Origin of the sequence: Streptococcus infantis, from assembly GCF_964243025.1 — a bacterium.
GTDB classification, from domain to species: Bacteria; Bacillota; Bacilli; order Lactobacillales; family Streptococcaceae; genus Streptococcus; species Streptococcus infantis_N.
The window spans coordinates 277,476-392,818 of sequence record NZ_CAXTDJ010000001.1 but is presented as its reverse complement, the minus strand read 5'-3'; the positions used below and the strand labels follow the sequence as shown (position 1 = coordinate 392,818).

General features: G+C 38.0%; 107 protein-coding genes, 1 pseudogene and 1 riboswitch (1 of these 109 only partly in view). Of the genes and pseudogenes, 87 read left to right on the top strand and 21 right to left on the bottom strand.

What is annotated here, in order from left to right; all coding sequences use genetic code 11:
• The 5 genes from ACESNQ_RS01895 to ACESNQ_RS01875 all read left to right on the top strand — a co-directional run.
• Positions 1–856 carry the 3' portion of an ABC transporter ATP-binding protein gene (locus ACESNQ_RS01895; protein ID WP_003010129.1) on the top strand. Its footprint begins 131 nt before the window's first position, so only the last 856 of its 987 coding nucleotides appear in the window; its start codon lies beyond the left edge, outside the window; it ends in the stop codon at positions 854–856.
• Positions 853–1,647: an ABC transporter permease gene (locus tag ACESNQ_RS01890; RefSeq protein WP_373074577.1), complete on the top strand. Its 795-nt coding sequence runs from the start codon at positions 853–855 to the stop codon at positions 1,645–1,647. The genes ACESNQ_RS01895 and ACESNQ_RS01890 overlap by 4 nt, the downstream gene beginning before the upstream one ends.
• Position 1,648: 1 nt before the next feature.
• Complete coding sequence (locus ACESNQ_RS01885; RefSeq protein WP_003013947.1) at positions 1,649–2,434, top strand: ABC transporter permease; 786 nt, start codon at positions 1,649–1,651, stop codon at positions 2,432–2,434.
• A gap of 309 nt (positions 2,435–2,743) precedes the next feature.
• Entirely contained in the window at positions 2,744–3,616 is an 873-nt protein-coding gene (locus ACESNQ_RS01880) for a hypothetical protein (RefSeq protein ID WP_254724106.1), read from the top strand.
• A gap of 49 nt (positions 3,617–3,665) precedes the next feature.
• Positions 3,666–4,145 carry a hypothetical protein gene (locus ACESNQ_RS01875; RefSeq protein WP_373074574.1) on the top strand — a complete coding sequence of 160 codons (480 nt, stop codon included), beginning with the start codon at positions 3,666–3,668 and terminating at the stop codon, positions 4,143–4,145.
• 68 nt (positions 4,146–4,213) lie between these two features.
• Here ACESNQ_RS01875 and yidA read toward each other — a convergent pair whose 3' ends face one another.
• Positions 4,214–5,020 (bottom strand): sugar-phosphatase, encoded by an 807-nt coding sequence (yidA, locus tag ACESNQ_RS01870; protein WP_373074572.1) that lies wholly within the window; start codon positions 5,018–5,020, stop codon positions 4,214–4,216.
• A gap of 12 nt (positions 5,021–5,032) precedes the next feature.
• Positions 5,033–6,337, bottom strand: coding sequence for an HD domain-containing protein (locus ACESNQ_RS01865; RefSeq protein ID WP_371499572.1), 1,305 nt, complete (start codon positions 6,335–6,337; stop codon positions 5,033–5,035).
• 72 nt (positions 6,338–6,409) lie between these two features.
• On the opposite strand from ACESNQ_RS01865, the gene ACESNQ_RS01860 reads away from it, so the two are divergent.
• Complete coding sequence (locus tag ACESNQ_RS01860) at positions 6,410–6,787, top strand: YwiB family protein (RefSeq protein ID WP_371499570.1); 378 nt, start codon at positions 6,410–6,412, stop codon at positions 6,785–6,787.
• Between the two features lie 179 nt (positions 6,788–6,966).
• Here the strand turns inward: ACESNQ_RS01860 and ACESNQ_RS01855 are convergent, their stop codons facing one another.
• A complete protein-coding gene (locus ACESNQ_RS01855) occupies positions 6,967–8,049 on the bottom strand; it encodes a DEAD/DEAH box helicase (RefSeq protein ID WP_373074569.1) in 1,083 nt (360 codons plus the stop codon).
• Positions 8,046–9,023: a Gfo/Idh/MocA family protein gene (locus ACESNQ_RS01850; protein WP_373074567.1), complete on the bottom strand. Its 978-nt coding sequence runs from the start codon at positions 9,021–9,023 to the stop codon at positions 8,046–8,048. Before ACESNQ_RS01850 ends, ACESNQ_RS01855 begins: the two co-directional genes overlap by 4 nt.
• A gap of 146 nt (positions 9,024–9,169) precedes the next feature.
• Here ACESNQ_RS01850 and ACESNQ_RS01845 point away from each other — a divergent pair, with 146 nt between their 5' ends.
• The 10 genes from ACESNQ_RS01845 (at position 9,170) to sdbB (ending at position 16,710) form a co-directional block, all read left to right on the top strand.
• A complete protein-coding gene (locus ACESNQ_RS01845) occupies positions 9,170–9,865 on the top strand; it encodes a YoaK family protein (protein WP_254724112.1) in 696 nt (231 codons plus the stop codon).
• Between the two features lie 269 nt (positions 9,866–10,134).
• Complete coding sequence (gene rplU, locus ACESNQ_RS01840) at positions 10,135–10,449, top strand: 50S ribosomal protein L21 (RefSeq protein WP_000109141.1); 315 nt, start codon at positions 10,135–10,137, stop codon at positions 10,447–10,449.
• Between the two features lie 15 nt (positions 10,450–10,464).
• The gene (locus ACESNQ_RS01835; protein WP_000613699.1) at positions 10,465–10,809 is read left to right on the top strand and encodes a ribosomal-processing cysteine protease Prp; all 345 of its coding nucleotides are present in this window, start codon (positions 10,465–10,467) and stop codon (positions 10,807–10,809) included.
• Between the two features lie 16 nt (positions 10,810–10,825).
• Positions 10,826–11,119, top strand: a complete 294-nt coding sequence (gene rpmA, locus ACESNQ_RS01830; protein ID WP_000916509.1) for a 50S ribosomal protein L27 — start codon at positions 10,826–10,828, stop codon at positions 11,117–11,119.
• A 212-nt stretch (positions 11,120–11,331) separates the two neighbouring features.
• A complete protein-coding gene (gene murA, locus ACESNQ_RS01825) occupies positions 11,332–12,591 on the top strand; it encodes a UDP-N-acetylglucosamine 1-carboxyvinyltransferase (protein ID WP_373074546.1) in 1,260 nt (419 codons plus the stop codon).
• Between the two features lie 17 nt (positions 12,592–12,608).
• Positions 12,609–13,160, top strand: a complete 552-nt coding sequence (locus ACESNQ_RS01820; RefSeq protein WP_036757620.1) for a GNAT family N-acetyltransferase — start codon at positions 12,609–12,611, stop codon at positions 13,158–13,160.
• The gene (gene spxR, locus ACESNQ_RS01815; RefSeq protein WP_036757618.1) at positions 13,153–14,430 is read left to right on the top strand and encodes a CBS-HotDog domain-containing transcription factor SpxR; all 1,278 of its coding nucleotides are present in this window, start codon (positions 13,153–13,155) and stop codon (positions 14,428–14,430) included. The genes ACESNQ_RS01820 and spxR overlap by 8 nt, the downstream gene beginning before the upstream one ends.
• 15 nt (positions 14,431–14,445) lie before the next feature.
• Positions 14,446–15,306, top strand: coding sequence for a methionyl aminopeptidase (locus tag ACESNQ_RS01810; RefSeq protein WP_036757616.1), 861 nt, complete (start codon positions 14,446–14,448; stop codon positions 15,304–15,306).
• Between the two features lie 120 nt (positions 15,307–15,426).
• Positions 15,427–16,134, top strand: a complete 708-nt coding sequence (gene ccdA2, locus ACESNQ_RS01805) for a thiol-disulfide oxidoreductase-associated membrane protein CcdA2 (RefSeq protein ID WP_036757615.1) — start codon at positions 15,427–15,429, stop codon at positions 16,132–16,134.
• Positions 16,135–16,146: 12 nt separating this feature from the next.
• Positions 16,147–16,710 (top strand): thiol-disulfide oxidoreductase-associated lipoprotein SdbB, encoded by a 564-nt coding sequence (sdbB, locus tag ACESNQ_RS01800; RefSeq protein WP_036757613.1) that lies wholly within the window; start codon positions 16,147–16,149, stop codon positions 16,708–16,710.
• A gap of 61 nt (positions 16,711–16,771) precedes the next feature.
• On the opposite strand, the gene ACESNQ_RS01795 is transcribed toward sdbB, so the two are convergent.
• A complete protein-coding gene (locus ACESNQ_RS01795) occupies positions 16,772–17,758 on the bottom strand; it encodes an L-lactate dehydrogenase (protein ID WP_006155600.1) in 987 nt (328 codons plus the stop codon).
• Between the two features lie 195 nt (positions 17,759–17,953).
• Between ACESNQ_RS01795 and gyrA the strand changes: the two genes are divergently transcribed.
• From gyrA to ACESNQ_RS01655, 28 genes are all read left to right on the top strand, one after another.
• Entirely contained in the window at positions 17,954–20,422 is a 2,469-nt protein-coding gene (gene gyrA, locus ACESNQ_RS01790) for a DNA gyrase subunit A (protein ID WP_373074542.1), read from the top strand.
• Entirely contained in the window at positions 20,422–21,168 is a 747-nt protein-coding gene (locus ACESNQ_RS01785) for a class A sortase (protein ID WP_373074541.1), read from the top strand. Before gyrA ends, ACESNQ_RS01785 begins: the two co-directional genes overlap by 1 nt.
• A gap of 155 nt (positions 21,169–21,323) precedes the next feature.
• On the top strand, positions 21,324–22,400 hold the full coding sequence (locus ACESNQ_RS01780) for an aspartate-semialdehyde dehydrogenase (RefSeq protein ID WP_223332945.1): 1,077 nt from the start codon (positions 21,324–21,326) through the stop codon (positions 22,398–22,400).
• Between the two features lie 121 nt (positions 22,401–22,521).
• Positions 22,522–23,457 carry a 4-hydroxy-tetrahydrodipicolinate synthase gene (gene dapA / locus ACESNQ_RS01775; protein WP_373074538.1) on the top strand — a complete coding sequence of 312 codons (936 nt, stop codon included), beginning with the start codon at positions 22,522–22,524 and terminating at the stop codon, positions 23,455–23,457.
• A 103-nt stretch (positions 23,458–23,560) separates the two neighbouring features.
• Positions 23,561–24,424 (top strand): DNA-processing protein DprA, encoded by an 864-nt coding sequence (gene dprA, locus ACESNQ_RS01770; RefSeq protein ID WP_373074536.1) that lies wholly within the window; start codon positions 23,561–23,563, stop codon positions 24,422–24,424.
• Positions 24,425–24,544: 120 nt separating this feature from the next.
• Positions 24,545–26,632 carry a type I DNA topoisomerase gene (topA, locus tag ACESNQ_RS01765; protein ID WP_373074534.1) on the top strand — a complete coding sequence of 696 codons (2,088 nt, stop codon included), beginning with the start codon at positions 24,545–24,547 and terminating at the stop codon, positions 26,630–26,632.
• A gap of 108 nt (positions 26,633–26,740) precedes the next feature.
• Positions 26,741–27,100: a YbaN family protein gene (locus ACESNQ_RS01760; protein WP_006148621.1), complete on the top strand. Its 360-nt coding sequence runs from the start codon at positions 26,741–26,743 to the stop codon at positions 27,098–27,100.
• A 92-nt stretch (positions 27,101–27,192) separates the two neighbouring features.
• Complete coding sequence (locus ACESNQ_RS01755) at positions 27,193–27,825, top strand: copper homeostasis protein CutC (RefSeq protein ID WP_373074532.1); 633 nt, start codon at positions 27,193–27,195, stop codon at positions 27,823–27,825.
• A 43-nt stretch (positions 27,826–27,868) separates the two neighbouring features.
• Positions 27,869–28,525 (top strand): MmcQ/YjbR family DNA-binding protein, encoded by a 657-nt coding sequence (locus ACESNQ_RS01750; RefSeq protein ID WP_373074530.1) that lies wholly within the window; start codon positions 27,869–27,871, stop codon positions 28,523–28,525.
• 314 nt (positions 28,526–28,839) lie between these two features.
• Positions 28,840–30,402 carry a 2-isopropylmalate synthase gene (locus ACESNQ_RS01745; RefSeq protein WP_373074528.1) on the top strand — a complete coding sequence of 521 codons (1,563 nt, stop codon included), beginning with the start codon at positions 28,840–28,842 and terminating at the stop codon, positions 30,400–30,402.
• An 11-nt stretch (positions 30,403–30,413) separates the two neighbouring features.
• Positions 30,414–31,451, top strand: a complete 1,038-nt coding sequence (gene leuB, locus ACESNQ_RS01740; RefSeq protein ID WP_373074526.1) for a 3-isopropylmalate dehydrogenase — start codon at positions 30,414–30,416, stop codon at positions 31,449–31,451.
• Positions 31,448–31,717, top strand: coding sequence for a DUF1294 domain-containing protein (locus tag ACESNQ_RS01735; protein WP_373074524.1), 270 nt, complete (start codon positions 31,448–31,450; stop codon positions 31,715–31,717). The genes leuB and ACESNQ_RS01735 overlap by 4 nt, the downstream gene beginning before the upstream one ends.
• A gap of 3 nt (positions 31,718–31,720) precedes the next feature.
• Positions 31,721–33,103, top strand: a complete 1,383-nt coding sequence (gene leuC, locus ACESNQ_RS01730) for a 3-isopropylmalate dehydratase large subunit (protein WP_373074522.1) — start codon at positions 31,721–31,723, stop codon at positions 33,101–33,103.
• A gap of 9 nt (positions 33,104–33,112) precedes the next feature.
• Positions 33,113–33,706, top strand: coding sequence for a 3-isopropylmalate dehydratase small subunit (gene leuD / locus ACESNQ_RS01725; RefSeq protein ID WP_373074520.1), 594 nt, complete (start codon positions 33,113–33,115; stop codon positions 33,704–33,706).
• A gap of 27 nt (positions 33,707–33,733) precedes the next feature.
• Positions 33,734–34,513: an L-threonylcarbamoyladenylate synthase gene (locus ACESNQ_RS01720; protein ID WP_373074518.1), complete on the top strand. Its 780-nt coding sequence runs from the start codon at positions 33,734–33,736 to the stop codon at positions 34,511–34,513.
• 151 nt (positions 34,514–34,664) lie between these two features.
• Entirely contained in the window at positions 34,665–36,569 is a 1,905-nt protein-coding gene (locus ACESNQ_RS01715) for an McrB family protein (RefSeq protein WP_373074516.1), read from the top strand.
• Positions 36,556–37,851: an McrC family protein gene (locus ACESNQ_RS01710; protein ID WP_373074712.1), complete on the top strand. Its 1,296-nt coding sequence runs from the start codon at positions 36,556–36,558 to the stop codon at positions 37,849–37,851. The genes ACESNQ_RS01715 and ACESNQ_RS01710 overlap by 14 nt, the downstream gene beginning before the upstream one ends.
• 182 nt (positions 37,852–38,033) lie before the next feature.
• Entirely contained in the window at positions 38,034–39,017 is a 984-nt protein-coding gene (gene guaC / locus ACESNQ_RS01705; protein WP_314943650.1) for a GMP reductase, read from the top strand.
• Positions 39,010–39,106: riboswitch (purine riboswitch) on the top strand. Its footprint overlaps the gene before it by 8 nt.
• Before the next feature lie 76 nt (positions 39,107–39,182).
• Positions 39,183–39,764 carry a xanthine phosphoribosyltransferase gene (locus ACESNQ_RS01700; protein ID WP_373074514.1) on the top strand — a complete coding sequence of 194 codons (582 nt, stop codon included), beginning with the start codon at positions 39,183–39,185 and terminating at the stop codon, positions 39,762–39,764.
• On the top strand, positions 39,764–41,023 hold the full coding sequence (locus ACESNQ_RS01695; RefSeq protein ID WP_373074512.1) for a nucleobase:cation symporter-2 family protein: 1,260 nt from the start codon (positions 39,764–39,766) through the stop codon (positions 41,021–41,023). Before ACESNQ_RS01700 ends, ACESNQ_RS01695 begins: the two co-directional genes overlap by 1 nt.
• 93 nt (positions 41,024–41,116) lie before the next feature.
• Positions 41,117–43,075, top strand: coding sequence for an NAD-dependent DNA ligase LigA (ligA, locus tag ACESNQ_RS01690; protein WP_373074510.1), 1,959 nt, complete (start codon positions 41,117–41,119; stop codon positions 43,073–43,075).
• Between the two features lie 106 nt (positions 43,076–43,181).
• Entirely contained in the window at positions 43,182–45,464 is a 2,283-nt protein-coding gene (gene pulA / locus ACESNQ_RS01685) for a type I pullulanase (protein ID WP_373074508.1), read from the top strand.
• 407 nt (positions 45,465–45,871) lie between these two features.
• On the top strand, positions 45,872–47,800 hold the full coding sequence (gene glgB / locus ACESNQ_RS01680) for a 1,4-alpha-glucan branching protein GlgB (RefSeq protein WP_074324143.1): 1,929 nt from the start codon (positions 45,872–45,874) through the stop codon (positions 47,798–47,800).
• Entirely contained in the window at positions 47,790–48,932 is a 1,143-nt protein-coding gene (locus tag ACESNQ_RS01675) for a glucose-1-phosphate adenylyltransferase (protein WP_004253502.1), read from the top strand. The genes glgB and ACESNQ_RS01675 overlap by 11 nt, the downstream gene beginning before the upstream one ends.
• A complete protein-coding gene (gene glgD, locus ACESNQ_RS01670) occupies positions 48,922–50,061 on the top strand; it encodes a glucose-1-phosphate adenylyltransferase subunit GlgD (RefSeq protein WP_373074505.1) in 1,140 nt (379 codons plus the stop codon). Before ACESNQ_RS01675 ends, glgD begins: the two co-directional genes overlap by 11 nt.
• A complete protein-coding gene (glgA, locus tag ACESNQ_RS01665) occupies positions 50,058–51,491 on the top strand; it encodes a glycogen synthase GlgA (protein WP_373074503.1) in 1,434 nt (477 codons plus the stop codon). Before glgD ends, glgA begins: the two co-directional genes overlap by 4 nt.
• Positions 51,492–51,553: 62 nt before the next feature.
• The gene (gene serB / locus ACESNQ_RS01660) at positions 51,554–52,195 is read left to right on the top strand and encodes a phosphoserine phosphatase SerB (RefSeq protein ID WP_373074501.1); all 642 of its coding nucleotides are present in this window, start codon (positions 51,554–51,556) and stop codon (positions 52,193–52,195) included.
• Positions 52,196–52,213: 18 nt separating this feature from the next.
• Complete coding sequence (locus tag ACESNQ_RS01655) at positions 52,214–53,323, top strand: glycerate kinase (RefSeq protein WP_373074499.1); 1,110 nt, start codon at positions 52,214–52,216, stop codon at positions 53,321–53,323.
• A 2-nt stretch (positions 53,324–53,325) separates the two neighbouring features.
• Here ACESNQ_RS01655 and ACESNQ_RS01650 read toward each other — a convergent pair whose 3' ends face one another.
• The gene (locus ACESNQ_RS01650) at positions 53,326–53,769 is read right to left on the bottom strand and encodes a DUF1694 domain-containing protein (RefSeq protein WP_036757561.1); all 444 of its coding nucleotides are present in this window, start codon (positions 53,767–53,769) and stop codon (positions 53,326–53,328) included.
• Positions 53,770–53,932: 163 nt separating this feature from the next.
• Between ACESNQ_RS01650 and eno the strand changes: the two genes are divergently transcribed.
• The 22 genes from eno (at position 53,933) to lacG (ending at position 75,320) form a co-directional block, all read left to right on the top strand.
• On the top strand, positions 53,933–55,237 hold the full coding sequence (eno, locus tag ACESNQ_RS01645; protein ID WP_225750274.1) for a surface-displayed alpha-enolase: 1,305 nt from the start codon (positions 53,933–53,935) through the stop codon (positions 55,235–55,237).
• 177 nt (positions 55,238–55,414) lie between these two features.
• Complete coding sequence (gene xseA / locus ACESNQ_RS01640; RefSeq protein WP_373074496.1) at positions 55,415–56,755, top strand: exodeoxyribonuclease VII large subunit; 1,341 nt, start codon at positions 55,415–55,417, stop codon at positions 56,753–56,755.
• On the top strand, positions 56,733–56,945 hold the full coding sequence (locus tag ACESNQ_RS01635) for an exodeoxyribonuclease VII small subunit (protein ID WP_004253516.1): 213 nt from the start codon (positions 56,733–56,735) through the stop codon (positions 56,943–56,945). Before xseA ends, ACESNQ_RS01635 begins: the two co-directional genes overlap by 23 nt.
• The gene (locus tag ACESNQ_RS01630) at positions 56,942–57,817 is read left to right on the top strand and encodes a polyprenyl synthetase family protein (RefSeq protein ID WP_373074494.1); all 876 of its coding nucleotides are present in this window, start codon (positions 56,942–56,944) and stop codon (positions 57,815–57,817) included. Before ACESNQ_RS01635 ends, ACESNQ_RS01630 begins: the two co-directional genes overlap by 4 nt.
• Positions 57,810–58,625: a TlyA family RNA methyltransferase gene (locus ACESNQ_RS01625; protein ID WP_373074492.1), complete on the top strand. Its 816-nt coding sequence runs from the start codon at positions 57,810–57,812 to the stop codon at positions 58,623–58,625. Before ACESNQ_RS01630 ends, ACESNQ_RS01625 begins: the two co-directional genes overlap by 8 nt.
• Positions 58,618–59,049, top strand: coding sequence for an arginine repressor (locus tag ACESNQ_RS01620; RefSeq protein WP_373074490.1), 432 nt, complete (start codon positions 58,618–58,620; stop codon positions 59,047–59,049). The genes ACESNQ_RS01625 and ACESNQ_RS01620 overlap by 8 nt, the downstream gene beginning before the upstream one ends.
• Positions 59,050–59,055: 6 nt before the next feature.
• Entirely contained in the window at positions 59,056–60,723 is a 1,668-nt protein-coding gene (gene recN / locus ACESNQ_RS01615; protein WP_373074488.1) for a DNA repair protein RecN, read from the top strand.
• The gene (locus ACESNQ_RS01610) at positions 60,724–61,452 is read left to right on the top strand and encodes a metallophosphoesterase family protein (RefSeq protein ID WP_373074486.1); all 729 of its coding nucleotides are present in this window, start codon (positions 60,724–60,726) and stop codon (positions 61,450–61,452) included.
• Between the two features lie 81 nt (positions 61,453–61,533).
• Positions 61,534–63,357, top strand: a complete 1,824-nt coding sequence (gene lepA / locus ACESNQ_RS01605; protein WP_373074484.1) for a translation elongation factor 4 — start codon at positions 61,534–61,536, stop codon at positions 63,355–63,357.
• 73 nt (positions 63,358–63,430) lie between these two features.
• Positions 63,431–64,042, top strand: a complete 612-nt coding sequence (locus tag ACESNQ_RS01600; protein WP_373074482.1) for a hypothetical protein — start codon at positions 63,431–63,433, stop codon at positions 64,040–64,042.
• Positions 64,043–64,227: 185 nt separating this feature from the next.
• Entirely contained in the window at positions 64,228–64,704 is a 477-nt protein-coding gene (locus tag ACESNQ_RS01595) for a PTS sugar transporter subunit IIA (protein ID WP_006148588.1), read from the top strand.
• Between the two features lie 40 nt (positions 64,705–64,744).
• Positions 64,745–65,050 carry a PTS sugar transporter subunit IIB gene (locus ACESNQ_RS01590; RefSeq protein WP_006148587.1) on the top strand — a complete coding sequence of 102 codons (306 nt, stop codon included), beginning with the start codon at positions 64,745–64,747 and terminating at the stop codon, positions 65,048–65,050.
• A 44-nt stretch (positions 65,051–65,094) separates the two neighbouring features.
• Positions 65,095–66,570 carry a PTS galactitol transporter subunit IIC gene (locus ACESNQ_RS01585; RefSeq protein ID WP_070677385.1) on the top strand — a complete coding sequence of 492 codons (1,476 nt, stop codon included), beginning with the start codon at positions 65,095–65,097 and terminating at the stop codon, positions 66,568–66,570.
• 95 nt (positions 66,571–66,665) lie between these two features.
• Positions 66,666–67,559, top strand: a complete 894-nt coding sequence (locus ACESNQ_RS01580) for an aldose 1-epimerase family protein (RefSeq protein WP_373074479.1) — start codon at positions 66,666–66,668, stop codon at positions 67,557–67,559.
• Between the two features lie 262 nt (positions 67,560–67,821).
• Positions 67,822–68,247 carry a galactose-6-phosphate isomerase subunit LacA gene (gene lacA / locus ACESNQ_RS01575; RefSeq protein ID WP_006151484.1) on the top strand — a complete coding sequence of 142 codons (426 nt, stop codon included), beginning with the start codon at positions 67,822–67,824 and terminating at the stop codon, positions 68,245–68,247.
• A gap of 29 nt (positions 68,248–68,276) precedes the next feature.
• Positions 68,277–68,792, top strand: a complete 516-nt coding sequence (gene lacB, locus ACESNQ_RS01570; RefSeq protein ID WP_001216925.1) for a galactose-6-phosphate isomerase subunit LacB — start codon at positions 68,277–68,279, stop codon at positions 68,790–68,792.
• 10 nt (positions 68,793–68,802) lie between these two features.
• Entirely contained in the window at positions 68,803–69,732 is a 930-nt protein-coding gene (locus ACESNQ_RS01565; RefSeq protein ID WP_373074476.1) for a tagatose-6-phosphate kinase, read from the top strand.
• 1 nt (position 69,733) lies between these two features.
• Positions 69,734–70,714: a tagatose-bisphosphate aldolase gene (gene lacD, locus ACESNQ_RS01560; RefSeq protein WP_247921478.1), complete on the top strand. Its 981-nt coding sequence runs from the start codon at positions 69,734–69,736 to the stop codon at positions 70,712–70,714.
• A 229-nt stretch (positions 70,715–70,943) separates the two neighbouring features.
• Positions 70,944–71,780: a PRD domain-containing protein gene (locus ACESNQ_RS01555; protein WP_373074474.1), complete on the top strand. Its 837-nt coding sequence runs from the start codon at positions 70,944–70,946 to the stop codon at positions 71,778–71,780.
• 34 nt (positions 71,781–71,814) lie between these two features.
• Entirely contained in the window at positions 71,815–72,132 is a 318-nt protein-coding gene (locus ACESNQ_RS01550) for a PTS lactose/cellobiose transporter subunit IIA (protein ID WP_254804061.1), read from the top strand.
• The gene (locus ACESNQ_RS01545) at positions 72,132–73,826 is read left to right on the top strand and encodes a lactose-specific PTS transporter subunit EIIC (protein ID WP_373074472.1); all 1,695 of its coding nucleotides are present in this window, start codon (positions 72,132–72,134) and stop codon (positions 73,824–73,826) included. Before ACESNQ_RS01550 ends, ACESNQ_RS01545 begins: the two co-directional genes overlap by 1 nt.
• Positions 73,827–73,913: 87 nt before the next feature.
• On the top strand, positions 73,914–75,320 hold the full coding sequence (gene lacG, locus ACESNQ_RS01540) for a 6-phospho-beta-galactosidase (protein WP_373074470.1): 1,407 nt from the start codon (positions 73,914–73,916) through the stop codon (positions 75,318–75,320).
• A gap of 39 nt (positions 75,321–75,359) precedes the next feature.
• Here the strand turns inward: lacG and ACESNQ_RS01535 are convergent, their stop codons facing one another.
• From ACESNQ_RS01535 to nrdH, 4 genes are all read right to left on the bottom strand, one after another.
• Positions 75,360–76,127: a DeoR/GlpR family DNA-binding transcription regulator gene (locus ACESNQ_RS01535; RefSeq protein WP_373074468.1), complete on the bottom strand. Its 768-nt coding sequence runs from the start codon at positions 76,125–76,127 to the stop codon at positions 75,360–75,362.
• Between the two features lie 130 nt (positions 76,128–76,257).
• On the bottom strand, positions 76,258–77,220 hold the full coding sequence (gene nrdF / locus ACESNQ_RS01530; protein ID WP_373074466.1) for a class 1b ribonucleoside-diphosphate reductase subunit beta: 963 nt from the start codon (positions 77,218–77,220) through the stop codon (positions 76,258–76,260).
• Positions 77,221–77,357: 137 nt separating this feature from the next.
• Positions 77,358–79,517 carry a class 1b ribonucleoside-diphosphate reductase subunit alpha gene (gene nrdE, locus ACESNQ_RS01525; protein ID WP_373074464.1) on the bottom strand — a complete coding sequence of 720 codons (2,160 nt, stop codon included), beginning with the start codon at positions 79,515–79,517 and terminating at the stop codon, positions 77,358–77,360.
• 69 nt (positions 79,518–79,586) lie between these two features.
• Entirely contained in the window at positions 79,587–79,805 is a 219-nt protein-coding gene (gene nrdH, locus ACESNQ_RS01520; RefSeq protein ID WP_036757515.1) for a glutaredoxin-like protein NrdH, read from the bottom strand.
• A 360-nt stretch (positions 79,806–80,165) separates the two neighbouring features.
• Here nrdH and ACESNQ_RS01515 point away from each other — a divergent pair, with 360 nt between their 5' ends.
• The 3 genes from ACESNQ_RS01515 to udk all read left to right on the top strand — a co-directional run bounded on the left by ACESNQ_RS01515 (position 80,166) and on the right by udk (position 82,926).
• Positions 80,166–80,429, top strand: coding sequence for a phosphocarrier protein HPr (locus ACESNQ_RS01515; RefSeq protein WP_000146952.1), 264 nt, complete (start codon positions 80,166–80,168; stop codon positions 80,427–80,429).
• A 4-nt stretch (positions 80,430–80,433) separates the two neighbouring features.
• The gene (gene ptsP, locus ACESNQ_RS01510) at positions 80,434–82,167 is read left to right on the top strand and encodes a phosphoenolpyruvate--protein phosphotransferase (protein WP_223338510.1); all 1,734 of its coding nucleotides are present in this window, start codon (positions 80,434–80,436) and stop codon (positions 82,165–82,167) included.
• Positions 82,168–82,287: 120 nt separating this feature from the next.
• Positions 82,288–82,926 (top strand): uridine kinase, encoded by a 639-nt coding sequence (udk, locus tag ACESNQ_RS01505; RefSeq protein WP_373074461.1) that lies wholly within the window; start codon positions 82,288–82,290, stop codon positions 82,924–82,926.
• A 41-nt stretch (positions 82,927–82,967) separates the two neighbouring features.
• On the opposite strand, the gene ACESNQ_RS01500 is transcribed toward udk, so the two are convergent.
• From ACESNQ_RS01500 to coaB, 3 genes are read right to left on the bottom strand one after another with little or no spacing between them, the layout of a single operon-like run.
• Complete coding sequence (locus ACESNQ_RS01500; RefSeq protein WP_373074459.1) at positions 82,968–83,531, bottom strand: ECF transporter S component; 564 nt, start codon at positions 83,529–83,531, stop codon at positions 82,968–82,970.
• Positions 83,515–84,066 carry a phosphopantothenoylcysteine decarboxylase gene (gene coaC / locus ACESNQ_RS01495; protein WP_223338509.1) on the bottom strand — a complete coding sequence of 184 codons (552 nt, stop codon included), beginning with the start codon at positions 84,064–84,066 and terminating at the stop codon, positions 83,515–83,517. Before coaC ends, ACESNQ_RS01500 begins: the two co-directional genes overlap by 17 nt.
• Before the next feature lie 14 nt (positions 84,067–84,080).
• Positions 84,081–84,767, bottom strand: coding sequence for a phosphopantothenate--cysteine ligase (gene coaB / locus ACESNQ_RS01490; RefSeq protein WP_373074457.1), 687 nt, complete (start codon positions 84,765–84,767; stop codon positions 84,081–84,083).
• A 233-nt stretch (positions 84,768–85,000) separates the two neighbouring features.
• Between coaB and ACESNQ_RS01485 the strand changes: the two genes are divergently transcribed.
• Positions 85,001–86,671: a formate--tetrahydrofolate ligase gene (locus ACESNQ_RS01485; protein ID WP_373074455.1), complete on the top strand. Its 1,671-nt coding sequence runs from the start codon at positions 85,001–85,003 to the stop codon at positions 86,669–86,671.
• A gap of 84 nt (positions 86,672–86,755) precedes the next feature.
• On the opposite strand, the gene lysS is transcribed toward ACESNQ_RS01485, so the two are convergent.
• The 5 genes from lysS to ACESNQ_RS01460 form a co-directional block, all read right to left on the bottom strand.
• A complete protein-coding gene (gene lysS, locus ACESNQ_RS01480) occupies positions 86,756–88,246 on the bottom strand; it encodes a lysine--tRNA ligase (RefSeq protein WP_373074453.1) in 1,491 nt (496 codons plus the stop codon).
• A gap of 135 nt (positions 88,247–88,381) precedes the next feature.
• Entirely contained in the window at positions 88,382–89,005 is a 624-nt protein-coding gene (locus ACESNQ_RS01475) for a histidine phosphatase family protein (protein WP_373074451.1), read from the bottom strand.
• Entirely contained in the window at positions 89,002–89,487 is a 486-nt protein-coding gene (locus ACESNQ_RS01470; RefSeq protein WP_373074449.1) for an aminoacyl-tRNA deacylase, read from the bottom strand. Before ACESNQ_RS01470 ends, ACESNQ_RS01475 begins: the two co-directional genes overlap by 4 nt.
• Positions 89,487–90,329 (bottom strand): DUF368 domain-containing protein, encoded by an 843-nt coding sequence (locus tag ACESNQ_RS01465; protein ID WP_074324115.1) that lies wholly within the window; start codon positions 90,327–90,329, stop codon positions 89,487–89,489. The genes ACESNQ_RS01470 and ACESNQ_RS01465 overlap by 1 nt, the downstream gene beginning before the upstream one ends.
• Positions 90,330–90,435: 106 nt before the next feature.
• Positions 90,436–91,224 (bottom strand): glycoside hydrolase family 25 protein, encoded by a 789-nt coding sequence (locus ACESNQ_RS01460; protein WP_373074710.1) that lies wholly within the window; start codon positions 91,222–91,224, stop codon positions 90,436–90,438.
• Positions 91,225–91,392: 168 nt separating this feature from the next.
• Here ACESNQ_RS01460 and glmU point away from each other — a divergent pair, with 168 nt between their 5' ends.
• From glmU to ACESNQ_RS01420, 8 genes are all read left to right on the top strand, one after another.
• Positions 91,393–92,772, top strand: coding sequence for a bifunctional UDP-N-acetylglucosamine diphosphorylase/glucosamine-1-phosphate N-acetyltransferase GlmU (glmU, locus tag ACESNQ_RS01455; protein WP_373074447.1), 1,380 nt, complete (start codon positions 91,393–91,395; stop codon positions 92,770–92,772).
• A 9-nt stretch (positions 92,773–92,781) separates the two neighbouring features.
• Positions 92,782–93,327, top strand: coding sequence for an NUDIX hydrolase (locus tag ACESNQ_RS01450; protein ID WP_254724168.1), 546 nt, complete (start codon positions 92,782–92,784; stop codon positions 93,325–93,327).
• A gap of 11 nt (positions 93,328–93,338) precedes the next feature.
• Entirely contained in the window at positions 93,339–93,650 is a 312-nt protein-coding gene (gene macP, locus ACESNQ_RS01445; RefSeq protein WP_006151759.1) for a cell wall synthase accessory phosphoprotein MacP, read from the top strand.
• A gap of 10 nt (positions 93,651–93,660) precedes the next feature.
• Positions 93,661–94,356 (top strand): 5'-methylthioadenosine/adenosylhomocysteine nucleosidase, encoded by a 696-nt coding sequence (locus ACESNQ_RS01440; RefSeq protein ID WP_373074444.1) that lies wholly within the window; start codon positions 93,661–93,663, stop codon positions 94,354–94,356.
• Between the two features lie 121 nt (positions 94,357–94,477).
• The gene (gene pcrA, locus ACESNQ_RS01435; protein ID WP_373074442.1) at positions 94,478–96,766 is read left to right on the top strand and encodes a DNA helicase PcrA; all 2,289 of its coding nucleotides are present in this window, start codon (positions 94,478–94,480) and stop codon (positions 96,764–96,766) included.
• Positions 96,767–96,896: 130 nt separating this feature from the next.
• Positions 96,897–97,157, top strand: coding sequence for a SemiSWEET family transporter (locus ACESNQ_RS01430; RefSeq protein WP_045763891.1), 261 nt, complete (start codon positions 96,897–96,899; stop codon positions 97,155–97,157).
• Positions 97,158–97,262: 105 nt separating this feature from the next.
• A complete protein-coding gene (locus ACESNQ_RS01425; protein ID WP_373074439.1) occupies positions 97,263–97,964 on the top strand; it encodes a response regulator transcription factor in 702 nt (233 codons plus the stop codon).
• Entirely contained in the window at positions 97,961–98,839 is an 879-nt protein-coding gene (locus ACESNQ_RS01420) for a sensor histidine kinase (RefSeq protein WP_373074437.1), read from the top strand. Before ACESNQ_RS01425 ends, ACESNQ_RS01420 begins: the two co-directional genes overlap by 4 nt.
• A 39-nt stretch (positions 98,840–98,878) precedes the next feature.
• On the opposite strand, the gene ACESNQ_RS01415 is transcribed toward ACESNQ_RS01420, so the two are convergent.
• The 3 genes from ACESNQ_RS01415 to ACESNQ_RS01405 all read right to left on the bottom strand — a co-directional run bounded on the left by ACESNQ_RS01415 (position 98,879) and on the right by ACESNQ_RS01405 (position 101,638).
• The gene (locus ACESNQ_RS01415; protein ID WP_004253669.1) at positions 98,879–99,640 is read right to left on the bottom strand and encodes an ABC transporter permease; all 762 of its coding nucleotides are present in this window, start codon (positions 99,638–99,640) and stop codon (positions 98,879–98,881) included.
• 10 nt (positions 99,641–99,650) lie between these two features.
• Entirely contained in the window at positions 99,651–100,559 is a 909-nt protein-coding gene (locus ACESNQ_RS01410) for an ABC transporter ATP-binding protein (protein WP_373074435.1), read from the bottom strand.
• A 269-nt stretch (positions 100,560–100,828) separates the two neighbouring features.
• Positions 100,829–101,638, bottom strand: coding sequence for a Cof-type HAD-IIB family hydrolase (locus ACESNQ_RS01405; RefSeq protein WP_373074433.1), 810 nt, complete (start codon positions 101,636–101,638; stop codon positions 100,829–100,831).
• A gap of 183 nt (positions 101,639–101,821) precedes the next feature.
• Here ACESNQ_RS01405 and ACESNQ_RS01400 point away from each other — a divergent pair, with 183 nt between their 5' ends.
• From ACESNQ_RS01400 to ACESNQ_RS01360, 9 genes and pseudogenes are all read left to right on the top strand, one after another.
• Positions 101,822–102,493: a CPBP family intramembrane glutamic endopeptidase gene (locus tag ACESNQ_RS01400; RefSeq protein WP_373074431.1), complete on the top strand. Its 672-nt coding sequence runs from the start codon at positions 101,822–101,824 to the stop codon at positions 102,491–102,493.
• Positions 102,494–102,623: 130 nt separating this feature from the next.
• The gene (gene rexB, locus ACESNQ_RS01395) at positions 102,624–105,875 is read left to right on the top strand and encodes an ATP-dependent nuclease subunit B (RefSeq protein WP_373074708.1); all 3,252 of its coding nucleotides are present in this window, start codon (positions 102,624–102,626) and stop codon (positions 105,873–105,875) included.
• Positions 105,872–109,522, top strand: coding sequence for a helicase-exonuclease AddAB subunit AddA (gene addA, locus ACESNQ_RS01390; RefSeq protein WP_373074429.1), 3,651 nt, complete (start codon positions 105,872–105,874; stop codon positions 109,520–109,522). The genes rexB and addA overlap by 4 nt, the downstream gene beginning before the upstream one ends.
• An 89-nt stretch (positions 109,523–109,611) precedes the next feature.
• Positions 109,612–110,109, top strand: coding sequence for a YkgJ family cysteine cluster protein (locus tag ACESNQ_RS01385; RefSeq protein ID WP_373074427.1), 498 nt, complete (start codon positions 109,612–109,614; stop codon positions 110,107–110,109).
• Positions 110,110–110,331: 222 nt separating this feature from the next.
• Entirely contained in the window at positions 110,332–111,990 is a 1,659-nt protein-coding gene (locus ACESNQ_RS01380) for an LPXTG cell wall anchor domain-containing protein (RefSeq protein ID WP_373074425.1), read from the top strand.
• A 238-nt stretch (positions 111,991–112,228) separates the two neighbouring features.
• Entirely contained in the window at positions 112,229–113,272 is a 1,044-nt protein-coding gene (locus ACESNQ_RS01375; RefSeq protein ID WP_373074423.1) for a glycosyltransferase, read from the top strand.
• The gene (locus ACESNQ_RS01370) at positions 113,269–114,180 is read left to right on the top strand and encodes a phosphodiester glycosidase family protein (RefSeq protein ID WP_373074421.1); all 912 of its coding nucleotides are present in this window, start codon (positions 113,269–113,271) and stop codon (positions 114,178–114,180) included. The genes ACESNQ_RS01375 and ACESNQ_RS01370 overlap by 4 nt, the downstream gene beginning before the upstream one ends.
• Positions 114,155–114,580 carry a hypothetical protein gene (locus tag ACESNQ_RS01365; RefSeq protein WP_373074419.1) on the top strand — a complete coding sequence of 142 codons (426 nt, stop codon included), beginning with the start codon at positions 114,155–114,157 and terminating at the stop codon, positions 114,578–114,580. The genes ACESNQ_RS01370 and ACESNQ_RS01365 overlap by 26 nt, the downstream gene beginning before the upstream one ends.
• Before the next feature lie 217 nt (positions 114,581–114,797).
• Positions 114,798–115,343: pseudogene (locus ACESNQ_RS01360) on the top strand (glucosaminidase domain-containing protein); the annotation flags it as partial.

The following is a 115,343-nucleotide window of genomic DNA, read 5'->3' as shown; positions in this document are numbered from 1 at the left end:
TACGATTAAGAGAGGGAGTATAGTTGGCTTTATTGGGAGTAATGGAGCTGGTAAATCCACAACGATTAAAATGTTGACTGGGACTCTTTATCCTAGTTCCGGAAAATTAGAAGTGAATGGAGAAATTCCATTTAAAAGAAGTATAAATTTTAGAAAAAAAATTTCAATAGTAGTAGGAAATAAATTACAGTTATTTCAAGATGTTTCGGCTATGGATTATTTTCAATTGATTGGTACTTTATATGAGGTAGAACCGGCGATTTTACAAGAACGAATTCAGGAATTAAGCAATTTGTTGAATGTAAAAGATCAGCTTTACCAGCAGGTCCGGACCCTCTCTCTTGGACAAAAAATGAAAATGGAGTTTATCGCGGCATCTTTAACAAGTCCGGAAATATTATTTTTAGACGAGCCTACTATAGGGTTAGATATACAGTCTAAAAAAGATATCAGAACATTTTTAAAGAAAATGAATGAAGAATGTCATACTACTATTATTTTAACGAGTCATGATATGGATGATATTTCGTCTGTTTGTGACGAATTAATCGTCATTGACAAAGGAAAAATTATTTTGCAGGAGTCAATGGATGTTATTTTATCTAAATTTTCTGATTTTAAATATTTAAAGATAAAAATGACATTAGATTTGGTACCAGAGTTATGCTCTGTTAAAGGAGTAGTAGTCATTTCTCAAACAAAATCGGAATGTATACTAAAAATACCTAGAGATTTTGTCTTTGAGACATTAGAATCAATCAATAAGCTTGTAGATATAGAAGATTTTGAAATATCAAATCTTTCTTTAGAAGAAATTATTTTACAAAACTATTTTACAAAAAAGGAGCACAATTGAAAAAAGAAATGTCTATTATTCTGATATCATTTCGATCTATTTTGAACTATAAATCAAGTGTACTATTGTTAATGTTACAGGCAAGTATACAAATTATGATATCAGTATTTTTATGGACGTATATATATCAGAGTAACCAGATAAATATAGCAGGATATGATTTTACCTCAATGGTTCAATACTATTTGGGGACTATAATTTTTTCATATTTTGTTTTTTATCCAGTTGATTGGGAAATCAATGACGATGTTCATTCAGGAAATTTTTTTAGCACATTAATAAAACCTGTTACTTTTTATAAGTATTATTTTTGTAAAATGCTTGGAGATAGGCTTGCTCATTTATTATTTATCATCATTCCTGTCATTTTATTCTCCAGTGTTTATTACAAGAATGAGTTATTAACCATTGAAATTCTTATTTTAGGAAGTATTGCAATTATTCTATCTATGGTTCTATGGTTTTTAATATCATGTTGTGTAGGTATGCTTTCTTTTTGGTTAGAAAATATATTTTTTGTCCTTACTGTTAAAGAAATAGTAATTCAGTTTTTATCAGGAATATTATTGCCTTTAAGTTTTTTTTCAAATAATTTTCGTCTGTTTTTAGATGTATTACCTTTTAAATACTTAGTATATGAACCGCTTCAGATGTTTAGTAATGATACATATAAATTAATAGACTATTTGAGAATTATTTGTATTCAATTGATTTGGTGCATCATTTTTTATATTATATCAAGATTCATATTGAGAAAAGGAGTGGAGCACTTCTCAAATGTGGGAGGATAAAATGTTTAGAATAAAAGTAATTTTTAGGCTACTTCATTTTGGTTTTAAATCTGATATGAATTTTCATTTTGACTTCTTTTGTGGTCTATTTTCGTCGATACTGTGGATTGGTTTACCTATTGTATTTTTTAGATTGATTTTCTTAAACATAGACTCTTTTAATGGTTGGGACTATTATCAAATTTTATTTTTGGTAGGTTCCTACACTATTGTAGATGGAGTTATGATGGGATTGTTAATTAGAAGTATGGGAATTTTAGAATCAGATATTTTGAGTGGTAACTTGGATCAAATTTTATTGAGGCCGTTTGATACTCAGTTGTTCTATATTTTTAGATCATTTAATTTAGTTCAATTCGTGAATACTTTTTTTGGTCTTGCGATCATTTTTATAAGTTATGGAAATTTAAATGTACATTTAAATTCATTAAAAATATTATTTTATATCCTTTCTTTAATGTGTGGTTGTATTATATATTATTCAATTTGGTTTCTAATAACGATTAGTTCATTTTGGTTCCCAACTAAATTTTCAAAAGTAGATGTATTTTTGAATTATATTGGAATTTCTAAGTATCCATATAATATTTTTACAGGTATTAACAGATTGATCACTATGTTATTTGTTCCCAATTTATTAATTGCCAATCCTGCAGTATTAATATTTTTAGGGAAAGATACATTGAACCTATTTTTCTATCAAATAGTTTTTACAGTTTTTTTGATTATTATCAGTCGTACAATTTTTAGAAAAGGATTGAAAAAATATGAAAGTGCAGGAAGATAAACAATGTTGTTCAGTTATATGTTTGACTAAAGGAAGTGATTCGCTGTACTTTCGGATATGAGCTTGAAGGTGGAATTGCCGGAGTGAGTTGGATAAAAAGTTAGCGAAATTTTTGACCAAAAATTGACCAAGTGAGATAGAAAAGCCCTTAGAATAGGACTTTAGGACTGATATTTATATTCCTGCAGGGGAGCGAAACTAGCCACAAAAACACTGGATAACCAGTGTTTTTTCTTTGACCAAATTTTGAACCATTCATAAGATATCCATGGTGTGGTATAATGGACATAGAATGTTTAGGAGAAAGAGATGAAAAAAGGCTTATTAATTGGCTGCTTATCCATGGTTATACTATTTGCAATATTCATAATCCTTAGTCCTATTCTTGCAATGATGGATATGTGGGGTCTATTTGCCCATGCAAGTCGGAATGAACTTGAGCAAGCTGTACATCGTTCTTATGAGAACTACGGTCTTACAGGTCAGTTTGAGTTAGAAAAATACGAAAAAAACTATACAAGTGTAGGAGGATTTGTAATCCATGGTACTTACACTGAAAATATAGATGGTAAAACCTATCAGGCTAATTCTCGATTTGAATACTATACTCGTCCTTCGGAAAACAAAAAGTATAAAAAGACGGATGCAGAAGTAGATTATGAACAAAACAAAAAAATTTATCAGGTTTTTCCAGAATTAGCCTATCTAGGAATTGAGATTAGTCCAGGTACCAGTGAGTTTTTAAAAACATTGGACACTTCAATAACAGATCCTAAAATGACTGCTTTGAAGTACGAAGGGATTGATTTTCAATTTAATAGTAAATCTGGCAACATGTATCTTTATGATAAAATATTAGAGGAAAATCAAAGAAATGGACAAGCATTACAAGGGATGTATCCCATGGATGCTCAAAAGCTTTTCCAAAAAGATATTTTTATACCAGAATTTCAATTTCGATACTACATTCCAGAAGACAAGAAGGATCAGTTATATGATGCTTATCTTAAAGACCTTGAATCGCGAATGAAGGAATTCTTTAACAATCAACCCTTACCAAGCGGTCTTTATGCTGTAAAGATTGATAAATATGAAGGGGATAAACTTGTCAATAATAGCGGTGGATATTATGTAAAGATTGAGAATCGTCAAGTTGTGGAGTTTATCAAAGATTTATACTAAAAGTTGCGTTCAACTGTTCAAAATATAAGAGAAAGATGAAATTTTTTAAATGACCCAAGAAGAATATTTGCAACTAAAAAAAGAATATAAAATTCGCTTAGTCTTAGTATTAGTTCTATTCGTATTATTTTCTATCCTAAGTATTTTGCTTATCATAAATCTCAATAGATTTATCCCGCTAGGCGCGACAGCCATGGCTACAGTTGTGCCATTTAACCATTTTTTACTCGTTCCACTTTGGGAAGAGAAAAAAGCGATTGAAGCAGAGCTTCCTGAATGGAAGGACCTTAGTACAAGCGGAGTTAGGGTCCCTTCGACAGAAGCGAGTAAACGAAACATAGCAACTGTTGGGAGCATTATTGCCTTGTTCTTATCGTTTGCTTTACTCTATAGGCCTGCTAAGGTATACCAGAAGGTGCCTACTGTCGATGAACTAAAGAACCTTCCCAAGATTGAGAACAAGGGCATTCCTAAACTGGATAATAAAAAAATCCCAAAAATAAAAAAAACTCTGAAGAGTAATCTGTAATAAAAACACCCCAGGAATTAGTTTTTTATATCTAACTTCTGGGGTGCTTTTATTATATTCTATTCAGTTTACAAGACCCAAGTACGGATAGCATGGGCTACACCAGATTTGTCATTTGTTTTGGTGATGTATTTGGCGATTTTTTTGAGTTCTGGGTTTCCGTTTTCCATAACAACGGGATTACCAACGACTGCTAGCATGGCACGGTCATTTTCTTCATCCCCAATCGCCATAGTTTCATCCTTACTTAGTCCAAGTTTCTCAGCTAAGTGAGTGATAGCAGATCCCTTGTCTACATCCTTTTTAAGGAGTTCTAGGTAAAATGGAGCAGATTTGTTGATAGAGTATCGCTCGTAAAATTCTGCTGGAATCTTTTCAATAGCAGCATCGAGAATCTCTGGTTCGTCGATAAACATACATTTGACGATTTCTTTATCAGCCATCTCTTCAGGTGTACGATAAAAAATTGGCATGCTGACGAGGGTTGATTCGTGTACGGTGTATTTTCCGATATTGCGATTGGCAGTGTAGATGCCGTCTTTGGTAATAGCATGCATATGGACTCCAAGTTTACGGCTGAGAAATTCCATATCCAGATAGTCCTCGTAAGTCAAGGATTCGCTGATAATCTCATGGCCATTAGCGGTTTCTTGAACTAGGGCACCGTTGAAGGTCACAACATAGTCACCTTCATCTCTCAACTGCAAGTCATCAAGGAGTTTGGCAACACCAGCGATGGGGCGTCCTGTTGCAATGACAACCTTGACTCCAGCTGCTTTGGCATCTTGAATAGCTGCAAAAACTTCTGGAGTAATTTCTTTTTTGCTATTAACCAGGGTACCATCAATATCGACGGCGATTAGTTTTATACTCATAAATTTCCTCTGTTAATTCTTGTCTGGATTAAAATGATCATTCTCAATCAAATGAGAAAATTGTTGAATGATATTTGTGAAAATACTGTTTTGCTTAAGCATTTCTTTAGGGAAGTAGAAGCGGTTGTCACCGTGACGGCTCCCTGCAAGAGACTGAACTATAGGAGATAAGCTAGAAAGTTCTGCCAGTTCACCATTTTTTTGAACAATCTCAATCTGTGTTCTAGGATTTTCAGACTCTGGTCGATAAATATCGTAAGGAAGGTCAAAATTCTTATGAATAGCTGTGTAGTAGTTGGGGTCAAAACCAATTTCTTCTACGAAATTTCGCATGATTTCAAGCTGGTCTTGGTCTTCCTGAGAAAAAGTAATAGATTTAAAGACCTTACGATTGATAAAACGTTGGGAAAGGTCGGCTAGAATTTTATCTGTACTAGTCATCCAGAGTTGGAAATAGGTATTCATTACCCCGTCGTCAAGTGCAAGATAGTCAGATAAGGTTACCTTCTTCTCAAAAAATGGTAGTAGATGTGGGGATGTAAGGGCAAAGAAGTCCTTATTTTCAGGATAGAGCTCCTTAGCACGTTTGAGAAGATTTTGCAGAAGGACTTCCATGGCACGTGTGGCTGGGTGGAAATAAACCTGCATGTACATCTGGTAACGACTGAGGACATAATCCTCGATGGCATGCATCCCATTACGCTGAAAGGCGATGCCATTTTCAACAGGACGAATGACACGAAGAATACGTGTCAGATCAAACTGGCCATAAAAAGCACCGGTGAAGTAGGAGTCGCGTAGGAGATAGTCCATACGGTCTGCATCAATCTGACTCGAAATGAGCTGAACCACTTGTTTGTTGGGATAAGTGTGATCGATAACGCTGGCTACTTTTTTTGGAAAGTCCGGTGCAACCTGCAAAAGAACCTGATGAATCTCTGTATCAGGGCTTTGGATAATTTCCTGGGTAATTGCCTCGTGGTCGGTGTCAAAGAGATTTTCAAAAGTATGAGAGTAGGCACCGTGTCCGAGATCATGTAGAAGAGCAGCAGTCATGGTTAGTAGTGACTCGTTAGAATCCCATTCCTCAGGATATTTCTCCTCAAAAATCTCCGTAATTTGCCTAGCAATTTCATAGACTCCTAGGCAGTGAGAAAAGCGACTATGCTCTCCACCGTGGAAAGTATAGCTAGATGTCCCAAGCTGTTTGATGCGACGGAGCCGTTGAAATTCTTTGGTATTAATCAGGTCATAAATAACCTGATTATTAACGTGGATATAGTTGTGAACTGGGTCACGAAATACTTTTTCATTCATAAGACCATTATAGCAAATTCCTTGCCTTTTTGGTAAAATAGTAGGGATAAGTGAGAAGAAAGAGGAATAGTTGTGAAGATAAGAATGAGAAATACCATCAAGTTCGATGAACAATTGGAAGTAATCGACCAACTTTATGATGTTGAATTACGGGAAAAGGGCGATTTTTCCTATCTCCTTTTTTTCAATGAAGACCAAGAAAAAGTAGTTTTGAAATTTAATGGGGAGGAACTGGTCATGTCACGTTTCTCAAATCCCAAGACCATCATGCGTTTTCTCAAGGATTCTGATAGTTTAGCCTATATTCCAACACCTATGGGTATGCAGGAGTTTGTCATCCAAACAAGCCACTATGAAGTTAGTGAAGGGAAGATTGAACTAGCCTACCAACTACAAAACAAAGAAGGAGTTCCATTTGCCGACTATCGTTTAGAAATTACTTGGGGATAAGAAAAAGAGGCTGGGACAAAAGTCCTAGCCTCTCAATTGGCTTTGGATTGTCGAGCAAGACGCAGTGGTTGAGTGGGCTCTACTACGCTGATTTCATCAGCTTTTACAGCCCTACTCAACTGTGCGGAGGTGGGACGACGAAATCGAATTCTAACGAATTACCGATTTCTGCCCCACTCTCATTTGATATACAGTTCCTGATTTTTTAAGACAATTTCACGTACACTTGCAAATTTCTTCAGTTTTTTTAGCTCTTCTGGATGTGTCACAAGAGTGATGACATAGCCTTCTTTACCCATGCGTCCTGTACGACCCGCACGGTGAGTGTAAGTTTCCTTGTCTCTAGGGACGTCAAAGTTAATCACGCATTCCAGGCTATCAATGTCGATACCACGAGCGAGAAGGTCTGTGGCAAGAAGTAGTGTCAGTTGATTATCTTTGAATTTTTCTAGAATAACTTTTCTAAATTTAATGTTGACATCGCTAGCTAGCGAAACTGCTAAAACATCACGATATTGTAATTTTTCCTCGGCGCTTCCAAGGTCAGACAAGCTATTAAAGAAGACAAGACCACGGAAATCTTCAACCTGTGCCAGTTTACGAAGCATATCTACTCTGTGACGTTGGTCTACTTGCATGTAGAAATGTTGAATATTGTCTAACTTTTGGTCTGATAGATCAATGATGCGCGTGTTAGGTGCAATCTTATCTTGGTCAAATTTGGTAGTGGCACTCATGTAAATAAGTTGATGGTCACGAGGTGCATAGTTGGTAATTTTTTCAACAAAATGAATTTGAGAATCATCAAGGAGTTGGTCGAATTCATCAAGAATGATTGTTTCCACATTCATCATCTTGATTTTTTTCAATTTGACCAGTTCAAAGATACGACCAGGTGTTCCAATCAGAATTTCTGGTCCTTTTTTTAGTCTTTCAATTTGGCGTTTCTGGCTCGAACCGGATAGAAATAGCTGAGCTGTCAATCCGATAGCCTCACCCCAGGTTTTAGTGACTTCAAAAATTTGTCCAGCAAGCTCAGTATTAGGTGCTAAAATCAATAATTGTTGGGCTTTTTTCTTTTGCAGTTTGAGAAGACTAGGTAGGAGATAGGCTAAAGTCTTCCCTGTACCAGTTGGACTGACTCCAAGTAGGTTTTCACCTTCTGTTATAGGTTCAAAAAGTTGAATTTGAATGGGAGTAAATTCTTGGAATCCCAGTTGATCAATCAATTCTTGCCATTCGGTAGGTAATTTGGTTTTCATTTTTCTGCCTCAAATCTAATGCCAGCATTCTGGCGCATGGTGTAAAGTAGGTTGTGGACGTGTGTCGCATCATCAATCCAAGATTGGTAGAGAGTCGGTTCTGCTTGTTTAATCATGTTTGCGAAAGCAGCAACTTCCTCAGTCATGGTGTGAGGAGCCTGCTGGATAGGAAGTTGAACTTCATTTCCTTGATGGTCTGTAAAAGTAGCTGATTGGACATGCTCGATTGTATTAAGTGTCAAGGTTCCATCAGTAGTATAAATCTCACAAGGAAGATTAGAAGTGATATTCTTTCCTGCTTTAATGTGTACTTGATAGTTAGGATAGTAGAGCATGCCGTCACCGTTCAAATCGATACTATTATCTAGTTTCTGAGCTTGATAGGTCGCATGAGTCGGTTTTCCAAATAAGCGAACAGCTGCATAAATAGGATAAATACCCAGATCCATAAGTGCACCACCTGCAAAAAGGTCTGAGAAAACATTAGGAGTATCGCCAGCAAGTAGGTTAGGCATCTTAGAAGAATATTTAGCGTAGTTAAAGTCTGCACCCAGAATTTGTTTGTTCGCAAGAAAGTCTTTGATTGTGGTAAAAGCATCTTCGTGGTAGTTTCTTGCTGCTTCAAAGATAAAACATTTATTATCTTTAGCTGTTTGAACTAAATCCTGCCATTCTTGTGGTTGAGTGACAGCTGGTTTTTCAAGGATAACATGTTTTCCAGAAGATAAAGCCATCTTTGCTTGGCTAAAATGCAGGGAATTCGGACTAGCAATGTATACCACATCGAATGAATCATTAAAGAAATCATTTAACTGATCAAATAGCTTAACGCCTTGATACTGTTCAACAAACTTTTCTGCTGTTTCAATTTTTCTAGAATAGACTGCACCCAGTTGAAATTTCCCGCTAGTATGAGCAACTTCTATAAAGTGGTGACTGATTGCACCAGTACCGATAATACCAATTTTTAGCATAGTTACTCCTTTTCCACAAGTAATGATTGATTTCATTATATCATAGAAAGAGCCAACTCGTTAGCTTGAGATAATTCTTTTGCTTTGATACTTCGAAATTTCTAGAAAAAATGGTACAATAGTTACAGTAAATTTAGGAGTTTAGTATGAGATTATTACCTATGAGAAAAATTTCTCGTCATTCAAAAAGATTGGCGCTTTTTTTGACTTTTTGTGCAGGCTATGTCGATGCCTATACATTTATTGTAAGAGGGAATACCTTAGTCGCTGGGCAAACTGGGAATGTGGTATTTCTATCAGTCGGAATCGTTCAGAGAAATTTGGCTGATGCTGAAATAAAGATATTGACACTTTTATCTTTCATGTTAGGCGTTTTTTTGCTTACGATTTACAAGGAAAAACTTCGCATTGTTAAAAAACCCATTCTATCACTTGTTCCATTAGCTATTTTATCATTGATAATCGGATTTGTTCCATTGAGTGTTGATAACATGTTTATTATTCCTCCTCTGGCTTTTTGTATGGGTCTGGTTACAACAGCTTTTGGAGAGGTTTCTGGAATTGCCTATAACAATGCCTTTATGACGGGAAATATCAAACGCACCATGTTAGCTTTTGGTGAATATGTCCGGACCAAGCATACAGCCTTTTTGATGGAAGGATTGATTTTTGTGAGCCTACTTGTTAGTTTCATTCTAGGAGTAGTATTTTCAGCTTACTTAACGATTATCTTCAACGAAAAAACAATTTTAGGTGTCCCTATCATGATGAGTATTTTTTATCTAAGTATGGTTTTATCTTCTTTGCGAAAAAAGTCTAATAAAAGGCTGAATTTTGAGTGAAAATACTTGTCAAAAATTTGGAATCATGCTATACTTGTAGAGTTGACTATGCACAGTCCTGTGCAACCGCACGAACATCGTTGCTCGTCGTATAACAAATTTAAACTTCGTCATTATCGCCTTGCCTAACATAAGTTATGTCTTCGGCTTAATACCTAGTTTATTCTTTGTTATACTAAGAGCTCTTCTTTTAAGTGGTTCGTCCCACGATGTTAGGCGAGTCTTCACAAAAATTCGGGGAAACCCCAAAAAATCATAGGAGGTGCATAATGAGCACATACGCAATTATCAAAACTGGCGGAAAACAAGTTAAAGTTGAAGTTGGTCAAGCAGTTTACGTTGAAAAATTGAACGTTGAAGCTGGTCAAGAAGTTACTTTTAACGAAGTTGTTCTTGTTGGTGGTGAAAACACTGTTGTCGGAACTCCACTTGTTGCTGGAGCTACTGTAGTTGGAACTGTTGAAAAACAAGGAAAACAAAAGAAAGTTGTTACTTACAAGTACAAACCTAAAAAAGGTAGCCACCGTAAACAAGGCCACCGTCAACCATACACTAAAGTTGTCATCAACGCAATCAACGCTTAATTTTAAGGAGAACACATGATACAAGCAGTCTTTGAGAGAGCCGAAGATGGCGAGCTGAGGAGTGCGGAGATTACTGGACACGCCGAGAGCGGCGAATACGGCCTAGATGTCGTGTGTGCATCGGTTTCTACGCTTGCCATTAACTTTATCAATTCCATTGAGAAATTTGCAGGCTATGAACCAATCTTAGAATTAAACGAAGATGAAGGTGGCTATCTGATGGTTGAAATTCCAAAAGATCTTCCTTCTCACCAGAGAGAAATGACACAATTATTCTTTGAATCATTTTTCTTAGGTATGGCAAACTTATCGGAGAACTCTTCTGAGTTCGTCCAAACCAGAGTTATCACAGAAAACTAACACGGAGGAAAACATTATGTTAAAAATGACTCTTAACAACTTGCAACTTTTCGCCCACAAAAAAGGTGGAGGTTCTACATCAAACGGACGCGATTCACAAGCTAAACGTCTTGGAGCTAAAGCAGCTGACGGACAAACTGTAACTGGTGGATCAATCCTTTACCGTCAACGTGGTACACACATCTATCCAGGTGTAAACGTTGGACGTGGTGGAGACGATACTTTGTTCGCTAAAGTTGAAGGCGTAGTACGTTTCGAACGTAAAGGCCGCGATAAGAAACAAGTTTCTGTTTACCCAATCGCTAAATAAGCATTAAAAAAGGCTTTCCAAGATTTTTGGAAAGCCTTTTTTTTGAATAATTTTAGTATCAGTTATTTTTTAAGTTTACTTCAAAAACTATTCTCAATCAATAAAATCTTAAGGAACTTATTTGATTTATTATGATAGATAATAAGAAAGAAATATGGTATAATAAAGGGTAGGACCTTATGAATAAATAGTGAAAGAGTACTTAAAAGATAATGAAAAAAATTGTCATTAACGGTGGACGCCCATTAAAGGGTGAGATAACCATTAGCGGAGCGAAAAATAGTGTAGTAGCTCTGATTCCAGCTATTATTTTGTCAGATGATGTAGTTATTTTGGACTGTGTTCCAGACATCTCTGACGTTTCTAGTTTGGTTGATATTATGGAAATTATGGGTGCGAGTGTTAAGCGCTATGATGACGTTTTGGAGATTGATCCTCGTGGTGTTCAAAATAAACCAATGCCGTATGGTAAAATAAACAGTCTTCGCGCATCCTATTATTTCTACGGTAGTCTTCTTGGACGTTTCGGTGAAGCAACAGTAGGTTTACCTGGTGGATGTGACTTGGGACCTCGTCCGATTGACTTGCATTTAAAAGCCTTCGAAGCCATGGGAGCTAAGACAACCTATGAGGGAGACAATATGAATCTCTCAACAAACGGCTCTAGATTACAAGGCGCTCATATTTATATGGATACTGTTAGTGTTGGAGCAACTATTAACACAATGCTTGCAGCGGTAAAAGCCCAAGGACGTACAGTCATTGAAAACGCAGCTAGAGAGCCTGAAATCATTGATGTAGCTACTTTGTTAAATAATATGGGAGCTCATATTCGTGGTGCAGGTACAGATATGATTACTATCGATGGTGTTGAAACCCTTCATGGAACTCGCCATCAGGTAATTCCTGACCGTATTGAAGCAGGGACTTATATTGCAATGGCTGCTGCTGTGGGACAAGGAATTCGTATTAACAATGTACTTTATGAACACTTAGAAGGTTTTATTGCAAAACTTGAAGAGATGGGTGTTCATATGACGGTTTCTGAAGACAGTATCTACGTTGAAGAACAAACAAATCTTAAGGCTGTTAATATCAAAACAGCTCCATATCCAGGATTTGCTACAGACCTTCAACAACCGATTACTCCTCTTTTGTTGAAAGCTGAAGGACGAGGAACATTAATCGATACTATTTATGAAAAACGTGTCAATCATGTCTTCGAATTAGCCAAAATGAATGCAGATATTTCTACAACGAATGACCATATTTTCTACAAGGGTGGCAATCCTTTACACGGTGCAAGTGTAAGAGCCACTGACTTACGTGCAGGAGCAGCCTTGGTTATTGCCGGATTAATGGCTGAAGGTAGAACAGAAATTACTAGTGTAGAGTTCATTTTAAGAGGCTACTCAAATATTATTGAAAAATTACGTAACCTTGGAGCAGATATTGAGCTAATCGAAGATTAGCCATTTTGAGGAACACAATGAATATCTGGACAAAATTAGCAATGTATTCTTTCTATGAGACGGAACGTTTGTATTTCCGTCCATTCTTTTTTACGGATGTAGATGACTTTCATGCTCTAGCATCAGACCCTGAAAATCTCCAATTTATTTTTCCTACGCAAGCCAGCATTGAGGAAAGTCAATATGCTCTTGCTAACTACTTTATGAAATCACCCTTGGGAATTTGGGCGATTTGTGATAAGAAAGCACAGAAGATGATTGGAGCCATCAAGTTTGAAAAGCTGGATGAAATCCGTAAAGAAGCAGAAATTGGCTATTTTTTAAGGAAAGACTATTGGTCTCAGGGATATATGACGGAAGCAGTTACCAAATTATGCGACTTGTCTATGGATCAGTTTGAATTAAAGCAACTTTCTATTGTGACGCATTTAGAAAATAGTGCTAGTCAAAAGGTTGCACAAAAATCAGGCTTCGTTCTATATCGTCGTTTCAAGGGTAGTGATCGATATACTCGTAAGATGCGGGATTATCTAGAATTTCGCTATACAAAAGGAGAGCTAAATGAGTAAACACCAAGAAATTTTAGCTTATTTAGAAGAATTACCAGTCGGAAAACGGGTCAGTGTTCGAAGTATTTCAAATAGGCTGGGAGTGAGTGATGGTACAGCTTATCGTGCTATCAAAGAAGCTGAAAATAGAGGATTGGTTGAAACACGTCCTCGAAGTGGAACTGTCCGTGTCAAGTCAAAAAAAGTTGCTATTGAGAGATTAACCTTTGCAGAAATTGCAGAAGTCACTGGTTCGGAAGTTTTAGCTGGCCAAGCTGGTTTGGAGAGAGAATTCAGTAAATTCTCCATTGGAGCCATGACAGAAAAGAATATTCTTTCTTATCTTCATGATGGCGGTCTACTTATTGTCGGTGACAGAACACGAATCCAATTATTGGCACTTGAAAATGAAAATGCTGTCTTGGTAACAGGTGGATTTGAAGTTCATAAAGATGTTTTGGATGCTGCTAATAAGAAAAATATCCCAGTGTTACGCAGCAAACATGACACATTTACCATTGCAACCATGATTAACCGAGCTTTGTCAAATGTACAAATAAAGACAGATATTTTAACGGTTGAAAAAATCTATCGCACTTGTCATGAATATGGTTTTTTACAAGAAACGGATACTGTAAAAGATTATTTAGATTTAGTTCGTAAGAATAGAAGTAGTCGATTCCCTGTTATCAATCAGCATAAGGTTGTTGTGGGTGTCGTGACCATGCGTGATGCTGGAGATAAATCACCAGGGACTACCATTGATAAGGTCATGACAAGAACTGTCTACATGACCGGTTTAGCCACAAATATTGCTAACGTGAGCCAGAGAATGATTGCAGAAGATTTTGAAATGGTACCTGTTGTACGGAGCAATCAAACCTTGCTTGGTGTCATTACTAGACGTGATGTCATGGAAAAAATGAGTCGTTCTCAGGTCTCAACTTTACCAACCTTTTCAGAACAGATTGGACAGAAGTTGTCTTATCATCATGATGAAGTTGTTATTACAGTCGAACCCTTTATGTTAGAAAAAAATGGTGTTTTGGCTAATGGTGTTCTTTCAGAAATCTTGACTCATATGACACAAGACTTGGTCGTTAATAGCGGGCGTAACCTCATCATTGAACAAATGTTGATTTACTTCTTACAGGCTGTTCAGATTGATGATGTTCTACGTATTCAAGCTAGAATTATTCATCATACGAGACGATCGGCTATTATTGATTATGACATTTATCTCAATCATCAAATTGTATCAAAAGCAAATGTAACTGTAAAAATTAATTAGAATCTAGGAGTAAACATGATTACATTAAAATCAGCTAGAGAAATCGAAGCTATGGATAAGGCTGGTGATTTTCTTGCAAGTATCCACATTGGCTTGCGTGATATCATCAAGCCAGGTGTTGATATGTGGGAAGTAGAAGAGTATGTTCGCCGTCGTTGTAAAGAAGAAAATTTCCTTCCACTACAGATTGGTGTTGATGGGGCAATGATGGACTATCCATATGCAACCTGCTGTTCGCTCAATGACGAAGTAGCACACGCCTTCCCTCGTCATTATATCCTCAAAGAGGGTGACCTTCTCAAGGTTGATATGGTTCTTGGTGGGCCAATCGCGAAGTCTGACCTCAATGTTTCTAAACTCAATTTTAACAACGTTGAGCAGATGAAAAAATATACTCAAAACTTTACGGGTGGTTTGGCTGATTCTTGTTGGGCATACGCAGTTGGTAAACCATCAAAAGAAGTTAAAAACTTGATGGACGTGACCAAGGAAGCTATGTATAAGGGTATCGAACAAGCTGTTGTTGGCAACCGAATTGGTGATATTGGTGCAGCGATTCAAGAATATGCTGAAAGTCGTGGATACGGTGTTGTCCGTGATCTTGTAGGACACGGTGTTGGCCCAACCATGCATGAAGAGCCAATGGTTCCTAACTATGGTGTAGCTGGTCGTGGTCTCCGTCTTCGTGAAGGTATGGTTTTGACAATCGAACCTATGATCAATACAGGTGATTGGGAAATCGATACAGACATGAAGACAGGTTGGGCGCACAAAACTATCGACGGTGGTCTATCATGTCAGTATGAACACCAGTTTGTTATTACAAAGGATGGACCTGTAATCTTGACAAGTCAAGGTGAAGAAGGAACTTATTAATAAAAAAAGGGGAGCTGAGCTCCTTTTTGTTTTCTCTAAAATAATAGCGTAGCAAAGTTAAGACTTATAATGTTATTTGTAGTAAAATATAAAGTGAAAATTTTGAAAGAAGGTTTTTAATTGGAAAGTATTATATTTTTTATCTCTGTATTTTTAGCTGGGGTTTTATCGTTTTTCTCACCCTGCATCTTTCCCTTGTTACCAGTCTATGCAGGTGTTTTGTTAGATGATCAAGAGCAGTCAAAGACATTTCGGTTTTTAGGTAAAGATGTTGCATGGTCAGGATTAATTCGGACATTCTGTTTTATCGCAGGTATCTCTCTAATTTTCTTTATTCTAGGGTTTGGAGCTGGATTTCTCGGGAACTTACTCTATGCTGATTGGTTTCGTTATGTTATGGGTGGTATTATTATTATACTAGGCTTACATCAGATGGAAATCCTTCATTTACGAAAATTAGAGTTCCAAAAAACAGTAAGATTTGATCAAAAACAGTCTAGTAAATATCTATCAGCCTTTCTATTAGGTATTAGCTTCAGCTTTGGTTGGACTCCATGTATTGGTCCAGTTTTAAGTTCAATTTTAGCATTAGCTGCCTCAGGAGGAAATGGAGCTCTTCAAGGGGCCTTATTAACCCTAGTTTATACTCTTGGAATGGCGCTTCCATTTTTAGTATTGGCCTTGGCATCAGGACTCATCATGCCTTATTTTAGTAAAATTAAATCTCACCTGCTCTTACTGAAAAGAATTGGTGGTTTACTAATTATTCTCATGGGAATTTTATTAATGTTGGGACAGTTAAATGTCTTATCTGGAATATTAGGATAAAAGGAGTTATCTATGAAAAAAACAATCTATTTTGGACTTAGTTTCTTATCTATCTTTCTTTTGATTGCTTGTGGCAAGGAAGAGAAGGAATCAAGTCAAGAAAATCAAAAGACTCAAACACAACAACAAGCAACGGTTAAGCAAATAGCTGTAGGAGCAGAAGCGCCTGATTTTACGCTACAATCGATGGATGGAAAAGAAGTCAAACTATCTGATTTTAAAGGTAAAAAAGTTTATCTAAAATTCTGGGCTTCTTGGTGTGGGCCTTGCCGTAAAAGTATGCCAGAATTAATGGAACTCGCTGCTAAGAAAGATCGTGATTTCGAAATTTTATCGGTGATTGCGCCAGGCCTTCAAGGTGAAAAAACTGTTGAGCAATTTCCAAAATGGTTTGAGGAACAAGGCTATAAAGACATCCCCGTTTTATATGATACAAAAGGAGCTGTTTTTCAAGCCTATCAAATTCGAAGTATTCCAACAGAAATTTTGATTGATTCACAAGGAAAAATTGGAAAAATTCAGCTTGGAGCGATTAGTAATGCAGATGCAGAAGCAGCGTTTGCACAAATGGATTAATGTTATAAAAAAATGTCTAGACTGTTTTGTCTAGACATTCTTTTTTTAAAATTTAATTGAATTAGTTTTTAGAAGCAGCTTGGAATTCTGGGTTTTTCCATGCCTCATCAATAATTTCTTGCAATTCACGAGCAGAAAGTTGCATTTTCTGAGTTTCAGCGTCGTTCAATGGGATGTTAACTGGGCGAACGATACCGTGCGCACCAACGATAGCTGGTTGACCGATAAAGACGTTTTCAACTCCGTATTGTCCTTCTTGGAAGACTGAAAGTGGAAGAACCGCATTTTCATCATCAAGGATAGCTTTTGTAATACGAGCTAGGGCAACCGCGATACCGTAGTAAGTAGCACCTTTTTTGTTGATGATTGAGTAAGCAGCGTCACGAACTGAGATGAAGAGTTCAACAAGGTCTGCATCATTCAAGTCACGGTTAGCTTGCAACCATTGTTCCAATTTAACACCAGCAACGTTAGCGTGTGACCAAACAGCAAACTCAGAATCACCGTGTTCACCCATGATGTAGGCGTGAACTGAACGTGCATCAACACCGATAGTTTCAGCAAGTGCTTGACGGAAACGAGCTGAGTCAAGTGAAGTACCTGAACCGATAACACGTTCTTTAGGGAAACCTGAGAATTTCCAAGTTGAGTAAGTTAAAATGTCAACTGGGTTAGCAGCAACAAGGAAGATACCGTCAAATCCAGATGCAACAACTTGTTCAACGATTGATTTGTTGATAGCAAGGTTTTTACCAACAAGATCAAGACGAGTTTCACCTGGTTTTTGTGGAGCACCAGCAGTGATAACTACAAGGTCTGCATCCGCACAGTCTTCGTACTTAGCTGCATAGATTTTTTTAGGTGAAGTAAAAGCTAGCGCGTGGCTAAGGTCTTCAGCATCACCAACTGCTTTTTCAAACAATTGAGGAATTTCAATGATACCAAGTTCTTGTGCAATTCCTTGTGTTACGAGGGCAAAAGCGTAAGATGAACCTACGGCACCGTCACCGACGAGGATAACTTTTTTGTGTTGTTTAGTTGCTGTCATTTGTCTAAACATCTCCTTTATTTTATTAAGGGGGAAGCCCCATTTGATTTCATTCTATCACTTTTGCTAAGCTTTGTCACGGATATACCTTCGGGATAAATATGTAAACGTTTTACGCGTGTTGTTAGACTGTAAAATAGTCCAAACTATGGTATAATATATCTAGTTACTAATAGTGAAATGAGGCATTTGTTAATGCAAGATAAAAATTTAGTGAATGTCAATCTGACCAAGGAGATGAAGACTAGCTTTATCGACTACGCCATGAGTGTAATCGTATCGCGTGCTCTCCCTGATGTTCGTGATGGGTTGAAACCTGTTCATCGTCGTATTTTGTACGGAATGAACGAATTAGGAGTTACGCCTGATAAACCTCATAAGAAATCTGCCCGTATTACAGGGGACGTAATGGGTAAATACCACCCACACGGGGACTCATCTATCTATGAAGCTATGGTTCGTATGGCACAGTGGTGGAGCTACCGTTACATGCTTGTAGATGGACACGGTAACTTTGGTTCTATGGACGGTGATGGTGCTGCCGCGCAACGTTATACCGAAGCACGTATGAGCAAGATTGCTCTTGAAATGCTTCGCGATATCAATAAAAATACCGTTGATTTTGTTGATAACTATGATGCCAATGAACGAGAACCTGTTGTTTTACCAGCTCGTTTCCCAAATCTTTTGGTCAATGGTGCCACAGGTATTGCCGTTGGTATGGCGACCAATATCCCACCTCATAATTTGGGTGAAACTATTGATGCTGTTAAACTCGTCATGGATAATCCTGAAGTTACAACCAAAGATTTGATGGAAGTTTTGCCTGGTCCAGACTTCCCAACTGGTGCCCTAGTTATGGGTAAATCAGGTATTCACAAGGCGTATGAGACTGGTAAGGGATCTATTGTTCTTCGTTCTCGTACGGAAATTGAAGAAACTAAAACAGGTCGAGAACGTATCGTTGTTACAGAATTCCCATATATGGTCAACAAAACCAAAGTTCATGAGCATATTGTGCGCTTAGTTCAGGAAAAACGTATCGATGGAATTACAGCTGTTCGTGATGAATCTAACCGTGAAGGTGTTCGCTTTGTTATTGAAGTTAGACGCGACGCATCAGCTAATGTTATTTTGAACAACTTATTCAAGATGACTCAGATGCAGACTAGCTTTGGTTTTAACATGCTTGCTATCCAAAATGGTGTTCCAAAGATTTTATCGCTTCGCCAAATCTTAGATGCATACATTGAGCACCAAAAAGAAGTTGTGACTCGTCGCACTCAATTTGATAAAGAAAAAGCTGAGGCACGCGCGCATATCTTGGAAGGTTTGCTAATTGCTCTGGATCATATTGATGAAGTCATTCGTATCATCCGTGCCAGCGAAACTGACCAAGAGGCTCAAGCGGAATTGATGAGCAAGTTCAAGCTATCTGAACGTCAAAGCCAAGCAATCCTAGACATGCGTCTCCGTCGTTTGACTGGCTTGGAGCGTGATAAGATTCAATCTGAGTATGATGACCTCATTGCTTTGATTGCCGACTTAGCAGATATTCTTGCAAAACCAGAACGTGTGGCTCAAATCATCAAGGAAGAATTGGATGAAGTCAAACGCAAGTATGAAGATAAACGCCGTACTGAGTTAATGGTCGGTGAAGTCTTGACCCTCGAAGATGAAGACTTGATTGAAGAGTCTGATGTTCTTATCACTCTATCAAATAAAGGTTATATTAAACGTTTGGACCAAGACGAGTTTACTGCCCAAAAACGTGGTGGACGTGGCGTACAGGGAACAGGAGTCAAGGACGATGACTTTGTCCGTGAGTTGGTTTCTACCAGCACCCATGATCACTTGCTCTTCTTTACCAACAAAGGTCGTGTCTATCGTTTGAAAGGTTATGAAATCCCAGAATATGGTCGTACAGCCAAGGGATTGCCTGTAGTTAACCTCTTGAAACTGGATGAGGGAGAAAGCATCCAAACTATCATTAATGTCGAATCAGAACGTAGTGATGATGCATACATCTTCTTTACGACTCGAGCAGGTATTGTTAAGAGAACTAGCGTTAAAGAATTTGCCAACATTCGTCAAAATGGTCTAAAAGCCTTGAATTTGAAAGATGAGGACGAATTGATTAATGTTCTTCTTACTCAAGAAGATACTGATATCATTATCGGTACTAAGTTAGGCTATGCAGTTCGTTTCAACCAGTCATCCGTTCGTAGCATGAGTCGTAGTGCAACTGGTGTTAAAGGAGTAAATCTTCGTGAAGGCGATTCTGTAGTTGGAGCTAGAGTAATCACTGACCAAGATGAGGTCCTCATTATCACCGAAAAAGGATACGGTAAGCGTACAGTTGCCACTGAATATCCAACTAAAGGTCGTGCTGGTAAAGGTATGAAGACCGCTAATATTACTGATAAAAACGGTCAACTTGCAGGCCTTCTAACAGTAAAAGGTGACGAAGATTTGATGGTTATCACAGATACAGGTGTCATGATTCGTACAAATGTTGCCAATATTTCTCAAACTGGACGTTCAACCATGGGAGTTAAGGTTATGCGTTTAGATGAGAACGCTAAGATTGTAACCTTTACAACAGTTGCGGCAGCTGAGAAAGAAGAAGTTGGGGCAGAAAACGAAACAGAAAGTGAAGAATAATGTCTCAAAAAAGAACTAAGAGTAAAAAAAATAAACGTAAGAATCTGCTGATTAATATTTTGGCAACCTTTCTAATCCTTTTGTCTCTAGCTTTGATTTTTAACTCAAAGATTCGTAATATCTTTATGGTTTGGAATACTAACAAGTATCAAGTTAGTCAAGTCTCTAAAGAGAAGCTTGAAGAGAACAATGGTGCAGAAGGAAATTTTGATTTTAATTCCGTGAAAGCTATTTCTTCGGAGGCTGTTTTATCATCTCAATGGGATGCACAACAGTTGCCTGTTATAGGTGGAATTGCAGTTCCTGAAGTAGAAATCAACCTGCCAATCTTTAAAGGTTTGGACAATGTAAACTTGTTCTACGGAGCAGGAACCATGAAACCAAATCAAAAAATGGGTGAAGGAAATTATTCTCTAGCTAGTCACCATATCTTTACAGCTGAGAATGCTAGCCAAATGCTATTTTCTCCTTTGGTTAATGCCAAAGAAGGTATGAAGATTTATCTGACTGATAAGGATAAAGTTTATACCTACGAAATTCGGGAAGTGAAACACGTAACCCCAGATCGAGTTGATGAAATTGATGATCGTGAAGGTATCAATGAAATTACCTTGGTGACTTGTGTAGACTATGATGCAACCGAACGGATTATCGTAAAGGGAGATTTAAAAGAAATCAAATCTTATTCAGACACTCCGTCAGATGTCTTGGCAGCATTTAATAAACCGTATAAACAACGATATTAATTTGTAAATTTTTAGAAAAAGGTTCGCTAATGATAGCGAGCTTTTTTCTTGTCAATTTCAGAAAATAGATAAGGTAAAGACTTTTCAATTTTTCTAAAAAGTAGTATAATGTTTCTATTATAGAAATTTTTAGAAAATTCCAAAAGAGGTTTGTTATGGGATATACAGTTGCTGTTGTCGGTGCTACAGGTGCCGTTGGTGCTCAAATGATCAAAATGTTGGAAGAATCAACTCTTCCAATCGATAAGATTCGCTACCTTGCGTCTGCACGTTCTGCAGGAAAGGTCTTGCAATTCAAGGGCCAAGATGTGACTATTGAAGAAACAACAGAAGAAGCTTTTGAAGGAGTTGATATTGCTCTCTTCTCAGCTGGTGGTTCAACTTCTGCAAAATACGCACCTTATGCTGTTAAAGCAGGGGCAGTAGTAGTGGATAACACTTCTTATTTCCGTCAAAATCCAGATGTGCCATTGGTTGTTCCTGAAGTAAACGCCCATGCTCTTGATGCTCATAACGGAATCATTGCATGTCCTAACTGTTCAACTATTCAAATGATGGTAGCTCTTGAACCAGTTCGTCAAAAATGGGGCTTAGACCGTATCATTGTTTCAACTTATCAAGCTGTCTCAGGTGCTGGTATGGGTGCTATTCTTGAGACACAACGTGAATTGCGTGAAGTATTGAATGATGGTGTAAATCCACGTGATTTGCATGCGGAAATCTTGCCATCAGGTGGCGATAAGAAACACTATCCAATTGCTTTTAATGCCCTTCCTCAAATTGATGTCTTCACTGATAATGACTACACTTATGAAGAAATGAAGATGACAAACGAAACTAAGAAAATCATGGAAGACGATAGCATTGCCGTTTCAGCAACTTGCGTGCGTATTCCTGTCTTGTCAGCTCATTCTGAGTCTGTTTACATTGAAACAAAAGAAGTGGCTCCAATCGATGAAGTCAAAGCTGCGATTGCTGCCTTTCCAGGTGCAGTTCTTGAAGACGATGTGGCTCATCAAATCTATCCTCAAGCTATCAATGCGGTTGGTTCTCGCGATACCTTTGTCGGACGTATCCGTAAAGACTTGGATGCTGAAAAAGGGATCCACATGTGGGTGGTGTCTGATAACCTTCTCAAAGGAGCTGCTTGGAACTCAGTTCAAATTGCAGAAACCCTTCATGAACGTGGTTTGGTTCGTCCAACTACAGAATTAAAATTTGAATTGAAATAGGGAGCAAAACAGAAATCAGTAACTCGAAGAGTTTGATTTCTTCCTCTTATTTTATGTACAGAACAGGAGGCAAAGGCAAGTATGCCCCAGCCTCTTTCTTATATAGAGAAAGGTTTTTTCTATGGCTTATCAAGATTTAAAAGAGTGTAAAATTATCACGGCTTTTATTACCCCTTTTCATGAAGATGGATCCATCAACTTTGATGCTATTCCAGCCTTGATTGAGCATTTGTTGGCACATCATACAGACGGAATTCTCTTGGCGGGGACGACTGCTGAGAGTCCGACTCTTACTCACGATGAGGAGTTGCAGTTGTTTGCAGCAGTTCAGAAGGTTGTTAATGGCCGTGTTCCTTTAATAGCTGGTGTTGGTACTAATGATACACGCGACTCTATTGAGTTCGTCAAAGAAGTGGCAGAATTTGGAGGCTTTGCGGCTGGTCTTGCGATTGTTCCTTACTACAATAAACCATCTCAAGAAGGAATGTACCAACACTTTAAGGCTATTGCAGATGCTTCTGATTTACCCATCATTATCTATAACATTCCAGGTCGTGTAGTAGTTGAGTTGACACCAGAAACCATGCTTCGCTTAGCGGAACATCCAAATATTATTGGTGTCAAGGAATGTACCAGTCTTGCAAATATGGCTTATTTGATTGAGCACAAACCAGAAGAATTCTTGATTTACACTGGTGAAGATGGAGATGCTTTCCATGCTATGAACCTTGGTGCTGACGGGGTTATCTCTGTTGCTTCTCATACCAATGGTGATGAAATGTATGAAATGTTCACTGCGATTGAAGAGAGTGATATGAAGAAAGCGGCAGCTATTCAACGTAAGTTTATTCCCAAGGTTAATGCTCTCTTCTCATACCCAAGTCCTGCACCTGTTAAGGCAGTCCTCAACTATATGGGATTTGAAGCTGGTCCAACCCGCCTTCCATTGGTTCCTACGCCTGAAGAGGATGCTAAACGCATTATCAAGGTTGTTATTGACGGAGACTACGAAGCAACTAAAGCGACTGTCACTGGAGTTCTTCGACCTGATTACTAACATAAGAAAGATAAATAGAAACTTCCTAACAAGTAAAATTGTTGGAAGTTTTTTTCTTTTTCTACGAATATATAAATAGAGAGAGGATGACAAGGAGTTAATAATGAAGATTAAGATTGATAATTTTGAGATTTATAAGTTAAAGCAAGCAGGTTTAAGTAATCAGCAGGTTCTGAAAGTACTTCAATACGGAGAAATTTATGATCAGGAATTGAGTTTAGAGACAATCGCTGAAGCTTCGGAGTGTCGTAATCCAGTCGTTTTTATGGAGCGGTATCATAAACTGACTTTTGAAAGCATGGAACGCCTGAAGAAAGATTTTGAAAAGTTCCCATCATTTTCAATTTTGGATGATGTTTATCCTTTTTCTCTTTGTGAGATATATGATGCACCAGTCTTACTATTTTATAAAGGAGATTTAAATCTCTTGAAATTACCCAAGGTTGCTGTTGTTGGTAGTCGCTCTTGTAGTCAAATAGGAACCAAATCAGTTCGTAAAATCATTGAAGAACTGGAAAATGAATTAGTAGTGGTGAGTGGTCTTGCTAGAGGAATCGATACAGCAGCCCACATGTCTGTTCTTCAAACTGGGGGCAAAACGATTGGCATTATTGGGACTGGTTTAGATGTCTATTATCCACGCTCCAATAAACGCCTTCAAGAATATATTGGAGAACATCATTTGCTTCTAAGCGAGTACGGTCCAGGAGAAGAACCTTTGAAATATCACTTTCCTGCCAGAAATCGCATTATTGCAGGATTATGTCGAGGAGTTATCGTAGCAGAAGCTAAAATGAGATCTGGTAGCTTAATCACTTGTGAGCGAGCCATGGAGGAAGGTAGAGATGTCTTTGCGATTCCAGGTTCTATTTTAGATGGACGCTCAGACGGCTGTCATCATTTAATCCAAGAAGGAGCAAAACTAGCAACATGTGGGCAGGATATACTAGCAGAATTTGAATTTTAATGAATGAAATGATTTCATTTCGCAAACTTTTCTTCTATTATATGGGTGTTATGTCTTGACAGGTTTTTAAAAATGGTTTACACTTTATAAAGTTTAATTACTTTGAGAAGGTGTGATACTGTGGTAACGGCAACCAAAAAGAAAAAATCAACAAGTAAAAAAAATCTTGTAATCGTGGAGTCGCCTGCTAAGGCGAAAACGATTGAAAAATATCTAGGACGTAATTATAAGGTTTTAGCCAGCGTAGGACATATACGAGATTTGAAAAAATCAAGTATGTCAGTTGACGTGGAAAATAATTACGAACCGCAATATATCAATATTCGTGGAAAAGGTCCTCTCATCAATGATTTGAAAAAAGAAGCTAAGAAAGCCGATAAAGTCTTTCTTGCAAGTGACCCGGACCGGGAAGGGGAGGCTATTTCATGGCATTTGGCTCATATTTTAGATCTAGATGAGAATGATACCAACCGTGTTGTTTTCAACGAGATTACCAAAGATGCAGTAAAAAATGCCTTTAAAGAACCTCGTAAAATCAATATGGATTTGGTCGATGCCCAACAAGCCCGTCGTGTTTTGGACCGTTTAGTGGGGTATTCAATTTCACCAATTCTTTGGAAAAAGGTTAAAAAAGGCTTATCAGCAGGGCGTGTTCAGTCTGTTGCTCTTAAGCTAATCATTGATCGTGAAAATGAAATCAATGCCTTCCAGCCAGAAGAATATTGGACGATTGATGGAGTCTTTAAAAAAGGTACCAAGCAATTTCAAGCTTCTTTTTATGGAATGAATGGCAAGAAGATGAAGTTGACTACCAATGATGAAGTCAAAAAAGTTTTATCTCATTTGAACAGCAAGGATTTTACAGTTGATCAAGTAGATAAAAAGGAAAGAAAGCGCAATGCTCCTCTTCCATATACAACGTCTTCTATGCAGATGGATGCTGCTAACAAGATTAACTTCCGTACTAGAAAGACGATGATGGTTGCTCAGCAACTCTATGAAGGAATCAATATCGGTACAGGTGTCCAAGGTTTGATCACCTATATGCGTACAGATTCTACTCGTATCAGTCCAGTTGCTCAGAATGAAGCCACTAGCTACATCAATGAACGTTTTGGCAGTAAGTATTCTAAACATGGTAGTAAGGTGAAAAATGCCTCTGGCGCTCAAGACGCCCACGAAGCTATTCGTCCTTCAAGTGTCTTTAATACACCTGAGAAAATTGCTAAGTATTTGGATAAAGACCAGCTAAAACTTTATACCCTTATCTGGAACCGCTTTGTAGCGAGTCAAATGACTGGTGCAATTTTTGATACCATGGCTGTTAAACTTTCGCAAAATGGTGTTCAATTCGCGGCGAATGGTAGTCAGGTTAAGTTTGATGGTTATTTAGCCATTTACAACGATTCTGATAAAAATAAGATGCTGCCTGATATGAAAGTAGGAGATGTTGTCAAACAGGTCAATAGCAAACCTGAACAACATTTCACACAACCACCGGCACGATATTCAGAAGCAACACTGATTAAAACCTTGGAAGAAAACGGAGTTGGACGTCCATCTACCTATGCTCCAACCATTGAAACAATCCAAAAACGTTACTATGTAAGGCTAGCATCTAAACGCTTTGAACCAACTGATTTAGGACAAGTCGTTAACAAGCTGATTGTTGAATACTTCCCAGATATTGTTAACGTGAAATTTACCGCTGAAATGGAAGGTAAACTGGATGATGTTGAGGTTGGAAAAGAAGAGTGGCAACGGGTTATTGATGAATTTTACAAACCATTCTCTAAAGAGGTCGCAAAAGCTGAAGCAGAGATGGAAAAAATTCAAATCAAGGATGAGCCAGCTGGATTTGACTGTGAAGTTTGTGGCAGTCCTATGGTGATTAAGATTGGACGCTTCGGTAAGTTTTACGCATGTAGCAATTTCCCAGATTGTCGACATACTCAAGCCATTGTTAAAGAAGTCGGTGTTACATGTCCAAATTGTCATCAAGGGCAAATCATCGAACGTAAGACCAAACGTAATCGTATTTTCTATGGATGCAATCGTTATCCAGAATGTGAGTTTACCTCTTGGGATAAACCTATTGGACGTGATTGTCCTAAATGTGGTCACTTCCTCATGGAGAAAAAAATCCGTGGTGGCGGCAAACAAATTGTATGTAGCAATGGTGACTACGAGGAAGAAAAGATTAAATAAAAATAATTAGGGCTGAAATGATAATTTCAGCTCTTTTTAATTTAAACTTGACAGAACTCATCATTTTATGGGAAACTAGAAGAAGATTATTCTTACTTAGGAGTAAATATGCGCATTATTTATCTTTGCATTGGATTCATTTCTTTAGCTTTAGCAATCGTTGGAGTTGCTTTGCCACTATTACCGACAACCCCCTTTCTCTTGTTGTCAATAGCTTGTTTTTCAAAATCCTCTAAACGTTTTGAGGATTGGCTCTATCATACCAAGCTCTACCAAACTTATGTTGCGGACTTTAGAGAAACGAAGTCTATTGCGCGTGAACGAAAGAAGAAGATTATTGTTTCGATTTATATCTTGATGGGAATCTCCATCTATTTTGCTCCGCTCTTACCTGTAAAAATTGCTTTAGGTTGCTTAACAGTATTTATAACCTATTATCTCTTTAAGGTAATACCAGATAAAGAATAGCTAAAAAAGTAATGATTTTCCTTGATAAAAAGTAGGGGTTACTTAAAACAATATGATATAATAATATTAAAGAAACTTTCAAGGAGTATCAAATGATTTACGAATTTTGTGCTGAAAATGTGACCTTGCTTGAAAAAGCTATGCAGGCAGGAGCTCGCCGTATTGAACTCTGTGATAATTTAGCGGTTGGTGGAACGACACCAAGCTACGGAGTAACCAAGGCATCTGTTGAACTTGCATCAAACTACGATACGACTATCATGACGATGATTCGTCCACGTGGTGGTGACTTTGTTTATAATAACCTCGAGGTTTCTATTATGCTTGAGGATATTCGTCTAACTGCTCAAGCAGGTAGCCAAGGGGTTGTCTTTGGTGCCTTAACAGCGGATAAGAAATTGGATAAGGCTAACCTTGAAAAGTTGATTGCTGCATCTAAAGGTATGGAGATTGTCTTCCATATGGCTTTCGATGATTTGAGCGATGAAGAACAGTTGCAAGCCATTGATTGGCTCAGCCAGGCTGGCGTAACACGCATCCTCACTCGTGCTGGTGTATCTGGCGACTCGTTAGAGAAACGTTTTGCTCACTACCACAGAATTTTAGAACACGCTGCAGGAAAAATTGAAATTTTACCTGGTGGGGGGATTGACATGGACAACCGTCAAACCTTTATCGATCAATTAGGTGTGACACAATTACATGGAACAAAGGTTGTCTTTTAAAAAATAGAAAGGAACTGCTAGCTTTTGGTAGCAGTTTTCGCTTATGTTTGAAATTTTTAAAGCCTATCAGTTTAATAGTAAAAAGGCTAAAGAGTATGGATTTATAGAAAATCAAGGTGTATGGACCTATAGTTCAACTATCTTGCAGGGTGATTTTCTTATGAAGATTACAGTTGAGGATGGGGACTTAAGTTTTAAAGTTTATGACCAAGAAACTGGCGAACTATATCCTCAAGTCCACATGGAAAGCATGAGAGGAACTTTTGTCGGAACTGTTCGAGAGGCTTGTTTAGAAGTTCTTTATGGCATTCGAAAGGCTTGTTTTGAGGTAGAGGAATTTCTCTGCCCACAGACCAAGAGAATCATGGCGCTTGTTCAAGAAAAGTATGGCAATCAGCTGGAATATCTATGGGAGAAATCGTCTGATACGACGGTTTTGCGCCATGAAGATAATCAGAAGTGGTATGCTATTTTAATGAGAATTTCTTGGGATAGGCTAGATAAGGGGAGAGAAGGGCTAGTGGAAACAGTCAACCTCAAACATGACCAAGTAGGTGATTTGCTTTCACAAAACGGGATTTATCCAGCCTTTCATATGAATAAACGCTATTGGATTAGTCTTCCACTCGATGACACTCTAACTGACGAAATGGTGCTTGAATTATTTGAGAGAAGTTGGTTTTTGACTTCTAAGAAATAAATAAATATATTTGAGTTTTCAAATACTTTCAATTCGCAAAATATTCTTTATTGAAGAAATTTTCAGAAAATATTGGATTTTTTCTTGACAAGTGATTTTTCCTATGCTAGAATACTAAACAAGACATCAAACAAAGGAGAAAGTCAAACATGAAAACAGCTAAGTTTAATCAATTTGCTTTGTTGTTGAGGTACTCGGACTAGTGCAAAAGCATTAGTCCTGTTTGGCTTACCAAGCGGGAGTAAATCAACATCTCGCTTGGAACTCCGAGCGAGATGTTTTTTCTATATCGAAAATGTGAAGGGAGAATTCTCATGCGTGTAGTTGAGTTTTTAGATACCAGTCTCCGAGATGGTGAGCAGACACCAGGTGTCAATTTTTCAATAAAGGAAAAGGTTGCTATAGCAAAACAGTTAGAGAAATGGGGAATTTCAGCAATCGAAGCTGGTTTTCCAGCTGCTAGTCCAGATTCATTTACAGCTGTTCAAGAAATTGCTAAGGCTATGAAAAAAACAGCCGTGACAGGCTTAGCACGTTCTGTTAAATCAGACATTGAAGCTTGTTATGAAGCACTAAAAGATGCAAAGTATCCTCAGATTCACGTCTTTATCGCTACCAGTCCGATTCACCGTAAGTATAAGCTTAATAAGAGTAAGGAAGAGATTTTGGAAGCGATCAGTGAACATGTTTCCTATGCACGGAGTAAGTTTGAAGTAGTAGAATTCTCTCCTGAAGATGCGACTAGAACTGAGCTGGACTTTCTCCTACAAGTCGTTCAAACTGCGGTCGATGCGGGTGCGACTTATATTAATATTCCTGATACAGTAGGTTTTACAAATCCAGAGGAATACGGAAGTATCTTTAAATATCTGATTGACAATGTCCAAACAGACCGTCAGATTATCTATTCACCTCACTGCCATGATGACCTTGGAATGGCGGTAGCAAATAGCCTCGCTGCTGTTAAGAATGGCGCAGGACGAGTTGAAGGAACTATTAACGGTATTGGAGAACGAGCTGGGAATGCTGCTTTAGAAGAAATAGCAGTGGCCCTCAATATTCGCCAAGAATATTACCAAGCAGAGACAAGTATCGTCCTAAACGAAACGATTAATACGTCCGAAATGGTCTCTCGCTTCTCAGGAATTCCAGTTCCCAAAAATAAGGCAGTTGTCGGTGGAAATGCCTTCTCTCACGAATCAGGTATTCACCAAGATGGCGTTCTTAAAAACCCACTTACCTATGAAATCATCACCCCAGAGTTGGTGGGTGTTAAGAGTAATAGTCTTCCGCTTGGAAAATTATCTGGTCGCCATGCTTTTGTTGAGAAACTGAGAGATTTAGCTCTAGACTTTACAGACGAAGATATCAAGCCACTCTTTGACAAATTCAAATCACTTGCAGATAAGAAACAAGAAGTCACAGACGCGGATATTCGTGCTCTAGTAGCTGGAACCATGGTTGAAAACCCAGAAGGCTTTCACTTTGATGATTTACAACTTCAAACTCATGCGGAAAATGAAATTGAAGCGACTGTCAGATTGGCTAATTTGGACGGTGAGAAAGTCGACTTTAATGCGACTGGACAAGGATCTGTTGAAGCTATCTTTAACGCTATCGACAAGTTCTTTAATCAATCTGTTCGCTTGGTATCCTACACTATTGATGCAGTAACAGATGGAATCGATGCCCAGGCTAGAGTCTTAGTTACTGTTGAAAACAAAGATACAGAAACCATCTTTAACGCGGCAGGGCTTGACTTTGATGTACTAAAGGCATCAGCTATTGCCTACATCAATGCTAATACTTTTGTCCAAAAAGAGAATACCGGAGAGATAGGTCCAAATGTTTCCTATCGCGACATGCCTAGTCTTTAAAGGAGAACACCATGACAAAGAAAATTGTTGCCCTAGCAGGTGATGGGATTGGACCAGAAATCATGGAAGCTGGTTTAGAAGTTTTAGCATCTATAGCCAAAAAAACAGACTTTGACTTTGAGATAGTCAGACAACCTTTTGGCGGTGCAGGAATTGATGCCACAGGACATCCTTTACCAGAAGCAACACTCAAGGCTGCTAGGGAAGCGGACGCTATCCTCCTAGCGGCTATCGGCAGTCCCCAGTATGATAATGCTACAGTACGACCCGAACAAGGGCTTTTGGCACTCCGCAAGGAACTTAATCTTTATGCAAATATTCGTCCAGTTAAAATTTTTGATAGTCTTAAGCACTTATCGCCTCTCAAACCTGAACGAATTGCTGGTGTTGACTTTGTTGTAGTACGTGAGTTGACAGGTGGGATTTACTTTGGTGATCATATCCTTGAAGAGAAAAAAGCGCGTGATATCAATGACTATAGCTATAAAGAAGTAGAGCGGATTATTCGTAAGGCTTTTGAAATCGCAAGAAGTCGGAGAAAAATCCTTACCAGTATTGATAAGCAAAATGTTCTGGCAACATCAAAACTTTGGCGCAGAGTGGCTGAGGATGTTGCGCAAGATTATCCAGATGTAATTCTGGAACACCAGTTGGTCGACTCAGCTGCCATGCTCATGATTACCAATCCAGCCAAGTTTGATGTTATCGTGACAGAGAATCTTTTTGGAGATATTCTCTCAGACGAATCAAGTGTTCTATCTGGTACACTTGGGGTTATGCCATCAGCCAGTCACTCTGAGAATGGACCTAGTCTCTATGAACCCATTCATGGTTCGGCGCCTGATATAGCAGGCCTAGGAATCGCCAACCCTATTTCTATGATTTTATCAGTTGCTATGATGTTGCGAGATAGTTTTGGGCGATATGAGGATGCTGACCGTATCGAAGAAGCAGTTGAAGCAACTTTAGCTGCAGGAATTTTAACGAGAGATATAGGAGGACAGGCTTCTACCAAGGAAATGACAGAAGCCATTATCACAAGACTATGAAGATAAATCAAGGAATTACTTTTGCTCTATTGATCTGGAATCTATTGGTATTTATGATTTATGGTATTGATAAATCTAAAGCAAAAAGAGGTGCTTGGCGCATCCCTGAAAAATATTTATTATCATTTGCATTCTTGTATGGTGGTTTTGGTGCTTGGTTGGCAGGTGTTACCTTTCATCACAAGACTAGAAAATGGTATTTTAAAACGGTTTGGTTCCTAGGAATAGTGACTACACTAGTAGCTTTGTATTTGATATGGAGGTAATGGATGGCAGGAAAATCGATTTTTGATAAATTATGGGACCTCCATGTGATTACAGGAGAAGAGGGACAACCGCAACTCATGTATGTGGATCAACACTATATTCACGAGGTGACCAGTCCTCAAGCTTTTCAAGGATTGCGAGATGCAGGACGTAGATTGAGACGACCCGATTTAACATTTGGTACCTTTGACCACAATGTCCCGACGGTTAATATATACGATATTCGAGATGTAATCTCGAAAGCACAGATTGATAAGTTGGCAGAAAATGTTGAGGAATTTGGGATTGAACATGCGGCCCACGGTTCTGAAAAACAAGGCATCGTTCACATGGTTGGTCCAGAAACAGGACGAACACAACCTGGTAAATTCATTGTCTGTGGAGATAGCCATACAGCTACCCACGGAGCTTTTGGAGCGATCGCCTTCGGGATTGGAACCAGTGAGGTTGAACATGTCTTTGCAACCCAAACCATTTGGCAGGTTAAACCCAAGAAAATGTTGGTGGAATTCACAGGAGTTCCTCAAAAAGGGGTTTATGCCAAAGATTTCATTCTAGCCTTGATTGCCAAATACGGTGTTGCTTGTGGTGTTGGCTACGTGGTGGAGTATCGGGGTCAGGCCATTGATGCACTTAGCATGGAAGAGCGAATGACCATCTGCAATATGTCTATAGAGTTTGGCTCTAAGATGGGAATTATGAATCCAGATCAGAGGACTTATGATTATTTGAAGGGGCGAGAGTGTGTTCCCAAGGATTTTGCTGCAGCAGTAGCTGATTGGAAAAGGCTTGTTAGCGACGACGATGTCGTTTATGACAAGGTTATCCGGATGGATGTCTCTGAATTGGCTCCTATGGTGACTTGGGGAACCAATCCTGCTATGGGCGTTGACTTTGATTCTAGTTTTCCAGAAATTAAGGATATGAATGATGAACGTGCTTATCATTACATGGATTTACAACCAGGTCAGAAACCAGCAGATATCCAACTAGGCTATGTCTTTATTGGCTCTTGTACCAACGCTAGACTTAGTGATTTGCAACTGGCTGCGCGATTTGTAGAAGGGAAAAAGATCGCACCAAATTTGACAGCTATCGTGGTACCTGGTTCTCGACCAGTCAAGCGAGCTGCTGAGAAGTTAGGTTTGGACAAGGTATTCCTAGATGCCGGCTTTGAATGGAGAGATCCAGGGTGTTCTATGTGTCTAGGAATGAATCCTGATAAAGTACCAGATGGTGTTCATTGTGCCTCAACTAGCAATCGTAACTTTGAAGATCGACAAGGATTTGGTGCTAAGACTCATCTCTGTAGTCCAGCCATGGCAGCTGCAGCAGCAATCGCAGGGCGCTTCGTAGATGTACGAAAAATGCCAGAAGCTCAGTAAGGAGAGGATATGGAGAAATTTACAGTTTATACAGGTACAACCGTTCCTCTCATGAATGACAATATCGATACCGACCAAATTCTTCCCAAACAGTTTCTGAAGTTGATTGACAAGAAAGGTTTTGGCAAATACCTCATGTATGCTTGGCGTTATCTGGACGATAAGTACACTGAGGATCCAGATTTTGTCTTTAACCGACCTGAATATCGAAAGGCAACGATCCTCATCACGGGAGATAACTTTGGAGCTGGTTCTTCGAGGGAGCACGCAGCTTGGGCGCTAGCAGACTATGGTTTTAAGGTCGTAATTGCAGGATCTTTCGGTGACATTCATTACAATAATGAACTCAATAATGGCATGTTGCCAATTGTTCAACCAAGGGAAGTTAGAGAAAAGCTCGCCCAACTCAAACCGAGCGACCAAGTAACTGTTGACTTGGAACAACAAATAATCATCTCACCAGTAGGGGAATTCCCTTTCGAAATTGATAGCGAATGGAAACACAAGCTCTTAAATGGTTTGGATGATATCGGTATTACCATGCAGTACGAAGACTTGATTGCTGCTTATGAAAAACAACGACCAGCCTACTGGCAGGATTAGAATAGATATAGAAAAGGAAATAGAACTATGACAAAACACATTCAATGGGACGGAACACTTTCACAAGAAGGCTACGACATTTTAAAAGGTGAGGGCGGATGTATCGTTTGTCCTACTAAAGTCGGTTACATTATCATGACTAGTGACAAGGCTGGACTTGAGCGTAAGTTTGAAGCCAAAGAACGTAACCGTAACAAACCAGGTGTAGTCCTCTGTGGTAGTATAGATGAGCTTCGCACTTTAGCACAGCTAAATCCTGAAATCGAAGCCTTCTATCAAAAACATTGGGACGAAGATATTCTCCTTGGTTGTATTCTTCCTTGGAAACCAGAAGCTTTTGAAAAATTAAAAACATACGGTGATGGACGTGAAGAACTCATGACTGACGTTCGTGGAACGAGTTGTTTTGTTATCAAGTTTGGTAAAGCTGGTGAACAGTTGGCTGCTAAACTTTGGGAAGAAGGGAAAATGGTCTACGCTTCATCTGCAAACCCTTCTGGAAAAGGAAATCGAGGTAAAGTGGAAGGAATTGGTCAACGTATCGAAGGAGCAGTGGACCTTGTCATCGAGGCAGACGACTATGTTGCTTCAATCCAGCCAGACAAAACAGTTGAAACTCGCTACGAGCAAGGTGTGATGGTGTCTATGGTTGATAAAGACGGCAAGCTCATTCCAGAACAAGGAGGAGAACGTTCAATCTCACCAGCACCAGTTGTGATCCGTAAAGGACTTGACATCGATAAAATCATGATGCATCTGTCAGATACCTTTAACTCATGGGATTATCGTCAAGGTGAGTATTATTAGGATAAAAAGAAGTCTAGTGTTAAGAGACATTGAAGCTCCTAACGCTGGGCTTTTTCTTTAGAAATTCTTTTCATTTTTTATAGGATATGATATTCTATATATAAAAATAGAGATAAAATCCTCAAATAATATAACGGAAAGGGATGTTAAGATGGATAGTAAGAGTGTGAATTTAGATGATTTTTGCAAATGGTTAATCAACGAAAGAGAAAGCTTAGAAAATAATTTTAAAGAAGATTGTGTCAGTAATCAAACACTTCTCAAGAGATTTTTAGAAAAATGGTCTTTGGATAGATTGAAAAATCTAGAGTTACATGATTATATTCAATTGTGTAAAGATATTGATAGAGGAGGGGATTATAGTGATTTGTACATGAGTATTGCTGGTGGTACTCCAGCAACAAAATTTTTGATTTCAAAAAATTCAAATGAAAATGTATACAAAATAAAAAAAGGAAGCAATGAAGACACAATTGAAGAAGAGGATGCAACTATTTATTTTAATGAATTGAGGAAAGATTTAGTTGATATCATTCAAAAAGGAATTAATCTTGAATTTGATGAAATTAAAAGTACAAATCGATTTTATAATTGTTCAGCTATGATTATTAAACTATTGAGTATATATTCAAATTCGAGTGAAGGAGAGTATAGAAAACCTAGTTACTTTAGTTTTAATAATAATAAAAACGAATATCAGAATATTTTTAAACGATTTTTACCGAATAGTACATATGGAGTATATCGTCAAAATCATGAAATTACTAAGTATGTTGATAAACAAGTTCCTAATTTGGATCAAGTTATTTTATCCTATTCTATTCAAAGATATGTCAAGGCAATAAAAAAAGGAGAAGAAATTTTTATTAATAAACAAGAAAGAGAAAAAAATAAAATGTTATATAGTGATATTCTAAAAAGATCCAAAAACCTCATCCTCCGTGGTGCTCCTGGTACAGGAAAAACTTATCTTGCTAAAGAAATTGCCAAAGAATTAACAGATGGCAACGAAGAACAAATCGGATTTGTACAGTTTCATCCATCCTATGATTATACGGATTTTGTGGAGGGGTTAAGACCAGATTCGAATGAGGATGGAAGTATATTTTTTAAATTAAAAGAAGGTATTTTTAAGAAGTTTTGTCAGAAAGCAAAAGAAGCCCAATTGATTGGAGGACAAGATAATTTTGATGAGGCTTGGGATTCTTACTTAGAATATATAAATGTTTCTGAAGAAAAAGAATATATAACAAAAACATCTTACTTATCTGTTAATAGTAGACAAAATTTGTCAGTAAATTATGATAGTGGTGTTCCAGGATGGTCACTACCTCGCAAATATGTTTACGAGTTGTATAAAGATAAAAATTATAATAAGCAAGAATACTACAAAAGTGGTGGAAAAACTGTCCTAGAAACATTGAGAAAGAGATTTGGTTTGAAAGACTATGTTTCCCCAACAGAGGTTGACACTGACAAGAAATTCATCTTTATCATCGATGAGATCAATCGTGGAGAAATATCTAAGATTTTTGGGGAACTCTTTTTCTCTGTTGATCCTGGCTATCGTGGTGAAAAGGGGAGAGTTTCTACTCAATATGCCAATCTACACGAAAATGATGAAAAGTTTTATATCCCAGAAAATGTTTACATCATTGGAACTATGAATGATATTGACCGTTCGGTGGACACCTTTGATTTTGCAATGCGCCGTCGTTTCCGTTTTGTTGAAGTTACTGCTGAAAGCCAACTAGGCATGCTAGATGATGCTCTTGGTGATAAGGCTGAAGAAGCTAAAGCGCGTCTAAGAAACTTGAATGCTAAAATTGAAAAAGTTAAGGAACTAAATAGTCATTATCATATCGGACCAAGTTATTTCCTTAAACTGGAAGAAGTAGACTTTGACTATGAGTTACTCTGGTCTGATTATCTCAAACCACTTTTGGAAGATTACTTGCGTGGTTCTTATGAAGAAGACGAAATACTGAATACTTTGAAAAAAGCATATGATTTGACAAATCAGCAAGATATTGGTGATGACGATGCAGTTAACTGACAATCAACAGGCCTTAAACAAAGAAGAGTTTATCACAGAATACCCTAAAATTAGTCAAGTCCTTTTAGATAGAACTCTAGATAATCTTTCTCAAGAAGAAAGTATCTTTATATTTCCAAACGACCTGAAAAATTCTCCTGATTTGGATAAGGAACAAAAGATTTTGGAAACAGTCAATCAGAAAATTAATACAGGGAATGTGATTGGATTTCTGGGATGTGGTCAGGAGAGATTAACCATTTCTTCTCGTTTTTCGAGTAAAAGTGATGACTATTTTTTGCATTATCTATTGCAGAAAGTTCTAAATATCAATCTCACTAGTTTGGATGTTGGTTTATCGCGCGAGGAAAGACTCTATCAGCTTTTAATCTACCTCTTTCCAAAGTATTTGGAAGCTGCTATGCGAAAGGGACTTTATAAGGAATACCAGAGGTTTTCCCATAATGATAGTCATATCAAGGGAGTGATTGATGTAGTAGATCATCTCAAGAAAAATCTTCCTTTCACAGGTAATATTGCTTATACTACAAGAGAATTTACTTATGACAATCCGATGATGCAGCTGATTCGTCATACTATTGAGTACATTAAAAATCAAAAATCTCTAGGAAGAGGCATCATATATACTAATCGTGAAAATATTACAGAAATAATTCGTGTAACACCTTCGTATAAACAAGCTGATCGTGCTAAGGTTATTCGACGAAATCAAGATAAACCCCTTCGTCATGCCTACTTTCGAGAATACAGAAAGTTGCAAGAGCTGTGTCTGATGATATTGAACAGAGAAAAGCACGGTTTTGGATATCAAGAGCAAAAAATTCATGGCATTCTCTTTGATGTTGCTTGGCTTTGGGAAGAATATGTTCATACCTTGTTGCCAAAAGATTTCATACATCCACGCAATAAAGAAAAGAAAGGTGGTATCTCTGTATTTTCTGGTGGGAAACGAAAGGTATTTCCAGATTTTTATCATAAAGAGTTAAAAATTGTTTTAGATGCTAAATATAAAAAACTAGAATTGACTGAAAAGGGAATCAATCGCGATGATCTATTTCAATTGATTTCTTATGCTTATATCTTACAAGCAGAGAAAGCTGGCTTGATTTTCCCCAGCATAGATCAGACAGTAAGTAGTGAAATAGGAAAAGTTGAAGGTTATGGGGTCTTGCTTAAAAAGTGGTCTATCCAAGTCCCTCAGAAGGCGTCATCCTACAGCGAATTCTATGAAATGCTAGGGAAGTCAGAAAAAATTTTTCAAAATAATATAAAACAAAATTAGAGAGTCAATAAACTCTCTATTTTTTGTGAAACAACAAGTAAAATCCGAACATAATAATTTTAATGTTTCAAAATGTTTGACAAAAACTTTACCTTAGTTTATAATTTTTAAAGGAAACGTCGGAAAAGACGTAGCGATGCGAAAGCATAGGTAGGTCATTATAAAAGAAACGAGACATCGAAATGTTAAACGAATTTCCGATTTTTGACTATGAAGATATTCAGCTAATTCCTAATAAGTGTGTTCTTCAAAGTCGAGCAGAAGCTGACACACAAGTGACGCTAGGGGAGTACACCTTTAAATTACCAGTTGTTCCTTCTAATATGCAAACTATCTTGGATGAAGATGTTGCAGAACAACTTGCAAAAGGTGGTTATTTCTATATCATGCATCGCTTCGATGAAGCTGGGCGCATTCCTTTTGTGAAACGCATGCATGAAAAAGGGTTGATTGCTTCTATCTCTGTTGGTGTTAAAGATTACGAATATGATTTTGTTAGTCAATTAAAGGAAGATGCTCCAGAGTATATCACTATTGATATCGCTCATGGACATGCCGACAGTGTCATTTCAATGATTCAGCACATTAAGAAAGAATTGCCAGATACCTTTGTCATCGCCGGTAACGTTGGTACTCCAGAAGCTGTACGCGAATTAGAGAATGCTGGAGCAGACGCTACTAAGGTCGGAATCGGTCCAGGTAAAGTATGTATCACTAAGGTTAAAACTGGTTTTGGTACTGGTGGTTGGCAGCTGGCGGCACTTCGCTGGTGTGCGAAAGCTGCGCGTAAACCGATAATTGCCGATGGTGGAATCCGTACACACGGAGATATTGCCAAGTCAATCCGCTTTGGTGCAAGTATGGTTATGATTGGTTCTTTATTTGCAGGTCATATCGAAAGCCCTGGTAAAACTGTCGAAGTCGATGGTAAACAATTTAAAGAATACTATGGTTCCGCTTCAGAATACCAAAAAGGTGCCTATAAGAATGTCGAAGGTAAGAAAATTCTTCTTCCTGCCAAAGGACATTTACAAGATACCCTAACTGAGATGGAACAAGATTTGCAAAGTTCGATTTCTTATGCTGGAGGTCGAAAGGTAGCTGATCTTAGACATGTAGATTATGTGATTGTGAAGAACTCTATCTGGAATGGAGATGCTCACTAAAAATATGATTACTTATTTATGTCGCGAATTGGCGTGGCGTTTCTACAAGGTACCGTAAATACCTAACAATGAGTAAGTCGAAGAGAGATTAAAGAAGCAGGAATACCTGTTTCAATCTTTCTAAGGGGCTTACTATGTAAGTCCCTTTTTATTTCGGAGGTTATTGTGAAATTACTAGAGGAACGTATTTTAAAAGATGGGAATATTCTAGGTGAGAATATTCTTAAGGTGGATTCTTTCTTAACTCACCAAGTTGATTATAAGTTAATGCGCGAGATTGGCCGCACCTTTGCAGGATATTTTAAAAATGCAGGTATTACCAAAGTCGTAACCATTGAAGCATCTGGAATTGCTCCAGCTCTATATGTTGCAGAACAATTAGATGTACCTATGATTTTTGCTAAGAAGGCAAAAAATATTACCATGAATGAAGGAATTTTAACTGCTGAGGTTTATTCTTTCACTAAGCAAGTTACTAGTACCGTATCCATTGCAGGGAAGTTCTTATCTCCAGGAGATAAAGTATTAATTATTGATGATTTCTTGGCTAATGGTCAAGCAGCTAAAGGTTTGATTCAGATTATCGAACAAGCTGGTGCTACAGTCGAGGCCGTCGGGATTGTAATTGAAAAATCATTCCAAGATGGTCGTGAACTGATAGAAAAATCAGGTCATCAGGTAGTATCACTTGCTCGTTTAGAGCGTTTTGAAAATGGAAGAGTTATCTTCAAGGAGGCAGAAATCTAATGAATCAAAAAGAAAACCACTCAAAAGCGGCTGTATTGGGCTTGCAACACTTACTTGCTATGTACTCAGGTTCAATCCTGGTACCAATCATGATTGCAGGTGCCCTAGGTTACTCACCTCAACAACTGACATACCTTATCTCTACAGATATCTTTATGTGTGGTGTTGCAACTCTATTGCAGTTACAATTAAATAAATATTTCGGTGTCGGTTTACCGGTTGTTCTGGGTGTGGCCTTTCAGTCTGTTGCTCCACTTATTATGATTGGACAAAGTCACGGTAGTGGTGCTATGTTTGGGGCCTTGATTGCTTCTGGTATTTATGTCGTTCTTGTAGCAGGCGTATTTTCTAAGATTGCTAATCTGTTCCCTTCAATCGTAACAGGTTCTGTCATTACAACAATCGGTTTAACCTTGATTCCTGTAGCTATCGGAAATATGGGAAATAACGTCGAAAAACCAACGGGACAAAGTCTAGCGTTAGCAACAATCACTATTCTTATCATTCTCTTGGTTAATATCTTTACAAAAGGATTCATTAAATCTATTTCAATTTTGATTGGTCTAATTGCGGGTACTATCATCGCTGCGACTATGGGCTTGGTTGATTTTTCTCCAGTAGCAGAAGCTCCACTTGTTCATATCCCAACTCCATTTTACTTTGGTGCTCCACAATTTGAGATTTCTTCTATTGTAATGATGTGTATTATCGCTACTGTATCAATGGTAGAATCAACTGGTGTATATCTTGCCCTTTCTGATATTACTAAAGATCCAATCGATAGCACTCGTCTCCGTAATGGTTATCGTGCTGAAGGTCTTGCTGTTTTACTTGGTGGACTTTTCAATACCTTCCCTTATACAGGATTTTCACAAAACGTAGGTTTGGTTAAATTATCAGGAATTCGTACACGTTTACCGATTTACTACGCTGGTGGTTTCCTCATCTTACTTGGTCTCTTGCCTAAGTTTGGTGCCTTGGCACAGATTATCCCTAGCCCTGTTCTAGGTGGAGCCATGCTCGTCATGTTCGGTTTCGTTTCACTTCAAGGGATGCAGATATTATCTCGTGTGGATTTCGAACATAATGAACATAACTTCCTCATTGCAGCAATTTCTATTGCTGCTGGGGTTGGATTAAACGGAAGCAACCTCTTCAATACTCTACCAACAGAATTACAAATGTTCTTCTCAAATGGTATTGTCATTGCGAGTGCTGTAGCCATTATTTTGAACGCTATTTTGAATCGTAAAAAATAAAAATAAATGAGAAGTGATAGAAATATCCTTCTCATTCTCTTTTTTAGAGCTTCTGTATTGTTTCTATAGTCCTTTTTATGGTAAAATGGTTCTATGAATGAAAGAATGAAAGAGCTCGTTGAGTTGCTCAATCGCTATGCGACAGAGTATTATACAAGTGATAACCCATCTGTATCTGATAGTGAGTATGATCGTCTTTATCGTGAGTTGGTAGAGTTAGAAAAAGCTCATCCAGAGCAAGTCTTGCCAGATAGTCCAACCCATCGCGTCGGCGGTAAGATTCTAGATGGATTTAAAAAATATAGTCATCAGTATCCTCTCTATAGTTTGCAGGATGCTTTTTCTCGTGAAGAGCTCGATGCCTTTGATGCGCGTGTTCGTAAAGAATTGGATGACGTTACTTATATCTGTGAGTTAAAAATTGATGGTTTATCGATTTCCTTGACTTATGAGCAAGGAATTTTTGTTGCTGGAGCTACTCGTGGTGATGGTTCAGTCGGTGAGAATATCACAGAAAATCTCAAACGTGTCAAGGACATTCCTTTATCCTTACCAGAGAAATTAGATATCACTGTTCGTGGTGAATGTTATATGCCAAGAGCTTCTTTCAATCAAGTCAATCTTGCTCGTCAAGAAAACGGTGAGCCAGAGTTTGCTAATCCACGAAATGCTGCTGCAGGAACCCTTCGCCAGTTAGACACAGGAGTAGTTGCTAAGCGTAATCTTGCAACTTTCCTCTATCAGGAAGCGAGTCCTTCAACTAGAGACAGCCAAGAGAAGGTTTTAAATCATCTGGAACAGTTAGGCTTTGTGGTTAACCCTAGACGACTATTAGCCCATAGCATGGACGAAGTTTGGGAATTTATCCAAGAAGTAGGTCAAGAAAGAGACCAATTGCCATATGATATCGACGGTGTCGTGATTAAGGTCAACGACCTAGTTAGTCAAGAGCAGTTAGGTTTTACAGTAAAAGCGCCTAAGTGGGCAGTCGCTTATAAGTTCCCTGCAGAAGAAAAAGAAGCGAAACTTCTTTCTGTTGATTGGACAGTAGGACGAACTGGAGTTGTAACTCCGACTGCTAATCTGACACCAGTACAACTTGCAGGAACAACAGTTAGTCGTGCAACGCTTCATAATGTCGACTATATTGCTGAAAAGGATATCCGCAAGGATGATACAGTCATTGTCTACAAGGCAGGCGATATCATACCAGCTGTTTTACGAGTGGTAGAGTCTAAGCGTGTGTCAGAGGAAAAACTAGATATTCCAACAAACTGTCCAAGTTGTGAGAGCAAGCTGTTACACTTTGAAGATGAGGTTGCTCTTCGTTGTATAAACCCACGTTGTCCAGCTCAAATCAAGGAAGGTCTAATTCACTTCGCATCCCGTGATGCCATGAATATCTCTGGCCTTGGTCCATCAATCGTAGAAAAATTATTTGCCACCAATTTAGTTAAAGATGTTGCAGATATATATCGTTTGACAGTTGAAGATTTTCTCTTGTTAGACGGCATCAAGGAGAAATCAGCTCAAAAACTTTATCAGGCTATTCAAGCTTCTAGAGAAAATTCTGCTGAAAAACTTTTGTTTGGTTTAGGGATTCGTCATGTTGGAAGCAAGGCAAGTCAGTTGCTTTTACAACATTTCCATTCAATCGAGTCACTTGCTCAAGCAAATCCTGAAGAAGTAGCAGGCATCGAAAGTCTGGGAAGTGTCATTGCTCAAAGTCTCCAATCTTATTTTGAGACCGAGGGTGCAAAAATTCTTTTAAGAGAATTGAAAGAATTAGGTGTTAATCTAGATTATAAAGGACAGGTCGTTGCAGCAGATGCTGCCTTATCAGGTCTAACTGTTGTATTGACAGGGAAACTCGAACGTCTTACTCGCTCGGAAGCCAAAAGTAAGCTCGAAAATCTTGGCGCCAAGGTAACGGGTAGCGTATCGAAGAAGACTGACCTTGTAGTAGCAGGAGCAGATGCAGGAAGCAAACTCCAAAAAGCACAAGAACTGGGAATTGAAATTCGAGATGAAGCTTGGCTTGAGAGTTTGTAAGGAATATACAGTCTAGAATAATCATCTATCATTTCTTGCTTCTATCCAAATAAGTTAATCAAGAAATGTTACTATATAAATTTATAATTAGAAATTAGGGAAAAACATGTACAACTATCCTGTACTTATTCATTATCATCGTAAGGATGAAGCATATCAGAGTTGCAACTTTAGTAAATGGCCAGCTGATTCAGTAGAATTTGTTAAAGAGCAAGAATACTTTGGAGATAAGTTTTCATTTACCCAATCAAGTGAAACACCTCTTGAACAAATGGTGTTTACAGTTGATAAAGATGGAGTAAGCAAAGAATATCCTATCCGATTCAATCATTATCCACTCTTAACAGAAATTTGGATTTTAGATGGAGATGCCACCGTTTATTATTCTGAAAACCCAGCCATTGCAAGTCCACACTATAAAGATCAAAATCCATTTGCTTTTGATAAAGCGATTAACAGTGCTAGTTTTGATCACCACTGGGGTTACCAAGGAGAGTTGGGATGCCAGGTTTCTGAAGAAGAAACAAGCTTTAAACTTTGGTCGCCAACAGCAACAACTGTACAAGTTGTAGTTTATGAATCAGCAAGTAATGATGCGGCTATCCTAAATACTTATGAAATGCAACGTGGTAACAGTTATTCATATAGTCACAAGGATAATACAATTGGCGTTTGGAATTTGACAGTTCCTGAAAGTCTTGCTGGTCGTGCCTATCAATATCAGATTAATTTTCCGCATCATCAATCATTGACACGTGATCCATATACTATTGCTACCAGTCCAGATGGTAAACGTTCAGCGATTCTTTCAGAGAAAGAACGTCAAGTTGAAGGTTTTGAGGTTAAGAATGGAACGGAAGCAACTTGGCGATTGGAAAATTCTTGTCAAGCGGTTGTTTACGAAATGCATATTCGTGACTTGACCAAGTCTGAAACTTCTGGTGTTGCTCCAGAATTAAGAGGAACATTCTTGGGTGCTGCCCAGACTGGAACAGTCAATCACTTCGGTCAGTCTACTGCATTTGACTACATCAAGGAACTTGGTGTTAACTATGTTCAACTGCAACCAATTGCTGATCGTCACAAAGAGTATGATGCAGATGGAAATGTGACCTACAACTGGGGTTACGATCCACAAAACTACAATGCACCAGAAACCAGCATGTCTACGAATCCAAATGATCCAGGTCAAGTTATCCGCGATTTGAAGACGATGATTCAAGCTTATCATGATGCTGGAATCGGCGTTATCATGGATGTGGTATACAACCATACGTTTTCAACTGTTGATGCCCCATTCCAAACAACCGTTCCAGACTATTATTACCGAATGAACCGCGATGGAAGTTATCAAAATGGTACTGGTGTAGGAAATGAGACTGCTAGTGAGCACGAAATGTTCCGTAAGTACATGATTGATTCCCTTCTTTATTGGGTAAATGAATTTAATATTGATGGTTTCCGTTTTGATTTGATGGGAATTCATGATGTTAAAACGATGCAGATGATTCGTTGGGCTATGGATGAAGTCGATCCTAAAATCATCCTTTATGGAGAAGGTTGGGATATGGGAACTGGTCTTGCTCCTTATGATAAGGCTAAGAAAGACAATGCCTATCAGTTACCTAATATTGGCTTCTTCAATGATGATCAACGTAATGCGATTAAGGGTGCTGAAGTTTATGGTGATATCAAATCAGGCTTCGTAAGTGGTGCTGCCACTGAGCCAATTGTTGCCAAAGCTATCCTTGGTAGTCGTGAACTAGGCTCTTATCTAAGCCCTAACCAGGTTGTCAACTATGTAGAAGCCCATGATAACTATAACTTGCATGATTTATTAGCGACACTTCATCCAACAGAAGACCAAGCAAGTATCATGAAAAAGGTAGAAACAGCAACTGCAATGAATCTACTCATGCAAGGTATCTCCTTTATGGAACTTGGTCAAGAGTTTGGACGTACCAAACTGGTTCCTACAGGTGAAAACGGTGAGTTGACTCATGATGATCGCGAACGTGCTATGAACAGTTACAATGCTCCAGATGCTGTTAACCAGGTAGACTGGGACTTAATCAATGAGCGTCAGGATAGTATTGAATTTATTCGTCAGATTATAGGTCTTAAAACAAAGAGTAGTGCCTTTTCATACCCTACATACGAGGAAGTATACCGTCACGTCTTTGTTCACACTGCTATTGAAAATAGTGGCTGGATTGTCTATGAAATTCAGGAAGATGACGAGCATTACTTAGTGGTCTTTAATGCTAAAGGAGAATCCCACTATTATGAAAATGCGGGAAACCTTGAAATGCGAATCACTAATAGCCGTTCAAACCAAGAAAACACTCTTGATAATGTGAGTGTAGCAGTTATGAATGTTTTAGTTTAAAAAAATAAAACTCAAGATTAATCTTGAGTTTTTTTCTATATAAATTTGTCCTAATAAAAAATATGGGAATATTACCAAAAATAGTTGAAAATTTCAGAAAATTTGATAAAATTGTACTTAAGATACTTTATCCGAACAAAAAGTTTGATTCATGAAAATAACGTTAAGTTTTTTAAGTATCTGTTTTGCAAAATTAGCATTGAAAAAAATATTGTAAGTGATTTAATGATTCAAAAACTTTTATCAAGGTAGAATATCAATAAATACTGAAAATTTAAGAAATGTCAAGATAATTACTTGAAGATTTTCTAAAAAATATTTATGATAATTCGGAAATTGGTTGAAAGTTTTCTTAAAAGATAGTATAATAGAAATATAGAAAACGCTTACAATATAAAGGGGGATTTATGGATACATTAGAAGCTTTAAGAACTTTTACAACAGGCGAAAATTTCCATCTTCAGCACTATTTGGGCGCACATCGTGAGGAGAAAGACGGGGAATGGGGTTACACATTCCGTGTTTGGGCTCCGAATGCGCAGGCTGTTCATCTAGTCGGTGATTTCACGAATTGGGTTGAAAATCAAATCCCTATGGTTCGAAACGAATCTGGAGTTTGGGAAGTTTTTACAACTTTTGCCCAAGAAGGTCAGATTTATAAATATCATATCACACGGGCTAACGGTCATCAGCTTATGAAGATTGATCCTTTAGCTGTTCGGTATGAAGCACGTCCAGGAACAGGGGCTGTGTTAACAGAAATTCCAGAAAAGAAATGGAAGGATGGACTTTGGTTAGCTCGTAGAAAACGTTTGGGATTCTTCGAAAGACCAGTTAATATTTACGAAGCACACGCTGGTTCCTGGAAACGAAATCCAGATGGAACTCCATATAGTTTTGCTCAATTAAAAGAAGAGTTGATTCCTTACTTAGTTGAAATGAACTACACTCATATAGAGTTTATGCCTTTGATGGCTCACCCGCTAGGTTTAAGTTGGGGCTATCAACTTATGGGATATTTCGGTTTAGAACATTCTTACGGAAGACCAGAAGAGTTTCAAGACTTTGTTGAGGAGTGTCATTTAAACAATATCGGTGTTATCGTTGACTGGGTTCCAGGTCACTTTACAATCAATGATGATGCCTTAGCCTACTATGATGGAACTCCGACTTTTGAATATCAAGACCATAACAAAGCTCATAACTATGGTTGGGGTGCATTAAACTTCGACTTAGGTAAAAACGAAGTACAATCTTTCCTAATTTCTAGCATTAAGTTCTGGATTGATTTTTATCATTTAGATGGTATCCGTGTAGATGCCGTAAGTAATATCCTTTATCTTGATTATGATAATGCACCTTGGACACCAAATAAAGACGGTGGAAATCTTAACTACGAAGGCTATTATTTCCTTCAGCGTTTAAATACTGTTATTAAGCTAGCTCACCCTGATGTCATGATGATTGCAGAAGAAAGCTCTTCGGCAACTAAAATAACAGGTCCGAAAGAGATGGGTGGTCTTGGATTTGACTACAAGTGGAACATGGGATGGATGAATGATATCTTACGTTTCTACGAAGAAGATCCAATTTACCGCAAGTATGATTTTAACCTTGTAACCTTCAGTTTTATGTATGTCTTTAATGAAAATTATCTCCTACCATTCTCACATGATGAGGTTGTACATGGTAAGAAGAGTATGATGCATAAGATGTGGGGGGATCGTTACAATCAATTTGCAGGCCTTAGAAACCTTTATACTTATCAAATTTGCCACCCTGGTAAGAAATTGCTCTTTATGGGTAGCGAATTCGGTCAATTCTTAGAGTGGAAATCAGAAGAGCAATTAGAATGGTCAAACCTTGAAGATCCAATGAATGCCAAGATGAAATACTTCACATCTCAGTTGAATCAACTTTATAAGGACCACCGTTGTCTTTGGGAAATTGATACAAGCTATGATGGAATTGAAATTATCGATGCAGATAATAGAGATCAGAGTGTTCTTTCCTTTATTCGTAAAGGAAAGAAAGGCGAGATGCTAGTCTGTGTCTTTAATATGGCACCAGTCGAACGACCTGATTTCACAATTGGACTGCCAGTTGCAGGTGTGTATGAAGAAATTTGGAATACAGAGTTGGAACAATGGGGAGGTGTTTGGAAAGAACACAACCAAACTGTTCAAACTCAAGAAGGGTTATGGAAGGATTATGAGCAGACATTGACCTTTACTTTGCCAGCTATGGGGGCAAGTATCTGGAAAATCAAACGTCGCTTGAAACCCGCTAAAAAAGAATCAAATAAATCTCAAAAAGGAGTAGAAAATGAAGAATGAAATGCTAGCTTTAATCCTTGCCGGTGGGCAAGGAACTCGACTCGGTAAACTCACTCAAAGCATTGCAAAACCTGCTGTTCAATTTGGTGGGCGCTATCGTATCATTGACTTTGCTCTTTCTAACTGTGCCAACTCTGGTATCCACAATGTTGGGGTTATCACACAGTATCAACCACTAGCTCTCAACAGCCACATTGGTAATGGTTCTAGTTGGGGTCTTGATGTAATTGATTCAGGTGTTTCTATCCTTCAACCTTACTCTGCAAGTGAAGGAAATCGTTGGTTTGAAGGTACAAGTCATGCGATTTACCAAAATATTGACTATATCGATAGCATTAACCCTGAGTATGTTTTGATTCTTTCAGGAGACCATATCTACAAGATGGACTATGATGATATGCTCCAATCACACAAGGATAACAATGCCAGCTTGACAGTAGCTGTCTTGGATGTACCACTAAAAGAAGCTAGTCGTTTCGGTATCATGAATACAGATGCTAATAATCGCATTGTTGAATTCGAAGAAAAACCTGCCCAACCAAAATCAACCAAGGCATCAATGGGGATTTATATCTTTGACTGGAAACGACTTCGCAACATGCTAGTTGCTGCTGAAAAGGCTAACCTAGATATGTCTGACTTCGGTAAGAATGTTATTCCTAATTATCTTGAGACAGGTGAAAGTGTCTATGCTTATGAGTTCAATGGATACTGGAAGGATGTTGGTACAATCGAATCTCTTTGGGAAGCAAATATGGAATACATCTCTCCAGAAAATGCTCTAGATAGCCGAAATCGTCAATGGAAAATTTATTCTCGTAACCTTATCGCTCCACCAAACTACCTTGGAGAATTTGCTCAAGTAGAAGACTCTCTAGTAGTAGATGGATGTTACGTGAATGGTACTGTAAAACATTCCATTCTTTCTACAGCTGCTCAAGTTCGTAAGGGAGCAGAAGTTGTTGATTCTGTCATCATGAGTGGAGCAGTTATCGGTAGAGGTGCTAAAATTACACGTGCAATCATCGGTGAAGGTGCAATTATTGCCGATGGTGTAGAAATTGATGGTACAGAAGAAGTACAAGTAGTCGGATATAACGAAGTAGTGGGGGTAGCAACAGATGAAGATTGATAAATATTCAGCGATTTTAGGAAATACCGTTGGTTTCCATGATATGTCAACCTTGACAAGTAACCGTCCAGTGGCAAGTTTGCCATTTGGAGGAAAGTATCGTTTGATTGACTTCCCACTCTCAAGTTTAGCAAATGCTGGTGTTCGAAGTGTCTTTGGAATCTTCCAACAAGATAACATCAGCTCTGTATTTGACCACATTCGTTCAGGACGTGAATGGGGCTTGAATACCCTTCTTAGCCACTACTATCTTGGAATCTACAATACTCGTGTGGAAAGTAGTACTGTTGGTAAAGAGTATTATCAACAACTCTTGACTTATTTAAAACGTTCTGGATCTAACCAAACGGTTTCCTTGAACTGTGACGTTTTGGTAAATATTGATCTTACTCAGGTTTTCCATTTGCATAATACTACAAAATCTCCTATTACGGTTGTTTATAAGAAACTACCTAAAAAGGATATTTCAGAAGTAAATGCTATCCTAGATATTGATGAAACTGACCATGTGCTTTCTCACAAGCTCTTTGATAAAAAATCAGACCAAAATCTTTACAATATGTCTACCGATATCTTTGTCGTTGATACCCCATGGTTGATTGAACGTCTAGAAGAAGAATCTCAGAAAGAACATCCAGAAAAACTTCGCTATGTTCTTCGTGATTTGGCAGCTAAAGAAGGTGCTTTTGCTTACGAGTATACTGGTTATTTGGCAAATATTCATTCTGTAGAAACCTACTACCAAGCCAATATTGATATGCTTGATCAGCATAAATTCTACTCTTTGTTCTCTCCAAATCAAAAGATTCATACAAAGGTGAAAAACGAAGAACCAACTTATTATGCACCTGGTTGTGAAGTAAATACTTCGCAGTTTGCTTCTGGTAGTATTGTCGAAGGTAAAGTTGTTCGTTCAGTTATTTCTCGTAATGTTCAAATTCATAAAGATAGCTTAGTTAAAGAATCTATTGTTTTCCCTCGTGTTGTCATTGGTGAAGGCGCTCAAGTTGAGTATGCAATTATTGATAAGGGTGCTGAAGTAGCTGATGGAGTTGTTATTCGTGGTACAGCAGAAAATCCTGTTGTCATCAAAAAAGGTGAAAAAATAACAGAGGACATTCTTTCATGAAAATTTTATTTGTAGCAGCTGAAGGAGCCCCTTTCTCTAAAACAGGTGGCTTAGGAGATGTTATCGGGGCTCTTCCAAAATCATTAGTTAAAGCTGGTCATGAAGTTGCTGTTATCCTGCCATACTATGACATGGTGGAAGCCAAGTTTGGTGATCAAATTGAAGATGTTCTTCAATTTGAAGTATACGTTGGTTGGCGTAGACAATTTTGTGGCATTAAGAAGACTGTTTTAAATGGTGTTACCTTCTACTTTATTGACAACCAGTATTATTTCTTCCGTGGTCATGTGTATGGTGATTTCGATGACGGTGAACGCTTTGCTTTCTTCCAACTTGCGGCTCTGGAGGCTATGGAGCGTATTGGATTTATTCCTGATGTTCTTCATGCTCATGATTATCATACAGCTATGATTCCTTTCTTGTTGAAGGAAAAATACAGATGGATCCAAGACTATCAAAACATTAAGACTGTCTTAACGATCCATAATTTGGAATTCCAAGGGCAATTCTCTGAAGGTATGCTTTGGGATTTGTTCCGAGTTGGATTTGAGCGCTATGCAGATGGTACAGTTCGCTGGAATGACTGCCTGAACTGGATGAAGGCTGGTATCCTCTATGCAGATCGTGTATCTACTGTATCGCCAAGCTATGCTTATGAAATCATGACAACAGAGTTTGGATGTGGTTTGGATCAAATTCTTCGAATGGAGTCTGGTAAGGTTTCTGGTATTGTAAATGGAATCGATACGGATCTTTATAATCCAGAGACGGATCCTTTGTTGGATTACCATTTTAACAAGTCTGATCTATCAGGAAAAGCTCAGAATAAAGCTAAACTTCAAGAAAAAGTTGGTCTTCCAGTTCGTCCCGATGTTCCAATGATTGGTATTGTGTCGCGTTTGACAAGACAGAAAGGTTTTGATGTCGTTGTTGAAGGTTTGCATCGCATGCTTCAAGAAGATGTTCAAATTGTTCTCTTGGGTACAGGTGATCCTGGTTTTGAACAAGCCTTCTCATGGTTTGGTCAAGTATTCCCAGATAAACTTTCTGCCAATATTACCTTTGATGTGAAACTAGCACAAGAAATTTATGCAGCCTGTGATATTTTCCTTATGCCAAGTCGTTTTGAACCTTGTGGACTTTCTCAAATGATGGCTATGCGTTATGGAACATTACCACTTGTTCATGAGGTAGGCGGGTTGAGAGATACTGTTCAACCGTTTAATCCAATTGAAGGAACGGGTACAGGATTTAGTTTTGACAACTTGATGTCATACTGGCTTAACTGGGCTCTTCAAACTGCTTTGGATGTCTATTATAATCATCCAGATGTTTGGAAGAAACTTCAAGTCCAAGCTATGGAATGTGACTTCTCTTGGGATACAGCTTGTCAGTCTTATCTTGATTTGTATCACAGCTTAGCAAATTAAATAAATAAAATCGTATGATGCTTTCATACGATTTTTTGAGATGATGAAAGTATGGGGAATAAATGAATAAAGCTAGAGGTCTCTGTGTGCTCGATGTAGATGGAACTTTGATAGAAGAAGAGGTTATTGATTTATTAGGGAAAGAGGCAGAGTGCGAAGAAGAAGTAGCCCTGCTAACAGCTCAAGCTATGAGAGGAGAATTAGACTTTGAAGCAAGTTTAAAAAGACGTGTTAACCTTCTTAAAGGTCTCTCTATCAATGTTTTCGATAAGATTTATCATGAACTTCACCTTAGTAAAAACGCTGCCCGGTTTATTAAAGTTCTTCAAGAAAATCAGATAGAAGTCGGTTTAGTATCAGGCGGATTTACCACTATTGTAGAAAGATTAGCAAAAGATTTAGGGATTTCATTATATACTGCTAATCAACTGGAAATCAAAGATGGACATTTAACTGGCAATCTAATTGGTCCTATTATAAGCAGAGAAGTTAAAGAAGAAAGACTTATAAGGTGGGCTAAAGAATTACAAGTGCCATTTGATAGAACGATTGCAATCGGTGATGGAGCTAATGACTTAAAAATGCTTAAAAGTGCAGGACTTGGAATAGCCTTTTGTGCCAAGGATATTGTGAAAAAGGAAATAAATTTTCAGGTAGATGAGAGAGATTTTGGGAAAGTTTTGGAAATGATAGACTTCCTTTAGATAGAAAGAGGAATCAAAATGAAAGTTGTTATCGCGCCGGACTCTTTCAAAGAGAGTCTTCCTGCAAACGAAGTAGCAGAAGCTATAAAAAGAGGATTTAAAAGGGTGATACCGGATGCTGAATGTCTACTTTTACCTGTTGGTGATGGAGGTGAAGGAACAGTAGACGCCATTAAAAGTTCTCTAGGTTTGGAAGAAAAAAGAGTCCAGGTAACTGGACCTTTTGGTGATGAGGTTTTGATGTCTTACTTTCAAAAAAGAGAATTAGCTCTATTTGAAGTTGCAAATTTAGTAGGTCTTGCTAAAATTCCTTTTGAAAAACGAAATCCTCTAGAGATTCAAACAAAGGGAATTGGTCAACTTATTCTTCATTTGATAGAACAAGGAATCAAAGATATCTACGTTGGTGTCGGTGGTACGGCTAGTAACGATGGTGGAATTGGAATTGCTGCAGGACTCGGATATCAATTTTATGATGAAAATGGAATTGAACTGGAGGCTTGTGGCCAGTCCTTGTTTGAAATTAGTCATATTTCGATAGATAAAGCCTCATCTGTTCCTGCAGATGTTCGTATCAAAATTTTAGCGGATGTGTCCAATCCTCTCTGTGGACCTCATGGAGCCACCTATACATTTGGAAAACAAAAAGGATTAAACCCTGCTAATTTCCAAGACGTTGATATTGCTATTGAAAACTTTTATGGTAAAGTCGCACCTGAAATATCAAAATTAGAGGGTGCTGGAGCTGGCGGTGGAATTGCAGCTGGCTTGTGTGCCTTCGCTGGAGCAGAGATTGTATCTGGTATTCAAACTTGTTTGGATTTGATAAACTTCGATCAAAAAGTTACTGATACAGACCTAGTTATCGTTGGTGAAGGTAGGTTGGATACTCAAAGTTTGGCTGGCAAGGCGCCAATCGGAGTAGCAAAAAGAACACCAAATGGTGTTCCAGTTATTGCTATTTGTGGTAGTTTATCAGAGGATTTACCACCCTTACCATTTGAGAATATAGTCGCAGCTTTTTCCATACTAGAAAAAAGCGAACCGTTAGCAGAGAGTCTAAAAAAAGCAGCTGTTTATCTAGAAGATACAGCTGCAAGTATCGCACGAATCATGTCTTTGAGATAGAGTTAACCAAACCATTTTTTCCAGAGAGAAGTAGGAGCTTTCGTCTCTTTCTCTTGCCACAAGTCTGAAAAGGCCTTTCTGAGGTCTTTTTCACTTGTTTGAACCGGAACATCGCTATGGATAACCAGTCCGAAAGGAGAAGAGTTATGATCTTCAGAAACGATGGTTGCTTGGCAGTCAGCACCTTTGGCTTGTTTTAAATAATAGACCTGTTTTTCAAATACTACTTGAGGAGAAATCTTGACAAACAGAGGTTCAGTTTCTTTTTTTAAAGTCTCCAAAATAGTCAAAAAACCTTTTTGAAATTTGTCATCATTCGCAGTAGCGAGTTCAGCGTAGCCAAGAACACGTTCTTCAAAGGTACCAAGAAAACGTCTTTGTTCGTCTGGATTTAATTTAAGCCCGCCATGAGCTTTTTCTAATATTTGTTTTGATACATCAGTCATAAATATAGTATATCATAAAAGTCTATAGATAAGGCGGAAAAGAAAGCGATTACTTAATAAACTTAAGGAAAATTTGCACAAAGATAACGTTTTTTCTTGAAAAAGGTATCTTTTTGATGTATCATAGAGGTGTAAAATAATTTAACTCAAAGGAGAGTAAAAAATGTCAATTATTACTGATGTTTACGCTCGCGAAGTCCTAGACTCACGCGGTAACCCAACACTTGAAGTAGAAGTTTATACTGAATCAGGTGCTTTCGGACGTGGTATGGTTCCATCAGGAGCTTCTACTGGTGAACACGAAGCAGTTGAACTTCGCGACGGTGACAAATCTCGTTACGGTGGTCTTGGTACACAAAAAGCTGTTGACAACGTAAATAACATCATTGCTGAAGCTATTATCGGCTACGATGTACGTGATCAACAAGCTATCGACCGTGCTATGATCGCTCTTGACGGTACTCCTAACAAAGGTAAATTGGGTGCAAACGCAATCCTTGGTGTGTCAATCGCTGTAGCTCGCGCTGCTGCTGACTACCTTGAAATCCCACTTTACAGCTACCTTGGTGGATTCAACACTAAAGTTCTTCCAACTCCAATGATGAACATCATCAATGGTGGATCTCACTCAGATGCTCCAATCGCTTTCCAAGAATTCATGATTGTACCTGCTGGTGCACCTACATTCAAAGAAGCTCTTCGTTGGGGTGCTGAAATCTTCCACGCACTTAAGAAAATCCTTAAATCACGTGGTTTGGAAACTGCCGTAGGTGACGAAGGTGGATTCGCTCCTCGTTTCGACGGAACTGAAGATGGTGTAGAAACAATCCTTGCTGCTATCGAAGCTGCTGGTTATGTTCCAGGTAAAGATGTATTTATCGGATTTGACTGTGCATCATCAGAATTCTACGATAAAGAACGCAAAGTTTACGATTACACTAAATTCGAAGGTGAAGGAGCTGCTGTCCGCACTGCTGCTGAACAAATCGACTACCTTGAAGAATTGGTAAACAAATACCCAATCATCACTATCGAAGATGGTATGGACGAAAACGACTGGGACGGTTGGAAAGCTCTTACTGAACGTCTTGGTGGTAAAGTTCAATTGGTTGGTGACGACTTCTTCGTAACAAACACTGACTACCTTTCACGTGGTATCGAAGAAGGTGCTGCTAACTCAATCCTTATCAAAGTTAACCAAATCGGTACTCTTACTGAAACATTCGACGCTATCGAAATGGCGAAAGAAGCTGGTTACACTGCCGTTGTATCACACCGTTCAGGTGAAACTGAAGATTCAACAATCGCTGACATCGCAGTTGCAACAAACGCAGGACAAATCAAGACTGGTTCACTTTCACGTACAGACCGTATCGCTAAATACAACCAATTGCTTCGTATCGAAGATCAACTTGGTGAAGTAGCTGAATACCGTGGATTGAAATCATTCTACAACCTTAAAAAATAATCTAGTTCAGTGAACTAATGAAAGCCCTTGGATTTTTCCGAGGGCTTTTGTATATTATTAGACAAGCTCAAAGAAATCCAGTCTTGTTTTCGTATTCTAGAGGTGAAAAGAGAGATTTTTAAACGTTTTTTTGGTATAATAATACCCAGGAAAAACTAGAGAAAGAAGGAGGTTGAGATGGAAAAGTATTTGTCGGTAACAACTTTGACTAAGTATCTGAAAATGAAATTCGATAAAGACCCATACTTGGAGAGGGTCTATTTAACTGGTCAGGTTTCTAACTTCCGGAAGCGTCCAACTCATCAATATTTTTCTCTAAAAGATGATCGTGCTGTAATCCAAGCGACTATTTGGTCAGGTATTTATCAGAAACTAGGTTTTGATTTGGAAGAAGGGATGAAGATCAATGTTATCGGTCGTGTCCAAGTCTATGAACCAAGTGGGAGCTACTCTATCATTATTGAAAAGGCAGAGCCTGATGGTGTAGGGGCTCTTGCGATTCAGTTCGAACAATTAAAAAAGAAATTATCAGAAGAAGGCCTTTTTCAAGAACGCTTTAAACAAGCAATCCCTCAGTTTGCAAAACGCATCGGGGTTGTGACTAGTCGTAGTGGTGCTGTTATACAGGATATTATTACTACCGTTAGCAGACGTTTCCCAGGGGTTAAGATTGTTTTATATCCTACCAAGGTTCAAGGCGAAGGGGCAGCAGAGGAGATTGCCCGTAACATTGCTAGAGCTAATGGACGAGAAGACTTGGATGTTCTGATCATTGGTCGTGGTGGTGGATCAATTGAGGATCTTTGGGCTTTTAACGAAGAGATTGTAGTGCGTTCTATTTTTGAATCACGGCTACCCATCATTTCAAGTGTGGGCCACGAAACAGATGTAACCTTGGCTGATTTTGTTGCCGACAAGAGAGCAGCAACACCAACTGCTGCAGCAGAGTTAGCTACACCTGTGACTAAGTTAGATCTTCTGACCTACCTTAAAAATCAAGAGAAACGAATGGCTACTGCTGTACAAAATACTTTATCAAAGAAAAAAGAAGCCTTGAGAGGGCTTAGTCAATCAGTCATTTTCAGGCAACCAGAGCGTTTATATGATGGATATCTGCAACGCTTGGATCAGTTAATGCTTCGACTGAAGCAGGGATTGAATGGTGAGTTAGTTAGAAATCAACAGAAGGTTCAAGCTCAAATTCACCGTTTGGAGCAATTATCGCCAAATGTCAAGATTCAGCGCTACCAAGATCGTATTCAACAACTACATAAATTAATGCGTAGCCAGATGGCTGTGATCTATGATGCCAAGGTTGCTGAAGTAAAACGTTTGTCAGAAGCTCTACTCATGTTAGATACGAGTCGTATCGTAGCAAGGGGTTATGCGATTGTTAAAAAAGAGGATACCGTGGTATCTTCAGCAAATGATTTGAAAAAAAATGACCAGGTGATGCTGATGATGCGAGATGGTCAAGTAGATTTAGAGGTTAAAGATGTCAAAACAGAAGAAATTTGAAGATAATTTAGCAGAGCTTGAGACTATTGTTCAGAGTTTAGAAAATGGTGAAATTGCTTTAGAAGATGCTATTACTGCATTTCAAAAAGGAATGGTTCTTTCAAAAGAATTGCAAGCAACACTTGATAAAGCAGAAAAGACCTTGGTTAAAGTTATGCAAGAAGATGGAACAGAAAGCGAACTTCTATGAACAAGCAAGAAAAATTAGCTTTGGTTGAATCAGCTCTTGAGGAGTTTTATGGAGACCAGCAATTAGCTGCTAATCTCAGAGAAGCTGTTCTCTATTCTATTCATGCAGGTGGTAAACGAATTCGTCCTTATCTGCTTTTAGAAGTTTTGGAATCTTTGCAGGTGCCAATCACTATAGCTCATGCCCAGGTTGCAGCAGCCCTTGAGATGATTCACACAGGAAGCTTAATTCATGATGATCTTCCGGCTATGGATGATGATGATTTTCGTCGTGGGCGTTTAACCAACCATAAGAAGTTTGGTGAAGCACTAGCAATTTTAGCAGGAGATGCCCTCTTTTTAGATCCTTATGCTTTGATAGCGCAAGCAGACTTGCCAAACGAAATTAAGGTAGATTTAATAGCTTCTTTGTCCCTTTCTTCTGGAAGCATGGGGATGGTCGCTGGCCAAGTTTTGGATATGGAAGGTGAAGGTAAACATTTAAACCTAGAAGAACTTCAGACCATCCATGCTAATAAAACTGGTAAACTCTTAGCCTTCCCTTTTCAAGCGGCAGGAGTTATTGCAGGATTGGATGAAAATCTTCAAAAACAGTTGAAAACAGTTGGAGAGCTGATTGGACTTGCTTTTCAAGTGAGAGATGATATCCTTGATGTTACTGCTAGTTTTGAGGAAATTGGTAAAACACCACAAAAAGATTTGCAAGCTGAGAAATCAACCTATCCTGCTTTGTTAGGATTGGATGAGGCAAAAGCTTTTTGTAACCGAACTTTGGATCATGCTAATGAAAAATTAGACGTGATTAGCCAATTAGTCGACTTTGATAAAGAACCAATTGTAAAAATAGTAGAAAGTTTGAGAATCAATGCCTAAGGAAAGAGTAGATGTACTTGCCTACAAACAAGGTTTATTTGAAACAAGAGAACAGGCTAAGCGGGGCGTAATGGCTGGGTTAGTGATTGCAGTCCTAAATGGTGAGCGTTTTGATAAACCAGGAGAAAAAATTCCTGATGATACTGAATTAAAACTCAAGGGTGAGAAACTCAAGTATGTTAGCCGTGGTGGCTTGAAACTTGAGAAAGCTTTAGAAAAATTTGAAATATCAGTTGAAGGCAAAACGACCATTGATATTGGAGCTTCAACAGGAGGCTTTACGGATGTCATGCTTCAAAATGGTGCAAAACTGGTTTATGCCGTTGATGTTGGGACCAATCAGCTTGCCTGGAAATTGCGTCAGGATTCACGTGTTGTCAGCATGGAACAATTTAACTTTCGTTATGCTGAAAAGAATGACTTTGAAGAAGAGCCAAGTTTCGCAAGTATCGACGTGAGTTTTATTTCTTTGAGTCTCATTTTACCAGCTCTACATAGAGTCTTGGAAGACCAAGGGGAAGTTGTTGCACTTATAAAACCACAGTTTGAAGCAGGACGAGAACAGATTGGTAAAAATGGAATTATCAGAGATGCCAAAGTTCACCAAAATGTTTTAGAATCAGTTACTAAAATGGCAGTTGATGAAGGATTCTCAGTCTTAGGATTGGATTTCTCTCCTATTCAAGGTGGACATGGGAATATTGAGTTTCTTGCTTATTTACGTAAAGAAGAACATGCAAGCAACCAAGTAGTTTCTGAAATAGAAAATGTAGTAGAGAAAGCACATAGAGAGTTTAAAGATGAATAAAAAAGAAAGACTTGAAAAGATTAGAAGATTTGTGACTGATTATCAAATCGGCACACAAGAAGAAATCGTTGAACACTTGAGAGAAGCAGGCATCTCTGCTACTCAAGCAACTGTTTCACGTGATATCAAAGAATTAGGGATTGTAAAAATTCCTTTGAAAGACAATACATATGTCTATGAATTACCAAAGTCAGTAGTTAAAAGTTTACAGTTAGCTGAGAACAATATCGAAAGTTTTGAAAGAATGGGTAATCTCATCAACTTAGATGTCATTCCTGGTAATACAATTTTTGTAAAAAGTCAATTGACTCAAACATTTTCGAATATGATTTTTAGCTGTTTAGCAGATGATAACTCAATTTTAATTGTGGCGCGAACTGAAGAAGCAGCTATAGAGATTGTTGAACAAGTTAAAAAGTGGTAGGACCTTATGTTACTTGAAATTTCAATTAAAAACTTTGCCATCATTGAGGCTATTTCACTTAATTTTGAGAAGGGAATGACAGTTCTGACTGGGGAAACCGGTGCTGGGAAGTCTATCATCATCGATGCTATGAATATGATGCTGGGAGCCAGAGCTACAACGGACGTTATTCGTCATGGTGCTCCTAAGGCTGAAATCGAAGGTCTTTTCTCGGTTGAGAACAGTCATGCTTTGCAAATGATTTTTGATGAGCAAGGAATAGAGCTAGGCGATGAAATCATCATCCGTCGTGAAATTTTACAAAACGGGCGTAGTGTAAGTCGTGTCAATGGACAGATGGTTAATCTATCTGTTCTTCGCTCAATTGGACAGTATCTTGTTGATATCCATGGCCAACATGATCAAGAAGAGTTAATGCGTCCCCAATTGCATATTCAGATGCTTGATGGGTTTGGTGATGCAGATTTTCTGGAACTGAAGAAAGCCTATCAGACAAACTTTGATGCTTATCGTAAAATGCGCAAGCAACTTCTTGAGATTAAGAAAAATCAAGAAGAGCACAAGGCTCGTATTGAAATGTTGGAATTTCAGATGGCTGAAATTGAATCTGCGTCCTTACAGCCAGGTGAAGATCTCAAACTAAACCAAGAACGAGATAAACTTTTAAATCATAAAAATATTGCTGATACGCTGACTAATGCTTATACAATGTTAGATAATGAAGAATTTTCAAGTCTAGCTAATGTGCGTTCAGCTATGAATGATATGGAAAGTTTAGAAGACTATGATGTAGAATATCGTGAAATTTCTACTTCCTTATCTGAATCTTATTATGTTCTAGAAGATGTTACTAAACGTTTAGAGGATATTATTGAAAGTCTTGATTTCGATGGTAATCGTCTAATGCAGATTGAAAGCCGTTTAGATCTCATTCACGCCATTACACGTAAGTATGGTGGGAATGTTGACGATGTCTTGATGTACTTTGCTAAAATCACAGAAGAATACAACCTTCTGACTGGCAATAACTTATCTTCAGATGATATGGAAGCAGAACTCAAAAAGTTGGAAGTAAGTCTAGTTGACTTAGCAACTAATCTTGCATCTGCTCGACATAATTTAGCTCAACAATTAGAAACTGAGATTCAGCAAGAACTCAAAGACCTTTATATGGACAAGGCTCGATTTCAGGTTCAATTTACTAAAGGTAAGTTTACTCGTGAAGGAAATGAAAGTGTTGAATTTTACATCTCCACCAACCCTGGAGAAGACTTTAAACCATTGGTTAAAGTAGCTTCTGGAGGAGAGTTGTCTCGCCTCATGTTGGCGATTAAGTCTGCTTTTTCTCGTAAGGAAGGTAAGACCAGTATTGTATTTGATGAAGTGGACACAGGAGTTTCAGGTCGTGTAGCCCAAGCAATCGCTCAAAAGATTCATAAGATTGGTCAGAATGGTCAAGTATTAGCTATATCTCATCTTCCTCAAGTCATTGCGATCGCAGATTATCAGTTCTTTATTGAAAAGATTAGTAATGACCATTCAACTGTTTCAACAGTTCGCTTGTTGACAGTTGAAGAAAGGGTGGAAGAAGTTGCTAAAATGTTGGCTGGTGAAAATGTGACTGAAGCGGCACTTAGTCAAGCGAGAGAATTGTTGCAAAGTAAGGAGAAATAAATGACAGACTATTATGTAATTGGAGATGTTCACGGAAAAGCAGGAATGCTTGAAGACCTTCTAAAAACATGGGATGGTAAGACTCAATTACTCTTTCTTGGAGATTTGATTGATAGAGGAGAAGATAGTCGACGTGTCCTTGAAATGGTTAAGGATTTGGTTGATAATCAAGGAGCAATTTGCATTTCAGGAAATCACGAGTACATGTTTTTAACTTGGTTGGATAATCCTGAAGAAAGCTATGACCACTATCGTCGTAATGGTGGGGATACAACTATTAATTCTATTTTGGGGCGTCCACTGGATGCACCAGTAGATGGAGTAGCAGATGCTAAGCGTGTTGAATCGGAAGCAGCCGACTTAGTAGAATTTATCCGTCAAATGCCTTTTGTCATTGAAACGGATCAGTATATCTTTGTTCATGCTGGAATTGATCTAACCTTGGATGATTGGCATGAAACTACAGATTACAAGAAAGTCTGGCTCAGAAAACCATTCCATGAAGCAGTTAATCATACAGGGAAAACAATTGTCTTTGGGCATACACCAGTCTATGGACTTTTGGAACAAAAACCAGGAACTGCAGAACTTTGGATGACAGAAGATGGGAAAATCGGGATGGATGGAGGAGCCGTTTACGGCGGTGTCCTTCATGGTATTGTCTTTACTGATCAAGGCATGATCGAACACTATTTCATCGAAAATGACGGCTTTGTTGCTGAAGATTAATACTCTCTACAGGGTATTATGGTCTTGTCAAAAACATAAAAACAATTTATAATTAATAGATACCCTGAAAGGAAGAGAATCTTGAATTTAGAAGAATTGAAAAAACGTCAGGAGAAGATCCGAAACTTTTCCATTATCGCTCACATTGACCATGGGAAGTCAACATTGGCGGACCGTATTTTGGAGGCTACAGAGACGGTTTCTAGTCGTGAAATGCAAGCTCAGCTTCTTGATAGTATGGACCTAGAGAGAGAGCGTGGGATTACTATCAAACTGAATGCCATCGAGCTTAATTATACTGCCAAAGACGGCGAGACCTATATTTTCCACCTGATTGACACACCAGGACACGTGGACTTCACTTATGAGGTATCACGTTCTCTAGCTGCCTGCGAGGGAGCAATTTTGGTTGTTGATGCCGCCCAAGGAATTGAAGCTCAAACACTAGCAAATGTATACCTAGCCTTAGATAATGATTTGGAGATCCTTCCAGTTATCAATAAGATTGACTTACCTGCTGCAGATCCGGAGCGCGTGCGTACAGAGATTGAAGATGTCATTGGTCTAGACGCTAGCGAAGCAGTCTTAGCATCAGCTAAAGCAGGTATCGGTATCGAAGATATTTTAGAGCAAATTGTCGAAAAAGTCCCTGCCCCAACAGGAGACGTATCAGCACCATTAAAAGCCTTGATTTTTGACTCAGTTTATGATGCTTATCGTGGTGTTATCCTTCAAGTCCGTGTTATGGACGGGGTTGTTAAACCAGGTGATAAGATTCAGCTCATGAGTAATGGTAAGACCTTTGATGTTACCGAAGTGGGAATCTTCACACCTAAAGCAGTAGGACGTGATTTCCTAGCAACAGGTGATGTTGGTTATATTGCGGCATCTATCAAGACTGTTCAGGACACTCGTGTCGGTGATACTGTTACCTTGGCGACAAATCCTGCATCATATCCACTATCTGGATACAAACAGATGAATCCGATGGTCTTTGCTGGTCTTTATCCAATCGAGTCGAATAAATACAACGATCTTCGTGAAGCCCTTGAAAAATTGCAGTTAAACGATGCCAGCTTGCAGTTTGAACCTGAAACTTCTCAAGCTCTTGGTTTTGGTTTCCGTTGTGGCTTCCTTGGCCTTCTTCATATGGATGTTATCCAGGAACGTTTGGAGCGTGAGTTTAACATCGACCTTATCATGACTGCACCATCCGTTATCTACAAGGTTAATCAGACAGATGGTGAATCTATGGATGTATCAAACCCATCTGAGTTTCCTGATCCTACAAAGATTGCGACCATTGAAGAACCGTATGTAAAGGCACAAATCATGGTACCACAAGAATTCGTTGGAGCAGTAATGGAACTAGCTCAACGCAAACGTGGTGACTTTGTGACGATGGATTATATTGATGATAATCGTGTCAATGTTATCTATCAAATCCCACTAGCTGAAATTGTCTTTGATTTCTTTGATAAGCTCAAATCTTCAACACGTGGTTACGCAAGTTTTGACTATGAATTGTCAGAGTATCGACCATCTAAGCTGGTGAAAATGGATATCCTTCTCAATGGAGATAAGGTGGACGCTCTTAGCTTTATCGTTCATAAGGACTTTGCTTATGAACGTGGAAAACTAATTGTTGATAAGCTTAAGAAAATTATTCCACGTCAACAGTTTGAAGTGCCAATTCAAGCAGCTATTGGACATAAGATTGTCGCGCGTACAGATATTAAAGCTCTTCGTAAGAACGTTCTTGCCAAGTGTTATGGTGGTGACGTTTCTCGTAAACGTAAACTTCTTGAAAAACAAAAGGCTGGTAAAAAGCGCATGAAAGCTATTGGATCAGTAGAAGTTCCTCAAGAAGCCTTCCTTAGCGTTTTGAGTATGGATGAAGAATAATTGATTCCTAATACAGTTATCTTTTGACACTTATCTTTTCTTTCATTAGAATAGAAGTGAAAGGAGAAGGATCATGAAAAAAATCGTCAGTTTATCTACACTTTTAGTGTGTTGCCTTTGCCTCGCTGCTTGTAATACTTCAAAATCTAAAAAAGAAGTGGCTTCAGAAACAACTACAGTTCAAGAAACTACCACAGCCCAAGAAACAACAACTGTAGCCGAATCAACGATTAAGGATACACAGGTAATCGGGTCAGATGCTTATGGCTACGTAAAAGTGCCAAAATCATGGATACATTTTACAGAAGTTGAGGGTGGTGATGATATTCAGTACTGTGATGGAACGGACATCAATATCGTAACCCTAAATACTTTTAAACCAGAGCACCTTGGTGTTAGTGAAAGTGAATATGCTGCTCTTGATGCTGTTCAAGTTTCTACTAGCGTTTATCAAACTAAACAACAAAGCAAGGATTTCTCTAAAGTTTGGGGTTCTAAGTCAAAAATTGGTGGTTATGACGCCTATGTCGTAAACTGTATTGCTAAAAATGGTAAATATTTAGTGATCTGGATCTTTAAATCAGACGATGGTAAGTTTAGATATGTTTCTCTAGAAGGAACACCTGAAGTGTTAAAGGATATGCTTCCATTGATTGAACAAAGTTGGACTACGAAAAAAGATTAATAAATAAGAAAACAGGATGTATGTCCTGTTTTTTTATATCTTTTTCAAAACTATTTAAAATTATTTGCTGTTTAAAATCAAACAAAAAAAATAAAAATCAAACAAAATACAACAAAAAATATTGACAACGGTTTCATATAGTGTTATACTTGTATCATAAAAGTTAAATATGAAGGGAGAAGGTCATGGGATTAGATCATTTCTTCAGCAAAGACTTAGTTTTTTGTTTAGAAGCAGATAATCAAGAGCAACTATTTGATCAAGTTGCAACCCTATTGGAAGAAAAGAAAGTTGTTACGGATACCTATCGATCGGCATTGATTGAACGTGAAAAAATGTTTCCAACCGGTTTAGATATGGAATTTCTTGGGAAGGACTTGCCGAATGTAGCAATCCCTCACACAGACACGATTCATAATTTAACTGAAAACGTTGTTGTGGTTCGCTTAGCGAAACCAGTAACATTCCACAACATGATTGCTCCTGACAAGGAAGTAGAAGTATCATTACTCTTCTTTATCATCAATAATTCAAGTTCGAGTCAAACAAATATTCTTGCTCAATTGATGGACTTCTTTACAGGTAATGGTCATCTAGAAGCACTTTCTAAGATTACAGAACCAGAAGCTTTGTTCCAGTATATCTCAGAAGCAACTGCTTAAATTCATTAATAAATAGTAAATAAAAACGGAGGAAATCCAAATGATTAAAATTCTTGCTGCATGTGGTGCAGGTGTCAACTCAAGCCACCAAATTAAAAGCGCTCTAGAAGAAGAGCTATCTAACCGTGGATACGACGTACAGTGTGACGCAGTTATGGTTAAAGATGTCAACGAAGACTTGATTAAAGGTTATGATATCTTCACACCAATTGCTGCAACAGACTTAGGTTTTGACCCTGGTATCCCAGTAGTTGAAGCTGGACCAATCTTGTTCCGTATTCCAGCAATGAGCGCTCCAGTTTATGACAATATTGAAGCAGCAATCAAAGAACACGGATTAAGTTAATTATTATTTTGTAATTTTCCATAAAAATAAAGGGAGGAAAAATTATGGATTTCATTATCAATCTAGCCAACGATTTCTTTAAACCAATCTTGGCTATGGGTGGCCCAATCATCATGCTGATCATTTTGACAGTATTGGCCTTGCTTTTCGGAGTTAAATTCTCCAAAGCACTTGAAGGTGGTATCAAACTTGCCATCGCGCTTACTGGTATCGGTGCTATCATCGGTATGCTTAATGGAGCTTTCTCAGCTTCACTTGCAAAATTCGTTGAAAATACTGGTATTCAATTGAACATCACCGACGTTGGTTGGGCACCACTCGCTACAATCACTTGGGGTTCTGCTTGGACACTTTACTTCTTGCTAGTTATGTTGATTGTCAACGTTGTGATGCTTGCAATAAAGAAAACTGATACACTTGACGTTGATATCTTCGATATCTGGCACTTGTCTATCACAGGTCTTTTGATCAAATGGTACGCTGACAACAATGGAGTTAGCCAAGGAGTTTCACTCTTCATCGCGACTGCAGCAGTTGTTCTTGTTGGGGTTCTTAAAATCATCAACTCTGACTTGATGAAACCAACATTTGATGACCTTCTTAATGCACCAAGTTCATCACCAATGACTTCAACTCACATGAACTACATGATGAACCCAGTTATCATGGTTTTGGATAAGATTTTTGATAAATTCTTCCCAGGTCTTGATAAATACGACTTTGACGCTGCTAAACTTAACAAGAGAATCGGTTTCTGGGGATCTAAATTCTTCATCGGTTTCATCCTTGGTATCGTTATCGGCTTGATGGGTACTCCACATCCAGTTGCTGGAGTAGAAGATGCATCTTCATGGGAACTTGTTATTAAAGGTTGGTTGTCACTTGGTTTGACTGCCGGTGTCTGCTTGGAGCTCTTCTCATTGATCGGTTCATGGTTCATCGCAGCCGTAGAACCACTTTCACAAGGTATTACAAACGTTGCTACTAAACGTCTTCAAGGACGTAAATTCAACATCGGTCTTGACTGGCCATTTATCGCTGGTCGTGCTGAAATCTGGGCTTGTGCTAACGTACTTGCACCAATCATGTTGGTTGAAGCAGTGCTTCTTTCAAATGTCGGAAATGGTATCTTGCCACTTGCTGGTATCATCGCTATGGGTGTAACTCCAGCTCTCTTGGTAGTTACTCGTGGTAAATTGCTCCGTATGATTATCTTCGGAACTCTCTTGTTGCCACTCTTCCTTCTTTCAGGTACACTTATCGCACCATTCGCAACTGAACTTGCTAAAGGTGTAGGTGCCTTCCCAGAAGGTGTGAACCAATCACAATTGATTACTCACTCAACTCTTGAAGGACCAATCGAAAAACTATTTGGTTGGGCAATCGGTAACGCTACAACTGGTGATATCAAAGCTATCCTTGGCGCATTAGTATTCCTTGTATTCTACGTTGGTATCTTTGCATGGTATAGAAAACAAATGATCAAACGTAACGAAGAATACGCAGCAAACGCAAAATAATTTGCTCCTAAAAATGTAAATTGTAAAAACTAGGTTGTCAGTTTCCACTATGGAGCAGTCAGCCTAGTTTTTTTAGAGAATTGGAGGTAAGACTTATGATTGTATTAAAATCAGATCAATTAAATGTTGAGTTTCAAACGCTTGGAGGCGCCCTTTCTTCCATAAAGGACAAGGAAGGCGTAGAGTATTTGTGGCAGGGGGATCCAACTTATTGGAGTGGGCAAGCACCCGTATTATTCCCAATATGTGGTTCAGTAAGAAATGATACGGTCCTTTATGATAAGGAAGATGGTAGTCAAAAAGAAGGAAAAATCCCTCGACATGGCTTAGTAAGAAAAAAAGATTTTACATTAGTAGAACAAACAGATAATTCTGTTACATTCGCTATTGAAGACGATGAAGAAATGTATGAAAATTACCCTTATCATTTTCGTTTAGAAATCACTTATACAGTGACTGGGAAAACCATACGTACTCAGTATAAAGTCTATAATAAAGAATTAGAAAAGAGTATGCCATATTTTATCGGCGGGCATCCTGGTTTTAACTGTCCTTTACTAGACGACGAGGTATATGAAGATTACTATCTTGAATTTGAAAAGCCAGAAACATGTACAGTTCCAAAACCTTTCCCAGAAACAGGAATGTTGGATTTCAAAGATAGAAGTTCTTGGTTAAATAATCAAAAAGAAATAGACTTGAATTATGACTTCTTTAGCTATGATGCTGTGACATTAGATGAGTTGGAATCTCGCACAGTAGCTTTACGTTCACGAAAACATGATAAAGGTTTGAAACTAGATTTTAAAGAGTTTCCAAATTTAATCGTATGGTCAACTCTTAATAAAGGGCCTTTTATTGCCTTAGAACCATGGTCGGGTTTGTCTACTTCAATAGAAGAAGGAGATAGACTGGAAGATAAGAAAGATGTTAAGATTATAAAACCTAGTGATTTTGATCAGATTGGATTTGATATCGAGATTTTATAAAAAATAAACAAAAACAAACATAAATTGTTGACTTTTCCAACTAATAGTAGTATATTATGTTTATAAAGAACAATTTGTGTTTATTTTAACAATATTACTGTTCTGGCTTTTCTCTGAAGAAAGCTTATTAAGAAACGAATAAGATATTTGTTCTTAATTTAAATTATTGTCAACAAAACTACTAGTAACTATTTGAGAAAGGTCTCTTTTAGGCTAGAATCAGAAAGTTTTACTGGTCTATTATAAAAAAGGAGTATACAATATGGCTATTGTTATTGGTGCAGATGCTGCAGGTTTAAGATTGAAAGAAGTTGTAAAAAACTTCTTGGAAAAAGAAAACTTCCACGTAGTGGATGTTACAGCAGAAGGTCAAGACTTTGTTGATGTAACTCTAGCAGTTGCGGAAGAAGTTAAGAAAGAAGAACAAAACCTTGGTATCGTCATTGATGCTTATGGTGCAGGTCCATTTATGGTTGCTACTAAAATCAAAGGAATGGTTGCTGCAGAAGTTTCTGATGAACGTTCAGCTTATATGACTCGCGGTCACAACAACTCACGTATGATTACGATGGGTGCTCAACTTGTTGGTGATGAATTAGCTAAAAACATTGCTAAAGGCTTTGTAAATGGTAAATACGACGGCGGTCGTCACCAAATCCGTGTCGACATGTTGAACAAAATGTGCTAATTTTGATATTGAAAGAAAGGTAAGATAAAATGAGAATTGCAATCGGATGTGACCACATCGTAACAAATGAAAAAATGGCTGTTTCAGAATTTTTGAAATCAAAAGGACATGAAGTTATCGACTTTGGTACTTATGACCACGCTCGTACCCACTATCCAATCTTTGGTAAAAAAGTTGGTGAAGCAGTAGTTAGTGGCCAAGCTGATCTTGGTGTTTGTATCTGTGGTACTGGTGTAGGTATCAATAACGCTGTTAACAAAGTTCCAGGTGTTCGTTCAGCATTAGTTCGTGATATGACAACAGCTCTTTATGCTAAAGAACAATTGAATGCCAATGTTATCGGATTTGGTGGTAAAATCACTGGTGAATTGCTCATGTGTGATATCATTGAAGCTTTCATCAATGCTGAATACAAACCATCAGAAGAAAACAAAAAATTGATCGCTAAAATCCAACACGTTGAAACTCATAACGATCATCAAACTGATGCCAACTTCTTTACAGAGTTCCTTGAAAAATGGGATCGTGGTGAATACCACGACTAAGAGGTGACTTATGATTTTAACAGTCACAATGAACCCATCCATTGATATTTCCTATCCTTTGGATGAATTGAAAATTGACACTGTCAACCGTGTGGTAGATGTCACTAAAACGGCTGGTGGTAAAGGTCTTAACGTTACTCGTGTCCTATCAGAATTTGGTGACTCCGTAGTCGCAACAGGACTTGTCGGTGGTAAACTTGGTGATTTTTTAGTAGAGAATATTGATGATAAAGTAAGCAAACGTTTCTTCTCTATTCAAGGTGAAACCCGTAACTGTATCGCAATTCTACATGGAGAAAACCAAACAGAAATCCTAGAAAAAGGTCCTGAAGTTCAAGAAAAAGAAGGTCAAGATTTCTTGGCTCATTTCAAAGAACTTTTAGAGACTGTAGAGGTAGTGGCCATTTCAGGTAGTCTACCTGCAGGACTTCCAGTTGATTACTATGCTAGTTTAGTTGAACTTTCGAATCTAGCTGGTAAACCTGTTGTCTTGGACTGTTCAGGCGCTGCACTTCAGGCAGTTCTTGAGTCTCCACATAAACCAACAGTCATCAAGCCAAATAATGAAGAATTATCTCAACTTTTGGGAAGAGAAATTTCTAAAGACTTGTATGAATTAAAAGAAGTCCTTCAAGAACCACTATTTGATGGAATCGAGTGGATTATCGTTTCCTTAGGTGCTAACGGAGCATTCGCTAAACACGGTAACACTTTCTACAAAGTAGATATTCCAAGAATTCAAGTAGTAAATCCAGTCGGTTCTGGAGATTCTACAGTGGCAGGTATTGCTTCAGGTCTTTTCCATAACGAAACGGATCAAGAACTGTTGATCAAGGCAAATGTCCTTGGTATGCTTAATGCTCAAGAAAAAATGACCGGTCATGTCAATATGGCCAACTATCAAGGTCTATATGACCAATTAATTGTAAAAGAGGTATAAAATGGTTTTAACAGAAAATAAACGCGCTTGTATGCAAAAACTCTCTGATGAGAATGGTATCATCTCAGCTCTCGCCTTTGACCAACGTGGTGCTTTGAAACGCCTCATGGCTCAATACCAAACAGAAGAGCCAACAGTTGCTCAAATGGAAGAACTTAAAGTATTGGTTGCAGATGAATTGACTAAATATGCTTCATCTATGCTACTTGACCCTGAGTACGGACTTCCAGCTACAAAAGCTCTTGATCCAAATGCTGGTCTTCTCCTTGCTTATGAGAAAACAGGATACGACACAACAAGTACAAAACGCTTGCCAGACTGCTTGGACGTTTGGTCTGCAAAACGTATCAAAGAACAAGGTGCAGATGCTGTTAAGTTCTTGCTTTACTATGACGTAGATAGCTCTGACGAACTCAACCAACAAAAACAAGCCTACATTGAACGTATTGGTTCTGAGTGTGTAGCTGAAGATATTCCATTCTTCCTTGAAATCTTGGCTTACGATGAAAAGATTGCGGACGCAGGGTCTTCCGAATACGCTAAAGTAAAACCACGCAAGGTTATCGGTGCTATGAAGGTCTTCTCAGACCCACGCTTTAACATCGATGTCTTGAAAGTGGAAGTTCCAGTTAACGTGAAATACGTTGAAGGATTTGGCGATGGCGAAATCGTTCATACACGTGAAGAAGCAGCGGCCTTCTTTAAAGCTCAAGACGAAGCTACTAACTTGCCATACATCTACTTGAGTGCAGGTGTATCAGCTAAGCTCTTCCAAGAAACTCTTGTATTTGCCCACGAATCAGGTGCAAACTTCAATGGTGTTCTTTGTGGACGTGCAACATGGGCTGGATCAGTTGAAGCTTATATTAAAGACGGTGAAGCAGCAGCTCGCGAATGGCTTCGTACGACTGGTTTTGAGAACATCGATGAACTCAACAAAGTTCTTAAAACAACAGCAACTTCATGGACCGAACGTGTGTAAATTTCCACCCTTTTTATGTCAAAACCCAGCTAAAAACTTTTAAAAAAAGTTGTATGTAAAGGTTTACAAAATAAAAATCTTGTGCTATACTTAAGTCACAAGTTAATAAGAGTGAGTGTTACTAAGTAATATTAGGCATGATCACAGATGACTCAGAAATTTATTTTCAGGGTCATTTGTGGTCATTTTTTATACTCTAGCTCTTAAATGACAGAACAAGGAGGTCGACATGTATCGGATATTAAATCCAATGAATAACAATGTTTCTCTTGTGCGGAATAGCAAGGGAGAGGAGTTGATCGTAGTCGGTAAGGGTATTTCGTTTGGTAAGAAGAAGGGAGATTTGATTTCTGAGGATCATGTTGAAAAAGTCTTTCGGATGAAGACTGAAGAATCTCGAGAAAATTTTATGACTCTACTCAAGGATGTTCCGTTAGACTTTATTACCGTTACTTATGAAATTATCGATAATCTTTCAAAAAAATACCAATATCCTGTTCAAGAGTACCTCTACGTAACCTTGACAGACCATATCTATTGTTCTTATCAAGCGATTAGCCAAGGGCGTTATAAGGATAGTAATTTACCTGATATTTCAAAGGAGTATCCTATTGCTTTTCAAATAGCTCAAGAGTCTTTTGAAATCTATAATAGTAAACTATCTGGTAATTTACCAAAGGATGAAATAAAAAGAATAGCCTACCACTTTATTAATGCCGAGGGTGAGAATGAGGTAGAAGTTGCAGAAGCTATTGATAAGAGAAAGGAAATCATAAAGAAGGTTGAGAGTCTTCTCAGGAGCTATGACATTCAAAGAACCCATGAAAATAATAATTTCTACGATCGTTTTATGATTCATCTAAATTATTTCTTGGATTACCTTGATCGTAGTCGCGATGATAATCAATCCTTGCTCGATATGGAAGAACATATAAAAAACACCTATCCAGAAGCATTCGAGATTGGTAGCAAAATTTATGAAGTCATTGCTCAGGAAACGGGTGTTGATCTTTATAAGAGTGAACGAGTTTACCTTGTTCTACATATTCAACGTTTATTGTCATAATATTTACTAAAAATTATATAAGGAGAAATCTATCATGAATAGAGAAGAAGTAACATTGTTAGGTTTTGAGATTGTTGCCTATGCTGGCGATGCTCGTTCAAAACTATTGGAAGCCTTGAAGGCTGCTGAAGCTGGTGATTTTGCGAAAGCGGATAGCTTAGTTGAGGAAGCCGGTGCTTGCATCGCAGAGGCTCACCATGCCCAAACAAGCTTGTTAACAAAGGAAGCTGCTGGTGACGATTTGGCTTATAGCGTGACCATGATGCATGGCCAAGATCACTTGATGACAACAATCTTGCTAAAAGATTTGATGCATCATTTAATTGAACTTTATAAAAGAGGAGCTAAATAATGAATAAGTTAATTGCCTATATCGAGAAAGGAAAGCCTTTCTTTGAAAAACTATCTCGAAATATCTATCTTCGTGCTATTCGTGATGGATTTATCGCTGGGATGCCAGTCATTCTATTCTCAAGTATTTTTATCTTGATTGCCTTTGTGCCTAATTCATGGGGCTTCCAGTGGTCAGATGATGTAGTGGCACTATTGATGAAACCTTATAGCTATTCAATGGGTATTCTCGCACTTTTGGTTGCTGGTACAACTGCTAAATCTTTAACAGACTCTGTTAACCGTAGCATGGAAAAAACTAACCAAATCAACTATATGTCAACGCTATTAGCTGCTATTGTTGGTTTATTGATCTTGGCAGCTGACCCAATTGAAGGGGGCTTTGCAACTGGTTTCCTCGGAACAAAAGGTTTGCTTTCAGCTTTTCTAGCAGCCTTTGTGACTGTAGCAATCTATAAGATTTGTGTGAAGAATAATGTCACTATTCGTATGCCTGACGAAGTTCCACCAAATATCTCACAGGTCTTCAAAGATGTTATTCCATTTACGCTTTCTGTCGTTTCCCTTTACGGTCTTGACTTACTTGCTCGTCATTTTGTTGGGGCAAGCGTAGCAGAATCAATCGGTAAATTCTTTGCACCTCTATTCTCAGCAGCTGATGGTTATGTTGGTATTACGATTATTTTCGGTGCTTTTGCATTCTTCTGGTTTATTGGTATTCACGGCCCATCTATCGTTGAGCCTGCGATTGCAGCGATCACTTATGCAAATGCCGAAGTCAACTTGAACCTCCTTCAACAAGGTATGCACGCTGATAAGATCCTTACATCTGGTACACAAATGTTCATCGTCACTATGGGTGGTACAGGAGCAACTCTTGTGGTTCCGTTCATGTTTATGTGGTTATGTAAATCGAAACGAAATCGTGCTATTGGACGCGCTTCAGTAGTTCCTACATTCTTTGGTGTAAACGAACCAATCTTGTTTGGTGCACCACTTGTTTTGAACCCAATCTTCTTTATCCCATTCATCTTTGCACCAATTGCAAACGTATGGATCTTTAAGTTCTTTATTGAAACACTTGGCATGAACTCATTTACTGCCAACCTTCCATGGACTACACCAGGACCTCTTGGTATTGTTCTTGGTACAAACTTCCAGTTCTTATCATTCGCTCTTGCAGCATTGTTAATTGTAGTAGATATTGTTATCTACTATCCATTCCTCAAGGTTTATGATGAACAAATTCTTGAAGAAGAACGTTCAGGTAAAGCTAATGATGAATTAAAAGAAAAAGTAGCTGCAAACTTTAACACTGCAAAAGCAGATGCTATTCTTGAAAAAGCTGGAGTAGAATCAGCACAAAATACAATTACTGAAGAAACAAACGTCCTCGTTCTTTGTGCGGGTGGAGGAACAAGTGGTCTTCTTGCTAATGCTTTGAATAAAGCCGCAGAAGAGTATAAAGTTCCAGTTAAAGCTGCAGCAGGTGGCTATGGAGCCCACCGTGAAATGTTACCAGAGTTTGATTTGGTTATCTTAGCACCACAAGTTGCTTCAAACTTTGAGGATATGAAAGCTGAAACTGATAAATTAGGTATCAAACTTGCTAAGACAGAAGGTGCACAGTACATCAAGTTAACTCGTGATGGACAAGGTGCTCTCGCATTTGTTCAGGCGCAATTTGAAGAATAAGAACTAAAAAGTGAGATGGAGATGGATGGCTCACTAACTCCTCTCCCCTCACTTTTCATTTTATCCAATCAAGAAAAAGGTGAAAAAATGACAAAAACACTTCCTAAAGATTTTATTTTTGGTGGGGCAACGGCTGCCTATCAAGCAGAAGGAGCTACCCATACTGACGGAAAAGGACCAGTTGCTTGGGACAAATACTTAGCTGATAACTATTGGTATACAGCAGAACCAGCAAGCGATTTCTACCATAAATATCCAGTTGACCTCAAACTAGCAGAAGAGTATGGCGTCAACGGTATTCGGATTTCGATCGCTTGGTCACGTATTTTCCCAACTGGCTATGGCGAAGTAAACCCAAAAGGGATAGAATTCTATCATAAGTTATTTGCAGAATGTCATAAACGTCATGTAGAACCATTCGTAACCCTCCATCACTTTGATACACCAGAAGCTCTTCACTCAAATGGAGATTTCTTGAATCGTGAGAATATGGACCATTTCGTTGATTATGCAGCCTTCTGTTTTGAAGAATTCCCAGAAGTCAACTATTGGACAACCTTTAATGAAATTGGCCCAATCGGTGATGGTCAATACTTAGTAGGAAAATTCCCTCCTGGGATTCAGTATGACCTTGCCAAAGTTTTCCAATCACATCACAATATGATGGTTTCTCATGCGCGTGCTGTGAAATTATATAAAGACAAAGGGTATGAAGGTGAAATTGGAGTTGTGCACGCTCTTCCAACTAAGTATCCTTTGGATCCAGAAAATCCAGCAGACGTTCGGGCGGCTGAATTAGAAGATATCATCCACAACAAATTTATCTTGGATGCTACTTACCTTGGACACTATTCAGATGCAACCATGGAAGGTGTAAACCACATCTTATCAGTAAATGGTGGTAGCTTGGATCTTCGTGACGAAGACTTTGCAGCACTTGAAGCAGCTAAAGATTTGAACGACTTCCTTGGAATTAACTACTACATGAGTGACTGGATGGAAGCCTTTGATGGTGAAACTGAAATCATCCACAATGGTAAAGGGGAGAAAGGAAGCTCTAAATACCAAATTAAAGGTGTTGGTCGTCGTGTAGCTCCTGATTATGTACCTCGCACTGACTGGGACTGGATTATCTACCCTCAAGGGCTATATGATCAGATCATGCGTGTGAAGGCGGATTATCCAAACTACAAGAAAATCTATATCACAGAAAACGGACTTGGCTACAAAGATGAATTTGTGGACAACACTGTTTACGATGATGGCCGTATTGATTATGTGAAACAACATTTGGAAGTATTGTCTGATGCGATTGCCGATGGTGCAAACGTCAAAGGATACTTCATTTGGTCACTCATGGACGTCTTCTCTTGGTCAAATGGTTACGAAAAACGTTATGGACTCTTTTATGTAGATTTCGAAACTCAAGAGCGTTATCCTAAAAAGTCAGCACATTGGTATAAGAAAGTAGCAGAAACAGGAGCTATTGAGTAAATATAACGATAAAAAAAGTCTCACCATTGGTGAGACTTTTTAAGGTGTTGATTTAATAATCTTTGTTTGTTTGGACAAATTTTTTAGGGTTTCTTGGTTAAGTTTTGAATCTGAAATAATCGTATCAATATCAGCGATATTATAGAAAGTATAAAAATCAAACTTATTAAATTTACTGTGGTCAGCCAGAAGAATCTTTTTATTAGCATTATTTAATGCTAGCTTTTGGACTTCACCTTCATCTTCGCTAAAAGTAGCGATAGCATGATCTTTTATACCATTGCAACTAACAAAAGCTTTAGAGAATTGAAGACTTTCGATATCTTGGAGCGTTAAGGTTCCGACAAAGGCACCAGTGATTTCTCGATAATTTCCACCAATCAAAATTAAATCAGTCAGTTTTCGTTCATTCAAGATAATGAAAACAGGAAGGCTATTTGTTACCACACGAATATTATCTATTGGAAGTTCACGCGCAAAGAACTCAAGAGTAGTACCTGGACCGATAAAAATCGTTTCTCTTTCTTCGACTAAATGACCAGCAAATTTTGCGATTTCTTGTTTTTCAGCAATCTGAAGACCTTGTTTTTCGACATTCGAGCGTTCATTTGCTAATAGAGAACCAGAACGAAGTTTTTCAGCACCTCCATGCACTCGAACAAGTAGATCCTTGTCAGCTAACTCTTGCAGATAACGTCGAGCAGTCATATCAGAAATATCTAAACGATTCATTATTTCTTTGACTGTGATGGTTCCTCTTGTATTGACAATCTCTAAAATCACATCTAGTTTTTCTTGTTTTAGCATTGAATCACCCCCATATCCAATATCATTTTATCACATTTTAAACATCTAAGCAACTTAAATAAAACAAAAATAAACAAAAACAAAAAACATCTGTGTTTGTTTTTAACTCAGATGTTTTTATATTTCTTAATTAGTCTAATCCATAGTTATAATCATCGTCCTGCATAGCTTCAACTTCACCAAGTAGATATCCGTTACCAACTTGAGAGAAGAAGTCGTGGTTGGATGTACCAGTTGAAATCCCGTTCATAACGATTGGATTGACATCGTCAGCTGAGTCAGGGAAGAGAGGATCTTGTCCTAGATTCATAAGAGCTTTATTGGCATTGTAGCGAAGGAAAGTTTTAACCTCTTCAGTCCAACCAACACCATCATATAAACTCTCTGTATAACCTTCTTCATTTTCATAAAGTGTGTAGAGCAGGTCGTACATCCAGTCTTTTAACTTTTCTTGCTCTTCTTCTGGTAATTCGTTGAAACCAAGTTGGAATTTATAACCAATATATGTTCCGTGAACTGACTCGTCTCGAATAATGAGTTTGATGATTTCAGCAACGTTTGCTAACTTGTTATTTCCTAGATAGTAGAGTGGAGTGAAGAAACCAGAGTAGAAGAGGAAGGTTTCAAGGAATACACTAGCCACTTTCTTTTCAAGTGGTGTTCCCTTAAGGTAAATCTCATTGATGATTTGTGCCTTTTTCTGAAGATATGGGTTTGTATCAGTCCATTCAAAGATTTCTTCAATCTCAGTCTTGGTATTCAAGGTTGAGAAAATAGAAGAATAAGATTTAGCATGGACAGATTCCATAAATTGGATGTTGTTAAACACAGCTTCCTCATGTGGTGTACGGATATCTGCACGTAACGCTTGAACCCCTGTTTCAGACTGCATGGTATCCAAGAGTGTCAAACCGCCAAAGACTTTTCCTACCAAGTCTTTTTCTTTATTTGATAACTTTCTCCAGTCATCTAAGTCATTAGATAAGGGAATACGTGTATCCAACCAAAATTGTTCAGTTAGTTTTTCCCATGTTGATTTATCGATGACATCTTCGATGGCATTCCAGTTAATGGCTTTGTAGTAAGTTTCCATTACAAATCTCTTTCTTTTGATTTTATTAAAATAGTGATGAATGTTCTAGCCTTGTGTGATTGGGTTACCGCACAAAAAGTCGTTACTCCGACTTTTTGATGTTACCTTATCTTTGTAAACAAGTTTTTAGTGAGATTTTAAATCACACAGCTTTCACATTGGTTAGCACCAACTTCACCGCCGTCATCTGTGTAGGTACGAACGTAGTAGATAGACTTAATGCCCTTGTTAAAGGCGTAGTTACGAAGGATAGATAGGTCACGTGTTGTTTGTTTGTTCTCTTTCTTCCATTCGTAAAGACCTGTTGGGATATCACTACGCATGAAGAGAGTAAGTGAAAGCCCTTGGTCTACGTGCTCAGTTGCAGCAGCATAGACATCGATAACTTTACGCATATCCATGTCATAGGCAGAAGTGTAGTAAGGAATAGTTTCAGTTGATAATCCTGCAGCAGGATAGTAAATCTTACCAATTTTCTTCTCTTGACGTTCTTCAATACGTTGAGTAATTGGGTGGATAGAAGCAGACACGTCATTGATGTAGCTGATAGAACCATTCGGCGCTACAGCAAGACGGTTTTGGTGGTAAAGTCCATCTGCTTTAACTTTATCACGAAGTTCAGCCCAATCAGCTGCAGACGGGATAAAGATACCTTCAAAGAGTTCTTTAACACGATCAGATTTTGGAACAAATTGACCAGACGTATACTTATCGAAATAAGAACCATTTGCATAGTCTGATTTCTCAAAGTTGTGGAAGGTAATGCCACGTTCACGCGCAATATTGTTTGATTCTACCAAAGTCCAGTAATTCAAGAGCATAAAGTAGATACTTGTAAATTCAACAGACTCAGGAGATCCATATTCGATTAATTGCTGAGCAAGATAGCTGTGAAGCCCCATAGCACCAAGTCCAAATGTATGAGCTTGGCTATTTCCGTGGTCGATAGTTGGAACAGCAACGATGTGAGAGCTATCTGTTACAAAGGTCAAAGCGCGAACCATAGCTCGGATAGAACGACCAAAGTCAGGTGATGTCATCATATTTACTACGTTGGTTGAACCAAGGTTACATGAAACGTCAGTACCCATTTGAACAAATTCTTGCGCATCGTTGATAAGGCTTGGCTCTTGGACTTGAAGAATTTCTGAACACAAGTTACTCATGATAATCTTACCATCGACAGGATTTGCACGGTTAGCAGTATCGATATTGACTACATAAGGATAGCCAGATTCTTGTTGCAATTTAGAAATTTCTGTTTCCAAATCACGGGCCTTAATTTTTGTCTTACGAATATTTGGATTTGCCACCAATTCATCGTATTTTTCTGTGATATCGATGTAGTTAAAAGGTACACCATACTCTTTTTCAACAGAATAAGGACTGAAGAGGTACATTTCCTCATTCTTACGTGCTAATTCGTAGAATTTATCTGGAACCACAACACCAAGTGAAAGAGTCTTGACACGAACTTTTTCATCAGCATTTTCTTTCTTAGTAGAAAGGAAAGCAATAATGTCTGGGTGGAAGACGTTAAGGTAAACAACCCCAGCCCCTTGACGTTGACCCAATTGGTTAGAGTATGAGAAGCTGTCTTCGAAAAGCTTCATAACTGGTACGACACCAGAAGCAGCACCTTCATATCCTTTGATAGGTGCTCCAGCTTCACGAAGGTTGCTGAGGGAAATTCCGACACCACCACCGATACGTGAAAGTTGAAGAGCTGAGTTGATAGAACGTCCAATAGAGTTCATATCATCTGTTACCTGAATCAAGAAACAGGATACCAATTCACCACGACGTGCACGGCCCGCATTCAAGAAAGAAGGTGTAGCTGGCTGGTAACGCTGGTGGATGATTTCATTGGCAATATCAATTGCGATAGCTTCGTCACCATCAGCAAAGTAAAGAGCGTTAAAGAAGACACGGTCTTCCATGCTCTCAAGATAGTACTCTCCGTCATTAGTTTTCAAGGCATATTGATTGTAAAACTTGTATGCTGCCATGAAAGACTTGAATTGGAAGTTTTGATCCTTAATAAATTGGAAAAGCTCTTCTAAGAATTCTGGACGATATTTCTTGATAAACGCTGTTTCGATATAGTCTTGTTTAATAAGGTAATCGATTTTATCAGTGATAGAATCAAAAACCATAGAATTTGGTACAACATTTTCTTTAAAGAAAGCGTCCAAGGCTTCTTTATCTTTGTGGAGCATGATTTGTCCATTAACAGGACGGTTGATTTCATTATTTAGACGGAAGTAAGTTACATCCTCAAGTTGTTTTAATCCCATAAAATTTCCTTTAATTCATTACAAAAGAAAGGCTTCTAAGATTGACATAGAAGCTTTTAATCCTGATACTTAAGCAAGTTCTTTAAGTTTTGCTGGTTGGAAACCAGAGAAAACTTCAGTTGGTGTTTGAATGATAGGAGCAGCGTTGAAGCCTAGCTCTTTAACTTGTTCAATAAATTCAGGTTGTTCATCAAGATTGATTTCGCGATATGCGATTTTGTTACTATCTAAGAATCGTTTGGTCATTTTACATTGAACACAATTGTTTTTAGAATAAACGGTTACCATTCTGTAACTCCTCTTTCAAAATTTAATTACTTCTTAAGTATATCAGAAAAAAAATCTTTGTCAACGAAGAAAAACTAAATATTGTAGATTTTTTTTAGATGAGAGTTATCTGAACACAATATATAGTGATTGCAAAAAATAAAACCCATAAATAACAGCGTTTTCTAAATGTTAAAATTATAAAAAACTACATGATGTATTTTGATACATAAAATAGAAGATTTTCAGCAAGTTATCTGAAAGGAAAAAGAAGAAATCCCATAAAATACTTGAAAAAATTCCTAGAAGATGATATAATACCAAATTGTAAGGGTTATCAGATGTAACTCAAAAAGAAAACATTTAAAGGAGAGTCAAATTATGGCTTCTAAAGATTTCCACGTAGTGGCAGAAACAGGTATTCACGCACGTCCAGCAACATTGTTGGTACAAACTGCTAGCAAATTTGCTTCAGATATTACTCTTGAGTACAAAGGTAAATCAGTTAACCTTAAATCTATCATGGGTGTTATGAGCCTTGGTGTTGGTCAAGGTGCTGACGTTACAATCACTGCTGAAGGTGCAGACGCTGATGACGCTATCGCTGCTATCTCAGAAACAATGGAAAAAGAAGGATTGGCATAAGGATATGACAGAAATGCTTAAAGGAATCGCAGCATCTGATGGTGTTGCAGTTGCTAAAGCATATCTACTCGTTCAACCGGATTTATCATTCGAGACTATTACAGTCGAAGATACAAATGCAGAAGAGGCTCGTTTGGATGTTGCTCTTGAAGCTTCTCAAAACGAGCTTTCTCTTATCCGCGAGAAGGCTGTAGGTACGCTTGGTGAAGAAGCGGCGCAAGTATTTGACGCTCACTTGATGGTTCTTGCTGACCCTGAATTGATCGGTCAGATTAAAGAAACAATTCGTGCTAAGAAAGTAAATGCAGAAGCAGGTCTGAAAGAAGTTACAGACATGTTTATCACAATCTTTGAAGGCATGGAAGACAACCCATACATGCAGGAACGTGCAGCGGATATTCGCGACGTTACCAAACGTGTTTTGGCAAATCTTCTTGGCAAGAAACTGCCAAACCCAGCTTCAATCAATGAAGAAGTGATTGTGATTGCACATGACTTGACTCCGTCTGATACTGCTCAATTGGACAAAAACTTTGTAAAAGCTTTTGTAACAAACATTGGTGGACGTACAAGTCACTCAGCTATCATGGCTCGTACACTTGAAATTGCAGCTGTATTAGGTACAAACAACATCACTGAACTTGTAAAAGATGGTGACATTTTGGCTGTTTCAGGTATTTCAGGTGAAGTGGTTATCAACCCAAGTGAAGAACAAATTGCAGAATTCAAAGCAGCTGGTGAAGCTTACGCTAAACAAAAAGCTGAATGGGCTCTTTTGAAAGATGCTAAAACTGTTACTGCAGATGGTAAACACTTTGAGTTGGCAGCAAATATCGGTACACCTAAAGACGTTGAAGGTGTGAACGAAAATGGTGCTGAAGCTGTTGGTCTCTACCGTACAGAATTCTTGTACATGGATTCTCAAGATTTCCCAACGGAAGACGACCAATACGAAGCTTACAAAGCAGTTCTTGAAGGTATGAACGGTAAACCTGTTGTCGTTCGTACAATGGATATCGGTGGGGATAAAGAACTTCCTTACTTCGATCTTCCTAAAGAAATGAACCCATTCTTGGGCTACCGTGCTTTGCGTATCTCTATCTCAGAAACTGGTAACCAAATGTTCCGTACGCAATTGCGTGCATTGCTTCGTGCATCTGTTCACGGTAAATTGCGTATCATGTTCCCAATGGTTGCTTTGTTGAAAGAGTTCCGTACTGCTAAAGCTATTCTTGAAGAAGAAAAAGCAAAATTGGTTGCTGAAGGTGTCGCAGTTGCAGATGATATCCAAGTTGGTATCATGATTGAAATTCCTGCTGCAGCTATGCTTGCAGACCAATTTGCCAAAGAAGTTGATTTCTTCTCAATCGGTACAAACGACTTGATCCAATACACAATGGCTGCTGACCGTATGAACGAACAAGTTTCATACCTTTACCAACCATACAATCCATCAATCCTTCGCTTGATCAACAATGTTATCAAAGCAGCTCACGCTGAAGGTAAATGGGCTGGTATGTGTGGTGAGATGGCTGGGGACCAAACAGCTGTTCCACTTCTTGTCGGAATGGGCTTGGATGAGTTCTCTATGTCAGCTACATCTGTTCTTCGTACACGTAGCTTGATGAAGAAACTTGACACAGCTAAGATGCAAGAATACGCTAACCGTGCTCTTACTGAATGTTCAACAATGGAAGAAGTTCTTGAACTTTCTAAAGAATACGTTAACTTTGATTAAAAACATTAAAACCTTGTAGAACTAAACTACAAGGTTTTTTCTACTCTAATTTGAAAAGTCATCCTGTAAAATTTTCTAAAAATATGGTAAAATAGACAAAGGAAAAATACGGAGGCAACTATGCAAAACAGACCAATCATTATCGGAGTAACAGGAGGATCTGGTGGAGGAAAAACCAGTGTTTCTAAAGCAATCTTATCCCATTTCCCAAATGAAAAAATTGCCATGATTGAGCATGATTCCTACTATAAGGATCAATCTCATTTAACTTTTGAGGAGCGTATCAAAACCAATTATGACCATCCTTTTGCTTTTGATACTGACTTGATGATTGCGCAAATCAAAGAATTGTTGGCGGGGCGTCCTGTTGATATTCCTACTTATGATTATGCTGCCCATACAAGAAGCTCGAAAACCTATCGTCAAGAACCTCAAGACGTCTTTATTGTAGAAGGAATTTTGGTTTTGGAAGACAAACGTCTTCGTGATTTGATGGATATAAAGATTTTTGTGGACACTGATGATGATGTTCGTATCATCCGTCGTATTAAACGCGATATGGAAGAACGTGGTCGTAGCCTCGATAGTGTTATCGAGCAATACCTTAGCGTGGTTAAACCCATGTATCACCAATTTATAGAGCCAACTAAACGTTACGCTGACATTGTAATCCCTGAAGGTGTGACAAATACGGTTGCAATTGATTTGTTGACAACTAAGATAGAAAAAATCTTAGAAGAAGCACGGTTAACACAATGACAATAAAAAAAAGCCTGTATCAATATGATACAGGCTTTTTTTTATTGTTTAATTTTTTCTAGTCTTGGAACAATGAGAGCAGTTAAAACAGCCGAGATAATTAATTCTGCGATTGAATTTGTTGAGATAACAGTCGCTAATAGTTTTTGAATATTTCCATCAAAAACATTACCAAAGAGAAAGAAGATACCGCCTAAGACAAAAACTGTATTCGTGAGTGAACCAAGCGCACCTGCAAAGATGAGTCCAGCTCTTCCCTTTAGTAGTTTATAGACGAAATAAGGGGTCAAACCGATTAAGATACGAGGAACAATTGCGATAACAACTGAATAAAAGTTACCATTTGGTACAAATGGTGAGAAGAGATAGCTTGTTGGCAGGATTGTGAGAGTATTAACCGTTAGGCTAAGCATTCCCATCAGAAAACCTAAGGTTGCACCGATTCTTGGTCCGTAGATAATACTTGCAATAATTACTGGAATGTGAACGATAGTTGGTTTGATTGGAAAGGGAAGTACATTAAATAAAATTGAGCTTAGTAAATGAATAACAATCATAATAGCAAAAAAGATAGCGATTGGAGCAATATTAGAGCGTTTGTTCATGAATTTTATCCTTTATTTCTTGTAAAATAGTTTTGAGATCAGCGAGAGCACCACGACCTGTATCCCCACAGGCCAGTAGAGAATCTTTAGGAGAAATAATTGTGTAACCATAATCTTCTAAAGTTTTAAGATTAGCTTGGGTCGCAGGGTGGTCATACATCTTTGTGTTCATAGCTGGAGCCAATAGTTTAGGTACAAAGTGTGGCAAAGCAAGAGCAGTAGCAGTCACCATATTGTCAGCAAAACCGTGAGCTAATTTAGCGATTGTATTGGCTGTCGCAGGAACTACGATAAATAAATCTGTTTCTTTTCCTATTTGAATGTGATTCACTTGATCTGGAAAAGGTTCGTGCATGACATCGAGATGTACAGTATTTTGAGATAGTACTTGTAAAGTTAATGGCTGAATGAATTCTGTTGCTGACTGAGTCATAAGAACAGTAACAGAATGCCCCTGTTTTTTTAAAGAACTAACTAGGTCAACTGTCTTGTATGCAGCAATAGATCCGGTAATAGCGAGTGTAATACGGGCCATAAAATTCCTTTCTTTTAGTCATAACTTTTGATTTTCTCGAGGAGTAAATCAGCAATTTCATGTTTACTCATAGCAGTTTGGAAAGAATTTTTTTCAACTAAGTAAGCCTTATGTTGCTCGCTACTAATCTGAGTAAGGTCGTTTGCGACAATTAAATCAGCCTGGTTCTTTTCAAGACTTTCCCGAGCAATTTGAATCAGATGTTCCTGGCTGACATCAACCAGTAATTTAAATCCAATCAGGTGAATGTTAGGATTCCATTCTTTAACAAGAGATATGATTTTTGGATTCTTCTTAAGAAATAGAACCTGAACGTCTTCCTTAGATGAGATTTTTGTTTCCTGATTTTTCATATCTAAAAACTCTGTTAAATCTTGACTAGCTTCAACCTCATTAAAACCAGCCATATAGACAGGAGTGTAATCCGATACAGCCATAGAATGGATTAAGACCTGGTAATCCGTAACCTTATCTTTTATGACTTGCAGCAAATCAGCAGTATTTTTAATTTCGATGATGGTCAAGTTTGGCTGACTTACTGGCTTAACTGCTTGAAGAGTGGTAATCAAACAAACTTCATGACCAGCCTTTAGAAGAGTTTCGGTGATAATTTTTCCAAGTTTACCGGAAGAGTGATTGGTAATAGAACGAACTCTATCAATTTTTTCACTTGTACCACCAGAAGTAACTAAAATTTTCATAGAACTATTGTACAAAAAAATGAGCATTAAGTAAAATGAAAGCGATGTAACAAGGGCCAAAAATAGGATGTTAATCCATAGTTAAAATCTATAAAGGCATATAAAAATTTAAATAGATATAAAGAAAGTCTGTTATTTAGCGATATTCACGAACGTTACCAATCATAATGACTGTTAAAAATCTTGTTTTATGATATAATGAATTAACACATTAGAGGCTAGAGGAGTTTTTTATGAAAACAGATATTGAAATTGCACAGAGTATTGAGTTAAAACCGATCGTTGATGTTGTTGAGAAACTCGGTATTTCATACGATGATTTGGAGTTGTATGGAAAGTACAAGGCTAAACTAAGCTTTGATAAAATTCGTGAAGTTGAAACCAATCCAGTTGGTAAGTTGATTCTTGTTACAGCTATCAACCCAACACCTGCTGGTGAAGGAAAGTCAACCATTACCATTGGTCTTGCTGATGCTTTGAACAAGATTGGTAAGAAAACTATGATTGCCATCCGCGAACCTTCTCTTGGCCCTGTTATGGGGATTAAAGGTGGAGCTGCTGGGGGTGGTTATGCCCAAGTGTTACCAATGGAAGATATCAACCTTCACTTTACTGGTGATATGCACGCTATCACAACTGCAAACAATGCTCTCTCTGCCTTGATTGACAATCACTTGCACCAAGGAAATGATCTAGGAATCGATCAACGTCGTATTCTCTGGAAACGTGTTGTTGACTTGAATGACCGTGCTCTTCGTCACGTAACTGTTGGTCTTGGTGGTCCACTTAATGGAATTCCACGTGAAGATGGTTTTGATATCACAGTTGCTTCAGAGATCATGGCTATCCTTTGCTTGGCAACTGATATTGAAGATTTGAAACGTCGTTTGGCTAATATCGTCATCGGCTACCGTTATGACCGCACACCAGTTTCAGTTGGTGATTTACAGGTTGAGGGTGCCTTGGCATTGATTTTGAAAGATGCTATTAAACCCAACTTGGTTCAAACAATCTATGGTACACCTGCATTCGTACACGGTGGCCCATTTGCCAATATTGCTCACGGATGTAACTCTGTATTGGCTACAAAAACAGCTCTTCGTTTAGCTGATTATACTGTAACAGAAGCTGGCTTTGGTGCAGACCTTGGTGCAGAGAAGTTCCTGGATATCAAGACTCCAAACTTGCCAACAGCCCCAAGTGCAGTAGTCATTGTAGCGACTCTTCGTGCCCTTAAAATGAATGGTGGAGTTGCTAAAGATGCTCTGACAGAGGAAAATGTGGAAGCAGTACGTGCTGGATTTGCAAACTTGAAACGCCACGTTGAGAATATCCGTAAGTTCGGTATTCCAGCGGTTGTTGCTATCAATGAATTTGTTTCTGATACAGAAGCGGAAATCGCAGCCTTGAAAGAACTATGTGCTTCAATCGATGTACCAGTCGAATTAGCGAGCGTATGGGCCGATGGAGCTGAAGGAGGAGTTTCTCTAGCTGAAACTCTCGTAAAAACAATCGACGAAAACCCAGCAAACTACACACGTCTCTATGACAACGACCTTTCTGTTCAAGAAAAAATTGAAAAGATTGTGACTGAAATATACCGTGGTAGCAAAGTAAACTTCGAGAAGAAAGCTCAAACTCAAATCGCACAAATTGTACAAAATGGTTGGGATAAATTGCCAATCTGTATGGCTAAAACTCAATACAGTTTCTCAGATAACCCTAACGCTCTTGGAGCACCTGAAAACTTTGAAATTACTATTCGTGAATTGGTACCAAAACTTGGTGCAGGCTTCATCGTTGCTCTTACTGGTGATGTTATGACTATGCCTGGTCTTCCTAAACGACCAGCGGCCCTCAATATGGATGTTGAAAGCGATGGTACTGTCCTTGGTTTATTCTAAATAAACAGAAAAAGAGACAACCTTATAATTGAGGTTGTCTTTTGTGTTCTTAAAACTCCTAGAAAAATTCTAGGAGTTTAATGTTTATTTCATAGTTGGGAAAAGAAGTACGTCACGGATAGTAGTTGTATCAGTAAGTAACATGCAGAGACGGTCGATACCGATTCCCAAACCACCCGTTGGTGGCATACCATATTCAAGGGCTTCAATGTAGTCATAGTCGATACCAGTCGCTTCATCGTCACCAAGTTCTTTTGCTTTAGCTTGGGCTTCAAATCGGCTAAGCTGATCGATTGGATCGTTGAGCTCAGTGAAAGCATTTCCGTATTCTTTGGTCATGATAAAGAGTTCGAAACGGTCAGTAAAGCGTTCGTCTTCAGGGTTCTTCTTAGCAAGTGGAGATACTGCTACTGGATGTCCATAGACAAAGGTTGGTTGAATCAATGTTTCTTCAACAAATTCTTCAAAGAAAGCATTGATAATGTGACCTACTTCAGTATAGTGTTTCTCAACTGGAACTTTCTTGTCAGCAGCGATGGCTTTAGCTTCTTCGAAGGTCATGTCTTGCCAGAAATCTACCCCTGTAATTTCCTTTATGGCATCCACCATGTGTACACGTTTAAATGGTTCGTTAAGTTTTATCTCAGTTCCTTGATAGATAACTGGAGCGTCGCCTTTAACAGCTTTTGCAACGTGTTGAATAATGCCTTCAGTCAAGTCCATGATATCTTGGAAGTCTGCATAAGCTTGGTAAACCTCGATAGAAGTGAACTCAGGGTTGTGTGTAGCATCCATACCTTCGTTACGGAAGATACGACCAATCTCATAGACGCGTTCCATACCACCGACGATAAGTCGTTTTAAGTGAAGCTCAGTCGCGATACGAAGCACCATGTCAATGTTTTGTGCATTGTGGTGAGTGATAAACGGACGAGCAGCAGCACCACCAGCTTCATTGTGAAGAACAGGTGTTTCAACTTCTAGGAAACCTTTTTGATCAAGATAACGACGAATTTCAGAGATGATTTTTGAGCGAGTAACAAAGCGTTCAAAGCTTTCACGGTTTGAAATCAAATCAAGGTAACGTTTACGGTAAATAGTTTCAACGTCTGTTAAACCGTGGAATTTTTCTGGAAGCGGACGAAGGGCTTTAGACAAGTGAGTGATGTGTGTAGCCTTAATTGAGAGCTCTCCCATATCAGTACGCATAACTTCACCTTCGACCCCAAGGAAGTCTCCTAGGTCAGCCTTTTTGAAGATTTCGTAGTTTTCTTCACCAACTTCATCTTTACGAACGTAGATTTGGATTTGACCTTCACGGTCTTGAAGGTGAGCAAAACCAACTTTCCCTTTTCCACGTTTTGTTACTAAACGCCCAGCGATAGTAGCAGTTTCATTTAGTTCGTGTAGTTGTTCTTTATCTAGCTCAGCAAATTTATCTTTTAGTTCTTGAGAGTTGGCAGTACGTTCAAAACGTTTACCGAAAGGATCAATTCCTTGTTCACGAAGCGCAGCCATTTTTTCGCGGCGAACGATCTGTTGGTCATTCAATTCTTCCATGTGTTCTATTGACATGAGTTCCTCCTAATTTTAATCGAAATTTGAAATAATAAATTAATTTTTCACGATACTCCATTTTATCATAAATAGTCAAGAAATTCACGGATATTCTATAAAAACTGAAAAGAACTTGATTGTTAATATCAAGTTCTATATTTTTTGATAAGAAGTATCGTTCCAAGTCTTTAGAGTAAATGTTTCAAAGTCATCAGTTTCTATAATTGTTAGACTTGCATTAGCCAAACCTCCGTCTTTACGAAGCAGAGCTTCCTGATAGCCTATAAGCGTTCGAAGACTTGCAGTAAGGTTTGCTCCATGACCAACAAGTAATAGGTGTTCTGCCTTAGAGTTTTTTAAGGATTTGATAAATTGGATGGTGCGCTGAGTTGTAGTGTAGAGTGATTCGGCTTCAAACATGCGTGTATCAAACTTAGCTAAGTTTGTTTTAAAAGCTTGAATTTGCTGAGGGTAGATAGCATTTAAAGTCGCAATTTTTAGACCTTCCAGTTTACCGAGGTGCCATTCTCTGAGTTCAGGAACACTTTCTAAAGGACATGGATTTGTCAGCTGACTTTGGATAATTTCAGCTGATTTTACTGCTCTTGGTAAATCACTCGAATAGATCTTGTCAAAAGGGATATCTTTAAGATATTGACCGAGTTCCTCTAAGGTATCAATGGATTCAGGAAGAAGTGGTGAATCTCCGCCAGCCCCTTGAAAACGACCTTCTAGATTCCAGACTGTTCGACCGTGACGGACAAAGTAAAGTTTCATGAGTTACTTTCCTCCAAGATATCGACAAATCTAGCTTTTACAAAGTTTGCCAGATCTTTAGGTGCGATGATGATACTGTGTCCGAGCTCGCCAGCAGAGACAATCAATTTTTCCAATTCTAAGGCTGTTTCATCAATAAAAATAGGGTAGTTGTGTTTTTGACGGATACCTACAGGGTTATTAGCTCCATGGATATATCCAGTCGTTTTTTCTAAATCCTTTTGAGGAATCATGGCCACTTTTTTATTTCCAGAAATCTTTGCTAATTTCTTTTCAGAAAGGTGTTCGGTGATAGGGACAATTCCTATTACCGGACCAGTTTTATCACCCAATAATGCTAAGGTCTTAAAGATATGATTTCTATTATAACCAGAAGGAAGTTCTCCTTCTAAAGCATTGATTTGAATGCCTTGATGGTCAACACCTGCCTTAGTTAAAATTTGCTCAACTAAGGTCTTTTTTACTTTAACTTTCTTAGCCATTATTTGTATTTATCCTCCAACTGACTCATCCAAATACCTAACCAAATGCCAAGAGCGAAAAAGAAGGCAACAATCACATAAGACACAAGAGATAAACCACTGTAGTTAATGCTTTCAGCATTACCCGCATTTGGAATCAATATCAAGAGTGTACTTGAAAGAACGATTGCAATGATGAAGTGATAAACACGAGAGTGATACTCTCGAAGAGCGTAGTCCATCAATTTTGAAAAAATAATAAGAGTAGCAGCAGCTCCAATTCCAATCGGAAGGAAGGTACCAAATAAATCAAAAGTTTTAAATCCAGTTAACATCGGGGTATAGAGACCTAAAATCAAGAGAAGATTTGAGGGACTTAATCCTGGAACTAAAATACCTAGGGCAAGAAGAGCACCAGCTAGGATAAAACTTGTGAAACTTGCGTTTAGTGAACCAACTACAAAGTTTAAAGCGTAAAGACCAATTCCAGAAACAATAAAGGTCACCCAAAACCAGATAAGATCGACTTTGTCTCTTTCTGAATCTTGTGTAGCCTCTTTTACAAGACTTGGGACTGTACCAATAATAGCACCCGCAAAACTCCATAAAACATAAACTTGATAATGCTCTAGTAAGTACTCAATTGGATAAGAAAATAGCCCAATACCTAGTAACATACCGATAGCAACAGGTAAGAAATAAAGAATATCTTCTTTTAGGTTTTTAAATGGATGGGCAAGAAAACGAATCATTCTCTCATAGATACCCAAAATAGCTGCCAAGACTCCACCAGAAATACCAGGCAAGATAAATCCTAGTGCAATAACAATTCCTTTAATCATTTTTGAAATCCAAGATAACATAAACTCTCTCCATATTTATTCTCTAAAATTCTCTTCTTGTATTATATCACAAAGTAAGAGAAATAAAAAAAGCAAGCAGAAGTAATATCTTGCTTGCTGAATGAAATTAAGGTTTTAAAAATAGTTTTCTAAACGTCTCTTCCTTATCTTTTGACAAAGAAATAAGATTTAAGTCTAGATGGTGTTCAAATCCAACCAGTTTACCCTTTGAGGTGTATTGATGAAGATCAAAGTCAAGGTCTGTATTTGGTGAACTTTCAAAGTAGCCCGAATCAGGTCCGTAGGAAGGAATCCAAATAGCTGAAAACTTATCTGTGCTGATGCTATGCTCTTCCATGAAGTAAACTCCGATGTAAATACCGATGTTTTTAGCACCTAGAGATTCTAGTTTAGCACGGAAAGCTTCAACCCCTTTATTCATGTCTGACATGGTTTTTTCTTCGACATCTAACCAATAGTAACTTGGATTGTATGGGGAAGCTGAATTGTAGAATGCTTCAGCAGCCTTTTCCATATCCTCTACACTTTTTCCAGATACATATGCATATACAGCAACTGGAACATTTCTCTTTTGAAACTCAGCGATATGACTTTTATAAGCTTTATCTGTTCCATTCGTATAAGATGCATCGTTCTCAGTAGTAATCTGGTTTCCTCCGTGGACTCGAACAATAGCACCAGAGATATTTTTAGATAAAATATCATAGTTAATCTCTGACGGTCGTTGCCAACCAGAGATATCGATGATAGGCTTATCCAAGTTATGTAGAGCTTGTGTTTCTATTTGAACTGGATTTTGTTTGGTTTTTACAGGATGTTCTTCGAATCGTGGACGATTGAGAATCAAGAGTCCTATAAAAGCAGCAAATATAATAACTATAAAAGCTGGACGAATTTTTTTCTCATACTCCTATAGTTTATCGTAATTTGTGAAAAAAATCAAAAAATTTACTCAAAACGGAGTAGTGACAGTCATTAGCGTTATGTTGAGGTTAACAAATTTGTGTATCGTGAAGTAAATTGTGGTATAATAATAAAGAATTTCTATAGAAAAGAGAAAAATATGACAAATTATGCAATTATTTTAGCAGCGGGTAAAGGTACCCGTATGAAATCAGATCTACCTAAAGTTATGCACAAGGTTGCAGGAATTTCAATGCTTGAGCATGTTTTTCGTAGCGTGGGCGCAATTAATCCCGAAAAAACAGTTACTGTAATCGGGCATAAGGCTGAACTTGTAGAGCAAGTTTTAGCAGGACAGACTGATTTTGTGAGACAAACTGAGCAATTAGGTACTGGTCATGCGGTTATGATGGCCGAACCAATTCTTGAGGGTCTTTCTGGACAAACATTGGTTATTGCAGGTGATACACCATTAATCACGGGTGAAAGTTTGAAAAACTTGATTGATTTTCATGTGAATCACAAGAACGTAGCCACTATCCTTACCGCAGAAGCTGAAGATCCATTTGGTTATGGACGTATTGTTCGCAATGATAATGCTGAAGTACTAAGAATTGTTGAACAAAAAGATGCGACTGATTTTGAAAAGCAAATCAAAGAAATCAATACAGGAACTTATGTTTTTGATAATGCTCGTCTCTTTGAAGCTCTTAAAAACATCAATACCAACAACGCTCAAGGCGAATACTATATTACAGACGTGATTGGTATTTTCCGTGAAGCTGGTGAAAAAGTCGGAGCCTATACTCTTAAAGACTTTGATGAAAGCCTCGGGGTCAATGACCGTGTAGCACTTTCTACAGCAGAAGCTGTTATGCGTCGTCGTATTAACCAAGCTCACATGGTTAATGGCGTTAGTTTTGTAAATCCAGAAGCGACTTATATTGATATTGATGTTGAAATTGCTCCAGATGTACAAATTGAAGCTAATGTAACCCTCAAAGGTTCTAGTAAGATTGGTGCTGAGACTATTTTGACGAATGGAACTTATATTGTCGATAGTACTATCGGTTCAGGTGCAGTGATTACCAACTCTATGATTGAGGAGAGCACAGTTGCTGATGGTGTTACAGTCGGACCTTACGCTCATATTCGTCCAGGTTCTAGCCTAGCAAAAGATGTTCATATTGGAAACTTTGTTGAGGTGAAAGGTTCTAGCATTGGAGAAAATACAAAAGCTGGTCATTTGACATACATTGGTAACTGTGAAGTTGGCAGTGACGTCAACTTTGGTGCTGGTACTATAACAGTGAACTATGATGGGAAAAATAAATTCAAGACAGTCATTGGCAACAATGTCTTTGTTGGTTCTAATTCAACCATCATTGCTCCTGTTGAACTAGGAGATAACTCTCTTGTTGGCGCAGGTTCAACCATTACTAAAGACGTGCCTGCTGATGCAATTGCCATCGGTCGTGGCCGCCAAGTTAACAAAGACGAATATGCAACTCATCTCCCTCACCATCCTAAAAACAAATAGGAGCTAACCATGGAATTTGAAGAGAAAACACTCAGCCGTAGAGAAATCTATAAAGGTCCTATTTTCCAATTGGTACAAGACCAGGTTGAACTTCCTAATGGAAAAGGAACAGCTCAACGTGATTTGATTTTCCATAATGGTGCAGTATGTGTTCTTGCAGTTACTCCAGAAAATAAGATTGTTCTAGTCAAGCAATATCGCAAGGCGATTGAAAAAGTTTCTGTTGAAATTCCTGCAGGAAAACTAGAAATTGGAGAAAATGCTGATCCTGAAGCGGCAGCTCTTCGCGAATTGGAAGAAGAAGCTGCCTACACTGGAAAACTAACTCTTTTGTATGATTTCTATTCTGCTATTGGTTTCTGTAATGAGCGATTAAAACTTTATTTGGCAAGTGATTTGACAAAGGTTAAAAATCCACGTCCACAGGATGAAGATGAAACTTTGGAGTTACTTGAAGTTAGTCTTGAAGAAGCTAAACAACTGATCCAGTCTGGTGATATCTGTGATGCCAAGACTATCATGGCTATCCAGTACTGGGAATTACAAGAAAAATAGGGGAGGAACCTATGGGAAAACCTTTATTAACAGACGAAATAATCGAGCGTGCAAATCGTGGTGAAGATATCTCTGGTCCTACTTTAGTAGACGATCAAGAAACAAAGATATTATCGACTTCATCTCAACATTATAGAGCTTCACGTTCAAGTGACCATGGTTTTAGTCAAGATACCCTAACGATTGATGTTGAACCACAAATCCATAAAAGTCGTCGAATTGAAAATACTAAGAGAAATGTTTTTAACTCAAAACTGAATAAGATTCTATTTGCTGTTATTCTTCTCTTGATTTTGCTAGTTTTAGCAATGAGATTTATTTAAGGGGAATGTCATGAAAATTGGAATTATAGCAGCTATGCCAGAAGAGCTAGTTTTTCTGATTCAACATTTAGAAAACGCTCAAGAAGAGACGGTATTAGGAAATAAGTATCATACGGGTATAATTGGGTCAGTCGAGCTTGTCTTGGTCGAGAGTGGAATTGGTAAAGTCATGTCTGCTATGAGTGTAGCAATCCTAGCTAACCACTTTAAAGTAGATGCTGTTATCAACACTGGTTCAGCTGGAGCTTTGGCAGAAGGAATCGAAGTTGGAGATGTAGTGATTGCTGATAATCTAGCTTATCATGATGTTGATGTGACTGCTTTTGGTTATGAATACGGTCAGATGGCCCAACAACCACTCTATTTCGAAACTGACAAGAAGTTTGTCAATTTGATTCAAGAGAGTTTGTCTAAACTTAACCAAAAATGGCATCTAGGTTTGATTGCGACCGGTGATAGTTTTATTGCGGGTGAAGATAAGATTAAAGCTATAAAAGAACATTTTCCTCAGGTGCTTGCGGTTGAGATGGAAGGAGCGGCTATCGCTCAAGCAGCTCACGCGCTTAATCTACCTTTCTTAGTTGTTCGTGCCATGAGTGATAATGCTAACCACGAAGCTTCTATTTCATTTGATGAATTTATCGTAGAAGCAGGACGCAGATCGGCTCAAGCCTTGTTGACACTTTTACAATCTATTCATGATTAATATAAAAAGAACACTTGTTAGTGTTCTTTTTTTAGGAAAAAAGGAAGCCTGTCTCTGATAGAGTTATTTTCAGTCTTTTTTGATATAATAGAAACATTGATTTGTAGAATAGGAAGAGAAAATGAACCCTTTATTAAACGGTATGAATAACCGACAAGCTGAAGCGGTCCAAACAACAGAAGGTCCACTGCTGATCATGGCGGGGGCTGGTTCTGGTAAGACACGAGTTTTGACCCATCGTATTGCCTACTTAATTGATGAAAAGATGGTTAATCCCTGGAATATTTTAGCCATTACCTTTACCAATAAGGCTGCTCGTGAAATGAAAGAACGTGCCTATGGGCTCAATCCAGCTACACAGGACTGTTTGATAGCGACCTTTCACTCTATGTGCGTTCGTATCCTACGTCGTGATGCGGATCATATTGGTTACAATCGTAACTTTACCATTATCGATCCAGGTGAGCAGCGTACACTGATGAAACGCATTCTCAAGCAATTAAACTTGGATCCTAAAAAGTGGAATGAACGCTCTATTTTAGGGACCATTTCTAATGCTAAGAATGATCTGATTGACGATGTTGCTTATGCTGCACAAGCAGGAGATTTATATACAAATATTGTCGCTAAGTGTTATGAGGCCTATCAAAAGGAACTCCGTCAATCTGAGTCAGTTGACTTTGATGATTTGATTATGTTGACCTTGCGTCTCTTTGATCAAAATCCTGATGTCTTAACTTACTATCAGCAAAAGTTCCAATATATCCATGTCGATGAGTACCAAGATACCAACCATGCCCAGTATCAACTCGTCAAACTGTTGGCTTCTCGCTTTAAAAATATCTGTGTTGTTGGGGATGCAGACCAGTCTATCTACGGATGGCGTGGTGCTGATATGCAGAATATCTTGGATTTTGAGAAGGATTATCCTCAAGCCAAGGTTGTCTTATTGGAGGAAAACTATCGCTCAACCAAAACCATTCTCCAAGCAGCTAATGACGTTATTAAAAACAATAAAAATCGCCGTCCTAAGAATCTATGGACTCAAAATGCGGATGGGGAACAAATTGTCTACTATCGTGCCAATGACGAACAAGATGAGGCTGTTTTTGTAGCCAAAACCATCGATGAACTTGGTCGAAGTCAAAACTTCCTACATAAAGACTTTGCAGTCCTTTACCGTACCAATGCCCAGTCACGTACTATTGAGGAAGCTCTGCTCAAGTCTAATATTCCTTATACCATGGTTGGTGGAACGAAATTCTACAGCCGTAAGGAAATTCGTGATATCATTGCTTATCTCAATCTCATTGCCAACCTAAGTGATAATATCAGTTTTGAGCGTATCATCAATGAACCAAAGCGTGGAATTGGCCCAGGTACTGTTGAGAAGATTCGTGATTTTGCTAATTTGCAAGAAATGTCCATGCTGGATGCTTCAGCCAATATCATGTTATCAGGAATTAAGGGTAAGGCAGCCCAGTCGATCTGGGACTTTGCCAATATGATTCTGGATTTGAGGGAGAAACTGGACCAATTAACCATTACAGAGTTGGTTGAGGCTGTCCTTGCAAAAACAGGTTACGTCGATATTCTAAATGCACAAGCAACATTGGAGAGTAAAGCTCGGGTCGAAAATATCGAGGAATTCTTATCTGTTACCAAAAACTTCGATGACAATCCTGAAAGTCAAGAAGAGGAAACAGGACTAGATAAACTCAGTCGTTTCTTAAATGACCTTGCCTTGATTGCAGATACTGACTCTGGTAGTCAGGAGACGTCAGAAGTAACCTTAATGACCTTACACGCTGCCAAAGGACTTGAATTCCCAGTTGTCTTTATTATCGGTATGGAGGAGAATGTCTTTCCTCTTAGTCGTGCCTCTGAAGATCCAGATGAGTTAGAAGAAGAACGTCGTTTGGCCTATGTAGGAATCACACGCGCCGAGAAAATTCTCTATCTAACCAACGCCAACTCTCGCTTGCTTTTCGGACGTACAAGTTACAATCGTCCGACCCGTTTTATCAACGAGATTAGTTCAGATTTGTTGACCTATCAAGGTTTGTCTCGTCCAGCTAATACAAGTTTTAAAGCATCTTACAGTAGTGGTAGTACTACATTTGGTCAAGGAATGAGTCTGGCACAGGCACTTCAAGAACGAAAACGGAATACTGCGCCTACATCTATCCAATCAAGTGGTTTACCATTTGGACAATTTGCATCTACTAGTAAATCGTCTTCCAGTCAAACTAGCTGGTCTATCGGTGATATTGCCCTTCATAAAAAATGGGGTGAAGGGACTGTCCTTGAAGTATCAGGTAGTGGAGCTACCCAGGAACTAAAAATCAACTTCCCAGAAGTCGGTTTGAAAAAACTTTTGGCTAGTGTAGCACCGATTGAGAAGAAGTAAGTTATCTAAATGAATAAGATTCCCTTATCACAAGATTGTGATAGTTTACAAGTTTTTAACAAATAGCTTTTTAAACTTCACTATCTTAAAAAATAGTGTATAATTGAGACTGTTTTTGAAAGGAGAAAAAATGACTGAAAAACAAATGAAAACTTTAGGTTGGATTGCAACCTTTATGTCTGTAATGATGTATGTCTCTTATATTCCTCAAATTATGAATAACCTTGCTGGTCAAAAAGGGAATTTTATCCAACCAGCAGTAGCTGCACTTAACTGCAGTCTTTGGGTTTACTACGGTCTCTTTAAAAAAGAACGTGATATTCCTTTGGCAGCAGCTAATGCACCAGGTATCGTTTTTGGACTTATTACCGCATTGACAGCTTTAATTTAATATAGCTAATGAACTCTTCTTCGTATTTAACCATGAAGGAGAGTTTTTCTTTATCCGAAATTCCTAAAAAAACATGATATAATACTATTAGAAAGGTTGGTGTTTATGGCTAGAATACTTATCGTTGAAGATAATAATGAGATTCAAGAAATTTTGAGAACTCTTCTTTCTGAGGAGCATGAGGTGATTCAGGCTTTTTCTGGTACTGAAGGAATGATACGATTTGAACAAGGTGACATTGATCTAATCTTGTTAGATATTATGCTTCCAGGAAAAAATGGCGATCAGGTTTTAAAAGCCATTAGACACGATAGTTCAGTTCCTGTCATCATGCTAACTGCCCTAAGCGATAAAAAGCTCATCAGCCAATATCTCTTAGATGGTGCTAATGATTATATTGTAAAGCCTTTTGATTTGGATGAAGTTTTTGCTAGGGTTACGGTACAATTACGTCAAAAAAGTGACAGGCAAGCAGCTGAAATCGAACATCCTGACAAATTGATTCAACAGTTAAAAAATATTCAATTTGATGCAGATAGTTTTGAAATCAAAAATAGCCAGGAAACTATTCGCCTAGCTAAGAAAGAATGCTTGATTCTCCAAACCTTGCTGAGACATCCTAAGAAAATTTTCACGAAAGAAGAACTCTATGAATTGGTCTGGGAGGATACTTATTTACCAGGCGACAATACTCTCAACACTCATTTAAGTAATCTCCGTAAAAAATTAAGCCAACTAGATCCAGAGCAAGAGTATATTGAAACTATCTGGGGAGTTGGTGTTCGGTTAAAAGGAGATGAGCAATGATCTATATTTTACTTTCTTTGCTACTGCTGGTTATTATCCTATTGACGATAGGGTTGATTCGCTATCATCTAGCACTCGTAAACTTGAGCCAACAAATTGAGGACAAGATTCTGACTGGAAGTATGAAGAGAATCGGAGTGTCAACTTTCTCCAAGGATTTTTTACATCTTTACCAGCAAATCAATCATCTCTTTCAAGAAGTTGAGCAGTCACGCTTGATTATGAAGCGAGAGAAGCAGACTTTAGACATGGCTATTAGCAATATTGCACACGATATTCGAACACCTTTAACGATTGCGTCAGGTTATACTCAGCAATTGCTTAAAACAGAAAATCCTGAGTCTGAGAGTTTGAAAAAAATTTCCCATCATCTCAATCAAGTTTCAAAACGGCTAGAGGCTCTTTTGGACTATCGTCGGTTAATGGAAGGAGCAGTTAAACCTGACTTATCTGAGTTAGAAATCTCGACATTTATGACACAAAAATTACTAACCTATTATGATTCTTTTCAGACGGCAAAGATTGACCTAGATTTACAAATTGAACCTGGTTTGTATTTACTGACAGACTCGGATTTATTAGAGCGTATCTTGCAAAATCTCATTGGCAATGTTCTAAAACATGGTAAGGATGAAGCGAGATTTTCTCTGAAGGAAGTGGACAATCATATCTGTTTGGAAATTGCTAATCTGGTTAAACAACCGATTCGTAAAATTGAAAATCTCAGTCAACGATTTTACTCTGAAAACCTCTCAGATACAGAAGAATCCTCTGGTTTAGGTCTTTATATTACAGAAGAATTATCCCATCTACTTGGTGCAGAACTACAACTAAGTACAGATGGTTCTTGGTTTGCAGTTAGAGTTCTCTTTTAAAGCAAAGAACCTCCTCTTTTTGAATAGAGGAGGTTGTTTTTATAGGCTTTTCTTCTTGAAAATTATCAGTCCACTGAAAGAGAAGAAAAGTATGACCGTTACGCAAACCGTTATGGTATAGAGAATAGCTTGACTATTAGTAGTCATGGCATAGGCAACATTCAAGGATAAATAGCGTAAAATCTCGATATCTGGAAAGATAAGCATCGGCGTTGAAAGCAAGGTAGAGCTGATTAAATAGCCAATGAAAACAGCCAAATAAGAATGAGTCACATAGAGAATGAAGGAAACAATAGATAGCCAAGCTAGAAGGCAGAGAAATTGAAGAGAAATTGTTAGAAGGAGATTGCCAATAAATCCTTCTGGCATCGTACCAAGACCGTTTAGGATAGTCGCTGGTACGAAAGCAATAACTAGGCTAACAAGAATTTGCATTAGAGCGATACTTGCTAATACTACAAATTTAGCTAGGAAGAATTCTGTGCGAGAAACACCCACTGTCAAACTGTTTTTATAGAGTTTTCCGATAAGATCAACTCCTAGAACTAAGCAAGCAAGGATAATACAGAGGAAAACCAGGTTTGAGCTATTGCTAGAGGTGTTAATAAGGGCTTGTATACCATCCCATCCCTTGCTAGGTAGTTCGCTTTCCACGTTTGTACTTGTACTGACCGATATGAACTTGCCTGTAGCTCCGAAAGTAGCTCCCATTAACATGAGTGCAAAGAGAACGAGCTCTGTAATCCAAAAACCTTTGGAACGGAAAAGACGGTAAAAGTCTGCTTGAATTGTATGTATCATGGTTTTCCTCCTATTTTACTAATTGTGTGAAGTATTCTTCAAGATTTTGACGAGCATAGTAAATCTCATCCACGTCAACATCTGCTAGAGTAAGTTCTTTGAGAATGCGTTTGACATCTTGTTCATGACTAAAAATATGAATCTCATTATCTGAATTAACAACTTTAAATTCAAGATGCACTTTGTCTTTTAAGATTTGACTAGCTTTTTCTTTGTCACTTGTTTTTAGAACGATATAGTCTTCATTAAGTGTCTCAAATTCGGCCTTACTGATTTCTCGAATGATTTTCCCTTGGTCTAAAATTCCAAAACGATTGGCAACCAGATAGAGTTCTGACAAGATATGACTAGAGATGAGAATTGTTATTCCTAATTCTTGATTCAGACGTTGAATCATTTGACGAAATTCTTGAATACCGATTGGGTCAAGTCCATTGATAGGTTCATCAAGGATGAGAAAGTCTGGTTTTGATAGGAGGGCAATAGCAATGCCTAGGCGTTGTTTCATTCCAAGAGAGAAATCTCGAAAAACTTTTCTACCTGTATCTGTTAACCCCACATACTTTAATGTTTCCTGAATGACTTGATCAGCATTTGGGATATGTCGAATAGTACAATAATATCTTAGATTTTGATAGGCTGTTAAATGATTGTGAGCTACTGGGGATTCAATGACTGAACCTACTCGAGATAGGGCTTTTGTGCACTCCTTATACCCTTGACTAGAAAAGAGGGAAATAGTTCCATGGTCAGCAGATAATAATTGGGTAATGATTTTAATCAGAGTTGTTTTACCAGCACCATTTTTTCCGATAAGTCCATAGACATCTCCTTCTTTAACTGAGAGACTTAGATCTTGTAAAATGGGTTGTTTGCCAAATTGTTTGGACAAGCCATGGATTTCGAGGACTGTTTTCATAGTTTTCTCCTTTAACCTTTAATACTCAATGAAAAACAAAGAGCAAACTAGGAAGCGAGCCGCAGGCTGTACTTGAGTACGGCAAGGCGAAGCTGACGTGGTTTGAATTTGATTTTCGAAGAGTATAAGATGTTTTATTTTTATAACTCTAGTATAAAGCATAGATATCAAAGAATCGTCAAGCATTTCTAAAGAGTTTCTAAAGTTTTTAAATTTTAAAAAAATAAAAGCCCAGTTGGCTAGAAATACTAGTTGACTGGGCTTATTTTCTATAAAATATATTTTTCAATAGCGCGTGCAACACCATTTTCTTCATTGCTGGCAGTTACGGCATCAGCGAGAGATTTTACGTGGTCGCTGGCATTTTCCATGGCAATACCCAGCCCAGCAAACTCTAACATCTCAATGTCGTTATTGGCATCACCCATAGCCATGATTTCAGAAGGTTGGATATCTAAAATCTCAGCCAAACGAGAAAGAGCAGAAGCCTTGTTTGTACCGAGTGGCATTGCTTCATAAATAACTGGTTGAGATCGAACACCGCTAAATCTCTGACAAAGTTCATCAGCAAATCGTTGTTCAAAGTCATCTGTCTGTTCTTTTGTCCCTAAAAACATTCCCTGGAACATACGATATTTACCACTAGTAGCTTCTTCAAGTGAGATTTCAGTCAGGTCAGAAAAGACAAGTGTAGCATCATATTCAACGATAGGATTTGGTTTACCTCCGAGTACGAAGTAGTGTTCCTCATCAAAGAGAGTCAACTGAACCTCACTCTTTTCAGCCAGGTCATTCAGGTATTCGATGTCTGATTTGATAAGTTCCCGCCAGTCAACAAGGCTCCAGTCACTGGTTTGGTGGGTAGAACAACCATTATTGACAATAACGTATTCATTTTGCAAATCAAGACCGAGTTTCTTGTAGTAGGGAAGAACTCCGAAGAGAGGACGACCAGTACAGAGAACTAGTTTGACGCCTTTGTCGATAGCCTTATGAATGGCATCAATATGAGCCTGAGGAATTTCCTTGGCTTCATTTAGTAGAGTTCCATCCATATCCAGAGCAAGTAGTTTAATCATAGTATTTCCTTTTCACGTGTTTTGCCTATATTATAGCATATTTTGAGGCAAATAAGTCTAAAGCTAAGTGAAATGCCATTTCTATTTAGGTTTTTAGTAGATAGATAACAAAAATATGATATACTAAATTAGTAATATATTTAATATTATACTGATAATGGATAAAAAATCAGAGGACTTGGCATGAAAAAAAGAACAGTACAGATTTTACTAGCCTTGTTAGTAATTATTTATAGGAAGACATGGTTTTGGTGGATTTTTAATCATTTTGCAGGTAGGCTTGTACCTGCTAGTAGAGAATTTTTTCAAATTCTTGCTTTTTTAGAGCTCATCGTTACTTTTATAGCTATTCTTTATTTACTAGTATTCGAAGGTAGGAAAATTCTTGAGTTGAAGTGGAAATGGAGATATCCAGTTTATTTGCTTCTTGCTTATGGAGTCAATCATCTTTCAGGTATTGTGTTTTCCTTTTTAACCCCAGCAACGTCCAATCAAATGACTTTAAATGAATTAGTTGAGATGACAGGGCGACAAGAGTTACTATATTTCTTGCTTATTACTTGTCTGCTAGGACCAATTACAGAAGAATTGGTTTATCGAGGAGTTCTGATGAATACATTTTTGAAAGATTCACCTTGGTATGGAGATGTTTTACTATCAGCCTGTGTCTTTGGCTATGTGCATGTTTCTGATGGTATAACACCACTTGCCTTTTTCACCTATGCAAGCGGAGGAGCGATTGTAGCATTCCTCTACCGAAAAACTCATTCTCTCTATTATCCCATTTTGCTCCATATCATGATTAACATTTTAGCATTTTGGGAATTATGGGTACTCTTGTTTTCTGGTAGGTAAATAATAAAAAGTCGGAGTTTATTCCGACTTTTTTGATATGGGACAGGTTAAAATTAGGACTTTATATCAATCTGTTTTGACTTAAAAAATGATATAATAAAAGGTAATGACAAAAACAAACGAGGCAGAGATGAAACTACTTTATACCGATATTCGGACTTCTTTGACAGAAATCCTAACTAAGGAGGCTCAAGGACTAGTTGACCAAGGAAAACGAGTCTTTTATATCGCTCCTAACTCTCTTTCTTTTGAAAAGGAACGTGCCGTGCTGGAATGCTTGTGTCAGCAGGCTTCTTTTGCTATCACAGTCACGCGCTTCGCTCAAATGGCTCGTTATCTGGTTTTAAATGATATTCCTGAGAGGTCAAGTCTCGATGATATCGGTCTTGGTATGGCTTTTTATAAATGTCTGTCCGAGATTGATCCGAAGGATTTACGTGTTTACGGAGCTATTAAGCAAGATCCGCAATTCATCCAGCAACTCATTGAAATTTATCATGAAATGACAACGGCAAAGATGAGTTTTTTGGACTTGGAAAGTTTGACAGATGTTGATAAACGCTCTGATTTACTCTTGATTTTTGAAAAGATAACAGCGTATTTAAATCAAGGTCAAGTTTCACAAGGAAGTCCATTATCCTATCTGATTGGTGCTATCGAAGAAAACAAGGTAAGTAGTGATTTTAGTAAGATTGCCCTAGTCATTGATGGTTTTACCCGATTTTCTGCAGAAGAGGAACACCTAGTGGATTTGCTTCATCGTAAGGGTGTTGAAATTATCATTGGTGTATATGCGACTAAGAAAGCCTATAATAGCTCCTTTAGTGAAGGGAACCTCTATCAAGCCAGTGTTGAATTTCTACGTCATTTAGCTTTTAAATATCAGACCAAGACAGAAGATGCCTGTCAGGAACATGATAACCTTGATGTTTTTTCCAAAGCCTCAAGACTTCTGGAAAGTGCTTATGATTATTCTGAAATCAATATAGAAGTGGATGCTAAGGATAGAGAAGAATTGCAAATCTGGTCTTGTCTGACACAAAAAGAAGAGCTGGAGCTCGTTGCTCGTAGTATTCGCCAGAAATTGCACCAAGAACCTGAACTAAGCTATAAGAATTTTCGTATCCTACTAGGAGACGTAGAGTCCTATAAACTATCCTTGCAGACAATTTTTAATCAATATCAGATTCCCTTCTATCTGGGGAGAAGTGAGTCTATGGCTCATCATCCTTTGACTCAATTTGTAGAATCTTTGGGACGTCTCAAACGGTACTATTTCCGTCAAGAAGATTTGATTAATCTCCTACGCACTGGATTGTATACCGACCTTAGTCAGGAAGAAATCGATAGCTTTGAACAATATATCCGCTATTTAGGTATTGATGGACTTTCTAACTTTAAACAAGAATTTACAAAAAATCATCAAGGAAAATTTAATTTAGAAAAATTAAATGAGCTGCGTGTCCGTGTCCTAAATCCACTAGAAGCTTTATTATCTAGTCGTAAGCAAAAGACTGAAAATATCCTTACAAAATGGAACAACTTTTTGAAGGATGCATCTGTGACCAAGCAATTACAATCCTTATCTGAAACGATGGAAGCGGCAGAGCAAGAAAGACAAGAAGAGGTCTGGAAGGCATTTTGCCACGTAATGGAGCAAATTGCTACTGTATTTAAAGGTTCTCAGGTCGCTTTAGATGATTTCTTGGCTCTTCTTCATTCAGGGATGTCATTGTCAAATTATCGTACAATTCCTGCAACGGTAGATACGGTTCTGGTGCAAAGTTATGATTTGATTTCGCCTTTGACTTCTGATTACATCTATGCACTTGGCTTAACCCAGGAACATCTACCTAAAATCACCCAAAATACCAGTCTTTTGAGTGATGAAGAAAGAGAAGTTTTAAACCAAGGTACTGAAGATGGCTCTCAATTATTGATTGCTAGCCAAGAAAATCTTAAGAAGAATCGCTATACCATGCTTTCTTTGGTAAATTCTGCCAAGAAGCAATTGGTCCTATCAGCGCCTAGTTTACTCAATGAAAACGAGAGCAAAGAGTCAGTTTATCTGAAAGAATTGCAGTATTTTGGTTTTAGCAAGATTGAAAAGAGAATCGATCGAAGAAACCTATCAAAGGATGATATTGGTTCTTATCACAGTCTTTTGTCTAGTCTTGTTGCTTATCACCAGCAAGGTGAGTCCGAGACAAGTGAGCAGGACTTAACCTTTATTAAGGTTCTAGCTCGTGTCATGGGGAGAAAATTAGAAGATCAAGGTCTTGATAATCCTGTCCTACCGACAAGTCCAAAAAGTAAGACCTTAGCTAATGAAACTCTGAAAGCCTTGTATCCTCAAGATCAAGATTTTTATCTATCAACTTCTGGATTAACGGAGTTTTATCGTAATGAATACAGCTATTACCTTCGATATGTCTTAGGCTTACAGGAAGAATTGCGTCTACGACCTGATGCACGAAGTCATGGCAATTTCTTGCATCGTATTTTTGAACGAGCCATGAAACTTCCTGTTGATACACCTTTTGATCGTCGTTTAGAACAAGCAATCTCTGAAACCAGTCAAGAACGTGAATTTCAAGCCATTTATCAAGAAAATTTGGAAGCCCAATTAACCAAGGAAGTTCTTTTAGACGTTGCGCGTGCAACTGGGCACATTCTTCGTCACAATTCTGAAATTGAAACCATTCAGGAAGAGGCAGTCTTTGGTGGTAAGGAACAAGCTTTTGTTCAGTTAGAAAACGGCAGAAATGTCTATGTCCGTGGTAAAGTTGACCGTATAGATCGCTTAAAGACAAGTGATGCTATTGGTGTTGTTGATTACAAATCTTCTCTAACTCAGTTTAACTTCCCTCTCTTTTATAACGGCCTTAATTCACAATTACCAACCTATCTGGATGCTCTTAAGAAAGAAGGAAATACCGACTTCTTTGGTGCTATGTATTTAGAGATGGCTGAGCCAGTTCAGTCCTTACAAACTGTCAAAACTCTTTCAAAGGCTTTAGCAGAAACGACTAAGAGTATGAAATATCAAGGGTTATTTCTCGAAAAAGAGATAAAGAACCTTGGGGAACTATACAATAAAAACAAGACCTATCAGTTGTCTGACGAGGAATTCCAGTTATTGCTGGACTATAACGCCCTTATCTATAAGAAAGCTGCAGAGAAGATTTTATCTGGTAGATTTGCTATCAATCCTTACACAGAAGACGGCAGAAGTATTGCTCCTTATGTCCAACAATATCAGTCGATAACTGGTTTTGAAGCTAATTACCATTTAGGTCAAGCTAGATTGTTAGATAAGGTCGCTAAGAGCAATGATAAAGAAACATGGTTTAATAAAATTAGAGAGGAGTTGGAGCGATGAAATTTTTATCCCAAGAAGAGATTGAAAAGTTGCAGATAGAAGAAGCTCATTCTGACAAGAAACCAAAGAAAACTGCTGAGCAAATTCAAGCTATTTACAGTTCTGGTCAAAACATTCTGGTCTCAGCATCAGCTGGCTCAGGAAAAACCTTTGTCATGGCTGAACGAATTCTTGATCAACTAGCGCGTGGTGTAGAAATTCGCCAACTCTTTATCTCAACCTTTACGGTAAAGGCAGCAACCGAGTTAAAAGAACGCTTGGAGAAGAAAATCAGCCAACAAATCCAAGAGACTCAAGATTTAGATCTAAAAAAACATCTTGGAAGACAATTAGCTGATTTACCAAACGCTGCTATCGGAACTATGGACTCTTTTACTCAGAAGTTCCTGGCTAAACATGGTCATCTGATTGACCTCGCCCCAAATTTTCGGATTCTTGAGAATGAAAGTGAGCAACTCCTCTTAAAAAACGAAGTCTTTCGGCAGGTTTTTGAAAAACACTACCAAGGTAAGGAACAAGAACAGTTTAGTCAGCTGGTCAAGAACTTTGCGGGTAAAAGCAAGGATGCACGTGGATTGCGTAAACAGGTCTATATGATTTATGAGTTCTTACAATCCACTAGTAATCCTCAGGCCTGGCTACAGGAATCTTTCTTAAAAGGATTCGAAAAGGCCGATTTTACAAGTTCTAAAGAAAAGCTGGCTCAAGATATTCAGCAAAGACTCTGGGATTTAGAAAGTTTCTTCCGTTACCATTTAGAGAATGATGCTAAGGAATTTGGGAAAGCAGCCTACTTAGAAGCTGTCCAACAAGTTCTTGATGAAATTGGAGCATTATCCAACGAATCAACTTTTAATCAATATCAAGAAGTTCTAGAGCGAGTTGTGAATATTTCTAAGGATAAGGGTGGCCGTGCTCTCACAAATGCTAGTCGCAAGGCTGAACTCCTAGAACTGAAAGAAGCGTACAACCAAGAGAGAAAAGATAAGTTTGAAAATCTAATTGCATTAAATGATAAAATTACTTTATTGAAATTCCAGGAAAAATATCATCAAGAGTCTTGGGACTTGGCTAAGACTTTCCAAGTTTTCATGAGTGATTTTGTTGATGTATATCGAAAGCGTAAACGCGAAGAGAATGCCTTTGAATTTGCGGATATTAGCCACTATACTATTGAGATTCTGGAAAACTTCCCTCAAGTTCGAAAAGAGTATCAGGGACGTTTCCACGAAGTTATGGTCGATGAGTACCAAGATACCAACCATATCCAGGAAAGAATGCTGGAACTCATCTCTAACGGGCATAACCGTTTTATGGTAGGAGACATAAAGCAGTCTATTTATCGTTTTAGACAGGCGGATCCCCAAATCTTCAATGAAAAATTCCATAGTTTTGCTCAGGATAGCAAAGAAGGTCAGTTAATACTGCTCAAGGAAAACTTCCGTAGTAGTTCTGAAGTACTAAATGCTACCAATGACGTCTTTAAGCATCTCATGGATGAGGAAGTTGGAGAGATTTCTTATGACGGCATGCATCAACTTGTTTTCGGAAATACTGATTTACAGCCAGATCCAGAAAACAAGGCAGAAGTCCTCTTGTATGATAAGGATGTTGACGGTGATTCTAAGGAAGAGGAAGAGTTTTCGACCAACAAACTGACTGGTGAAATGCGAATGGTCATTAAGGAGATATTGCATCTTCATAATGATAAAGGGGTTCCTTTTAATGACATTGCTCTCTTAACTGCCAGCAGAAGTCGGAATGACCAGGTTCTACTTGCTTTGTCGGAATATGGGATACCAGTTAAAACTGATGGCGCTCTAAACAATTATTTGCAATCTTTAGAAGTGCAGGTTATGTTGGATACTCTTCGTGTTATCCATAATCCTCTGCAAGACTTTGCTTTAGTAGCTCTCATGAAGTCTCCGATGTTTAGCTTTGATGAAGATGAATTGGCTCGATTAGCCCTTCAGAAATCTGAGGATAAGGTTCAAGAGAACTTTTATGAGAAACTAGTCAATGCTCAAGCAAAAACTAGCCTCCATAAAGATTTAATCAAGTCTGAATTACTTAAAAAGTTAGACTTGTTTATGGAAACTGTTAATGCTTGGCGTTTGTTCTCAAAAACGCATTCGCTTTATGAACTTATTTGGAAAATCTATAGCGAACGTTTTTACTATGATTATGTTGGTGCTTTACCAAATGGTCAGGCAAGACAGGCCAACCTCTATGCCCTAGCACTACGAGCTGACCAGTTTGAAAAGAGTAATTTTAAAGGCTTATCACGTTTCATAACTATGATTGATCAAGTCTTGGAAGCCAAGCACGACCTTGCCAGTGTCACCGTTGCTCCACCTAAGGACGCTGTGGAGCTTATGAGTATTCATAAGAGTAAGGGGCTAGAGTTCCCTTATGTCTTTATTCTCAATATTGATCAGCAATTTAACAAGCAAGATTCCATGTCTGAAGTTATCCTAAGTCGTAAAAATGGCCTTGGTCTTAAATACGTAGCTAGAGTAGCTACAAATGCAAAAGAGGAATATCTTCCATCTACGATTAAGTTATCGATTCCAAGCTTGACTTATAGTCAAAATGAGGAGGAGCTCCAATTAGCAAGCTATTCTGAGTTGATGCGTTTACTTTATGTAGCCATGACTCGTGCTGAGAAAAAAATCTATCTAGTCGGAAAGGGATCAAGGGAAAAGTTGGAGTCTAAAGAATACCCAACAAATGGGCAAGGCCTCCTAACTCGTCAAACCAGGTTAGATGCACAAAATTTCCAGGACTGGATTTGGGCAATCTATCAGGCCTTTTCTAAAGAGAACTTACACTTTAGTGTGCGATTTGAAGGTGAAGAACAACTGACCAAAGAAGCTATCGGAGAATTGGAAAATAGAAGTCAACTTCAAGACCAATCCCAAGCAAGCAACCGTCAGTCTGATACCATTAAGGAAGCTTTACAAATGCTGAAAGAAGTGGAAGTGTATAATGAAATCCACAGAGCGGCGATTAATCTTCCGAGTGTTCAGACTCCAAGCCAGATTAAGAAGTTTTATGAACCAGTCATGGATATGGATGGTGTAGTAGTAGCTGGTCAATCTAAACCAAAAGAAACTATGATTCAGTTTGAACTTCCAGACTTCTCCAAGACAGAAAAAGTCACTGGAGCTGAGATTGGTAGTGCTACCCATGAACTCATGCAGCGAATCAATCTCGCTAAGAAACCTACTTTAGAAACCTTGACAGAAGCCTTGGAGCAAGTTCAGGCAACTTCAGCTGTTAAAGATAAAGTTAATCTAGACAAAATCTTGTCCTTCTTTGATACAGCTCTTGGTCAAGAGATTCTAAAAAATCAAGATAAACTTTATCGAGAACAACCCTTCTCTATGTTAAAACGAGATGCTAAGAGTCAGGAAGACTTTGTTGTTCGTGGGATTTTAGATGGTTATCTCCTTTATGAGGATAAAATTGTTCTCTTTGACTACAAGACAGATCATTATGAATATCCAAGTCAACTGATTGAACGTTATAGAGGTCAATTATCTCTATATGCAGAAGCCTTGTCTCGTTCTTACCAAATAGATCAAGTTGAAAAATATTTGATCTTACTTGGTAAAGATATGGTTGAGGTGGTCGAAGTTAACTAATCTTGTAAAAACTATTGCCTTAACGGCAGTAGTTTTTATTTATTTTCAGTTATGGTATACTAGTTTCAGAAAAGGATGTTAAAGAATCTATGTCAAAAGAAATCGATATCGAATACTATCACCAATTAGCTTTACAAAAGCAAAAAGAGCATCGTAAATTCCTTGGAAATCTGAAAAAGAAAGCTCCAAAAAACCTAGATAAGATTGCCCTTGAAATTCACCAGGAAGTTTTTGAAGAAATTGATTGTACAGCCTGTGCCAACTGCTGCAAGAGCCTTGGACCGGATTTTAAGGAAGCAGATATCACACGCATTGCCAAGTACTTTAAAATGAAATTACCAGCCTTCGAAGATGAATTTCTACAGGTAGATGAAGACGGTGATAAGGTCTTTAAGTCAATGCCTTGTCCATTTCTCGGTGGTGACAATCTCTGTTCCATCTATGATGTCCGACCCAAGGCTTGTAGAGAATTTCCACATACCGACCGTAAAAAGATTTATCAAATCAATAATTTGACTATCAAAAATACTTTAACTTGTCCCGCAGCCTATCTCTTTGTCGAGAAGTTAAGAGAAAGAATAGAATAAAAGTAGAAATACTTTTCCAGTATAAGCGAAGGGGCTTAAGCTAGTTAATTAAAAATATTTATGACTCTGTTACTTTTAAAAAATTATAAAAAAAACGTTTCCAAAGTATATAAATTGTATAATTTCTTGCATTTTAATTAACTTTTGTTTACAATAGATTATGGTTATTTAGACAAGTGAGTTTGTTTTTATAGTTGGTATTTTTAACAGGAGTCTTTTCAAATGAATAAATTAGTAAAATTAGGGCTTACATCATTTTCAATTTTTGTATTGAGTTCATATACACAATTCATTGTTAAATCTGATGAGAATATAAGTACAGAAACTATTGCTATCCAAGAAAATTCGGGTTATAGTGATAATAGCATCTCAAAACTAGAGTCTTCTACATCAAACCAAATTGATGACTCTAACAAATCATTCGAATCATCTATTGCTGTAACAGAAGAAAATAACGTAGAAACAAAACTAAACGATAATGTTATTTCTGAAGGTGGCCATGTTAACGTAGAGGGGCAGAATGCTACTATAACTAAAGATGGGAAGAGTGTCACTTATAGCTATATAGTTGCTTACCAGAGAATGCATTCTAGTGACCATGCACAAACAGTAAATGATCTTTTGATTCGAGTTCCAAAGATTAAGAATGCTACGGTACAATTCACTCTTGTTGGTACACGAGATGCTAAGGGCAATCCTATCAATGTCAATAAGCCAATGACAGAGATTAGCTTTGATGATACAGAAAAATATGATCGCGAAACCTTTAATACTCCGACCGTTGAGGAACTGGAAGCAGAAAAAACACCTTACGTAGTCAATACCAGCAACTACGAATATGGTTATATGACAGATGGTAAAGTTGAATCTTATGGTTTGTTTACCAATTTTGATAATAGTCAAGCTTACAAAGTAGAAGTTACAATCCCAATTGATGAAGCTAAGAAAATCAAATACCTACCAATTGATGCCCGAATGGTTTGGAAATCTAGTCAAGAAGGTGGTGTTATGAGTTATGAAACCGGCTCTCAAAACTTAGAAGATTATGATAACCATCGTTTAGCGGTTGACTTGGTTAGTGGCAACATTGGTGGTTTTGGAGATCCTTCATTGATTGATGATAGTCATGTAAAGAATGGTCACCTTATAAAGTCAGTTTCAAATCCAAGTACCTATATCACTCCAAATAACGGTGACTGGACAAGAATCCCTGAAGATACCAATATAGATAAATCAACATTTTTCAATTATGTTGATAAATTTACGTTAAGAGCAAACAAGAAAGTAGTTTATTACGTATCTGAAAAAGAAGATATGGCTGACCAAGATGTTTCAGCTTTCTATACAGGTAATGTTCTGGTAGATTATGTTATCAAAGGAACTAACCAAAAATTAAAAGAAACATACAACAAGATTTCTGAATTTCCTATTTATGATTCAACTGGAGAGTTGGTTACATACAAAGTCGGAGATAATAGCATTGAACGTCCTGACAAAATAATGGTTGATGGAATCACATATCATCTTGTTGGACTCTCGACTTCTTCTGATTCGGAAACTGGAACGTTAAAAAATGGAACAGTTCATATTACTTATGAATATGAAAAGGAAATCATAACAACGACAGAAGAACCAACAACAACGACAGAAGAGCTAAAAACAACCACAGTAGAACCGACTGCTGGTTCAAGTTCAGAACCTGGACAGGCACAGACTTCTAGTTCCGAAAAGGAAACAGAAGCAGAGTCAAAATCTGTAGCGGACCAAACAGAGCTACCAAATACAGGTGAGTCAAATTCTCAATTATTCTATATAATCGTAGCTATTCTAATGGGATTCTTTGGAATTTCACTATTAAAAGTGAAACACGATAATAAGTGAGTCTCAGTCAAAGATTTAACATGAGTCAACCCTTTGGGGCTGACTTTTTTATTTGAATGATTTGTTAAGTGAAGTTTGAAGCATTTTAAGGATATTATGTATATTTATTACAAACAACGATTTACAATCTTTTCGAAACATTAAATTATTCTGAACTTTTTCTTAAAGGAAACTGATATAAGGTATTTTTAAGCGATGTTCTGTATAGTTATTCCATCATTAAGAAAGGAGTGCCGGTATGAACTATATAGTAATTCCAGCTTATCAACCTGATAATAAACTGATTAAACTCATCGAAAGAATCCATGAAAAGAGTAATTTTCATATTTTAGTTATCGACGACGGTAGTTCATCGAAGTGTCAAAATATTTTTGATAAAGCAGAAGAATATGCTACGGTGCTCCGTCACCAAGTGAATCAAGGTAAGGGTCAAGCACTTAAAACGGCCTTTGCTTATATTCAAAAACAAAATAGCTATGGAACGGTCGTAACGGCAGACGCAGATGGTCAGCATAAAATTTGGGATATTTTCCGTACGGCTAATAAAGCTTCTGAAAATCCGAACAAGCTAATCCTAGGTGTGCGTGCTTTCACAGGTAAAGTACCTCTTCGTAGCCGTTTTGGAAATAGCTTAACGAAAGCACTCTTTAAACTACAAACAGGAGTAGGAGTAACAGATACACAAACAGGGCTTCGCGCTTTTACAACAAATCTTATTCCTTTTATGCTAAAAATTGAAGGACAACGTTATGAATATGAAATGAATATGCTACTTGAAGCTACTAAAGAATATCAAATTTTAGAAGTTCCTATTGAAACTGTTTATATCAATGATAACGAGGGTTCACACTTCCGTCCAATCAGAGATGGATTAATGATTTATAAAAATATTTTTAAATTTGCCTTGTCATCTCTCAGTAGTTTTGTTGTAGACTACCTTGTTTACGCTATTGCAATCTTGTTTTTACCAACAGCGCCGACTAATTTCCGTATCTTCCTAGCTAATGGACTAGCTCGTGTGACAAGCTCTATTTTTAACTACTCTACAAATAAAAAACTAGTCTTTAAAAACGACGATAGCCTTGTGAAAACAGGGATGGGGTACTTTGGTCTAGCAGTCGGACTCTTTGTCTTAGACACGCTACTGATTCGTCTCTTCTTTTCAGTCTTTGGTGTCAACCTTCTGATTGCCAAAATTATCGTCGGCATCCTTCTCTTCGCTGTCTCTTGGACGGTGCAGAAGAAATTCATCTTTAAGGAAAGGACATCAACTGTACTATGAAATTTTTAAAAAAACGCTATGCTTACGCCTCGATTCTTGGCCTACTCTTGACAGGATCCTTTAGTTACACAATGTTGAAAACTTTTGTACTCGCTGAGACTATTTCGACAGTAGCAACAACTAATACAAGTTCCAATAAAGCTCAAGGTAGTCAAGCAACTAAAACAGCAACAGTAACTAACTCAAGTTATAAGGACGAGAATATCTCTATCAATTTGACTGAAACGACGGTTAATGATACCCAAATGTATGTTGCAGATGTTACAGTAAGTTCATCGGATTATCTTAAAACAGCATTTGCTCAAAACTCATTTGGAACAAACGTAACAGCTAAAACATCTGTCACTGCTACAGATAATGATGCAATTTTAGCAGTCAATGGCGACTATTACGGTGCCAACTCTTCGGGTTATGTTATCCGTAATGGAGTTGTCTATCGTGATACTGTCCGTGAAAATTCTAATAATGGCGATTTAGCCATTTATAAAAATGGTTCTTTCAAGATTATTTACGAGGATCAGATTTCAGCTGAGCAACTTGTCAAAGACGGAGTTATTAATCTCTTAGCTTTTGGTCCTGCCTTGGTCGAAAATGGTGAAATAACAGTAGGAAAAAACCAAGAAGTTGGACAAGCTATGGCTTCGAATCCACGTACAGCTATTGGTATTATCGACGAAAACCACTACATTATTGTAGTTTCTGACGGACGTACTTCTGAAAGTGAAGGTCTCTCTTTGTACCAGCTAGCTGAGGTCATGAAATCATATGGTGCAAAAATTGCCTACAATCTTGATGGTGGGGGATCCTCTACACTTTACTTCAACGGTCAGGTTATCAATAAACCAACGACTGGAGGAAACAAAATTTCTGAAAGGGCGGTGAGTGATATTGTCTACATCGGTTATTAATCCTAACAAAAAACGTTTTAAAAAAACTGCCATCTCTTATACACTTATTACGATTTTCTTCTTTGCTTTTTCTAGAATTTATGAAGCATTTAGTTTTGGAGAGACATCTGTCCATATGCACTATTTATTTGCGGTACCTCTTATTGGAGGAATTCTACTAGCAATCTTTCTCAAAGTTCTTCCACATTTTTCCAGAATTAGCCTTAATTTATGGAATTCGGCTATAGCTATTATTACAACAGGGACACTATTCCGCGGAATTGTCAATCTATCTGGTCGTTCAACCACACTTGATGTACCATACTGGTATGTCGGTATCAGTTTTGCAATCTTAGCTATTCTATCTATTGTTATACATCCACTTCTAACTAATAAAAGTAGTAGAGTAATAGAAGGTTAATTATCATAATAAAAAAAGTAGTCGTTCAGATATTGTTCGACTACTTTTTGTTGACTTTTATTTCTAAATTGTTTTAATAATATTACAACTTTCTTTCTTCTTAAAGATCTTACTTTTATAATTAAAATTATAATGTATAATAAAATAGAGATTGTCGTCTTTAAAACGATAAGTAAGAAGTAAAAAATATAGGGAATATAAAATTGAAAGGTTAAAAATGAAAAAGATATTACTAGCAAGTACAATTGTTCTTTCCATAGCTGGGATTTCTAAAACAACTGTATTAGCAGAGGAAAACCAAGCTACAAACAAAGTACAAAGTTCAGAAAAAACTGTAGCTAATGGAACGAGTAAGGAAGCTAAAGAGAAAAAGCAAGCTAAAGGTCAAGAACAGGGCGATAAACAGAATCAGAACGAAACACAAAACAAGGCAGAAAAAGATTCTTCTCAATCTACACAGAAACAAGAAACAGCCCTTACCAAGGATAACTCTTCAACAGAAGAAATTACTGAAGAGGTCAACAAAGAAGGTTGGCAAAAAGAGAATGGTCAATGGCGTTATTATGAAAATAAAAAGGCTGTCAAAAATTGGAAGAAGATTGCTGGAGTTTGGTATTATTTTAACCAGGATGGTATCATGCTTAGCAATACAGTTTATGATGACTATCTCTTTAATAAAAGCGGTGCTATGGTTGAAACTTCTTGGGTAAAAATAGATGAGAAGTGGTATTATGCCACAGAATCAGGAAAAATTATCCGCAAC

Excerpts from the sequence above, each read along its gene's own strand:
- ACESNQ_RS01885 (WP_003013947.1), top strand. The coding sequence starts at position 1,649 with ATGTTTAGAATAAAAGTAATTTTTAGGCTACTTCATTTTGGTTTTAAA.
- ACESNQ_RS01880 (WP_254724106.1), top strand. The coding sequence starts at position 2,744 with ATGAAAAAAGGCTTATTAATTGGCTGCTTATCCATGGTTATACTATTT.
- ACESNQ_RS01875 (WP_373074574.1), top strand. The coding sequence starts at position 3,666 with ATGACCCAAGAAGAATATTTGCAACTAAAAAAAGAATATAAAATTCGC.
- yidA (WP_373074572.1), bottom strand. The coding sequence starts at position 5,020 with ATGAGTATAAAACTAATCGCCGTCGATATTGATGGTACCCTGGTTAAT.
- ACESNQ_RS01865 (WP_371499572.1), bottom strand. The coding sequence starts at position 6,337 with ATGAATGAAAAAGTATTTCGTGACCCAGTTCACAACTATATCCACGTT.
- ACESNQ_RS01855 (WP_373074569.1), bottom strand. The coding sequence starts at position 8,049 with ATGAAAACCAAATTACCTACCGAATGGCAAGAATTGATTGATCAACTG.
- ACESNQ_RS01850 (WP_373074567.1), bottom strand. The coding sequence starts at position 9,023 with ATGCTAAAAATTGGTATTATCGGTACTGGTGCAATCAGTCACCACTTT.
- ACESNQ_RS01845 (WP_254724112.1), top strand. The coding sequence starts at position 9,170 with ATGAGATTATTACCTATGAGAAAAATTTCTCGTCATTCAAAAAGATTG.
- rplU (WP_000109141.1), top strand. The coding sequence starts at position 10,135 with ATGAGCACATACGCAATTATCAAAACTGGCGGAAAACAAGTTAAAGTT.
- ACESNQ_RS01835 (WP_000613699.1), top strand. The coding sequence starts at position 10,465 with ATGATACAAGCAGTCTTTGAGAGAGCCGAAGATGGCGAGCTGAGGAGT.
- rpmA (WP_000916509.1), top strand. The coding sequence starts at position 10,826 with ATGTTAAAAATGACTCTTAACAACTTGCAACTTTTCGCCCACAAAAAA.
- murA (WP_373074546.1), top strand. The coding sequence starts at position 11,332 with ATGAAAAAAATTGTCATTAACGGTGGACGCCCATTAAAGGGTGAGATA.
- ACESNQ_RS01820 (WP_036757620.1), top strand. The coding sequence starts at position 12,609 with ATGAATATCTGGACAAAATTAGCAATGTATTCTTTCTATGAGACGGAA.
- spxR (WP_036757618.1), top strand. The coding sequence starts at position 13,153 with ATGAGTAAACACCAAGAAATTTTAGCTTATTTAGAAGAATTACCAGTC.
- ACESNQ_RS01810 (WP_036757616.1), top strand. The coding sequence starts at position 14,446 with ATGATTACATTAAAATCAGCTAGAGAAATCGAAGCTATGGATAAGGCT.
- sdbB (WP_036757613.1), top strand. The coding sequence starts at position 16,147 with ATGAAAAAAACAATCTATTTTGGACTTAGTTTCTTATCTATCTTTCTT.
- ACESNQ_RS01795 (WP_006155600.1), bottom strand. The coding sequence starts at position 17,758 with ATGACAGCAACTAAACAACACAAAAAAGTTATCCTCGTCGGTGACGGT.
- gyrA (WP_373074542.1), top strand. The coding sequence starts at position 17,954 with ATGCAAGATAAAAATTTAGTGAATGTCAATCTGACCAAGGAGATGAAG.
- ACESNQ_RS01785 (WP_373074541.1), top strand. The coding sequence starts at position 20,422 with ATGTCTCAAAAAAGAACTAAGAGTAAAAAAAATAAACGTAAGAATCTG.
- ACESNQ_RS01780 (WP_223332945.1), top strand. The coding sequence starts at position 21,324 with ATGGGATATACAGTTGCTGTTGTCGGTGCTACAGGTGCCGTTGGTGCT.
- dapA (WP_373074538.1), top strand. The coding sequence starts at position 22,522 with ATGGCTTATCAAGATTTAAAAGAGTGTAAAATTATCACGGCTTTTATT.
- dprA (WP_373074536.1), top strand. The coding sequence starts at position 23,561 with ATGAAGATTAAGATTGATAATTTTGAGATTTATAAGTTAAAGCAAGCA.
- ACESNQ_RS01760 (WP_006148621.1), top strand. The coding sequence starts at position 26,741 with ATGCGCATTATTTATCTTTGCATTGGATTCATTTCTTTAGCTTTAGCA.
- ACESNQ_RS01755 (WP_373074532.1), top strand. The coding sequence starts at position 27,193 with ATGATTTACGAATTTTGTGCTGAAAATGTGACCTTGCTTGAAAAAGCT.
- ACESNQ_RS01750 (WP_373074530.1), top strand. The coding sequence starts at position 27,869 with ATGTTTGAAATTTTTAAAGCCTATCAGTTTAATAGTAAAAAGGCTAAA.
- ACESNQ_RS01745 (WP_373074528.1), top strand. The coding sequence starts at position 28,840 with ATGCGTGTAGTTGAGTTTTTAGATACCAGTCTCCGAGATGGTGAGCAG.
- leuB (WP_373074526.1), top strand. The coding sequence starts at position 30,414 with ATGACAAAGAAAATTGTTGCCCTAGCAGGTGATGGGATTGGACCAGAA.
- ACESNQ_RS01735 (WP_373074524.1), top strand. The coding sequence starts at position 31,448 with ATGAAGATAAATCAAGGAATTACTTTTGCTCTATTGATCTGGAATCTA.
- leuC (WP_373074522.1), top strand. The coding sequence starts at position 31,721 with ATGGCAGGAAAATCGATTTTTGATAAATTATGGGACCTCCATGTGATT.
- leuD (WP_373074520.1), top strand. The coding sequence starts at position 33,113 with ATGGAGAAATTTACAGTTTATACAGGTACAACCGTTCCTCTCATGAAT.
- ACESNQ_RS01720 (WP_373074518.1), top strand. The coding sequence starts at position 33,734 with ATGACAAAACACATTCAATGGGACGGAACACTTTCACAAGAAGGCTAC.
- ACESNQ_RS01715 (WP_373074516.1), top strand. The coding sequence starts at position 34,665 with ATGGATAGTAAGAGTGTGAATTTAGATGATTTTTGCAAATGGTTAATC.
- ACESNQ_RS01710 (WP_373074712.1), top strand. The coding sequence starts at position 36,556 with ATGCAGTTAACTGACAATCAACAGGCCTTAAACAAAGAAGAGTTTATC.
- guaC (WP_314943650.1), top strand. The coding sequence starts at position 38,034 with ATGTTAAACGAATTTCCGATTTTTGACTATGAAGATATTCAGCTAATT.
- ACESNQ_RS01695 (WP_373074512.1), top strand. The coding sequence starts at position 39,764 with ATGAATCAAAAAGAAAACCACTCAAAAGCGGCTGTATTGGGCTTGCAA.
- ligA (WP_373074510.1), top strand. The coding sequence starts at position 41,117 with ATGAATGAAAGAATGAAAGAGCTCGTTGAGTTGCTCAATCGCTATGCG.
- pulA (WP_373074508.1), top strand. The coding sequence starts at position 43,182 with ATGTACAACTATCCTGTACTTATTCATTATCATCGTAAGGATGAAGCA.
- glgB (WP_074324143.1), top strand. The coding sequence starts at position 45,872 with ATGGATACATTAGAAGCTTTAAGAACTTTTACAACAGGCGAAAATTTC.
- ACESNQ_RS01675 (WP_004253502.1), top strand. The coding sequence starts at position 47,790 with ATGAAGAATGAAATGCTAGCTTTAATCCTTGCCGGTGGGCAAGGAACT.
- glgD (WP_373074505.1), top strand. The coding sequence starts at position 48,922 with ATGAAGATTGATAAATATTCAGCGATTTTAGGAAATACCGTTGGTTTC.
- glgA (WP_373074503.1), top strand. The coding sequence starts at position 50,058 with ATGAAAATTTTATTTGTAGCAGCTGAAGGAGCCCCTTTCTCTAAAACA.
- serB (WP_373074501.1), top strand. The coding sequence starts at position 51,554 with ATGAATAAAGCTAGAGGTCTCTGTGTGCTCGATGTAGATGGAACTTTG.
- ACESNQ_RS01655 (WP_373074499.1), top strand. The coding sequence starts at position 52,214 with ATGAAAGTTGTTATCGCGCCGGACTCTTTCAAAGAGAGTCTTCCTGCA.
- ACESNQ_RS01650 (WP_036757561.1), bottom strand. The coding sequence starts at position 53,769 with ATGACTGATGTATCAAAACAAATATTAGAAAAAGCTCATGGCGGGCTT.
- eno (WP_225750274.1), top strand. The coding sequence starts at position 53,933 with ATGTCAATTATTACTGATGTTTACGCTCGCGAAGTCCTAGACTCACGC.
- xseA (WP_373074496.1), top strand. The coding sequence starts at position 55,415 with ATGGAAAAGTATTTGTCGGTAACAACTTTGACTAAGTATCTGAAAATG.
- ACESNQ_RS01635 (WP_004253516.1), top strand. The coding sequence starts at position 56,733 with ATGTCAAAACAGAAGAAATTTGAAGATAATTTAGCAGAGCTTGAGACT.
- ACESNQ_RS01630 (WP_373074494.1), top strand. The coding sequence starts at position 56,942 with ATGAACAAGCAAGAAAAATTAGCTTTGGTTGAATCAGCTCTTGAGGAG.
- ACESNQ_RS01625 (WP_373074492.1), top strand. The coding sequence starts at position 57,810 with ATGCCTAAGGAAAGAGTAGATGTACTTGCCTACAAACAAGGTTTATTT.
- ACESNQ_RS01620 (WP_373074490.1), top strand. The coding sequence starts at position 58,618 with ATGAATAAAAAAGAAAGACTTGAAAAGATTAGAAGATTTGTGACTGAT.
- recN (WP_373074488.1), top strand. The coding sequence starts at position 59,056 with ATGTTACTTGAAATTTCAATTAAAAACTTTGCCATCATTGAGGCTATT.
- ACESNQ_RS01610 (WP_373074486.1), top strand. The coding sequence starts at position 60,724 with ATGACAGACTATTATGTAATTGGAGATGTTCACGGAAAAGCAGGAATG.
- ACESNQ_RS01600 (WP_373074482.1), top strand. The coding sequence starts at position 63,431 with ATGAAAAAAATCGTCAGTTTATCTACACTTTTAGTGTGTTGCCTTTGC.
- ACESNQ_RS01595 (WP_006148588.1), top strand. The coding sequence starts at position 64,228 with ATGGGATTAGATCATTTCTTCAGCAAAGACTTAGTTTTTTGTTTAGAA.
- ACESNQ_RS01590 (WP_006148587.1), top strand. The coding sequence starts at position 64,745 with ATGATTAAAATTCTTGCTGCATGTGGTGCAGGTGTCAACTCAAGCCAC.
- ACESNQ_RS01585 (WP_070677385.1), top strand. The coding sequence starts at position 65,095 with ATGGATTTCATTATCAATCTAGCCAACGATTTCTTTAAACCAATCTTG.
- ACESNQ_RS01580 (WP_373074479.1), top strand. The coding sequence starts at position 66,666 with ATGATTGTATTAAAATCAGATCAATTAAATGTTGAGTTTCAAACGCTT.
- lacA (WP_006151484.1), top strand. The coding sequence starts at position 67,822 with ATGGCTATTGTTATTGGTGCAGATGCTGCAGGTTTAAGATTGAAAGAA.
- lacB (WP_001216925.1), top strand. The coding sequence starts at position 68,277 with ATGAGAATTGCAATCGGATGTGACCACATCGTAACAAATGAAAAAATG.
- ACESNQ_RS01565 (WP_373074476.1), top strand. The coding sequence starts at position 68,803 with ATGATTTTAACAGTCACAATGAACCCATCCATTGATATTTCCTATCCT.
- lacD (WP_247921478.1), top strand. The coding sequence starts at position 69,734 with ATGGTTTTAACAGAAAATAAACGCGCTTGTATGCAAAAACTCTCTGAT.
- ACESNQ_RS01555 (WP_373074474.1), top strand. The coding sequence starts at position 70,944 with ATGTATCGGATATTAAATCCAATGAATAACAATGTTTCTCTTGTGCGG.
- ACESNQ_RS01550 (WP_254804061.1), top strand. The coding sequence starts at position 71,815 with ATGAATAGAGAAGAAGTAACATTGTTAGGTTTTGAGATTGTTGCCTAT.
- ACESNQ_RS01545 (WP_373074472.1), top strand. The coding sequence starts at position 72,132 with ATGAATAAGTTAATTGCCTATATCGAGAAAGGAAAGCCTTTCTTTGAA.
- lacG (WP_373074470.1), top strand. The coding sequence starts at position 73,914 with ATGACAAAAACACTTCCTAAAGATTTTATTTTTGGTGGGGCAACGGCT.
- ACESNQ_RS01535 (WP_373074468.1), bottom strand. The coding sequence starts at position 76,127 with ATGCTAAAACAAGAAAAACTAGATGTGATTTTAGAGATTGTCAATACA.
- nrdF (WP_373074466.1), bottom strand. The coding sequence starts at position 77,220 with ATGGAAACTTACTACAAAGCCATTAACTGGAATGCCATCGAAGATGTC.
- nrdE (WP_373074464.1), bottom strand. The coding sequence starts at position 79,517 with ATGGGATTAAAACAACTTGAGGATGTAACTTACTTCCGTCTAAATAAT.
- nrdH (WP_036757515.1), bottom strand. The coding sequence starts at position 79,805 with ATGGTAACCGTTTATTCTAAAAACAATTGTGTTCAATGTAAAATGACC.
- ACESNQ_RS01515 (WP_000146952.1), top strand. The coding sequence starts at position 80,166 with ATGGCTTCTAAAGATTTCCACGTAGTGGCAGAAACAGGTATTCACGCA.
- ptsP (WP_223338510.1), top strand. The coding sequence starts at position 80,434 with ATGACAGAAATGCTTAAAGGAATCGCAGCATCTGATGGTGTTGCAGTT.
- udk (WP_373074461.1), top strand. The coding sequence starts at position 82,288 with ATGCAAAACAGACCAATCATTATCGGAGTAACAGGAGGATCTGGTGGA.
- ACESNQ_RS01500 (WP_373074459.1), bottom strand. The coding sequence starts at position 83,531 with ATGAACAAACGCTCTAATATTGCTCCAATCGCTATCTTTTTTGCTATT.
- coaC (WP_223338509.1), bottom strand. The coding sequence starts at position 84,066 with ATGGCCCGTATTACACTCGCTATTACCGGATCTATTGCTGCATACAAG.
- coaB (WP_373074457.1), bottom strand. The coding sequence starts at position 84,767 with ATGAAAATTTTAGTTACTTCTGGTGGTACAAGTGAAAAAATTGATAGA.
- ACESNQ_RS01485 (WP_373074455.1), top strand. The coding sequence starts at position 85,001 with ATGAAAACAGATATTGAAATTGCACAGAGTATTGAGTTAAAACCGATC.
- lysS (WP_373074453.1), bottom strand. The coding sequence starts at position 88,246 with ATGTCAATAGAACACATGGAAGAATTGAATGACCAACAGATCGTTCGC.
- ACESNQ_RS01475 (WP_373074451.1), bottom strand. The coding sequence starts at position 89,005 with ATGAAACTTTACTTTGTCCGTCACGGTCGAACAGTCTGGAATCTAGAA.
- ACESNQ_RS01470 (WP_373074449.1), bottom strand. The coding sequence starts at position 89,487 with ATGGCTAAGAAAGTTAAAGTAAAAAAGACCTTAGTTGAGCAAATTTTA.
- ACESNQ_RS01465 (WP_074324115.1), bottom strand. The coding sequence starts at position 90,329 with ATGTTATCTTGGATTTCAAAAATGATTAAAGGAATTGTTATTGCACTA.
- glmU (WP_373074447.1), top strand. The coding sequence starts at position 91,393 with ATGACAAATTATGCAATTATTTTAGCAGCGGGTAAAGGTACCCGTATG.
- ACESNQ_RS01450 (WP_254724168.1), top strand. The coding sequence starts at position 92,782 with ATGGAATTTGAAGAGAAAACACTCAGCCGTAGAGAAATCTATAAAGGT.
- macP (WP_006151759.1), top strand. The coding sequence starts at position 93,339 with ATGGGAAAACCTTTATTAACAGACGAAATAATCGAGCGTGCAAATCGT.
- ACESNQ_RS01440 (WP_373074444.1), top strand. The coding sequence starts at position 93,661 with ATGAAAATTGGAATTATAGCAGCTATGCCAGAAGAGCTAGTTTTTCTG.
- pcrA (WP_373074442.1), top strand. The coding sequence starts at position 94,478 with ATGAACCCTTTATTAAACGGTATGAATAACCGACAAGCTGAAGCGGTC.
- ACESNQ_RS01430 (WP_045763891.1), top strand. The coding sequence starts at position 96,897 with ATGACTGAAAAACAAATGAAAACTTTAGGTTGGATTGCAACCTTTATG.
- ACESNQ_RS01425 (WP_373074439.1), top strand. The coding sequence starts at position 97,263 with ATGGCTAGAATACTTATCGTTGAAGATAATAATGAGATTCAAGAAATT.
- ACESNQ_RS01420 (WP_373074437.1), top strand. The coding sequence starts at position 97,961 with ATGATCTATATTTTACTTTCTTTGCTACTGCTGGTTATTATCCTATTG.
- ACESNQ_RS01415 (WP_004253669.1), bottom strand. The coding sequence starts at position 99,640 with ATGATACATACAATTCAAGCAGACTTTTACCGTCTTTTCCGTTCCAAA.
- ACESNQ_RS01410 (WP_373074435.1), bottom strand. The coding sequence starts at position 100,559 with ATGAAAACAGTCCTCGAAATCCATGGCTTGTCCAAACAATTTGGCAAA.
- ACESNQ_RS01405 (WP_373074433.1), bottom strand. The coding sequence starts at position 101,638 with ATGATTAAACTACTTGCTCTGGATATGGATGGAACTCTACTAAATGAA.
- ACESNQ_RS01400 (WP_373074431.1), top strand. The coding sequence starts at position 101,822 with ATGAAAAAAAGAACAGTACAGATTTTACTAGCCTTGTTAGTAATTATT.
- rexB (WP_373074708.1), top strand. The coding sequence starts at position 102,624 with ATGAAACTACTTTATACCGATATTCGGACTTCTTTGACAGAAATCCTA.
- addA (WP_373074429.1), top strand. The coding sequence starts at position 105,872 with ATGAAATTTTTATCCCAAGAAGAGATTGAAAAGTTGCAGATAGAAGAA.
- ACESNQ_RS01385 (WP_373074427.1), top strand. The coding sequence starts at position 109,612 with ATGTCAAAAGAAATCGATATCGAATACTATCACCAATTAGCTTTACAA.
- ACESNQ_RS01380 (WP_373074425.1), top strand. The coding sequence starts at position 110,332 with ATGAATAAATTAGTAAAATTAGGGCTTACATCATTTTCAATTTTTGTA.
- ACESNQ_RS01375 (WP_373074423.1), top strand. The coding sequence starts at position 112,229 with ATGAACTATATAGTAATTCCAGCTTATCAACCTGATAATAAACTGATT.
- ACESNQ_RS01370 (WP_373074421.1), top strand. The coding sequence starts at position 113,269 with ATGAAATTTTTAAAAAAACGCTATGCTTACGCCTCGATTCTTGGCCTA.